Annotated in this window: 112 protein-coding genes and 2 pseudogenes (1 of these 114 running past the window's edge); 49 read left to right on the top strand and 65 right to left on the bottom strand. The window is 63.1% G+C overall.

Going from position 1 to position 112,577, the window contains the following annotated elements; translation table 11 throughout:
- Positions 1-55: 55 nt before the first annotated feature.
- Entirely contained in the window at positions 56-307 is a 252-nt protein-coding gene (locus DEM27_RS23780; protein ID WP_109460731.1) for a hypothetical protein, read from the bottom strand.
- A gap of 23 nt (positions 308-330) precedes the next feature.
- Positions 331-519, bottom strand: a complete 189-nt coding sequence (locus tag DEM27_RS23775) for a hypothetical protein (RefSeq protein ID WP_109460730.1) — start codon at positions 517-519, stop codon at positions 331-333.
- A 198-nt stretch (positions 520-717) separates the two neighbouring features.
- Between DEM27_RS23775 and DEM27_RS23770 the strand changes: the two genes are divergently transcribed.
- The 7 genes from DEM27_RS23770 (at position 718) to DEM27_RS23740 (ending at position 4,456) form a co-directional block, all read left to right on the top strand.
- Positions 718-1,887 (top strand): zinc-dependent alcohol dehydrogenase, encoded by a 1,170-nt coding sequence (locus DEM27_RS23770; protein WP_109460729.1) that lies wholly within the window; start codon positions 718-720, stop codon positions 1,885-1,887.
- A gap of 11 nt (positions 1,888-1,898) precedes the next feature.
- Positions 1,899-2,699 carry an SDR family NAD(P)-dependent oxidoreductase gene (locus DEM27_RS23765; RefSeq protein ID WP_109460728.1) on the top strand — a complete coding sequence of 267 codons (801 nt, stop codon included), beginning with the start codon at positions 1,899-1,901 and terminating at the stop codon, positions 2,697-2,699.
- An 85-nt stretch (positions 2,700-2,784) separates the two neighbouring features.
- A complete protein-coding gene (locus DEM27_RS23760; RefSeq protein ID WP_109460727.1) occupies positions 2,785-2,988 on the top strand; it encodes a hypothetical protein in 204 nt (67 codons plus the stop codon).
- The gene (locus DEM27_RS23755) at positions 2,988-3,230 is read left to right on the top strand and encodes a hypothetical protein (RefSeq protein ID WP_109460726.1); all 243 of its coding nucleotides are present in this window, start codon (positions 2,988-2,990) and stop codon (positions 3,228-3,230) included. The genes DEM27_RS23760 and DEM27_RS23755 overlap by 1 nt, the downstream gene beginning before the upstream one ends.
- Positions 3,231-3,328: 98 nt before the next feature.
- Positions 3,329-3,862, top strand: a complete 534-nt coding sequence (locus DEM27_RS23750) for a hypothetical protein (RefSeq protein ID WP_109460725.1) — start codon at positions 3,329-3,331, stop codon at positions 3,860-3,862.
- A 63-nt stretch (positions 3,863-3,925) separates the two neighbouring features.
- Positions 3,926-4,117 (top strand): hypothetical protein, encoded by a 192-nt coding sequence (locus tag DEM27_RS23745; RefSeq protein ID WP_109460724.1) that lies wholly within the window; start codon positions 3,926-3,928, stop codon positions 4,115-4,117.
- Positions 4,118-4,204: 87 nt separating this feature from the next.
- Positions 4,205-4,456 (top strand): hypothetical protein, encoded by a 252-nt coding sequence (locus tag DEM27_RS23740; protein WP_109460723.1) that lies wholly within the window; start codon positions 4,205-4,207, stop codon positions 4,454-4,456.
- Between the two features lie 317 nt (positions 4,457-4,773).
- Here DEM27_RS23740 and DEM27_RS23730 read toward each other — a convergent pair whose 3' ends face one another.
- Entirely contained in the window at positions 4,774-5,208 is a 435-nt protein-coding gene (locus DEM27_RS23730) for a hypothetical protein (RefSeq protein ID WP_128755554.1), read from the bottom strand.
- Positions 5,209-5,565: 357 nt separating this feature from the next.
- On the opposite strand from DEM27_RS23730, the gene DEM27_RS23720 reads away from it, so the two are divergent.
- Positions 5,566-5,790: a transposase gene (locus DEM27_RS23720; RefSeq protein WP_474176026.1), complete on the top strand. Its 225-nt coding sequence runs from the start codon at positions 5,566-5,568 to the stop codon at positions 5,788-5,790.
- Here DEM27_RS23720 and DEM27_RS35245 read toward each other — a convergent pair.
- From DEM27_RS35245 to dapA, 3 genes and pseudogenes are all read right to left on the bottom strand, one after another.
- Positions 5,776-6,057, bottom strand: a pseudogene (locus tag DEM27_RS35245) (ISL3-like element ISMdi2 family transposase); the annotation flags it as partial. The gene DEM27_RS23720 and the pseudogene DEM27_RS35245 overlap by 15 nt on opposite strands.
- Positions 6,058-6,182: 125 nt before the next feature.
- A pseudogene (locus DEM27_RS23710) lies at positions 6,183-6,671 on the bottom strand (transposase); the annotation flags it as partial.
- A gap of 533 nt (positions 6,672-7,204) precedes the next feature.
- Positions 7,205-8,083, bottom strand: coding sequence for a 4-hydroxy-tetrahydrodipicolinate synthase (dapA, locus tag DEM27_RS23705; RefSeq protein WP_109460718.1), 879 nt, complete (start codon positions 8,081-8,083; stop codon positions 7,205-7,207).
- Positions 8,084-8,443: 360 nt separating this feature from the next.
- Here dapA and DEM27_RS23700 point away from each other — a divergent pair, with 360 nt between their 5' ends.
- A complete protein-coding gene (locus tag DEM27_RS23700; RefSeq protein WP_109460717.1) occupies positions 8,444-9,148 on the top strand; it encodes a GntR family transcriptional regulator in 705 nt (234 codons plus the stop codon).
- Positions 9,149-9,200: 52 nt separating this feature from the next.
- On the opposite strand, the gene DEM27_RS23695 is transcribed toward DEM27_RS23700, so the two are convergent.
- Both DEM27_RS23695 and DEM27_RS23690 read right to left on the bottom strand, forming a co-directional pair.
- Complete coding sequence (locus tag DEM27_RS23695; RefSeq protein ID WP_109460716.1) at positions 9,201-9,416, bottom strand: hypothetical protein; 216 nt, start codon at positions 9,414-9,416, stop codon at positions 9,201-9,203.
- Between the two features lie 2 nt (positions 9,417-9,418).
- Positions 9,419-11,335, bottom strand: a complete 1,917-nt coding sequence (locus tag DEM27_RS23690; protein ID WP_109460715.1) for an MOSC domain-containing protein — start codon at positions 11,333-11,335, stop codon at positions 9,419-9,421.
- Between the two features lie 172 nt (positions 11,336-11,507).
- On the opposite strand from DEM27_RS23690, the gene DEM27_RS23685 reads away from it, so the two are divergent.
- Together DEM27_RS23685 and DEM27_RS23680 are read left to right on the top strand one after the other, a co-directional pair.
- The gene (locus DEM27_RS23685; RefSeq protein ID WP_109460714.1) at positions 11,508-12,854 is read left to right on the top strand and encodes a glutamine synthetase family protein; all 1,347 of its coding nucleotides are present in this window, start codon (positions 11,508-11,510) and stop codon (positions 12,852-12,854) included.
- 177 nt (positions 12,855-13,031) lie between these two features.
- On the top strand, positions 13,032-13,730 hold the full coding sequence (locus DEM27_RS23680) for a GntR family transcriptional regulator (RefSeq protein ID WP_109460713.1): 699 nt from the start codon (positions 13,032-13,034) through the stop codon (positions 13,728-13,730).
- 3 nt (positions 13,731-13,733) lie between these two features.
- Here the strand turns inward: DEM27_RS23680 and DEM27_RS23675 are convergent, their stop codons facing one another.
- On the bottom strand, positions 13,734-14,927 hold the full coding sequence (locus DEM27_RS23675; protein WP_109460712.1) for a serine hydrolase domain-containing protein: 1,194 nt from the start codon (positions 14,925-14,927) through the stop codon (positions 13,734-13,736).
- A gap of 249 nt (positions 14,928-15,176) precedes the next feature.
- Between DEM27_RS23675 and DEM27_RS23670 the strand changes: the two genes are divergently transcribed.
- Entirely contained in the window at positions 15,177-16,313 is a 1,137-nt protein-coding gene (locus DEM27_RS23670) for a serine hydrolase domain-containing protein (protein WP_109460779.1), read from the top strand.
- Between the two features lie 60 nt (positions 16,314-16,373).
- Here DEM27_RS23670 and DEM27_RS23665 read toward each other — a convergent pair whose 3' ends face one another.
- The 6 genes from DEM27_RS23665 to DEM27_RS23640 all read right to left on the bottom strand — a co-directional run bounded on the left by DEM27_RS23665 (position 16,374) and on the right by DEM27_RS23640 (position 22,612).
- On the bottom strand, positions 16,374-17,192 hold the full coding sequence (locus tag DEM27_RS23665) for an IclR family transcriptional regulator (protein WP_165823553.1): 819 nt from the start codon (positions 17,190-17,192) through the stop codon (positions 16,374-16,376).
- Positions 17,193-17,220: 28 nt separating this feature from the next.
- Complete coding sequence (locus DEM27_RS23660; protein ID WP_165823552.1) at positions 17,221-18,708, bottom strand: gamma-glutamyltransferase; 1,488 nt, start codon at positions 18,706-18,708, stop codon at positions 17,221-17,223.
- Positions 18,709-18,816: 108 nt separating this feature from the next.
- A complete protein-coding gene (locus tag DEM27_RS23655; protein WP_109460709.1) occupies positions 18,817-19,860 on the bottom strand; it encodes an extracellular solute-binding protein in 1,044 nt (347 codons plus the stop codon).
- Between the two features lie 24 nt (positions 19,861-19,884).
- A complete protein-coding gene (locus tag DEM27_RS23650) occupies positions 19,885-20,682 on the bottom strand; it encodes an ABC transporter permease (RefSeq protein WP_245446058.1) in 798 nt (265 codons plus the stop codon).
- Positions 20,679-21,578 (bottom strand): ABC transporter permease, encoded by a 900-nt coding sequence (locus DEM27_RS23645; RefSeq protein WP_109460708.1) that lies wholly within the window; start codon positions 21,576-21,578, stop codon positions 20,679-20,681. Before DEM27_RS23645 ends, DEM27_RS23650 begins: the two co-directional genes overlap by 4 nt.
- Entirely contained in the window at positions 21,575-22,612 is a 1,038-nt protein-coding gene (locus tag DEM27_RS23640) for an ABC transporter ATP-binding protein (protein WP_420028854.1), read from the bottom strand. The genes DEM27_RS23645 and DEM27_RS23640 overlap by 4 nt, the downstream gene beginning before the upstream one ends.
- Positions 22,613-22,716: 104 nt before the next feature.
- On the opposite strand from DEM27_RS23640, the gene DEM27_RS23635 reads away from it, so the two are divergent.
- The gene (locus DEM27_RS23635; RefSeq protein ID WP_109460706.1) at positions 22,717-23,643 is read left to right on the top strand and encodes an alpha/beta hydrolase; all 927 of its coding nucleotides are present in this window, start codon (positions 22,717-22,719) and stop codon (positions 23,641-23,643) included.
- Between the two features lie 180 nt (positions 23,644-23,823).
- Here DEM27_RS23635 and DEM27_RS23630 read toward each other — a convergent pair whose 3' ends face one another.
- From DEM27_RS23630 to DEM27_RS23590, 9 genes are all read right to left on the bottom strand, one after another.
- Positions 23,824-24,987 carry a M20 aminoacylase family protein gene (locus tag DEM27_RS23630; RefSeq protein WP_109460705.1) on the bottom strand — a complete coding sequence of 388 codons (1,164 nt, stop codon included), beginning with the start codon at positions 24,985-24,987 and terminating at the stop codon, positions 23,824-23,826.
- Positions 24,988-25,128: 141 nt separating this feature from the next.
- Complete coding sequence (locus tag DEM27_RS23625; protein ID WP_109460704.1) at positions 25,129-25,569, bottom strand: DMT family transporter; 441 nt, start codon at positions 25,567-25,569, stop codon at positions 25,129-25,131.
- Positions 25,570-25,574: 5 nt separating this feature from the next.
- On the bottom strand, positions 25,575-26,093 hold the full coding sequence (locus DEM27_RS23620; RefSeq protein ID WP_109460703.1) for a GNAT family N-acetyltransferase: 519 nt from the start codon (positions 26,091-26,093) through the stop codon (positions 25,575-25,577).
- Positions 26,094-26,174: 81 nt separating this feature from the next.
- Positions 26,175-26,741, bottom strand: coding sequence for a helix-turn-helix domain-containing protein (locus DEM27_RS23615; RefSeq protein ID WP_109460702.1), 567 nt, complete (start codon positions 26,739-26,741; stop codon positions 26,175-26,177).
- Positions 26,742-27,092: 351 nt separating this feature from the next.
- Positions 27,093-28,031, bottom strand: coding sequence for a sugar ABC transporter substrate-binding protein (locus DEM27_RS23610; RefSeq protein WP_109460777.1), 939 nt, complete (start codon positions 28,029-28,031; stop codon positions 27,093-27,095).
- An 11-nt stretch (positions 28,032-28,042) separates the two neighbouring features.
- Positions 28,043-29,029: an ABC transporter permease gene (locus DEM27_RS23605; RefSeq protein ID WP_109460701.1), complete on the bottom strand. Its 987-nt coding sequence runs from the start codon at positions 29,027-29,029 to the stop codon at positions 28,043-28,045.
- Positions 29,029-30,027: an ABC transporter permease gene (locus DEM27_RS23600; RefSeq protein WP_109460700.1), complete on the bottom strand. Its 999-nt coding sequence runs from the start codon at positions 30,025-30,027 to the stop codon at positions 29,029-29,031. The genes DEM27_RS23605 and DEM27_RS23600 overlap by 1 nt, the downstream gene beginning before the upstream one ends.
- Positions 30,024-31,541 (bottom strand): sugar ABC transporter ATP-binding protein, encoded by a 1,518-nt coding sequence (locus DEM27_RS23595; RefSeq protein WP_109460699.1) that lies wholly within the window; start codon positions 31,539-31,541, stop codon positions 30,024-30,026. Before DEM27_RS23595 ends, DEM27_RS23600 begins: the two co-directional genes overlap by 4 nt.
- A gap of 150 nt (positions 31,542-31,691) precedes the next feature.
- Positions 31,692-32,528: an amidohydrolase family protein gene (locus DEM27_RS23590; protein ID WP_245446056.1), complete on the bottom strand. Its 837-nt coding sequence runs from the start codon at positions 32,526-32,528 to the stop codon at positions 31,692-31,694.
- Between the two features lie 217 nt (positions 32,529-32,745).
- Between DEM27_RS23590 and DEM27_RS23585 the strand changes: the two genes are divergently transcribed.
- The 3 genes from DEM27_RS23585 to DEM27_RS23575 all read left to right on the top strand — a co-directional run bounded on the left by DEM27_RS23585 (position 32,746) and on the right by DEM27_RS23575 (position 35,469).
- Entirely contained in the window at positions 32,746-33,426 is a 681-nt protein-coding gene (locus DEM27_RS23585) for a GntR family transcriptional regulator (RefSeq protein ID WP_109460776.1), read from the top strand.
- Between the two features lie 50 nt (positions 33,427-33,476).
- Positions 33,477-33,806, top strand: coding sequence for an L-rhamnose mutarotase (locus DEM27_RS23580; RefSeq protein ID WP_109460697.1), 330 nt, complete (start codon positions 33,477-33,479; stop codon positions 33,804-33,806).
- A gap of 151 nt (positions 33,807-33,957) precedes the next feature.
- Positions 33,958-35,469, top strand: coding sequence for a UxaA family hydrolase (locus DEM27_RS23575; protein ID WP_109460696.1), 1,512 nt, complete (start codon positions 33,958-33,960; stop codon positions 35,467-35,469).
- 107 nt (positions 35,470-35,576) lie between these two features.
- Here the strand turns inward: DEM27_RS23575 and DEM27_RS23570 are convergent, their stop codons facing one another.
- Positions 35,577-36,596, bottom strand: a complete 1,020-nt coding sequence (locus DEM27_RS23570) for an aldo/keto reductase (RefSeq protein ID WP_109460695.1) — start codon at positions 36,594-36,596, stop codon at positions 35,577-35,579.
- Positions 36,597-36,723: 127 nt separating this feature from the next.
- Here DEM27_RS23570 and DEM27_RS23565 point away from each other — a divergent pair, with 127 nt between their 5' ends.
- Positions 36,724-37,470: an SDR family NAD(P)-dependent oxidoreductase gene (locus tag DEM27_RS23565; RefSeq protein WP_109460694.1), complete on the top strand. Its 747-nt coding sequence runs from the start codon at positions 36,724-36,726 to the stop codon at positions 37,468-37,470.
- A 40-nt stretch (positions 37,471-37,510) separates the two neighbouring features.
- On the opposite strand, the gene DEM27_RS23560 is transcribed toward DEM27_RS23565, so the two are convergent.
- Together DEM27_RS23560 and DEM27_RS23555 are read right to left on the bottom strand one after the other, a co-directional pair.
- The gene (locus DEM27_RS23560) at positions 37,511-38,749 is read right to left on the bottom strand and encodes a Zn-dependent hydrolase (RefSeq protein ID WP_109460693.1); all 1,239 of its coding nucleotides are present in this window, start codon (positions 38,747-38,749) and stop codon (positions 37,511-37,513) included.
- Positions 38,746-39,945 carry a diaminopropionate ammonia-lyase gene (locus DEM27_RS23555; RefSeq protein WP_109460692.1) on the bottom strand — a complete coding sequence of 400 codons (1,200 nt, stop codon included), beginning with the start codon at positions 39,943-39,945 and terminating at the stop codon, positions 38,746-38,748. Before DEM27_RS23555 ends, DEM27_RS23560 begins: the two co-directional genes overlap by 4 nt.
- Before the next feature lie 101 nt (positions 39,946-40,046).
- Between DEM27_RS23555 and DEM27_RS23550 the strand changes: the two genes are divergently transcribed.
- Positions 40,047-40,511 (top strand): Lrp/AsnC family transcriptional regulator, encoded by a 465-nt coding sequence (locus tag DEM27_RS23550; protein WP_109460691.1) that lies wholly within the window; start codon positions 40,047-40,049, stop codon positions 40,509-40,511.
- Positions 40,512-40,615: 104 nt separating this feature from the next.
- On the opposite strand, the gene DEM27_RS23545 is transcribed toward DEM27_RS23550, so the two are convergent.
- Both DEM27_RS23545 and DEM27_RS23540 read right to left on the bottom strand, forming a co-directional pair.
- The gene (locus tag DEM27_RS23545) at positions 40,616-43,210 is read right to left on the bottom strand and encodes a DNA translocase FtsK (protein ID WP_109460690.1); all 2,595 of its coding nucleotides are present in this window, start codon (positions 43,208-43,210) and stop codon (positions 40,616-40,618) included.
- 186 nt (positions 43,211-43,396) lie between these two features.
- Positions 43,397-43,804: a DUF2000 family protein gene (locus DEM27_RS23540; RefSeq protein ID WP_109460689.1), complete on the bottom strand. Its 408-nt coding sequence runs from the start codon at positions 43,802-43,804 to the stop codon at positions 43,397-43,399.
- 27 nt (positions 43,805-43,831) lie between these two features.
- Between DEM27_RS23540 and DEM27_RS23535 the strand changes: the two genes are divergently transcribed.
- Both DEM27_RS23535 and DEM27_RS23530 read left to right on the top strand, forming a co-directional pair.
- Entirely contained in the window at positions 43,832-44,704 is an 873-nt protein-coding gene (locus DEM27_RS23535; RefSeq protein WP_109460688.1) for an AraC family transcriptional regulator, read from the top strand.
- A 167-nt stretch (positions 44,705-44,871) separates the two neighbouring features.
- The gene (locus tag DEM27_RS23530; protein WP_245446055.1) at positions 44,872-46,647 is read left to right on the top strand and encodes an adenylate/guanylate cyclase domain-containing protein; all 1,776 of its coding nucleotides are present in this window, start codon (positions 44,872-44,874) and stop codon (positions 46,645-46,647) included.
- Between the two features lie 6 nt (positions 46,648-46,653).
- Here the strand turns inward: DEM27_RS23530 and DEM27_RS23525 are convergent, their stop codons facing one another.
- Positions 46,654-48,030: an FAD-containing oxidoreductase gene (locus DEM27_RS23525; protein ID WP_109460687.1), complete on the bottom strand. Its 1,377-nt coding sequence runs from the start codon at positions 48,028-48,030 to the stop codon at positions 46,654-46,656.
- Positions 48,027-48,488: a DUF4126 family protein gene (locus DEM27_RS23520; protein ID WP_109460686.1), complete on the bottom strand. Its 462-nt coding sequence runs from the start codon at positions 48,486-48,488 to the stop codon at positions 48,027-48,029. Before DEM27_RS23520 ends, DEM27_RS23525 begins: the two co-directional genes overlap by 4 nt.
- Positions 48,489-48,713: 225 nt before the next feature.
- Here DEM27_RS23520 and DEM27_RS23515 point away from each other — a divergent pair, with 225 nt between their 5' ends.
- Positions 48,714-49,205, top strand: coding sequence for a DUF4269 domain-containing protein (locus DEM27_RS23515; RefSeq protein ID WP_205908951.1), 492 nt, complete (start codon positions 48,714-48,716; stop codon positions 49,203-49,205).
- A 63-nt stretch (positions 49,206-49,268) separates the two neighbouring features.
- On the opposite strand, the gene DEM27_RS23510 is transcribed toward DEM27_RS23515, so the two are convergent.
- The 13 genes from DEM27_RS23510 to DEM27_RS23450 all read right to left on the bottom strand — a co-directional run bounded on the left by DEM27_RS23510 (position 49,269) and on the right by DEM27_RS23450 (position 63,810).
- Positions 49,269-49,568 (bottom strand): DUF6074 family protein, encoded by a 300-nt coding sequence (locus DEM27_RS23510; protein WP_109460684.1) that lies wholly within the window; start codon positions 49,566-49,568, stop codon positions 49,269-49,271.
- Between the two features lie 209 nt (positions 49,569-49,777).
- Positions 49,778-50,803 (bottom strand): sugar ABC transporter substrate-binding protein, encoded by a 1,026-nt coding sequence (locus tag DEM27_RS23505; RefSeq protein WP_109460774.1) that lies wholly within the window; start codon positions 50,801-50,803, stop codon positions 49,778-49,780.
- 377 nt (positions 50,804-51,180) lie between these two features.
- Complete coding sequence (locus DEM27_RS23500) at positions 51,181-52,713, bottom strand: UxaA family hydrolase (protein ID WP_109460683.1); 1,533 nt, start codon at positions 52,711-52,713, stop codon at positions 51,181-51,183.
- Positions 52,714-52,730: 17 nt separating this feature from the next.
- Positions 52,731-54,515 carry an IlvD/Edd family dehydratase gene (locus DEM27_RS23495; RefSeq protein WP_109460682.1) on the bottom strand — a complete coding sequence of 595 codons (1,785 nt, stop codon included), beginning with the start codon at positions 54,513-54,515 and terminating at the stop codon, positions 52,731-52,733.
- A gap of 36 nt (positions 54,516-54,551) precedes the next feature.
- Positions 54,552-55,466 carry an SMP-30/gluconolactonase/LRE family protein gene (locus DEM27_RS23490; RefSeq protein ID WP_109460681.1) on the bottom strand — a complete coding sequence of 305 codons (915 nt, stop codon included), beginning with the start codon at positions 55,464-55,466 and terminating at the stop codon, positions 54,552-54,554.
- 164 nt (positions 55,467-55,630) lie between these two features.
- Positions 55,631-56,722, bottom strand: a complete 1,092-nt coding sequence (locus tag DEM27_RS23485) for an ABC transporter ATP-binding protein (RefSeq protein ID WP_109460680.1) — start codon at positions 56,720-56,722, stop codon at positions 55,631-55,633.
- A 13-nt stretch (positions 56,723-56,735) separates the two neighbouring features.
- Complete coding sequence (locus DEM27_RS23480; RefSeq protein WP_109460679.1) at positions 56,736-57,563, bottom strand: carbohydrate ABC transporter permease; 828 nt, start codon at positions 57,561-57,563, stop codon at positions 56,736-56,738.
- A complete protein-coding gene (locus DEM27_RS23475) occupies positions 57,560-58,435 on the bottom strand; it encodes a carbohydrate ABC transporter permease (protein WP_109460678.1) in 876 nt (291 codons plus the stop codon). Before DEM27_RS23475 ends, DEM27_RS23480 begins: the two co-directional genes overlap by 4 nt.
- 18 nt (positions 58,436-58,453) lie before the next feature.
- Positions 58,454-59,734 (bottom strand): ABC transporter substrate-binding protein, encoded by a 1,281-nt coding sequence (locus DEM27_RS23470; protein WP_109460677.1) that lies wholly within the window; start codon positions 59,732-59,734, stop codon positions 58,454-58,456.
- A gap of 46 nt (positions 59,735-59,780) precedes the next feature.
- Positions 59,781-60,509, bottom strand: coding sequence for an SIS domain-containing protein (locus DEM27_RS23465; RefSeq protein ID WP_109460676.1), 729 nt, complete (start codon positions 60,507-60,509; stop codon positions 59,781-59,783).
- Positions 60,506-61,246, bottom strand: a complete 741-nt coding sequence (locus DEM27_RS23460) for a GntR family transcriptional regulator (RefSeq protein ID WP_109460675.1) — start codon at positions 61,244-61,246, stop codon at positions 60,506-60,508. Before DEM27_RS23460 ends, DEM27_RS23465 begins: the two co-directional genes overlap by 4 nt.
- A gap of 84 nt (positions 61,247-61,330) precedes the next feature.
- A complete protein-coding gene (locus DEM27_RS23455; RefSeq protein WP_165823551.1) occupies positions 61,331-62,827 on the bottom strand; it encodes an FGGY-family carbohydrate kinase in 1,497 nt (498 codons plus the stop codon).
- Between the two features lie 233 nt (positions 62,828-63,060).
- Positions 63,061-63,810 (bottom strand): GntR family transcriptional regulator, encoded by a 750-nt coding sequence (locus DEM27_RS23450; protein ID WP_109460673.1) that lies wholly within the window; start codon positions 63,808-63,810, stop codon positions 63,061-63,063.
- Positions 63,811-64,194: 384 nt separating this feature from the next.
- Here DEM27_RS23450 and DEM27_RS34155 point away from each other — a divergent pair, with 384 nt between their 5' ends.
- From DEM27_RS34155 to DEM27_RS34145, 12 genes are all read left to right on the top strand, one after another.
- On the top strand, positions 64,195-64,365 hold the full coding sequence (locus tag DEM27_RS34155) for a hypothetical protein (RefSeq protein WP_165823550.1): 171 nt from the start codon (positions 64,195-64,197) through the stop codon (positions 64,363-64,365).
- A gap of 219 nt (positions 64,366-64,584) precedes the next feature.
- Entirely contained in the window at positions 64,585-65,319 is a 735-nt protein-coding gene (locus DEM27_RS23440) for a DeoR family transcriptional regulator (protein WP_165823558.1), read from the top strand.
- 187 nt (positions 65,320-65,506) lie between these two features.
- Positions 65,507-66,550: a deoxyribose-phosphate aldolase gene (gene deoC, locus DEM27_RS23435; RefSeq protein WP_420028850.1), complete on the top strand. Its 1,044-nt coding sequence runs from the start codon at positions 65,507-65,509 to the stop codon at positions 66,548-66,550.
- A 3-nt stretch (positions 66,551-66,553) separates the two neighbouring features.
- Positions 66,554-68,938: an aldehyde dehydrogenase family protein gene (locus tag DEM27_RS23430; protein ID WP_109460670.1), complete on the top strand. Its 2,385-nt coding sequence runs from the start codon at positions 66,554-66,556 to the stop codon at positions 68,936-68,938.
- A 105-nt stretch (positions 68,939-69,043) separates the two neighbouring features.
- The gene (locus DEM27_RS23425; protein ID WP_109460669.1) at positions 69,044-69,499 is read left to right on the top strand and encodes an RbsD/FucU family protein; all 456 of its coding nucleotides are present in this window, start codon (positions 69,044-69,046) and stop codon (positions 69,497-69,499) included.
- A gap of 13 nt (positions 69,500-69,512) precedes the next feature.
- Positions 69,513-70,430: a ribokinase gene (gene rbsK, locus DEM27_RS23420; RefSeq protein WP_109460668.1), complete on the top strand. Its 918-nt coding sequence runs from the start codon at positions 69,513-69,515 to the stop codon at positions 70,428-70,430.
- Positions 70,431-70,696: 266 nt separating this feature from the next.
- On the top strand, positions 70,697-70,834 hold the full coding sequence (locus DEM27_RS34150; protein WP_165823549.1) for a hypothetical protein: 138 nt from the start codon (positions 70,697-70,699) through the stop codon (positions 70,832-70,834).
- Positions 70,831-71,706, top strand: coding sequence for a carbohydrate ABC transporter permease (locus DEM27_RS23415; RefSeq protein WP_109460667.1), 876 nt, complete (start codon positions 70,831-70,833; stop codon positions 71,704-71,706). Before DEM27_RS34150 ends, DEM27_RS23415 begins: the two co-directional genes overlap by 4 nt.
- Positions 71,703-72,731: a carbohydrate ABC transporter permease gene (locus DEM27_RS23410; RefSeq protein WP_109460666.1), complete on the top strand. Its 1,029-nt coding sequence runs from the start codon at positions 71,703-71,705 to the stop codon at positions 72,729-72,731. Before DEM27_RS23415 ends, DEM27_RS23410 begins: the two co-directional genes overlap by 4 nt.
- 49 nt (positions 72,732-72,780) lie before the next feature.
- Positions 72,781-74,238, top strand: a complete 1,458-nt coding sequence (locus DEM27_RS23405) for an ABC transporter substrate-binding protein (RefSeq protein WP_109460665.1) — start codon at positions 72,781-72,783, stop codon at positions 74,236-74,238.
- A gap of 97 nt (positions 74,239-74,335) precedes the next feature.
- Positions 74,336-75,427, top strand: coding sequence for an ABC transporter ATP-binding protein (locus tag DEM27_RS23400; RefSeq protein WP_109460664.1), 1,092 nt, complete (start codon positions 74,336-74,338; stop codon positions 75,425-75,427).
- A gap of 93 nt (positions 75,428-75,520) precedes the next feature.
- Positions 75,521-75,682 (top strand): hypothetical protein, encoded by a 162-nt coding sequence (locus tag DEM27_RS34145; protein ID WP_165823548.1) that lies wholly within the window; start codon positions 75,521-75,523, stop codon positions 75,680-75,682.
- A gap of 31 nt (positions 75,683-75,713) precedes the next feature.
- Here the strand turns inward: DEM27_RS34145 and modC are convergent, their stop codons facing one another.
- The 5 genes from modC to DEM27_RS23370 form a co-directional block, all read right to left on the bottom strand.
- The gene (gene modC / locus DEM27_RS23390) at positions 75,714-76,790 is read right to left on the bottom strand and encodes a molybdenum ABC transporter ATP-binding protein (protein WP_109460662.1); all 1,077 of its coding nucleotides are present in this window, start codon (positions 76,788-76,790) and stop codon (positions 75,714-75,716) included.
- Complete coding sequence (modB, locus tag DEM27_RS23385) at positions 76,787-77,536, bottom strand: molybdate ABC transporter permease subunit (protein ID WP_109460661.1); 750 nt, start codon at positions 77,534-77,536, stop codon at positions 76,787-76,789. Before modB ends, modC begins: the two co-directional genes overlap by 4 nt.
- A gap of 19 nt (positions 77,537-77,555) precedes the next feature.
- Entirely contained in the window at positions 77,556-78,344 is a 789-nt protein-coding gene (gene modA, locus DEM27_RS23380) for a molybdate ABC transporter substrate-binding protein (protein WP_109460772.1), read from the bottom strand.
- A 187-nt stretch (positions 78,345-78,531) separates the two neighbouring features.
- Entirely contained in the window at positions 78,532-79,146 is a 615-nt protein-coding gene (locus DEM27_RS23375; RefSeq protein WP_109460660.1) for a general stress protein, read from the bottom strand.
- A 30-nt stretch (positions 79,147-79,176) separates the two neighbouring features.
- Positions 79,177-79,488, bottom strand: coding sequence for a hypothetical protein (locus DEM27_RS23370; RefSeq protein ID WP_109460659.1), 312 nt, complete (start codon positions 79,486-79,488; stop codon positions 79,177-79,179).
- On the opposite strand from DEM27_RS23370, the gene DEM27_RS34140 reads away from it, so the two are divergent.
- The gene (locus DEM27_RS34140; RefSeq protein WP_165823546.1) at positions 79,487-79,636 is read left to right on the top strand and encodes a hypothetical protein; all 150 of its coding nucleotides are present in this window, start codon (positions 79,487-79,489) and stop codon (positions 79,634-79,636) included. The two genes, DEM27_RS23370 and DEM27_RS34140, sit on opposite strands and share 2 nt — an antisense overlap.
- 91 nt (positions 79,637-79,727) lie before the next feature.
- On the opposite strand, the gene DEM27_RS23365 is transcribed toward DEM27_RS34140, so the two are convergent.
- The 3 genes from DEM27_RS23365 to DEM27_RS23355 all read right to left on the bottom strand — a co-directional run bounded on the left by DEM27_RS23365 (position 79,728) and on the right by DEM27_RS23355 (position 83,458).
- Positions 79,728-80,783, bottom strand: coding sequence for an ABC transporter ATP-binding protein (locus DEM27_RS23365; protein ID WP_109460658.1), 1,056 nt, complete (start codon positions 80,781-80,783; stop codon positions 79,728-79,730).
- Positions 80,780-82,372, bottom strand: a complete 1,593-nt coding sequence (locus DEM27_RS23360; protein ID WP_420028849.1) for an ABC transporter permease — start codon at positions 82,370-82,372, stop codon at positions 80,780-80,782. Before DEM27_RS23360 ends, DEM27_RS23365 begins: the two co-directional genes overlap by 4 nt.
- Positions 82,373-82,441: 69 nt before the next feature.
- Positions 82,442-83,458, bottom strand: a complete 1,017-nt coding sequence (locus DEM27_RS23355; protein ID WP_133251703.1) for an iron ABC transporter substrate-binding protein — start codon at positions 83,456-83,458, stop codon at positions 82,442-82,444.
- A gap of 203 nt (positions 83,459-83,661) precedes the next feature.
- Here DEM27_RS23355 and DEM27_RS23350 point away from each other — a divergent pair, with 203 nt between their 5' ends.
- Together DEM27_RS23350 and DEM27_RS23345 are read left to right on the top strand one after the other, a co-directional pair.
- Complete coding sequence (locus tag DEM27_RS23350) at positions 83,662-84,876, top strand: TIGR03862 family flavoprotein (RefSeq protein ID WP_109460656.1); 1,215 nt, start codon at positions 83,662-83,664, stop codon at positions 84,874-84,876.
- 236 nt (positions 84,877-85,112) lie between these two features.
- Positions 85,113-86,186 carry an HD domain-containing phosphohydrolase gene (locus DEM27_RS23345; RefSeq protein WP_109460655.1) on the top strand — a complete coding sequence of 358 codons (1,074 nt, stop codon included), beginning with the start codon at positions 85,113-85,115 and terminating at the stop codon, positions 86,184-86,186.
- Positions 86,187-86,194: 8 nt separating this feature from the next.
- Here the strand turns inward: DEM27_RS23345 and DEM27_RS23340 are convergent, their stop codons facing one another.
- On the bottom strand, positions 86,195-86,569 hold the full coding sequence (locus DEM27_RS23340) for a GFA family protein (RefSeq protein WP_109460654.1): 375 nt from the start codon (positions 86,567-86,569) through the stop codon (positions 86,195-86,197).
- A complete protein-coding gene (locus DEM27_RS23335) occupies positions 86,566-87,078 on the bottom strand; it encodes a cupin (RefSeq protein WP_420028853.1) in 513 nt (170 codons plus the stop codon). Before DEM27_RS23335 ends, DEM27_RS23340 begins: the two co-directional genes overlap by 4 nt.
- Positions 87,079-87,216: 138 nt before the next feature.
- On the opposite strand from DEM27_RS23335, the gene DEM27_RS23330 reads away from it, so the two are divergent.
- Positions 87,217-87,789 (top strand): sugar O-acetyltransferase, encoded by a 573-nt coding sequence (locus DEM27_RS23330; protein ID WP_109460652.1) that lies wholly within the window; start codon positions 87,217-87,219, stop codon positions 87,787-87,789.
- A 220-nt stretch (positions 87,790-88,009) separates the two neighbouring features.
- Here DEM27_RS23330 and DEM27_RS23325 read toward each other — a convergent pair whose 3' ends face one another.
- Positions 88,010-88,342 carry a chaperone modulator CbpM gene (locus DEM27_RS23325; RefSeq protein WP_109460770.1) on the bottom strand — a complete coding sequence of 111 codons (333 nt, stop codon included), beginning with the start codon at positions 88,340-88,342 and terminating at the stop codon, positions 88,010-88,012.
- A 2-nt stretch (positions 88,343-88,344) separates the two neighbouring features.
- Positions 88,345-89,256, bottom strand: coding sequence for a DnaJ C-terminal domain-containing protein (locus tag DEM27_RS23320; RefSeq protein WP_109460651.1), 912 nt, complete (start codon positions 89,254-89,256; stop codon positions 88,345-88,347).
- A gap of 201 nt (positions 89,257-89,457) precedes the next feature.
- Between DEM27_RS23320 and DEM27_RS23315 the strand changes: the two genes are divergently transcribed.
- Complete coding sequence (locus tag DEM27_RS23315) at positions 89,458-89,892, top strand: DUF1810 domain-containing protein (protein ID WP_109460650.1); 435 nt, start codon at positions 89,458-89,460, stop codon at positions 89,890-89,892.
- 6 nt (positions 89,893-89,898) lie between these two features.
- Here the strand turns inward: DEM27_RS23315 and DEM27_RS23310 are convergent, their stop codons facing one another.
- The 3 genes from DEM27_RS23310 to DEM27_RS23300 form a co-directional block, all read right to left on the bottom strand.
- Positions 89,899-90,798 (bottom strand): DMT family transporter, encoded by a 900-nt coding sequence (locus DEM27_RS23310; RefSeq protein WP_165823545.1) that lies wholly within the window; start codon positions 90,796-90,798, stop codon positions 89,899-89,901.
- Between the two features lie 137 nt (positions 90,799-90,935).
- Positions 90,936-91,484: a glutathione peroxidase gene (locus DEM27_RS23305; RefSeq protein WP_109460649.1), complete on the bottom strand. Its 549-nt coding sequence runs from the start codon at positions 91,482-91,484 to the stop codon at positions 90,936-90,938.
- Positions 91,485-91,611: 127 nt separating this feature from the next.
- Positions 91,612-92,937, bottom strand: a complete 1,326-nt coding sequence (locus DEM27_RS23300) for a glucoamylase family protein (protein ID WP_109460648.1) — start codon at positions 92,935-92,937, stop codon at positions 91,612-91,614.
- 167 nt (positions 92,938-93,104) lie between these two features.
- Here DEM27_RS23300 and DEM27_RS23295 point away from each other — a divergent pair, with 167 nt between their 5' ends.
- From DEM27_RS23295 to aroQ, 5 genes are all read left to right on the top strand, one after another.
- Positions 93,105-93,887: a DeoR/GlpR family DNA-binding transcription regulator gene (locus DEM27_RS23295; RefSeq protein WP_109460647.1), complete on the top strand. Its 783-nt coding sequence runs from the start codon at positions 93,105-93,107 to the stop codon at positions 93,885-93,887.
- 39 nt (positions 93,888-93,926) lie between these two features.
- On the top strand, positions 93,927-94,736 hold the full coding sequence (locus tag DEM27_RS23290; RefSeq protein WP_109460646.1) for a BtpA family protein: 810 nt from the start codon (positions 93,927-93,929) through the stop codon (positions 94,734-94,736).
- A gap of 39 nt (positions 94,737-94,775) precedes the next feature.
- Positions 94,776-95,876 (top strand): M42 family metallopeptidase, encoded by a 1,101-nt coding sequence (locus DEM27_RS23285; RefSeq protein ID WP_109460645.1) that lies wholly within the window; start codon positions 94,776-94,778, stop codon positions 95,874-95,876.
- A complete protein-coding gene (locus DEM27_RS23280) occupies positions 95,876-97,372 on the top strand; it encodes an FGGY-family carbohydrate kinase (protein ID WP_109460644.1) in 1,497 nt (498 codons plus the stop codon). Before DEM27_RS23285 ends, DEM27_RS23280 begins: the two co-directional genes overlap by 1 nt.
- A 72-nt stretch (positions 97,373-97,444) precedes the next feature.
- Positions 97,445-97,891: a type II 3-dehydroquinate dehydratase gene (gene aroQ, locus DEM27_RS23275; RefSeq protein ID WP_109460643.1), complete on the top strand. Its 447-nt coding sequence runs from the start codon at positions 97,445-97,447 to the stop codon at positions 97,889-97,891.
- Between the two features lie 7 nt (positions 97,892-97,898).
- Here the strand turns inward: aroQ and treY are convergent, their stop codons facing one another.
- From treY to DEM27_RS23260, 3 genes are all read right to left on the bottom strand, one after another.
- The gene (gene treY, locus DEM27_RS23270) at positions 97,899-100,538 is read right to left on the bottom strand and encodes a malto-oligosyltrehalose synthase (protein WP_109460642.1); all 2,640 of its coding nucleotides are present in this window, start codon (positions 100,536-100,538) and stop codon (positions 97,899-97,901) included.
- 119 nt (positions 100,539-100,657) lie between these two features.
- Entirely contained in the window at positions 100,658-100,984 is a 327-nt protein-coding gene (locus DEM27_RS23265) for a hypothetical protein (protein ID WP_109460641.1), read from the bottom strand.
- A 63-nt stretch (positions 100,985-101,047) separates the two neighbouring features.
- The gene (locus DEM27_RS23260) at positions 101,048-101,827 is read right to left on the bottom strand and encodes an endonuclease/exonuclease/phosphatase family protein (protein ID WP_109460640.1); all 780 of its coding nucleotides are present in this window, start codon (positions 101,825-101,827) and stop codon (positions 101,048-101,050) included.
- A gap of 68 nt (positions 101,828-101,895) precedes the next feature.
- Between DEM27_RS23260 and DEM27_RS23255 the strand changes: the two genes are divergently transcribed.
- Complete coding sequence (locus DEM27_RS23255) at positions 101,896-102,858, top strand: lysylphosphatidylglycerol synthase domain-containing protein (RefSeq protein WP_109460768.1); 963 nt, start codon at positions 101,896-101,898, stop codon at positions 102,856-102,858.
- On the opposite strand, the gene DEM27_RS23250 is transcribed toward DEM27_RS23255, so the two are convergent.
- From DEM27_RS23250 to DEM27_RS23240, 3 genes are all read right to left on the bottom strand, one after another.
- The gene (locus DEM27_RS23250; protein ID WP_109460639.1) at positions 102,786-104,300 is read right to left on the bottom strand and encodes a phospholipase D-like domain-containing protein; all 1,515 of its coding nucleotides are present in this window, start codon (positions 104,298-104,300) and stop codon (positions 102,786-102,788) included. The two genes, DEM27_RS23255 and DEM27_RS23250, sit on opposite strands and share 73 nt — an antisense overlap.
- 194 nt (positions 104,301-104,494) lie before the next feature.
- A complete protein-coding gene (locus tag DEM27_RS23245; protein ID WP_109460638.1) occupies positions 104,495-105,973 on the bottom strand; it encodes an aldehyde dehydrogenase in 1,479 nt (492 codons plus the stop codon).
- Between the two features lie 71 nt (positions 105,974-106,044).
- Positions 106,045-107,487, bottom strand: coding sequence for an APC family permease (locus DEM27_RS23240; RefSeq protein WP_109460637.1), 1,443 nt, complete (start codon positions 107,485-107,487; stop codon positions 106,045-106,047).
- A 256-nt stretch (positions 107,488-107,743) separates the two neighbouring features.
- Between DEM27_RS23240 and DEM27_RS23235 the strand changes: the two genes are divergently transcribed.
- The 5 genes in view from DEM27_RS23235 to DEM27_RS23215 are tightly spaced (at most 12 nt apart) and all read left to right on the top strand, a layout consistent with a single transcriptional unit that may run on beyond the window.
- Positions 107,744-108,529, top strand: a complete 786-nt coding sequence (locus DEM27_RS23235; RefSeq protein WP_109460636.1) for an IclR family transcriptional regulator — start codon at positions 107,744-107,746, stop codon at positions 108,527-108,529.
- Positions 108,529-109,782, top strand: coding sequence for a Tm-1-like ATP-binding domain-containing protein (locus DEM27_RS23230; protein WP_109460635.1), 1,254 nt, complete (start codon positions 108,529-108,531; stop codon positions 109,780-109,782). Before DEM27_RS23235 ends, DEM27_RS23230 begins: the two co-directional genes overlap by 1 nt.
- Positions 109,782-110,429 (top strand): HAD family hydrolase, encoded by a 648-nt coding sequence (locus tag DEM27_RS23225; RefSeq protein ID WP_165823544.1) that lies wholly within the window; start codon positions 109,782-109,784, stop codon positions 110,427-110,429. Before DEM27_RS23230 ends, DEM27_RS23225 begins: the two co-directional genes overlap by 1 nt.
- Before the next feature lie 12 nt (positions 110,430-110,441).
- Positions 110,442-111,800: an aspartate aminotransferase family protein gene (locus DEM27_RS23220; RefSeq protein WP_109460633.1), complete on the top strand. Its 1,359-nt coding sequence runs from the start codon at positions 110,442-110,444 to the stop codon at positions 111,798-111,800.
- Between the two features lies 1 nt (position 111,801).
- A protein-coding gene (locus tag DEM27_RS23215) for an aspartate aminotransferase family protein (RefSeq protein WP_109460632.1) crosses the window boundary here: on the top strand, positions 111,802-112,577 show its 5' portion. The gene runs 508 nt beyond the window's last position; the window shows 776 of its 1,284 coding nt (coding positions 1-776); it begins with the start codon at positions 111,802-111,804; the stop codon falls past the right edge of the window.

Raw genomic sequence — 112,577 nt, 5'->3', positions numbered from 1 at the left:
TCGGGTTGTACGCGTTTGCGGCCGTCTATGGTTTATCCGTTGGCCTTGATTAGATTTACCGCTTAGACGACGAATTCTGTTTAGTAGTTTTATCAGCCAACTTCTCTTCGATAATGTTGATGGCTTTTCGAAACGCCTTAACCGCATCTTCTAACGTCGCAATCAGCCCGGAGAACTCTGTCGTAACATCGGCCGCGGGGAACGGGCTGACAGAACCTGCGTCGTGCAACGCCTTTAATTCTTGTGTTAGTCGCTCGATGTCCGCCTGGTATTCTTCTCGCTTTCGCTCCAATTCGAGATGGTCCATGACTAGATCCTCCTGTTGAACGGTTACGTATTGACCCGCTTTCCGCGCTTCGACGAGTGATGGATTGGCTGCAAATCCGGGTCTTTATGACTTTTGCGGGTGTGCTCACTTGATTCCTTAATCGGTGGCTCAAGTTGAGGGGTCGCTTTTTCGTCCGCCGGATGGGCGGTCGAGTTGTGGTCCAGCTCGTAGTCCGCGGTAGGCTTCGCCATTTGCAATCTCCTGAATTATTCCCTCCGATAACAAGCCGTCACGCACATGGTTCCCTTTCAATTTTCGAACCACCGCCGTCCACCGCGATGAGCGACATCGGAACATTGTGACCGCCCGCTTGTTGTGGGGCAGCGCGCGGAACTCCCGCTGCCAACTTGCAGGAGGCGAGTTGAGGCCGCCGGAGAAAGGAGAAATCTGTGAAAGCTCTGACCTGGCACGGAAAACATGACATTCGCTGTGAAAGTGTACCCGATCCGCAGATCGAGGATGGACGGGACGCAATCATCAAGGTGACTGCCTGCGCAATCTGCGGCTCTGATCTCCATCTCTTCAACGGCGTAATGCCGGATATGCATAGCGGCGACATCATGGGCCATGAAACTATGGGCGAAGTCGTCGAAGTCGGAAAAGACAACAAAAAGCTCAAGGTTGGGGATCGGGTTGTCGTGCCTTTCACGATTGCCTGTGGCGAATGCTTTTTCTGTACGCGGGGCTTCTATTCCGGGTGTGAGCGTTCCAATCCCGATCCTTCAAAAGTTAAAAAAATGTGGGGCAATTCGCCCGCAGGCCTGTTCGGCTATACACACCTCCTCGGCGGTTACAGCGGCGGTCAGGCGGAGTATCTGCGAGTCCCCTTTGCTGATGTTGGCCCAATCAAGGTTCCAGATGGCCTTTCGGATGAGCAGGTTTTGTTTCTCTCCGATATTTTTCCTACCGGATACATGGCTGCGGATTTCTGCAATATTCAGCCAGGTGAAACCGTAGCCATCTGGGGCTGCGGGCCTGTGGGGCAGATGGCCATTCGTTCGGCCTTCCTGCTTGGAGCTGAGCGGGTCATCGCAATTGACACCGTACCGGAGCGCCTGGCGCTCGCAGAGGCGGCTGGCGCGCAGACCCTCGATTTCATGGAGGAAGATATCTATGAGCGCATTTTGGATTTGACGCAGGGGCGCGGCGCCGACGCATGCATTGATGCAGTCGGTACGGAAGCCGACGCAGCGGCGAGCTGGGATTCCCGTATCGACCGGATAAAAGTCGCAACCTTCATGGGCACAGACAGACCGCACGTGCTTCGCCAAGCCATCCATTGCTGCCGCAATTTTGGAACGGTTTCCATTGTCGGTGTCTATGGTGGCTTTCTGGACAAGATACCGATGGGGTCCGCAATCAATCGTGGGCTGACCTTGCGCATGGCGCAAACGCCGGTGCAGAAATATTTGCCTCTTTTGATGGATCGCGTCCAGAACGGCGACATCGATCCATCCTTTGTCATCACCCACCGGGCGAGTCTCGAAGACGGGCCGGAACTCTACAAAACATTCCGTGACAAGCAGGACGGCTGCGTGAAGGTCGTCATGAAACCGTAAAGGAGACTGGCATGAACCCTGTCGAAACCGGAAAAGGCCTGGCTGTTATTACCGGCGCATCCAGCGGCATAGGTTATGAGTTGGCCAAATGCGCAGCACAAGACGGCTACGATTTGATCATCGCCGCCGATGAGGTGGAGATTAAAGAAGCGGCCCAACGACTGAAAGAGTTTGGCACGCGGGTGGAGGCGATGCAGGTGGATCTTGCCACCGAGGACGGCGTTCGACGCCTGGTCAATGGCATTGAAGCACTTGACAGGACAGTAGATATCTTGCTGGCCAATGCTGGCAGAGGTCTAGGTGACGACTTCCTTGACCAGGATTTGCAGGGAGCTCAACGCGTCGTAGATACCAATATCAGCGGAACCATTGCGCTGGTCCATGTGGTCGGCAACCGTATGCGCAGCCGCGGCCAAGGACGCATTCTGTTCACTGGATCCATCGCCGGTTTCATGCCGGGCACGTTTCAAGCCGTTTACAACGCCACAAAAGCCTTCATCAATTCTTTCTCCTTCGCCCTTCGAGAAGAGTTGAAGGACACAGGCGTATCAGTAACATGTCTAATGCCGGGCGCGACAGATACGGAATTCTTCGAGCGGGCCGACATGCTGGATACAGCCGTCGGTCAGGGAAAGAAGGACGATCCGGCTTTCGTGGCAAGAGTCGGCTACGAAGCCATGATGAACGGTGAAGGCGACGTTGTTTCCGGATGGAAGAACAAGTTGATGGCGGCAGTCGCAAACGTAACGCCGGCCGAAACGTTGGCAAAGCAACATCGCAAAATGTCGGAGCCCGGTACTGCGAAGCAGTAACTCTCGCAGGGTGAAGAGGCATCCGACCTTGGAACCATTACCCGTCGATACTGTTAGGTGATCTGGCAAACGAAGGAGAAGTAGTATGGGTATTATTAATCCAAGGGACGGAGTCCCGGGCACAACCGACCAGTCTCCACGTTGGGAAGGTCCACAAGAAAACATGCCGCGCGGCTACCTTCCTGCAAAAGATGATCCGGATCATGACCGCGATGCAGCAGGCGAAAATCTCAAGGATCCACGGAAACGAAATCTTACCGACGCCCTTAAGACAAAAGGTGACGCGTGATGGTTGCTCGCTCAGAAAGGCAAAGCGCCAAGCAGCAAATCCGCGATGATGCGAAAGGACAGTTTGCGAAACCTCTAAAGGGCGAAACCCATGATGGCGTAGCAAGTGCCAAGCCTACGGTTATCACCGGCTCGGATGATGCCACGGCCAAGAAGATACCGCCGGGCCAGAAAGGGCCGGAAAAAGAGTGGTCAGTGAACTACGATCCGAAGAATATTAACGAAGGACGATATAGGGGCTGACTCGCACACCTGAGACTTAGAATCGCGAACTTGTGCCTCACCATTGCAAAGCAAGCTCTCTCAGGGGCAAGTCTTCTAACGTCCAAAGAGGATTCTCGATGAAGCTCGCTGTTATTGCTGCATTTGCGACAACATTGCTGGCGCAGCCAACGTTGGCCGATGATAGCGCGTTCCTAAAGTCGCTGTCAGGAACGTGGTCTGGTAGCGGATCAGCGACTACTAAAATCGGCGCAAAACCACTTCAGGTTTCCTGTAAATTCAAGACAACGTCGACAAGTGGGGCTCTGTCAATGAGTGGATCATGTCGGGGATTCGTGGTCGTCCGCCGGACGATAAGCGCGACATTGCGTAACAAGGCCGGCCGTTACACTGGGACCTACATCGGTCCATCTGGACGCCCCTCTTCGCTCTCTGGCGCGCGCGACGGCAACTCTGTCAATCTTGCCATCACGTGGATCAGGGTTATCAACGGCGATAAATCCGCCCAACCGACGATCAAAAAAGTGGGTGCAAGAGGCTTGCAGCTCAGGACCACCGATCGAGATCCGAGGACCGGAAAAACCATTGTTGACGCAATAACGCGTGCATCGGTGTTCGGTTTACGTAGAAATCCTGGAACTCTCATCTCCTAGCTTAGTTCTGGTTTCATTGAACGGTGCACATTCTAGGCACCCGCATCCCAAAGGAGAACCCAAATGGCAAATGCAGACCGTAAGCATATTGGCGCCGGAGCAACGTCGAAGGGAGATGGCTCGGGTGCCATGACCTCAGCAAATAACGCTGAGATACCGGAGAACATGGTCCTTTCAAATCGGGACAAAGCTCAGCATTCCAAGGAACGCGGCTTGGATAGCAAAGCTGTTCAAGCAGAACAGCGGCAAGAGTGAGAGATCCGGTTCTCGCAAAATGATCTAAGCAGTCGGGCTGTAGTGTCATAGCCCATGCAAAACGTGAGATAACGATAGGATGCAAACATGGCTGGCGGAGAACGAGTAAATCAAAACGAGGGAGCCTTGGACGTTAAGCCTGAGCACATCAACCAGACGCCAACAAACTTTGGCGGGTCTAATTACATGGAAAAGGGCAGCTCAGACGGTCGCGACGTTCCGACCAAAGACGCGGTGATTGAGGCTACGAAACGCAAAGATAGCACCCTTCTCGTTAAGACAGACCTAGTCGATCAGGATGTGCGAAATTCTGCACCGGGCGTGCGAGAGCAAGAATGACAAAGGCCATACCTATCGACAGCCCAATTCATTCTCCGGGAGCCCCTGATCGGGCGCGGCATCTTCAAAACTCGATTGACTATGCAGTTGCCGACTTAGTTGACCAAGCGGTTTCAGCGGGGTGGAGACCCCGCGAAATTATGGACGCAATCGCAAGTGCCGTGGCCGGTCAGAGAAACTCTTATGAGGAAGATCCGGACCCTGCCGACGACACTGCGTTGCTGGGAGGCTAAAGTCGCAGATAGGTTGACGGGGTCTCCCATACCGATTGGTCAGTCCAGCCCATCAGCATGACGCCGAGGTTTGACTGGATCTGCTTAGCGAATAGGCGCCAGGTAGGCGCTATTCGACTCAATCCCGGCGCTAGGCATGGCAAGGATGGCAGCAGCAGCCATCGCATCGTTGACGACCTTAAGGAAGCCAAGCGCGGATGCATCGATCTTGCCATTATGGTCCCGAGTGCGCGCCATGACGTTCACGATCCAGCCGAGAAGGTTCGCATTGCCCAGGGTCGGATGGTTGCCGACAAAATCCACATACTCGTTCCCGAGGCGCTGGCCCATCTGATAGTCGAGTTGATACTTGCCGCTATCGGCGACGGCCCAATAGCTGAAACCGCTGGCGATTGGTTGCAGACGGCGCATGAAGGGCGGTACGTCGGCATGGGGGACGGAGTTGGCGACGGGCTTCTTGATTTCGCCCATGAAGATAAGGCGGCCGGTCATTTCGACGTCTTTTGCTGTGGCGCTCATTGCGGATCTGCATGAGTTCCAGTGTTTCGTGATTGGCTTCGATGAGTTCGCGGGCCTGGCGGATCGTGCCGCCAATGGCTGCAGCCAGCCTGACCGCGTGTTCGGCGCCAGTACCGGTGGTAAACACCTCGCAAACCGCCTCGGCTGTCAGCAAAAGACTGAGAGCGCAATGGCTATGGTCGATAGGCTTCTGACAGTTCTTCGACAATGTGGCTACTCCGGATCGGGGAGTAAGCCCACGGCTGTTCTGGCACCGCCTCTCAGAGTGAATTAGCCCCCGAAAGGCCCGGACACGCTCCCCCACTTAGCTAAGTGGGTAGGAGTAATGTTGGTACTATGACTATCACCACCCATAAGATGCAGGTTCTTTCTGGGCCTGAACGGCGGCGGCGCTGGAGCACGGCGGAGAAGCTGGCCATTATCCAGGAATCCTACGAGCCGGACGCAACGGTGAGCCTTGTCGCGCGTCGGCATGGCATCCAGCCGAACCAGTTGTTCGCCTGGCGCAAGCCCGTACATGGAGCGTTTGATCAGTTTCAGCTTGTTGATTTTGCCCTCCACCGGCCCGGTGCTCCACGGTAGTTTCAGCGCAGCCTCGACGGCATCCATGTCGCCACGGATTCCTCTCGCCAGCGATGATAGTGGTCCGGTCATCGCATCGCGCAGCCACGGCTGCAAATCGCGAGGATCATGGTCGCAGACCATGCACTGGAAGCGACGAGCGAGACCAGTGGCAACTGCGATATCAGGAGATGCTTTGCAAATTGCATCGACAAAGGCCCGGTCTTTAATCGGGAGTGTGTCAGGGGATGCCGTCAGGAGGCGTGTCGTTTGTCGAGATGACGGCATGCGCCATGATGATCTCGTTGGATTGGCCGGCAGAGGCCGCGCCTCGTGACCGTCGCGCAGCCTTATCTTCACCCATTGCCGGAAACTCTTTGCATTGCCAGGATATCCTCGATCGCAAACTTCACCTAGAGCCGGGTCGCATTGCGGCACCCTTCACCCCAGCGCCGGCGCACGTAGTCCTCATGGATATCGGCCGGGTTCGGCGTGAACACGGTGCGTCGCCACGTCCCTGGCTGTTCGTCCTTCAGCCATTTTCGAATGGTTTTCAGGTCGATGCCGAGTTCACGCCGGATCGCAAGCTGGCTCCAGCCAATGCCCGCCAGCCGCACCATCTCATCGAACAAAGCGCGTCGTTCCTTGTGCCGAGCATGTTGCCGCCGCGAATGGGCCGGCAGGACCGCCCGGTCTTCTGGCCGTGCATCGCTCCCCCCATCCTCCACAAACCGGTCTACCAATGACTTTCCGATATCACGAACCAGGCGATATCGGCGCTCTACGACATTCTGCAAAGCGTCCGAACAGTTACGCAGAAGATGCCAACGGTCGGCGACCTGTTGGGCGTTCGGCGCGCCCTCCCGGGCGCCACTTGCATATGCGCCGGCCCTGTCACGGGCGATGATCTCGACGCCGGGATGGTCCTTGAGCCAGGTGGAGAGTGCGGAAGAGCCCACTTCTGGGGAAAATTCATGCGGCATTGACACCGTCATCTTGGGTAACGTGGATTGGCCATCGTTGGTCATTGCTGCACCGCCTTCGCCTCAATGCCAGTCAGTTCCCGCATGCGGTTCTCGAGTGCCTCTGAGTGGTAGCTGTCACCATCGTCGGTATCGACGAGGAACAGCATTGCCACATCCTTGGGTGTCTGCGGCTCCGATGCGAGTATCCGCTCTTGCAGATTGACATAGCGGTCGTTTTTAGCGTCGTTCTCTTGCTCTGTCAGGCTCCCGAACGTCCTGCCCCTTGGCAGAAATCGTCAATGGCTTCTCAGGAAATTGACGCAGAATAACGTCAAGATATCTACCCCTCCGACAAAACAGAAATAACCGGAAACACCTCTTAAGCACTGTATTAATTTCATTAATTTGACTGATGTCGTCCTGACAAACGTTAAGTGAGACCGGGCGGTCTATCCATCCGGCCGAATGGCTTACCAGTTGAGGATCGGCTGCATGGCAGCGCGGAACTCGGCCTTTTCCTCATCCGTCAGAGGGCCGAGCGGCGCGCGGCATTCGCCGACGGGCAAACCCTGCAATTCGCAGCCATATTTGATTTTCTGGACGAACTTGCCAGATTCCAGGATGTTCATCGCCCTGTACAGCGTCTTCATCATCTCGCGGGCCTTGCCGAGGTCGCCCGACCGATAGGCGCGGTCGAGATCACAGCAGGCTTTAGCCATGCAGTTCGACGGGCCGCAGATCCAGCTTTCCGCGCCCCAGAACATGAAGTCGAGTGCAATATCGTCCGAGCCCGAAACCAGTTGGATCCGGCCCTCGTAGCGGCTGGCAATGTCGACGGCGCGCTGCAGCACACCCGAGCTTTCTTTGATGCCAATCACACGCGGATTATCAGCGAAGTGATCCATCAGTTCGAAGCTGATGTCCGAACCGTCCTTGGCGGGGTAGCTGTAGAGTACCAGGTCGACGTCAACCGCGGTAAGCACGGTCTCATAGTGCCGGATCAACTCCTGCTGCGTCGGGCGAGTGTAGAAGGGCGGAGCGAGCAGGACCGTATCATAGCCGATTTCCTTCGCCATGGCAGTCTGTTCGATAACCTCGCGCGTGGCGGAGGCGTTGGTGCCGGCAATCAGGATTTCGCCCGGCTTGGCGAACTCCTTGACGAACCTGAGAACATCGCGGCGCTCCTCGGTCGACTGGCTGAAATATTCCCCGGTGGAGCCGTTCGGCACCCATCCGGTGACGCCGGCCTCGCGCAAATGCACCAGCAGCTTTTCGAAGGCCTTGAAATCGACCTGGCCTTTGGCGTCGAAGGGGGTGACGAGGGCGGGCATGACGCCTGACAGTTTCATCTCTTGTCTCCTGGGTTGATAAGGCCTGCACCGGCATCATGCGGGGCATGGCATTCTTATGTCGTCTTGTTGTCGACTTAACTTAATATGTCGTCCTTATGTCGACAGTGTCAAGAGCGGGAATTTTCGAATTGTTCCGTGCCGCTATTGGCAAGCGGGTTGCTGACCAAGCATGCGGAGCCAGTGGTGCACGCATGCGCTTCTCCCGTTTTTATGTTGCTGGACAACATGTTGCCGGTCGATCACATGATGCTCTTTGTCGTCTTCGCGGCGACGGCGTCATTTAGTCGTCTTCATGTCGACAAAACTCAATCCCCCTTGTAGATTGCAGGAGGTCTTTCAAAACAGGAGCAAGCCCACGTGTCGGGAGATAGTGAAGCAAGGCGCGTTAGGGGCACCGGCTGGAAAAGCGTCTATTATACCCTGCGGGGAGAAATACTTTCTATGGTCCTCCAACCGGGTCAGCTTCTTGATGAAACCACCCTCGCAGAACGATTTGATATGTCTCGCTCGCCGGTGCGTGAGGCACTTATACGACTGGCTGGGGAGGAACTCGTCATTGCCCTTTCAAACCGGAGCACCATTGTTGCGCCGATCGAAGTCGCCACGTTTCCGAAGTACGTTGAGGCTCTCGACATCGCCCAACGGATGAACACCCGACTGGCCGCCGCGCTGAGAACGGAGGCGGATCTCAAACTAATCGCTCGACGACAAAAAGACTTTGAGGCTTCTGTTCATACTGGCATCCACCTGAAAATGTCTGAGGCCAACAAGCAGTTTCACATGGCAATCGCGCATTCGGGCAAGAATCCCTACCTTGCCTCATTCTATGAGCGCCTTCTCAATCAGGGGCAGCGGATGCTACACCTCCATTTCGAGTATCTTGAGCGCACGCACGACGGTTATCTCTTGACCGATGAGCACAACGATATGATCGAGGCCATCAGGGAAAAAGATGTCGATCGCGCCGACGAACTTGCGCACGCCCATACGAGGCAATTCCAAGCGAATTTCGTCAAATTCCTCAAAGAGAACTACTCGACAGAAGTAATCCTCACGGTGTAGACCCCCTGTCCCTCCTGCGCTCATTGCAGAAAGGAAATAGATGGTCGGTTTTTTACTCCGCCTGCGGCTGGATTTTTCCGCCGTGGCCGACTTTTGCACCGCCGCTCTCAGAAACAGCGCCGATGATGCCGGCCGGCCGATCGCCTTTCCCTGGCAGGCCCAGGCCGGCCTGATCGCATCGCTTTGCAGCGATCCTCACCTGCTGCTGATGTGCGCTCGGCGGTGCAGCAGGATTGATGTAGCCGCATTCAAAATGCATGATCGCCAAGCTCACAAGTCGACAAGGACCGATCCGAGCGGCCGCGTCGTGCAGGCGAGAACGTAGTTTTCGGCCTTCTCTTCTTCGCTCAGGGCCAGGCGGTCGGGATCGACGCAGCGCCCCGAAAGCATCCACCGGCCTTCGATCACACGACAGCGGCAGGCGCCGCAGATCCCGGCTTCGCAATCCGAGCGGATCGCGATACCGTGCGCGCGAGCCAGATCGAGCAGCGTTTCGGTGCCGGTGCTTTCTGCGGTGCGTCCGCTTTTCCTGAAACCGACGCGATAGGATTCGGGCTTCTCCGCAACGCGTTCGTCGGCTGTTGCGCCGAAGCTTTCTTCCAGGAATGCGGCCGAGGGTGCCTGTTCTGCGTGGAGTGCGCGGGCCGCTGCCCGGAAGCCGTCCGGCCCGCAGCAGAGGATCGTGCGCCCGGCAATGTCGGCGCAGATCGACGACAGTATGTTTGCGTCGAGGCGGCCCCGGTAAAGTCCCGGATCGGCAGAAACCGGCCGGGCCAAAACATTGCCGGTAATAGTCCAGGAGACCGTGAGACGGCCCGGCATCTGCCGGCTCAGCGCCGTGAGTTCCTCGCGGAAGGCCATGTCGGCCTCGCTCCGGCAGCTGTGGTGGAAGACCACGTCGTGCGGCAGGTCGAGATCGGCGATGGCGCGGAGCATCGATATCATCGGCGTGACGCCGCTGCCGGCCGACAGCATCAGCAACCTGGTCGCGCCGCCCGTCGCACCGAGATGAAAGCGGCCATTCGGGGCCGCCGCCTTCAGCGCCATGCCCGGCCTGAGAGTGTCGTGCAGCCAGTTGGAAACCCGGCCGTCTTCGACGCGCTTGACGGTGATCGACAGATGGTGGGGGCGGGTGGGAGAGGATGAGATCGTGTAGTTGCGCCGGAAGGATTGGCCGTCGATGTCCAGCAGCAGCGTCAGGAACTGGCCCGGCTGGTAATTCGCCCAGGCGCCCCCTTCGACCTTGAAACGAAAGGTCGAGATATCGGCGGTTTCTTCGATGATGGCCGTGCAGGTGAGATCGAGGGGGCCGTCGCCGCGCCGGTCGGGCGACGAGGCCTTGATGATGTGCGTCGATGGCGGGGCCGGATGCAGTTTTGGCGGCGGCTTGCGCGAAAGGATGGTGACGGGATCGCCGGCATGGATGCGGCCGGTCGAACGCGGCTGCAGAAACTGGCCGAAATAGGGTTTGCCGTCCTCGCCGCGGCGGCGTTTCGACAGCGTCGCCAGCGGCTCGTTGTCGGCGCGCACATCGCCGCTTTCGGGATCGAGCGTCGTCACCATGCAGCGGTCGCAGGGACCCATCGTCTCGAACTCGACCTCACCGATCCGCAAGGTCGCCCATTGATCCTCATCGAAGGGTTCGACGCCCTCGATCACGATGTTGGGCCTGAAGCGCGCCATCTCGACGGGCGTATCGAGGTGCAGGTTGAGTTCGGCGAGCGAGGCGGTGCCGATCAGCAGGAGGGGCGCCGTATCGGCGAGGTTGACGGTGCCCGGCCGTTCGGGGAGCGGGCGGACCGTGCGCGCGCCTTGCAGCACCAGCCGGCAGGGATGGCCGATGAAATCGCTCAGCCGTTTCGCGACCGCGTCGCCGGCATCCAGAACCTCGACATCCTCGCCCCAGATCGTCGCCGGCAGATAGGGGGAGACATCGAGCGCCGATCGAGAGAACGCGACGGCATCCATGCCGCGGGCCGACAGGACGATCATATCGCCTTCGAAGCTGCAATGCAGCTTGAGAAGATCGGGAAACCGGCGGGAGGTCAGGCAGGCGCCGTTTTCGTCGACGACCATCATCCGGCGGTCGCCCCACAGCCCGTCGCTCTCGACCTTGGCCGTCTTGACGTCGATTGCTGCTCCCGACTTCAGCGGATAAAGATGAAGACGACTGATCCTTGCTGCCATAATTCACGCTTGCTGCTTCTGAAATAGCGGTTATGCTACATCTATAGTGCGATCGCAGATCACGCAATCGGATTTGCGGGTGCGCTTATAAACAGCTGAATAATAGGAATAAACGTAAAGAGCTTGGGTCGATAAAGTGCTGAAAACTGATTTTAATGCAGGTGGGATTTCGATGCTCTCCGCGCAGCTGGAATGGATTGCGGCGCGGCCCGACCTTTCAAGCGTCCGTGCCGCGGTTTGCGATCTGAACGGCATCCTGCGCGGCAAGCGCATGCCGGTATCCCAGGCACGCAAGGCGCTGGAAGGCGGGTTGCGGATGGCACTGTCGCTCAGTGCCATGGATGTCTGGGGCAATGACATCGAGGGCAACCCCATCGTTTACCAGACCGGCGATGCCGACGGGCTGACGGCCTGGACGGGGCGGCCGATCCTGCCGGTGAGCTGGACGCCGCAGCCGACGGCGCTGGTGCCGCTCTGGTTTTCCAATCCGGATGGTTCGCCCTACCTGGTCGATCCGCGCCGGGCGCTCTCAGCCGTCGTCGAGCGGTATGCAGCGCACGGCCTGACGCCCGTCGTGGCAACCGAGCTGGAATTCTATCTGGTCGACCCGGCGACGGAGCGGCCGGTGGGTCCGAAATCGCCTGTCACGGGGCGCCGGCTCGACAGTGATGCGGCCATGGACCTCGACGAACTCGATGCGTTCGACGGCTTTTTCACCGACGTCTATGCCGCCTGCCAGGCGCAGGGCATTCCGGCCGATACGGCGATCTCGGAAAACGGCGTCGGCCAGTTCGAAATCAACCTGCTTCACACCGCCGATGTGCTGAAGGCGGCCGACGACGCGCTGTTCTTCAAGCGGGCGGTCAAGGGCATTGCCCGTAAGCACGGTCTTGCGGCGTGCTTCATGGCCAAGCCCTACGGGCGAGGCGCCGGCAACGGGCTGCATGTTCATTTCAGCCTGCTCGACCGGGACGGTCGCAACCTCTTCGACGACGGAACCGATTCCGGCACGGAGATGATGCGCCATGCGGTGGGCGGCATGCTGTCCGGCATGGCCGAGAGCACGCTGGTTTTTGCGCCGCATTTCAACTCCTATCGCCGGCTGCGGCCGAATTCCTACGCGCCGACCGCGCTTGCCTGGGGTTACGAAACCCGCATGGTGGCGGTCCGCATTCCCGGCGGCGCTCCGCAGGCGCGGCGCATCGAGCACCGCGTCGCCGGCGCCGACGCGAACCCCTATCTGGTGCTTGCCGCCATCCTGGGGGCGGCGCTCGCCGGCATCGAAGGGCAGATCGATCCCGGCGCGCCGCGCAAGAGTGATGCCGACGGCGAGGATCTGCCGCGATTGCCGGCGGATTGGCGGGCTGCGATCGGTGCCTTCGAGCAGGGCAATCTTGTCTCGGATATCTTCGCTCAGGATATGCGCGCCGCCTTCCTCGCCTGCAAGCGACAGGAACTGGAACGGTTCGCCGCGGAAGTCAGTCCCTTCGAATTCAAGACCTATCTGGAGGTGGCGTGACGATGGACGTGTGCGGGCCGGCGCCTTTCGAGAGGGCATTTCCGCCTTTCTCCGAAACGCGAAAATATTCTATCCCCTTGTTTCCAAGCGATTCCGGACGCAAGACCGCTGCGCACTTTGTGTTTCGACCTTGCCGGGAGACGAGGCAAGGTGTCCGGCAGCTTTATGGAAGGTAGGATGACCAAGGAACGGCATCTCGGCCTCGTCGCCGTCGAAAGCGAGCCGCTGCATGAAAAGGTTTATCGCGAGATCGTGCGCGCCCTCGTTTCCGGGCAGTTCGAACCGGGCCGGAAGCTGACGTCCCGCAAGCTTGCCGCCGAACTCGGCACCAGCGACATGCCGGTGCGGGCCGCATTGATGCGGTTGCAGGCGCTGCGGGCGCTCAATTCGCTGCCGAACGGCACACTCGAAGTGCCGCAAATGTCGGCTGCCGCTTTCTCGCAGCTCGTGGAGGCGCGGGTCGTCGTCGAGGGAGCCGCGGCCGAGAAGGCGGCGGCGCTGATCAACGGCAATCATCTCCGCACCCTTCGCAGGCTGAGCGAAGCGCTGACGGAGGCGGCGAAATCGGACGATATCGGCCGATATCTCTCCGCAAACTACGATTTCAAATTCGCCATCTACCGGCATTGCGGCAATGAGGCGCTGCTTTTCCTGATCGAGACGTTGTGGATGCAGGTCGGGCCGCTTCTGCGCCGTTATGGCGACGGCTTCCGGGGGCGCCTCGCCAATAGTCTCGATATCGGCTATCACGAGCAGGCCCTGGCCGCGCTCGTCGGCGGCGACGGGCCGGGAGTGCGGCAGGCGATCGTGCTGGATATCGAGAAAGGCGCGGCCTTTCTCCTGCAGCATGCCCGTTTTGCGCCGGAGCGCAGCTGATCGTCAGCTTGCCAGGTGGCGGCGGATCGCATCGACGACGGCGCGGAATTCCAGTGTCCTGGCATCGCTGACAAATTCCGGCCAGGTGGCGAGCTGGACGACGGCAAGTTCGCTCGCGGGATCGACGGAGATGAACTGGCCGAAAATACCGCGTGCCATGTAGCTTCGCCGCTGCGTGTCCTCGATCCAGATCTGGTTGTGATAGGCGCCGTCCGGCAGGGCGAAACGATAGACGCCCTGGAAGAGATCGCCGGATGCGTTGCGCGTCTCTTCGATCCAGCCGGAGGGAATGATCTGCCGGCCGTCGCGGGCGCCGTCATTGAGGAGAAGCAGGGCAAGCCGGCCGTAATCGCGCAGCGTGGCGCAGAAACCGCCATCGGCAAGTGCCGTGCCGGCATGGTCGACGGTGATATAGGCGTCTTCGCCGGCGCCCATCGGCACCCAGAGTTCCCGGCTGATGAGTTCGGCAAGCGGTGTGCCGGTCGCGCGTTCGAGGATGAAGCCCAATATGTCGGTTTCGATCGAACGATAGACGAAGGCGGCGCCATGCGGCCGCTCCTGCTCGGTCAGCGTCAGCACCAGTTCCCACATGCTGCGCGGCCAGTCCGGTTCGGTATGCGGTTTCCAGCCGCAGGCGAGGTCGAGCTTCTGCATATGCGAGCCGGGCGTCGTGTAGGACTCGTTGAAGGTGACACCCGTGGTCATGTCGAGGACCTGCTGCACCGTCGCTCCCTTGTAGGCCGTTGCGTCAAGCTCCGGCAGGTATCGGGTGACCGGTGCCGATACATCGAGCACGCCGCGACCGACCATGATGCCGACGAGCAGTCCGACGATCGTCTTGGTGACCGACATGGCGAGATGCGTGCCATGCGGTTTCATGCCGTTGCGGTAGACCTCGCTGACGACGGCGCCCTTATGCAGCACCAGGAAGCCGTCGACATAACTGTCGGCGATGTAGGCGCCGATGCTGCGCTCCGTGCCGGCATGATCGTAGGCAAGGTTCTCGATCGGTTCCGGCCGTACAGGCAGCGGCATGACCGGGCCTTCGCCCCGCCAGATCTGCGCCGTCGCCGTCATCTCGCGGATGTGCTGGAACGTCCAGCGATGATAGGGCGGCAGGTCCCAGTCCGGGCGCGGAATGATCGGCGCGCCGGGATTGAGGGGGTCGCGGAAGCGGGGCGTGTCTGACGTGCTCATCGGTGGTCTTTCGATTTTCTGATATCGGTTCAAAGATGAAAATCTGAAACGAGTTTCCTAAAAATTTCCAACGGCATTCGAAACGAATTTCATAGAAAATGCAATATGTTCTCTCTCATTTGTCGATAAATCGCATGTCATATTGCGCGATCTGCGATCGCAATATAATACTGACAGGCAAGAGGAATACCGGCGCCCCGCAAACGAGCCCGGTCGAAAATGGAGCGAAAATTGCTGCAGAAGGCGCCGATGATGTTCAAGAGGACGGATGTGACGTTGGGGAACTGGCGGATGCGGCCCTATTCGAGCTGGTCGTTCCAGAATGTTTCGGAACTGGTACCGTCGGCGATTGTCCACGGCGCCCGCCATCCGGAGGCGGCGGCGCGCGATCTGGGGCCGTTCGCCCGGCTTCAGGTGGAAAACCTGTCCGGCGAGCAGCGAGATCTTGCGTCCTTCCTGACGGAATCGGAAAGCGACTCCCTGGTGGTGATGCGCCGTGGCGAGATCGTCGCCGAGTGGTCTGCCGATCATAACGATCCGGCCAAGCCGCATATCGTCTTCTCGATCTCGAAATCGGTGACCGGTCTTCTGGCCGGCATGCTGGCGGCACGCGGGCAGCTTTCGCTCGATGACCTCGTCTCCAGATATGTGCCGGAAACGTTGGGCTCGGCCTATGGCGACCTGCCGATCCGGCATCTGCTCAACATGACCGTGGCGATCGATTTCGACGAGTCCTATCTCGACAGGAAGGGCGATTATGATCGGTATCGCCGCGCCATGCTGTGGAACCCCGAGCGCCCGGGCGAACCCACAATGACGCTGCCGGAACTGATGTGTCGCCTGCCGCGCGCCGGCCACCCGCATGGCAGCCGCCACGCCTATCGTTCGCCGAATGCCGATATGGCGGCCCTCGTCCTCGAGGCGGCGTCGGGCATGCGTTTCGCCGACCTGTTTGACGTCTTGTTGTGGCGGCCGATGGGCGCATATGGCGATGCCCACATCACCGTCGACCGGGCAGGCAATCCGCGCGCCTCGGGCGGCATCAGCATGACGGCGCGCGATTTGGCGCGGCTCGGCGAGCTGGTTCGGACCGGTGGCGATGGTATCCTGCCGCCGGCATTGATCGACGCGTTGCGGGCGGGCGGCGACAGGCAGGTCTGGGCCGAAGGCGACCAGGGTTTCCTGTTTCCCGGCGGCAGCTACAGTCACTTCTGGTACCAGGCGGGAAGCGGGGAAATCTGCGGTATGGGCATTCATGGCCAGAGCGTCTGGATCGATGCGGCAAACGAGACGGTCGTCGTCCGGATGGCATCCGAATCTCTGCCGATCAACGATGCGCTCGACCAGAAGGTCATCGCCATGCTGAAGAGGATCTGTGCCGCCTAGAGTTTGTCAGGGAAAAGTGGGAACCGGTTTTCCCGAAAGGACAAACGAAAACAAAGAAAACTATCCGGCCGCCAGCGCGTGGCGGATGGCGTTGCCGGCGGACAGGAGATGCGGGAGCAATTCCGCCATCGCCCGGCTGCGATCATAGGCATAACGGGAATAGGTGAGGTGCAGGGCCGCCACCTCGCCTGTTTTTCCAATCGGCAAGGCGACGGAGAGGCCGCAATCGCCGAGCAGCGTTTCTTCGTCCGAGGTTGCATAACCGCGCTCGCGGGCCTCGTCGATCATCTCCATCAAACGCACCGGATCGGTGACCGTGAAGGACGTCAGGGGCTCGCGCGGGCTTTCCTGGAGGTAGTGCCGGGCGGCCTCGCGATCCCACAGCGACAGGATCGCCCGGCCGCCGGAGGTACAGAAGGCGGGGCGCCGCCGGCCCGGCAGGCCGGCGAAATATTGATGCTGGCCGCGCGGCAGGCGCACGAGATACAGAATGTCCCAACCGTCGAGGCGACTGAGATGCACGCTCTCGCCGCACCGATCGGTGAGGGCTGCCATATGCGGCAGCGTCGCCTCCGTCAGCCGGTCGGACCGCAGATAGGCAAAGGCCAGGTCCATCATTTTCAGCGACACCGCATAACGCCGCGTCACCGGATCGTGCGTGAGATAACCGAGCTTGTGGAGCGTGTAGACGGCGCGCTGCACCGAGCTTCGGTCGCTGCCGGTTGTCTTGACAAGGTCCTGGATCGTCTGCGGCGCGGGCGCGAGGGTGAAGGCCGACAGGATGTCCATGGCCTTGCGAACGGAGTTGTTGAACAGCCGTTGATCGATCTCGGAAAGATCGAGATCGCCGGGGGGACGCCAGCCGTTGCTCGTGCTCATCCATGTTTCCGTCGGTTGGGGGCGACCACTATCCGTGCGGGACTGCCACATCCGACCACGGCGCGATCGGGTCGGCGCACCCGGTTGCTCCATCGGCTTCTACTGCAAGTACAGCGGCGATGGAATAGAGGATGGGCCAGGGAACATGCGGTGGGCTTGAGGTCGTCGTTGCTGCAAAGACTGTCTCCAGCAGGCCGGCGAGCGATGGAGGGACTTGGACCACGCCCGCCGTCGAGCAATCGATACGGGGATGGTGCATGGCTTCTTCCGGCGTCATGCCGTGGTCGACAAGAAAACCGGCGATCTGGGCCACGGCCGAGAGGATGCGCCGGCCGCCCGCTGCCCCGATCGCCGTATGCCGCCCGCCCTGACGGAGAATGGTCGGGCATATGTTCATCAGGCATCGCTTGGCCGGCGCGATGGAATTTGGCCGGCCCGGCTCCGGATCGAACCACAACATGCCGTTGTTGAGGATGATGCCGGATTTCGGCGTCATAACGCCGGAACCGAAAGCCGAAAGAACGGTCTGCGTCACGCTGCAGAGGTTGCCGGCCGCGTCGGCTACGGCGAAGTGGCTGGTGCAATCGTTCTGCCTGATATCGCCGTCATTGGCCCAGCGCTCGGCCTGCGCCTTGTCGAGCGACGCGGCGATGGCGACGTACCAGTCGCGCATTGAGGCGCCGTGCCTCGCCCTTTGGTCGGTTGCCAAAAGATCCATGGTGCGCCCGAGCGTCCGGCCGGCGGTCAGGCCGGGGGAGAGGAAGATCTCGGAGCCGCGAAAGACCGTTGACGTCGCATCAGTGATATCGGCGGTGACGCCTGCGAGATCGCCGGCGCCGATCGTGCCGCCGAGGTTGGCGATCTCGTCGGCCAGTGTCGAGGCGAGGCTGCCGATCCGAAAGCAGTCCGGACCTTCATCGGCAAGCGTCGCCAGCGTATCGGCAAGCCGCGACAGGGGTAGCCGTCGTCCGAGTGCAACATCGAGCACCTGCGGCGGCAGGCCGCCGGGCAGGAACTGGGCGGCGATGGTGGGATCGGTCAGGCGACCCATGCTGGTTGCGATCACCAGCGAGGAATACCAGTCGATGTCGAGGCCTGCCCTGGCGTTGTCGATCGCCGGCGCAAGCAGGTCTTTCCACGGCATGCGGCCGAAGCGGCCGTGGATTGCCGCCATTCCGGCGACGGTGGCGGGCACGGCGACCGCGTCGATGCCGATGGCATTGCGGTCGCCTTCGACCGCCCTCCAGGCAAAGAGTTCCCGTGATCGGCCTTCGGCGAGCGCATAGGCGCCCTGGCGAAGGCGGGCAGGCGCCTTCAGGCCGAAGTCGACGGAATAGACTTTTTCGGAGGACACATCACGAAAGAGCGCCGCACCGCCGCCGCCGATCCCGCTCATCCAGGGTTCCAGCACACCCAGCACGAAGGAGACGGCCACGGCGGCATCGGCAGCGTTGCCGCCGGCCTCGAGGATCTGCGCACCGATCGCCGCGGCACGCGCATTCTGCGCAACGACCATCCCGGAGTCGGAATGGAGTGCAGGCTTGACTGTTTCGGTGCGAGAAGAAAGCGACATGCACGACCATGAATGTTGGGTCACCGGCGATTGCGCCGGTGCCGTTCGGGATCATTTCTTGAGTTTCGTCCAGACCTTGTTGCGCAGCTCGCGCGCCGTCGGCGAGCATTCCTTGCTCGGCCGCATGCGATCGGCGAATTCCGCCGGCATGTTGACGGAGGCATCCCGGGAAAGCTCTGGTTTCAGATAGGGCTCGCTGCCTTTGATGGAGTTCATGTAGCCGGCGTAATTGGTGACCTCGGCGATGTTTTTCGGATCCATCATCCAGTTGATGAACAGGCGGGCATTGTCCGGATGCGCCGCCGTCGTCGGGATCGCCAGATTGTCGGCCCACTGCGTCACGCCTTCCCTGGCATAGATGTAGCGGGCGGTGGGCACGGCGGCGATGACCTTGTGGGCGGCACCGTTCCAGATGTGATGCACCGCCACTTCGCCGGCGATCACGCGATCGACGGTCGCCGAGGACGAATAAAGCTTCAGGTCCGGTTTCTGCTTCAGCAGCAGGTCGAGAATTTTCTGGGCATCGGCGGGTGTCTCGGTGCATTTGTCGATGCCGAGATAGTAGGCGGCGGCATTAAAAACCTCGACCTCGTCGTCGAGCGAGGCGATCTTGCCGCTCAACGGGCCGGGTTCGAAGAAGACCGACCAGCTGTCTGGCAATTCGCCGCCGGTCTTGGCGGTGTCATAGACGAGGCCCGTCGTGCCCCAAGTATAGGGCGCGGTATAGGCGCGCTCCGGATCGAATGACGGCGCCGTAAAGCCGTCGGCGATGTTCTTGCCGTTCGGCATGGCTTTGGCGTCGATCTTCTGCAACAGGCCGGCCTTGACCATGGTCGGCACGATATAATCGGACGGAATGACGACGTCGTAGCCCGTCGCTCCCGCCTGCAGCTTGGCCAGCAGGGCTTCATTGGTATCGTAGAGATCGAGCGTGATGGCGATCCCGGTTTCCTTGGTGAAGCGCTGCAGCAGTTCTTCGGGGATATAGGCCGGCCAGAAATAGAGATTGATCTTCTTTTCTTCCTCGGCCAGGGCGGGGCCGAAGGCGGCCAGTGCCGCAAACAGTCCCAGGATGATCTTTCGTGCGGATGACATCGTGCGTTCCCTCTTGGTTTTTGATCAGATGCGGTTGAAGCGATTGATGAGTGCGGCGACGCCGACGACGGCGAGCGAAAGCACCAGGATGACGACCGAGATCGCGTTGACGGCCGGCGTCACGCCGAGGCGGATCATGCCGAACATGTAGATCGGCAGCGTCGTCGAGGACGGCCCGGCGAGAAACAGCGAGATGATGAAATCGTCGAGCGACACGATGAAGGCGAGCAGGAAGCCCGACATGACCGCCGGCCACAGCAGCGGCAGCGTGACGTAATAAAAGCCCTTCAGCGGTGTCGCGTAGAGATCGCTTGCTGCCCGCTCGATCGTTTCGTCCATGGAATCGAGGCGTGCCTTGACGGTGAGGAAGGCGAAGGGGATGCAGAAGACGGTGTGGGCCGCGATCAGTCCGACCAGGCCGAGGGGCACGCCGATGCTGATGAAGAAGATCAGCGTCGCCACCGCCGTGACGATTTCCGGAATGACCAGCGGGAAGGAGAGGAAGGGCATCATCAGGCCGGCGCCGCCGAGTTTCCGGCCACGGAAGCCGAGGGCGGCCATGGTGGCAAGCACCGTGGCGATGCCGGCGGCGGCGAGCGCGATCACCAGGGAATTGGTGGCGGCGGCGCGGAAATTCGCGCTCGACAGCACTTCCCCATACCAGCGCACCGAAAAACCTTCCCAGATCGTCGCCATGGCGCCGCCGTTGAAGGAATAGACGAACAGCACGGCGATCGGCAGGTAGAGATAGGCGAACAGGAGGATGGTGGCGCTTCGCAGGCCGCGCAGCCGCCAGGGAAGGGATTGGAACCGGTTGCTCACAGGTGCTTCTCCTTGCCGCCGAAGAGAATGCGGGCCGATGCGGCAAGGGCCACCACGATCAGCAGCACAAAGGAGAGGGCTGCGCCGAACGGCCAGTCGCGGGCTGCGCCGAACTGGTTCTCGATCAGGTTGCCGATCATCATCGATTTCGAGCCGCCGAGCAGCGCCGGCGTGACATAGGCACCGAGGCCGGGAATGAAGACGAGGATGGACCCGGCGACGATGCCGGGGCGAACGCCGGGGATGATCACGTAAAACAGCGTCTTGATGCGGTTGGCGCCGAGGTCGAAGGCCGCTTCCACCAGCGAAAAGTCGAATTTTTCGAGCGCTGCATAAAGCGGCATCACCATCAGCGGCAGGAAGGAATAGATCAGGCCGATCGCCACCGCGATATCGGTGTAAAGCAGGTCGAGCGGCTCGGAGATGATCCCCGAGCCGATCAGGGCCTGGTCGATCAGGCCGTTGGTCCGCAACAGCAGGATCCAGGCGTAATTGCGTACCAGCAGGTTCACCCAGAAGGGGATCGAGATCAGGAAGATGTAAAAATTCCGCCGTTCCTGCGGCTGCAGGGCGATGAACAGGGCGGCCGGGAAGGCGATCAGCAGCGTGCCGACAACGGTCAGGCCGGAGAGCACGAAGGAGCGGATGTAGATCGTGACGTAATCGGTATTGAGCTCGACGCCGCCCATCAGCGATTCCTCGAAGAGGAAATTGCTGTAGGCGCGCAGGGTAAATTCGCCCCAGTGAACGCCGCCGTCCGGCGCCCGCTCGACAATGGAAACGAAACCCATCATCACCATCGGCAAGCCCATCAGCAGCGCGATGACCAGCACCGCCGGCAAAGTCTGGACATAGCGCCGCAGCCGGTTGGCGGGATTGTAGGCGCTCCGGCTCATGGCGTTATCACCGCGACCTGCCTGGGGTCGATGGCAAGGCGGACGATCTGGTCCTGCGCGAGCGTGCTCGCCAATGCCCCCGGGGCGTTGACAAAGGCCCGACCGAGGCCGCCTTCGAGATCGATGGACAGGCGTGTTGCCGCTCCGGTGAAGACGAGTTCGTCGATGCGTCCCTGCATCGCCCCTTGCGGATCGATGCTGATCGCCTCGGGCCGGATGACCACCTGGCAGACTTGCGCATTGCTGATCCCGAGCTGCGTGCCGTCGGCAAGGCGCAGCATGTCTTGCGCATCCGGCACGGCTTCGAAAATATTGGACTCGCCGATGAAGCCCGCGACGAAGCGGGTGCACGGCCGATTGTAGATTTCCGTCGGCGTGCCGATCTGTTCGATCCGGCCGCCATTCATCACGGCGATGCGGTCGGACATGGCCAGCGCCTCTTCCTGGTCGTGGGTGACGAAGACGAAGGTTGTCGCCGTCTCGACCTGAAGCCGCTTGAGCTCCCCTTGCATCTCTTTTCGGAGCTTGTAGTCGAGCGCCGAAAGCGGTTCGTCCAGCAGCAGAAGCTTCGGCTTGCAGGCCAGCGCCCGGGCGAGCGCCACGCGCTGCTGCTGCCCGCCGGACAGTTCCGCCGGCCGGCGGTCGAGATAGTCGGTTAGCCGCACGAGTTGCAGCGCCTCGCGCGCCCTGGCATGCCGCTCGCTCTTCGGCACGCCGCGCATCTTGAGGCCGAAGGTGACGTTGCGCAGGATGGAAAGATGCGGAAAGAGCGCGTAGTTCTGGAACACGGTATTGACCGGTCGTTCCCATGGGGGAACGCGCAACAGCGGATCGCCTTCCAGAGCAATTTCACCTTGGACGGGAAGCTCGAAGCCGGCAAGGATGCGCAGCAGTGTCGTCTTGCCGCAGCCGGAAGGGCCAAGCAGCGTGAAAAACTCGTTCTCACCGATATCCAGCCCAACGCCATCGAGCGCTGCGCCTCGGCTTTTTCCGTAGTGATGGACGATATCGCGGATTTTCAAGAAGGTCATGATCGCTATACAATTATTGCAATTGATGGACAATTATGAAATGGGTATCGCGAAGTATCGGGCTGGTCAAGATGCTTCGCGATAAAGCGAAAGAAGGGGAGGAATGAATGGAACAGACGATGAGGGACATGCTCGCCGATATCCGGCAGCGGCAGCTTGCCAATCCGTCGCCGACGCTTGAGGATATCCGCGTTGCCTATCGCGACGGCTATCTTGCACGAGGTCCGGCACTGGTCGAGGACATCGGTGTCGAGCGGCTGCCGCTTCCGGGAACCGCCGCCACGATCAGTATCTACACGCCTCCCAACGCTGCCGCCGACAAGCTGGTCATGTATTTCCACGGCGGCGGTTACGTGCTGGGCGATGCGCAAACCTACGACCGCCAGTCGCGCTGGATCGCGCATGAAACCGGTCACCGGCTCGCCTTCGTCGACTACAGGCTCGGGCCGGAACATCGCTTCCCATGCGCGCCCGACGACGCGGCAATCGCCTGGGACTGGCTCACCGATGTCTATGGAATGCAACCCCAAGACATCGTCGTTTCCGGTGATAGCGCTGGCGGCGGGCTGGCCGTTGTCACCTGCCTGCATGCGGCACGAAAGCGTCAGGCGCCGCGCGCTGCCGTCCTGCTCTATCCCGCTACCGATCTCCGGCTACCCGACAGGGCGGATTGGCAAGGTTCGATGAAGGTTTTTGCCACGGACCACTATCTCGAAACCGAGGAGATGTACTGGTTTTGCGACCATTACCTCGCCGCTGCGAGCGACAGCCTCGACTGGCGTGCCTCGATGATCCTGGCACCCGATCTTCACCTCATGCCGCCGACGTGGATTTTCGGCGCCGAGATGGATCCGATCTACGACCAGGGTACCGCCCTTGCCCGGATGCTGGCCGAGCGGGGCGTCGATGTCGTACATCGCGGCTTTGACGGCGTGCTGCATAATTTTATGGAGCATGTGGCGATATCGACCGCCGCGACGCAGGCTGCGGGGTTGTATCTCGACCGGTTGCGCGCAGTCTTGGGCGAAGACTGAAACGCGTCGTGATCCTCCAGCTTCGCCCTCACGCTTCAGCGCCTTGTTTCTGCACGTCGTTTTCGCAAAACCGCTGCGCATTTTTCCGCGCCATGCTTCCGCAGTCTTCAGGTCGGCTCATGTTCGGGCAGGCCGTCGAAGTCATCGGAAAGCTCGATCTTCCCGTGCAGAGCGCCGACTTCAGAACGGCAACATCAGGCGCCGGCGGACGATGGCGGTGTGGAAATCGACGCCGTGGAGAAGCCCGTCGTCGTTGAAATCGTAAGTCGGATTGTGCAGGGGGGCGGAGTTTTCCCCGTTGCCGAGGAAGACGAAGCAGCCGGGAACCTGCTCCAGGAACCGGGCGAAGTCTTCCGATGCCGTCATCGGTTCGCGCCGCACCGTCACGCTCGCCGCGTCGAAGACGTCACGGGCGGCGGCGAAGGCTGCTTCGGCCAGCCCGGTATCGTTCATCAGCGGGACGAATTCCCGCGTATAGGTCATCTCGGCCATGACATTGTGGGTCAAGGCAGTGCCCTCCGCGATGATGCGCATCTGTTTCTCGATCTCGGCGCTGACCTCGGGCCTGAAGCTGCGGGCGTCGCCGAGGATACGTGCAAGACCCGGAAGCGCGTTGCGTGTTCCATCGGTGATCAGTTCGGTCACCGAAACCACGGCGATGTCGGTGGGGTCGAGGCGCCGTGAGACGATCGTCTGCAGATTGGTGACCAGCGCGCACGCCGCGACGAGGACCTCGTTGCCCGAATGCGGCCGCGCTGCGTGGCCACCGACGCCCGTCAGCACGATTTCGAAATTATCCTCGGCGGACATGAACGCCCCGGCCCGCGTCTGGAAACATCCGACGGGCAGACCCGGCATGTTGTGGATGCCGATGATCTCATCGAAGGGAAACCGCTGCATCAGGCCGTCGTCGAGCATGGCGATGGCACCGCGCCCCCATTCTTCCGCAGGCTGGAAAACGAAGCGGACGGTTCCGTCGAACCCGTCGTCCTCTGCCAGCACCTTGGCGGCTCCGAGAAGCATCGTGGTGTGGCCGTCGTGGCCGCAGGCATGCATGACGCCGGGGTTCTGAGAACGATAGGCCTTGTCGCCCTGTTCGGTGATGCGTAACGCGTCCATGTCGGCGCGCAACGCGATCGACCTGTTGCCGCTGCCGCGCTTCAGCGTGCCGACGACGCCGGTGCCGCCGATACCCTCCGCCACGTCGTCGAGCCCGAACTCCCTCAGCTTGCCTGCCACGAAGGCGGAGGTCCGCGCCTCCTCGAAACCGAATTCGGGGTGGGCATGCAGGTCGCGGCGCCAGCCGGTCATCTCCTCGTGCAGTGCCTGCCTGTCGATGCTCATGCCACCCTCTCCTGCCTCGTCGTTTTACGAAACATACGTCAGTGACAACGAAAAAGGCGCTGAATTGCGCGCTGCCATTTGCAAGTTTGTTTCGTATGGAAGACCCGCCACCCTTGCGCCGGCAACAACAGCGGCAAAAAATCAGGAGGGGCGAAAGGTCACCAGGATCGCGCCCGTCCCAAGCAACACCGCTCCCGCTATCGCCGTCTCATACCCTCGGATTCCACCCGACTTCATCATATCGACCAGCAGCCCGACCACGAGTTGGGACGCAACGAGGGTCGCGATGGTCGCCGTCGCCCCGAGCCGCTGGTAACCGAGAATGCTGGCGAACACGAAGAACGACCCCAGCAGGCCCGGAAGAAGGCTCCAGAACCTGAAGGCGGCGACGGCTTCGTGGATGCCCGGCAGGCCTGCACGGCCGATCAGCAGTGTCAGCAGCAGAACCAATCCGACGGCCGAGTTCATCACCAGCGGGATGAGGATCGTCGAGGCGTCCGCAGAGATACGGGTCATCAGCAGGTTCTGGATAACCAGCGCCGCACCGGCGGCCGCCAGCAATACGAACACAGCGGCGGGCATTGGCTTCACCGGCCGTCCGGCGTCGTGCCGGGATCGAGGATCAACTGCATGAAGACGAGATCGAGCCAGCGCCCGAACTTGGTTCCCACTTCCGCCATATGGCCCACTGTGTCGAAGCCGATCTTCTCGTGGAGCCGGATGGACCCGGTGTTGCCGGCTTCGATCCCGGCGATCATGATGTGCTTGCCGATCGCTTTCGCGCGCTCGATCAAGGCGCGCAGCAGCGTTTCGCCGATTCCCTTTCCGCGCTGGTCGATGTGCACATAGATCGAATGTTCCACGGTGTACTTGTAACCGTCGAATGCCCGCCAGTCGCCGAACGAGGCATAACCCGCCACCTGCCCATCGTCTTCGACGGCCACCAGAACCGGGTATCCGAGCTTCCGGCGGTCGGCCAGCCAGGCCAGCCTGTTGGCGACGTCGACTTCGGCATAGTTGAATATAGCCGTCGTGTTGGCCACGGCGTGATTATAGATTGCCGTGACTGCGGGCATGTCGTCGTCTCCCGCATCGCGTATGAGCATGGCCGTCTCCGTCTACTATATTGATACGATACGTTAACATGATGGACATGAACAGGCAAGGGGAACAGTTGCGGCTGCGCGTCAGGCGATGTTCAGGGCAATAACCGCATAAATGCAATCGCGGCCGCTCTCGTTGCTGAAAATACAGTCGGCGGGGGGGCCGAGTTCCAGGCAATCGCCTTCCCCCATCTCATGCCGCGCCGTTCCTTCGATAAAGACGAGCTGGCCCGAAATCACCCAGATGAGCTGGCGCAGGAATGCATAGGCCGACGCCGGCATTGGCACGTTCCTGCCGGCCGGAAGGGTGACCTGGACCAGATCGAGCGGAAGGTCCGATTTTGGCGAGACATGCCGGCGGATGTAGCCGGTCGCGGGGTCTTTCCACAAGGGTTGATCGGCGGCACGCAGCAGCCGCCCCTGCTTCAGTTCGGCGCGCGCCATCAAGGTGGACATGCTCAAGCCGAAGGCGCCGGACAGCTTGCCGAGCATGTTCGCAGTCGGGCTGCTCTCGCCGCGCTCGACCTTGTAGACCATGGCCCGCGACACCGAAGCCCGTTCGGCCAGGTCGGTCAGGGACCATGCCCGGGCTTCGCGCTCAATCCGGATGCGCATTCCTATCCGCTTGTCGACGTCATTTTCCTCGCTCATCGTATTACTATAGTAGACGAAGCGATTTATTGGCAAGGGTGGCCAGGCGACGGTTGCGACGCTGCAAGCCTGCGGCATGGATTTCGACGGGAGGCGGTTCTTTCGCTCCTGTGCCTCGCTCTCCAGTGTAAGTTGGAGGACGGCGACCGGACATGGCCGGCGATCGATCGGGAGGGTTTGCCGCGGAGCCGGAGGCCAGCATTGGCGCCCGGTGACCATGAATTGTTCACGGGCCGGCACACGTGCGTGGGCCTGCCGTTGCCGCTTGTATCGGGCGGTCCGGGAATTTGTTTCCGGAGCGGCTGCAAGGCGCATCATGCACGCTGCAGCCACTCCGGACCCATGTTCGGTTTAGAATGCCGGCTCGACGGAATCGACGTTGGCCTTCGTCACGACGGTGAGCGGGATCGGCAGGCGAGCATTGACTTCCTTGCCGTCGAGGATTTCCGCCATGGTGTTGATGGCGAGCTTGCCGTCTTCGACCGGCGACTGGACGATGGTCGAATACATCTCGCCGGAGCGGATGGAATCGAAGGCGTCACGCTGGCCGTTGATGCCGACGATCGGCGGCGTCGGCTTGCCGGCATTGGCTTCCTTCCACGCATCGATGAAACCGCGGGCCATGGTGTCGTCGTTGGCATAGACGCCGGTGATCTTGTCGCCGAAGCGGGTGATCAGGTCACGGCTGGCGACAAGCGCCTTCTGCTGGTCGAAGTCGGCGTTGACGGTGTCGAGCACTTCGATCTTGCTGCCGGTTTCCTTGAGGCGGTCGACGAAACCGCCGACACGGCCGATCGTCGTGCCGTTGCCGGCCTGGCCGGCGATGACGACGACGGCGCCTTCGCCCTTCATCGCTTCGTTGAGCGAATCGGCTGCGAGCTTGCCTTCTTCATAGACATCGGGACCGGTGAAGGACTTGATGAACTCGTTGGCCTGCTCGGCCATCGGCGAGTTGATCAGGATCGCCGGGATGTTGGCCTGCTTGGCGCGGGCGAGCGCCGGGATGTAGGCCTGCGGATCGAGCGGCCACAGGATGATGCCGTCGGCCTTGCGCGCGATGCAGGTGCTGACCTGCTCGGTGCCGGTCTGGACGTCGAAATTCTGGCTGAGGCTCAGGATTTCGATGCCGAGCTCCTTGGCGCGGTCGTTGAGCGCCACGTTTGCCGGGGTGGCATAAGCATGCGAATCGGCGGCCGTGACGTAACAGACGGTCTTGGCGCTGGCGAAGGCCGTCGAGGCGAGCAGGGCGACCGCAGCGATGGCGGGCACTGTTGCAGTCTTACCAATCATGTTTTCCTCCTTCATCGATTGGAAATAAATAAGGTCAGGCGTGGGCAGCGCTTCCGGCGGGTTTTCCCGCCGGTGCGAACGGTTCGGTCGAGGACGACAAGCAGGATCAGGATCAGCCCGGAGGCGACCTGCTGCATGTAGGCCGGGACGGATTGGAACTCCATCGCCGTCGTCAGCGCGGCGATCGTCAACACGCCGCCGAGCGTGCCGAGCGCCGAGCCGCGCCCGCCCTCAAGCCTGGTGCCGCCGACCACGACGGCGGCGATGACGGCGACGGTGAGCTCGGAGCCGTAGACCGGCGAGCCCGTATTGGTGGCGAGGCTCTGCAGCACGCCGGCGACACCGGCGAGCGTGCTGGCGAAAACGAAGGACGAGAACATGATGCGGTCGGACGAGATGCCGCTCGCTTCCGCCGAGAGCGCGTTGGAGCCGACGGCGAAGAGGTTGCGGCCGGCCACCGTGCGCGTCAGCCAGACATGCAGCAGCAGGATCGACACCAGGAACAGGCCGCTACGGACGGTGAAGACCTGCAGGTAGATCTCGCTGAGCGTGATCGAGAACATGATGTCGGTGCCGGGGATGGGCTGGCTAGCGGTCATCCAGTGGGCGATGGAGCGGAAGATCAGCATGGTGGCGAGCGTCGCCACCAGCGAATTGACGCGCAGGAACACGACGAGACAGCCGTTGACGATGCCGGCGGCGGTGCCGGCGAGCACGCCGACCACCGCGGCCGGCCCCATGCCGAGCATCGGCTGCAACATCACCGCCACGATGCCGGCGACGGCAAAGACAGAGCCGACCGAGAGATCGATCTGGCCGGCGATCAGCAGAACCGTCAGGCCGATGGCGATGAGGCCGATGGTCGAGCCGCGGTCGAGGCCAAGGCTGAGCGTCGTCAGGCTGACGAAGCCTGGCACGATCATCGCGGCGACGAGAAGCGTCAGGCCGAGGATGACGGCGACGCGGTATCGCAGAAGCGTGGAGACGAAGGCGGACATCACGCGACACCCCGCTTGCGCAGCGCAATGTCGAGCGCGACGGCACCGGCGATCAGAAGACCGAGAACAAAACCCTGGATCGGCGTTCGCACGCCCTGCAGCACCATGACGTTGGTGAGCAGCTGCACGAAGACCAGCCCGGCCATGGCGCGCGGGATCGAGCCGAAGCCGCCCATGATCGAGACGCCGCCGACGACGACGGCGGTGATGGCGCTGAATTCATACCCCTGGCCGACCAGCGGACGGGCGCTCTGCAGCGTCAGGCCGAGAAGACCGCCGCTGATGCCGGCGGCAAAGGCGGTGATGACAAAGGCGCCGGCCCGCACGGCCCGCACCGGCACGGCGCTCGCCTCGGCGGCGCTGTAGTTGCCGCCGGTGGCGATTGTCCAGCGGCCCCAGAAGGTGCGCGACAGCACGAAGTTGCCGATAATGGCGATGGCGATGAAGATGATGGCGATCATCGGCACGCCGAAGATGCGGCTCTTGACGAAATCCGCCGAGCTCGGATCGGCACCGTAGACGATCACGCCGCCGACGGCGGCCTGGACGATGCCGAGCACGATCGTGCCCATGCCGAGCGTAGCGATGATCGGATTGATGCCGACGTAACCGACGAGCACGCCGTTGACGAGCCCGGTGACGCCGGCGAGCAGCACCGCCACCGCAAAGGCGGGCACCGGGCCGATATAGGCCTGCAGCGCCAGACAGAGGATCGCGCCGCAGGCGATGGTTGCCGGCACGGAAAGATCGGCCATCCCGCCGACCACCAGCACGAAAGTCATGCCGACGACGACGATGCCGACGATCGACATCGAGGTCAGCACGTTGACGAAATTGCCGGCGGTGAAGAACACCGGATTGGAAATCGAACCATAGAGGATGACGGCGAGAATGGCGAGCAGCAGGCCGGCCCGCGACAGCAGCCCGACCAGCCGGTTGCCCTGGTTGAACCGCGCGCCGTCTTTTGTCGTCTGTCCCATGGCGGCAACGTCCGTCATGCGGCCTCCCCTTCTGCACTGTCTTCGCCCGTCGCAAGCGCCATGATGCGCTCCTCCGTCAGGCCTTCGCGGGCGATCGGCGCCGAGGCGCGGCCGTCACGCATGACGACGACGCGGTCGCACACGCCCATGATTTCCGGCAGCTCGGACGAGATCATCACCACGGCCATGCCGTTGGCGACGAGCTGGCCGATGATGCCGTGGATTTCCGCCTTGGCGCCGACATCGACGCCGCGAGTGGGCTCGTCGAGGATCAGCACCTTCGGATCGGTGGCGAGCCAGCGGCTGATGACCGCCTTCTGCTGGTTGCCGCCGGAAAGCAGCCCGATGCGCCGCTCGCCATCCGGCGGCACGATGGAAAATTTCTGCACATAGGTCTGCGCCAGGTCGCGCTCGACGCCGCGGCGCACCCGGCCGAAACGGTTCGCGAGGCGCCGCAATACGGGCAGGCTGATGTTTTCGCGCACCGTCATGGCCGGCACGATGCCGTCGCCCTTGCGGTCCTCCGGCACGTAGGCAATGCCGGCACGCGCGGCTGCCGCCGGCGAGCGGATCGTCACCGGGGCACCGTCGATCTCGATCGTACCCGTGGTCAGCGGCGCAAGACCGAAGATCGCCCGCGCCACTTCGGTGCGGCCGGCGCCGACAAGGCCGGTGAGGCCAAGAATTTCGCCGGCGCGCACGTCGAAACTCACATCCGCAAACCGCGCGCCGTCGCCGATGCCGCGGACGGACAGCACCTGCTTGCCGATCACCGACGGCGTCTTCGGGAAGACGTTGCTCACCTCGCGGCCGACCATGAGGCGGATCATCTCGGCGGCGGTGATGCCGCTCGCCGCCCGTGTTTCGATCATGGCGCCGTCGCGCAGCACGGTCACCTCGTCGGCGATCTCCAGCACCTCCTTGAGGCGATGGCTTATATAGATGATGGCGATGCCGGCATCGCGCATCTTGCGCAGGATGCGGAAGAGCGCCGCCGTCTCGTGTTCGCTGAGGCTCGAGGTCGGCTCGTCGAGCACGATGATGCGCGGATCGGCGGCATAGGCCTTGGCGATTTCCACCAGTTGCTGCTGGCTGATCGTCAAATCGCCGAGCCGCTCCTGCGGATCGATCGAGGTGCCGAGTTCGGCCAGCACGGCGGCGGCGCGGCGCAGCATGCCACCGCGATCGAAGAAGCCGAGGCGTTTTGGCATGCGGCCGAGGAAGATGTTTTCGGCGACGGTGAGATCCGGCACGAGGTTGAGTTCCTGGTGCACCATACGGATGCCGAGGCGCTGCGCGTCGGCCGGCCGCTTCATGCGCACGTCGGTGCCGGCGACCTCGATGGTGCCGGTGGTAGGCGCATAGGCGCCGCTCAGGATCTTCATCAGGGTCGATTTGCCGGCGCCGTTTTCGCCGACGATGGCGTGCACGGTGCCGAAGCGAACGGCAAGCTCCACTCCCGACAGGGCTTTCACGCCCGGGAAGACCTTGCTGATCCCCCTCATATGCAGCGCGCTTGCGGCCGAAGGCATTCCGTTTCTCTCCCTTGAAGTCCGACCGACCATCGTTTCCGATGCCTCACTCTTCGACCGTGATGTCCTATTACACTAATATAACAGTGACCGCAAGCCGGCGCGCCAGCTTTCCTTCGGCATCGATGAACCGCGTCGCGGGCGGTAACCTCAGAGCCGGTAGAATGCGGTGGCATTGCCGCCATAGACCTTCGCCATGCCGTCGGCGTCGAGCAGGGGATCGAGGATGCTGCGCGCGGCATTGAGCACTTCGCAATAGGAGGCGGCGAGAAGACAGACCGGCCAGTCGCTGCCGAACATCAGGCGGTCGGCGCCGAACGCGTCGAGGACGTGGCGCACATAAGGCGCCAGATCGCTCGGCGACCATGTAGTTTGCCGCGCTTCCGTCACGAGGCCGGAGACCTTGCAGAAGACGTTGGGATGCGCCGCGATCCGGGCGATGTCCTCCGCCCAGCCCTGCAGCTCGCCGCTCGCCACCGGCGGCTTCGACAGGTGATCGACGACGGCACGCAGATCCGGAACGGCATCCAGCATGCGTAGGACAACGGGAAGATGGCGCGGAAAGGTCAGGATATCGAAGGCCACGCCGGTCTCGGCCAGATGCCGGAGATTGGCGAGCACGGTGGGTCGCAACAGATAGTCGTCGTCGGGAAGATCCTGCAGCATCGGCCGCAGCCCGACGAATTTTTCACGGCGCAGAAGGGCGTCGAGTTTTGCGGTGAAGGCTGCATCCTCGAAATCCAGCCAGCCGACGACGCCGGCGATAAAATCCGCCTCGCCGGCAAGCGTCAGCAGGAAATCGGTTTCGGCTTCCGTCTGGGCTGCCTGGACGACGATGGTCCTGTCGACGCCGGCGCGACGCAGGATCGGGCGCAGGTCTTCGGCAAGATAGTCGCGGGCCAGCACCGGTACGTCCGGCGACATCCAGTGATAGTCCCCTCGCCCGGCCTGCCACAGGTGATGATGTGCATCGACGATCAACGTCACTTCTCCTCGTCGGCTGCCCCGGCAGCGATCTTTGACTTCCTATCATAACATTAGTATTATAATGCCTGAAACTGCAACGCGATTTTCCGCGATCTGTGCGCCGAAAGGCGCTCAGATCTGGATTTGAAAGTCCGTTTCGGGATGAATGGATGCCGATTCATTGACATCCTAATATTATGGTGCTTTGGTTCAGCAGCTTTTCAAACCTATGGTGGCCATGGAAATCGACGCTTCCGATCTCAATCGATCCCTGCCGCTGCGCGACCAGATCTATCAGAAGGTCCGCAGCATGATTGTCAGCGGCCAGATGAAGCCGGGCGAGGCGATCAACGAAATGGCGATCGCCCAGTCGCTCGGCGTGTCGCGCACGCCGGTGCGCGAGGCCGTCAAGCGCATCAGCGACGAAGGCCTCGTCAATGTCTTTGCCCAGACCGGCACCTTCGTGGCGCGCATCAGCATACGAGACATCGAGGAGGCCTATGTCATCCGCAATGCGCTGGAGATGGAAAGCGCCCGCCGCGCCGCGGAAAAATTGACGCAGGCGCAGGCGGAAGTGCTGGAAGACAACATCGCCGCCCACAAGACGGCGATTGCCCGTGGCCGCTACAGCGACGCCATCCATCTGGACGACGTGTTCCATCGCACTATTGCCGAGGTGAACGGTTTCCATATGCTCTGGCGCGCCGTCGACATTTCGAAGGCGCAGATGGATCGCGGCCGTTATCTCGCCATTCCCAAGCCGGGTTACGGCGAGCAGACGATCCAGCAGCACCAGGCGATCCTGAAAGCCCTGCAGCGCCACGACGGCGAGGCGGCGGCAACCGCCATGCGCGAACACCTCAACACGTCGTTGCGCAACACGCTGGAAGTGGCCGCGGTGAACAACGCCTTCGGCTGAGCCGCAACGGCCCCTCCCCATCACATCCCCATCATCTTACGGAGTCTGACATGCAGCGAATGGGATTGTGCATCGGCGTGAAACCCGAAGCGATCGAGGAATACAAGGTGCTGCATGCCGCTGTCTGGCCGGACGTGCTTGCCGTCATCACCGCGGCGCATATCCGCAACTACTCGATCTTCCTGCGCCAGCCGGAAAACCTGCTCTTCGCCTATTGGGAATATCACGGCACCGACTTCAAGGCGGATGCCGCGACGATGGCGCTCTCGACCGCCATGCAGAAATGGTGGGAGATCTGTGATCCGCTGCAGGTGCCGCTTGCCACGCGCAAGGAAGGCGAATGGTGGGCGGACATGGTGGAAGTCTTCCACCACGATTAACCGTCGACGAACGCCGTTTTTGCTTTTCGGCTGTCTGCGCACGCGCTGCACGGCGCCTGCGCGCTTGACCATCGCCCTACTGTTATATTAGTATTCAAATATCACGCGATGTCGTTTTCCACGATCGCTTACACCTCACGTCGAGCATCCCATGGCCCGTTTCATCCAGCTTTCCGCCACCGACAACATCGTCCTCGTGACCGACCCGTTCAATCCCGGGGATCTTGCCGACGCCGTGCCGGCGAAGGTGCGCATTCCGCGCGGGCACAAGATGGCGATGGTGCCGATCGAAAAGGACCAGCCGATCGTCAAGTACGGCCAGGTGATCGGTTTCGCCAGGGAAACGATCGCGCCCGGCGACTGGGTGCACGAGCACAATGTCTACGTTCACACCTTCGAGCGGAACTACATGTTCGGCGAGGGCCTGAAGGACACGCCGGTGCTGCCGGAGGCCGAACGCGCCACCTTCCTCGGCTATCGCCGCGCCAACGGCAAGGTCGGCACGCGCAACTACATCGCCGTGCTCACCTCGGTGAACTGTTCGGCCAGCGCTGCCCGCTTCATTGCCGAAGAGGTCAACAGGTCGGGCGTGCTCAAGGACTTTCCGAATATCGACGGCGTCATTTCGCTGGTGCACGGCACCGGCTGCGGCCTCGATGTCAACGGCGAAGCCCATGAAATGCTGAAGAAGACGCAATGGGGTTTTGCCACCAATCCCAATGTCGGCGGCGTGCTGATGGTCGGCCTCGGCTGCGAGGTCTTCCAGATCCCGCGCTGGATGAAATCTTACGGCGTCGAGGAAAACACCACGTTCCGCACGCTGACGATCCAGGAAGTCGGCGGCACGCGCAAGACGGTGGAAGCCGGTGTGCGGGCGATCTACGACATGCTGCCGGTGGTGAACGCCCACAAGCGCACGCCGGCGCCGGCCTCTGAACTGGTTCTCGCCCTGCAATGCGGCGGCTCCGACGGCTATTCCGGCATCACCGCCAACCCGGCGCTGGGAGCGGCTGTCGACCTGCTCGTCGCCCAGGGTGGTACGGCGGTTCTTTCGGAAACGCCGGAAATCTACGGCGCCGAACATCTGCTCACCCGCCGCGCCGAAAGCCGCGAAGTGGGCGAAAAGCTCGTCGAGCGTATTCGCTGGTGGGAGGATTATACCGCCCGCCACAATATGGAGATGAACAACAATCCCTCCCCCGGCAACAAGGCCGGCGGTCTGACGACCATCCTCGAAAAGTCGCTGGGTGCGGCCGCCAAGGGCGGTTCGACCAACCTGCGCGCTGTGCTCGAATATGCCGATCCGATCGAGAGCAAGGGCCTGGTGTTCATGGATACGCCTGGCTACGACCCGGTCTCGGCCACCGGCCAGGTGGCGGGCGGCGCCAATATCCTCTGTTTTACCACCGGCCGCGGCTCGGCCTTCGGCTGCAAGCCGACGCCCTCTATTAAGCTCGCTTCCAACTCGCACATCTACGTGCAGATGAACGAAGACATGGATATCGACTGCGGCGACGTGCTGGACGGCGTGTCGCTGGAGGAAAAGGGCCGGCAGATTTTCGAGCTGATCCTGAAGACGGCGTCGGGCGAGCGTACCAAGTCGGAAGCGCTGGGTTATGGCGACAACGAGTTCGTTCCCTGGAACATCGGCGCCACCATGTGACGCTGCAACGGCGCCTTGCCATCGACAGAGGCGCCGTTGCGTCAGCAATTGCGTAAAACAGGAGGGTTGAGCTTTTCGCGCTTTGGAGAAAAGCGGAAATGCTCTTCTCAGGCGATGAGACCGTCGCGCTGCAGCGCTTCCCACAATTCCGCCGGCACATCCTGTTCGAACCAGGCAACGTTCTGGCGCACCTGTTCCGCGTCGCGCGGGCCGATGAGCACGGTCGTGACCGCCGGATTGCGCAACGGATACTGGATCGCCGCTGCGGCAAGAGGCACACCGAACCGTTCGCAAGCCGCAGACAGTGCCCCGACCCGCCTGGCGATGTCCTCCGGCACATCCTGGTAGTTGAACTTGCGGTGACCGGTGGGGCCGGCGGCCAGGATGCCGGAATTGAAGACGCCGCCGATCATGATGCTCATGCCGGCTTCCCGGGCCTTTTCCAGCAACGGCAGCGCCTGCTGCTCCAGCAGCGTATGGCGGCCGGCGAGCAGCGTGCAGTCGAGCGTCGCCTCGTTCATCGCATCCAGGACGATCGCCGCCTCGTTGACGCCGAGGCCGAAGCCGGCGATCAGCCCGGCAGTCCGCAATTCGTCGAGCGCGCGAAAGCCGCCGCCCCTGGTGAGCGCGCTCCAATGCGTCGCCTGCGCCTCGCCATGAGTGACGGTGCCGATATCGTGGACGAACAGCAGGTCGAGCTTTTCGAGCCCGGTGCGCTGGCCGCTATCGTCGAAGCTGCGCATGATGCCGTCATAGGAATAATCGAAGATTTCGCGGAACGGCAGGCCGTTGTGCCAGCCGGAATCGAGCGGGTTCTTCGGCGGTGCCGGCGGTAGCGGCCGTCCGGGGCGCTCGCGCGCCATCAGCCTTCCGACTTTGGTGCTGACGGTCGCCGCCTCGGCCTTCTCCCGCAGGAAATGGCCGAGCAGGTGTTCGGAGCGGCCGAGGCCGTACATCGGGGCGGAATCGAAATGACGGATGCCGGCAGCCCAGGCGGCCTCCAGCGCCGCAAGCGACGCCTCGGCGGAAACCGGCGCATAGAGCCCGCCCATCGCGGCCGTGCCCATGCCAAGCGCCGTTACCTCCAGGCCCGTTTTCCCAACCGATCGCCGCTCACTCACCTGCATGAAAACCTCCTCGCCAGGCCGCGCGAAAAATGCCGGCCGCTCTTGCTGCTATCGTTACACTAATATAATAGCGGAGATCAAGGCGGCACGAACATGCTGCGTGAGGAACCGGAAGGCGGAGGAAAACATGAACCAGATCGATCTCGCAGGCCAGCATGCCGTTGTCACCGGCGGTGCCCAGGGCCTGGGTTTTGCCATGGCCAGGCGTATCGTTGCGTCCGGCGCCACCGTGACGCTGTGGGATATCGACGAGGGCCTGCTTGCCACCGCCCGCGAAGCGCTGGGCAGCGCCGCGACAACGGTTTCGGTCGATATCGCCGATTGGGACGCCGTCGATGCGGCCCGGCGCAAGACCGAAGAGATTGCAGCTCCCGCGTCGCTGCTGGTCAATTCGGCCGGCATCGCCGGTCCGGCTGCCCCGCTCGATACCTACGATATCGCCATGTGGAAGAAGATCATCGACATCAACGTCAACGGCACCTTCTACGTCAACCGTGCCCTGGTGCCGGGCATGAAGGTGCGCAACTACGGCCGCATCGTCAACATCGCCTCGGTCGCCGGCAAGGAAGGCAATCCGAATGCCGCCGCCTATTCGTCCTCCAAGGCAGCCGTCATCGGCCTGACCAAGTCGCTCGGCAAGGAGCTCGCCGGCTACGACATCGCCGTCAACTGCATCAGCCCGGCAACCGCCCAGACCCGCATCCTCGAACAGCTGACGCCGGAATTCATCGAATATATGCGCTCGCGTATTCCGCGCGGCCGTTTCCTCGAAGTGGAGGAGGCCGCCTCGATGGTCGCATGGCTGCTTTCCAAGGAAAACAGCTTTACCACGGCGGCAACCTTCGACCTGTCGGGCGGACGCACGACGTACTGACGGCTGGGCGGAATCGCATCGCCTCAACTCCGTCGAAGTCCTATTCTTTACCGGCCAATGCCTGCACGACATCGAGCAGGATGTTGGCGCCTGCGACGAGATCGGCATCGGCGGTGAATTCTTTCGGGTTGTGGCTGATACCATCCTTGCTCGGCACGAAGATCATCGCCGCCGGTGCGATGCGCGCCATCATCTGCGCATCGTGTCCGGCGCCCGAGGTCATGCGCCGGCAGGGAAGCCCGCGTGCCCTGGCCGCCGCCTCGATGGACGTGACGATACCGGCATCGAACCGCACCGGTTCGAACCGTGCCAGCCGTTCCACCGAGATTGTCACGTCCTCCTCGGCCGACAGGGTATCGAGGAAGCGGGCCAGTGCCCCCTCCTCCTCCCTCAGCCGCTGCTCGTCCGGATCGCGCAGGTCGACGGTGAAGGTCGCTCGTGACGGGATGACGTTGATGGCATTGGGCTCGAAAGCCATGCAGCCCACGGTCGCCACCGTCGGTGTGTCCGATGCCCTGGCTCGCTGGCGCAGGAAGGTGATGACGCGGGCCGCGGCATGGCCGGCATCGCGGCGCATGGAGATCGGCGTCGTGCCGGCGTGGTTGGCATCGCCGTCGATCGTTACCTTTTGCCATGAAATGCCCTGCAGGTTCTCCACCGCACCCAGCGAAATGCCCTCGCGTTCGAGGATGGGCCCTTGCTCGATATGCAGCTCGATATAAGCCTTCGGCTTCAGGAAACCCGGCTCCCGGTCGCTGGCATAACCGATCCGCTTCAGTTCGTCGCCGAGCCGCGAACCGTCCGTGCCGATGCTATCGAGCGCGGTTTCGATATCGAGGCCGCCGGCATGGACCAGCGAACCCATCATGTCGGGGGCGTATCGCACGCCTTCCTCGTTGGTGAAGGCGGCAACGACGAGCGGGCGGGCAGGAGAAAACCCGGCCTGTTTCAACGTTTCGATGACCTCGAGGCCGGCGAGCACGCCGTAACATCCGTCATAAATGCCGGCATTGATGACCGTATCGATGTGGGAGCCGAGCATCAGCGGTGCTTTGTCGCTCACGCCTTCCGGCGCCCAGATGCCAAAAATGTTGCCGATCCGGTCGATCGCGACTTCGAGTCCGGCCGCCTCCAGCCAGGAAACGAACTGGTCGCGGCCCAGTTTGTCGGCATCGGATGCGGCAAGGCGTACCAGCCAATACTCCTGGTCTCGGCCGATGGCGCCAAGGCGGGCAAGCCGGCCGAGCAGCCGGGTGGGATCGATCGAATGCCCGCTCATGCCACACCTTCCGAAAGAACCTCCGCCGGCGAACGGCCGACGATCTCCCGATATTTGCCGGGATCGGTGGCGCCTTCCGTGTTGACGACAAAGATGCGTGACGTCGCATCGATGGAAAGGGCTGCCTTCACCGCCGGATCGGCTGCCGCCTTCAGGAAACCGGCAAGACCGACGCCGCCGCTCTCCCCGGCAATGACGGCGGGATCGCCATCAACCGGGTTTGCCAGCCGCCGCATGACGGCGACGGCATCCTCTTCATCGACGGTCATGAACGCGTCGGCGACGCGCGAAAGAATGCGCCAGGCCACGAGCGATGGTTCGTAACATTCCAGCATCGCCATCACGGTCGGCTCATCATGCGGCACGGTCACCGGATGTCCGGCTTTGGCCGTCTCGAACAGGCAGGCGGCGCGGGCGGGATCGACGACGGTGAAGACCGGCCGCTGCTCGCCCAGCGTCAATGCCAGATACCCGGCAACGGCTGCCGCGATGCCGCCGACGCCGGCCTGGATGAAGACATGGGTCGGCGGTTCGGCCATCTGCCGCAGCGCCTCGCGCACCAGTGCGGTATAACCCTGCATCACGAGACCGGGAATACGCTCATAACCGGGCCAGGAGGTGTCGGAGACCACCGTCCAAGCCCTTTCCTTCGCGGTTTGTGCCGCTTCCCTGACGGAATCGTCGTAACTTCCCGCGACACGGATCATCTCGGCGCCGAAGCGGGCGATTGCTGCGACGCGTTCGTCGCTGACGCCTGCATGCACGAAGATCGCCGCCCGCGCGCCGACCAGTTGCGCGCCCTGCGCCACCGACCGGCCATGATTGCCGTCCGTGGCGCAGGCGAAGGTCATGGTGCCGGCGATGGCGCGAATTTCGCGAGAGTGCAGTTCCTCGATGTCCGCCGGCCGCCCCAGCCGCGCCCCGGCTTCCTCCAGGACGAGGCGAATGACGGCATAAGCGCCGCCCAATGCCTTGAAACTGCCAAGCCCGAGGCGCTGCCCTTCGTCCTTGACATGGATGGCAGCCACACCCACGGCCCCCGCCAATCCCGGCAGGGCGATCAACGGCGTTTCGGCATGGTTGTCGCGGTGCCGCAGATGGCGTTCCACGCCCTCCGCGGCTGCCAGGCCGAGCGTGTTCGCATCAGTGGGATCGAGCGGATGCCCGTGGTCGGCTGTTGTGTTCAGGATAAACATCGGGGCCTCTTTTGTTGCATGGTGGAAACATATTGCAACCGATGCGAAAAAGGCGCTGATATTTTCCAGTCGTTTTGCAAGTTTGTTTCGTGGAGCCATGCATGCCCGATCTCGATGCCTTCGATCGCAAGATCCTGGAGATTCTGCAGCGGGACAACACCACGCCGCAGCGGATGATCGGCGAGGCCGTCAACCTGTCGGCGCCGGCGGTGCAGCGGCGCATCAAGCGCATGACGGAAGACGGGGTGATCCGCGCCAATGTCGCCATCATCGATCCAGCCGCCGTCGGCCAGGCGATCACGATTTTTGTCGAGGTGGAGGTCATCAGCGAGACGGCGGAGCAGATCGAACAGGCAAAACAGGCGTTCGCCGCCTGTCCGGAGATCCAGCAATGTTATTATGTGACCGGCGAAGCCGATTTCGTGCTGGTCATCGTCGTGCCGTCCATGGCCGACTACGAGGCGCTGACCCGCCGCCTGTTCTTCGGCAACAACAACGTCAAGCGCTTCCGCACATTCGTCGCGATGGACCGGATCAAGGTCGGGCTCGGCGTCCCAACGTCATGACGGTTTCCGCATTTCCGGAAAACGGGATCGCCGCATAGCGCGGAAATGGCCGCAGCCCAGGCGGGGATGGCGTGTCCGGCTTGCGACGGGCCGGACACGTCCGTTCATTCGGCTTCGCTGCTTTCGGCGGGCGTGGCATCGCGGTTGCCGTTCAGCAATTCGCGTTTGCCGACATGGTTCGCCGGGCCGACCAGGCCTTCCTTTTCCATGCGCTCGACCAGCGATGCCGCCCTGTTGTAGCCGATCGCCAGACGACGCTGGATATAGGAGGTCGAGCACTTCTTGTCGCGGAAGACCACCTTGACGGCCTTGTCGTACAGATCGTTGCCATCTTCCGACGCCATGTCGGTCTTGTCGAAGACGGCGGACGCTGCATCTTCCGGCTCTTCTTCTTCGCCCTCGTCGGCGGTCACCGTATCGAGATATTCCGGCCGGCCCTGTGCCTTCAGGTGCAGCACCACCTTTTCGACTTCCTCGTCGGAAACGAAGGGACCATGGACGCGGGCGATGCGGCCGCCGCCCTGCATGTGCAGCATGTCGCCCTGGCCGAGCAATTGTTCGGCACCCTGCTCGCCGAGAATGGTGCGGCTGTCGATCTTCGACGTTACCTGGAAGGAGATGCGTGTCGGGAAGTTTGCCTTGATCGTGCCGGTGATGACATCGACCGAGGGTCGCTGCGTCGCCATGATCAGATGGATGCCGGCGGCGCGTGCCATCTGCGCCAGGCGCTGGATTGCACCTTCGATCTCCTTGCCGGCGACCATCATCAGGTCGGCCATCTCGTCGACGATGACGACGATATAGGGCATCGGATCGAGTTGCATTTCCTGCTGCTCGTGGATCGCTTCGCCGGTGCCCTTGTCGAAGCCGGTCTGCACGGTGCAGACGACCGTCTCGCCCTTTTCCTTGGCGGAAGCGGCGCGGGCATTGTAGCCGTCGATGTTGCGCACGCCGAGGCGCGACATCTTGCGATAACGATCCTCCATTTCGCGCACCGCCCATTTCAGCGCCATCACGGCCTTCTTCGGATCGGTGACGACGGGGGTCAGAAGGTGCGGGATGCCGTCATAGATCGACAGTTCCAGCATCTTCGGATCGACCATGATCAGGCGGCACTCTTCCGGACGGAAACGATAGAGCAGCGACAGGATCATCGTGTTGATCGCCACGGACTTGCCCGAACCGGTGGTGCCGGCGACCAGGAGATGCGGCATCTTGGCGAGTTCGGCGATTACCGGTTCGCCGCCGATGGTCTTGCCGAGGCAGAGCGGCAGCTTGAAGCCGGTGCGGGCAAAATCCTGCGAGTCGATCATTTCGCGGAAATAAACGGTCTCGCGCGTCGTGTTCGGCAGTTCGATGCCGATGACGTTGCGGCCGGGCACGACCGCGACACGGGCCGACAGCGCCGACATCGAGCGGGCGATATCGTCGGCAAGGCCGATGACGCGCGAGGATTTCACGCCGGGGGCCGGCTCGAATTCGTAGAGTGTCACGACCGGGCCGGGACGCACATGGATGATCTCGCCGCGAACGCCGAAATCCTCCAGCACGCTTTCCAGGAGGCCGGCATTCTGCTCCAGCGTTTCCTGCGCCATGACATAGCCGGCCGACTGCGGCGGTTCCTGCAGCAGCGTGCGGGGCGGATATTCGTAACCGTCATGGGCGACGGCGGCGGCACTGCGCTGGTCCACCTGGAACGGCTTGGCCAGCGACAGGCCGGACGTTTCGCGAATGGGAGCCGGCGCCACGGGGCGCGGCAGGTCGATGACGACTGCAGGGGCAATCGGCGCCACGGTCTTTTCGGCGACCGGTTCGGCGATAGCGACGGCGACTGGGGCCGGAGCCGGCACAGGCTCGGGCGCCGGCGCGATAACGGCCGGAACCGGCGCTTCCTGCGTCGACGCGGCTGTCTGTTTCCATTCGATGACGCGGAAGAGACCGGTCAGGGCAACGGGTGCCGGCACGATCGGCGGCAGCGGCTGCAGAACGGTGGCGGGCCGGGTTGCGGCTTCCTCGATCTCGGCTTCCAGATCGAAGGCCATCGATTCCCAGAAGGCGAAATCGGAAAGATGGTTTGTCGGCGCCGGATGCCGGGTGGGCTCGGCAACGACGGCTGTTACGGTCTGTACGGCCGGTTGGATAGGGGCCGGCATGGTCACCGGCAGCAGCGCGGAGCGTGCCTGCGCCAATGCGCGCCAGCCGACGGTGAGCGCAATGCTCGAATCGATCTCGTCGTCGGCCCGCTCATGGCGCGGCGGGGCGACCGGCGGCAGCACGGATGTCACCGGCAAGGGCGGCGCTTCGATTGGGACGGGCGGTTCGACGATAGCCGGCGCCGCCGCTTCGACGGCGGGCTCCTCGGCCGGCGGCACCGCTTCGGCAGCCGCCGGCGGGACCGGCGCATGGCGATCCGGCATGCGGGTAAAACGCACGTTGGGGCGCAGATAGAAATGGCTTTCCCAGCTGCCGTCAGGCGGCGGCAAGGTATTTGCCGCGGCGGCTTCTTCCGATGGCGTTATCGAATGGCCAAAAGCCTGCCGCACCACCGGGTTGCCGTGTTCGTCGGAAATGCGGCTATGCGCACGATACCAGCCCTCCTCGTGCCCCTCCGGCGATGGAAGCCGATGGTGGTCGATGTGATCGCTCGCCTCCTCTTCGTTGGAGCCGGCCGGATGGAAGTTGGTTCTGGAGATTCGCATGAGACCCACAAGCACTAGAGACACTGCCGATTGGCGTCCCTAATCGAATAGGAAATGAAGGTTAATAATCCCTTTGGATGCGGGTCAAACTTTGTTGCAAACTGTTTGGGGCGGAGATTGGGAAATGTGTGAATTTCCCAATCAAAAATAGATATATCAATATCTTAGAAATTTGGAGCGTTTAGATCAGGGATGCATAGCCGCCCCTTTGGTGATCTTGTCGACGATCTTTTTCTCGGCCCGCAAACCGATGCCGACGACCTTGGCGTCCTCGGGGGCATATTCGGCGAAAACGGCCCGGTTTGCAGCGTCGTGGCCGGTCGAAAACATTTCCTCGATGTAGAGCGAGGCCGGGGCTCCGCGCTCCAGGGCGCGGCGATGAATTTTCGCCATCGTTTCCGAATCAGCGGCCAGCACGACGATCGGCTGCACAGACAGCGGGTTGTAGACATTGCCGGCCCGGTCGCGATAGGCTTCGCCGATGATCTCCGGAGCGCCGGCGATAATCCCGCTGGTCAGAAAGGCGGTGACGTTCAGCTTCTGCCACCCGGCGAGATCTTCCCGAAGGATGATTGCGATTTTCGTGTCGAACATGGCCCTGTCTTTTCCCTGGATGCAACGATGAAGGACGATATAGGCAAGCATGCCGCCGAGGGGCTTGAACGTTTGTGCGGCGAGGAGGAGCGCGTGCAGATGTTGCGCTCCCCGGCGCTGCCGGGCATCGAATTTCTGCAAGCCCGCTTTTTCGGCAACGTCTTCGAGCCGCACCGGCACGATACGTACGCCATCGGCCTGACGATGGGCGGCGTGCAGCGTTTTTCCTATCGCGGCGAAGAGCGTCGCAGCCTGCCGGGCCAGATTCTCGTGTTGCATCCCGACGAAAAGCACGACGGCGGTGCCGGCACGGATAGTGGGCTATATTATCGCATGCTCTATATCGAACCGTCGCTGCTCGCTCGGTCATTGATGCCACGTGGCGTGACGATGCCTTTCGTCGGCGCGCCGGTTTTCGACGACGAGCGGCTGCGGCGCAGCCTAGAGGGCGCTTTCGAGCGTTTCGATGCGGGTCTCGGCACATTGATGGCCGACGATCTGGTCGCCGAGGTCACCGAAGGTCTGTTGCGGCATGCCGGCGAAAAACCGGCGGCGGGCGGCGCGGTGCCGCAGCGGCAGGCCGACATCGCCCGCGACTTCATCGACGGCAACTTCGAGCGCAATATCCATTCCGCCGAACTGGAGGCCTTGACCGGCACCGACCGTTTCCTGCTGTCGCGCGCCTTCCGCGCCAGTTTCGGCACCTCGCCGCATCGTTACCTGCTGATGCGGCGGCTCCGGCAGTCGCGCCAGCTGATCGAGGACGGCATGCCGCTGGCGGAGATCGCGGCGGCCATGGGTTTTGCCGACCAGAGCCATCTGACGCGGCATTTCAAGAAGGCCTATGGCCTGACGCCGGGGCGCTGGAGCCTGCTCGTCCGCGGTATCGGCGCGCCTTAGAGCATGTCACGCAAAAGTGCGGAGCGGTTTTGCGAAAACGACATGCGGCAACAAGGAGCGAAAGCGTGAGAACGAATCTGGAAGATCGCAACGCGCTTTAGTGAACGCACCTTTCACCGGACGGCGGCTGCTCTTCACCGGTTTTTGAAATAAAATCCGAAAATTCCATGGTACAGGAGCCGTGGCTGGACGGTTTCCAGAGCCATGCCCGGCGCTCCTCGCCGATGATTTTCTTACTGTTCCGATGGGTCGTGGTGACCGTTGCGGAGCGTGGGGACAGGACGCTTTTGACGATCGATATCCGCACGCTACGCCTTGCCTCCGGGCTGATCCTGAGCGCCTTCCTGCTCATGCATCTCCTCAATTTGTCCTTCGGCCTGATTTCCCCGGCGGCGATGGAAACCATGCGTCCCTGGTTGTCGGCGCCCTGGCGGTCGATTCCGGGCACGATCCTGCTCTATGGCGCGGTGCTCTGCCACTTCACCCTGGCGCTCATCGCGCTCTACGGCCGGCAGACCTTGCGCATGCCGCTGCGGGAGACGTTGCAGCAGGTCTTCGGCTTCCTCATCCCGCTGCTGATGATACCGCATGTCATGGGCACTCGCCTGCTCTACGCCTTGACCAGCTACGAGATGACCTATTTCAACGTCATCAACACGCTGTGGGTCGAAGCCCCGCTCATGGGCCTCCGGCAAAGCGTCGCCATCTTCGTCGTCTGGTCGCATTGCTGCCTCGGCCTGTATTTCTGGCTGCGGTCGAAACGGTCGTTCCGCAAATATTCGACCGCCTTCTTCACCATGGTCGTGCTGATCCCGATCATCGGCTGGCTCGGTTTCATGGAAGCCGGCAAGGCCATCGCCGCCTCCGGTGTCGCCGGCATGCAGCGTCCGCCGCCGGCGGGGCCGATGGGAGAAACGATCTCGACGGTGCTTTATGGCGTCTATTTTGCCGCGCTGGGCGGAACGCTGGCGGCACGCGGCATCCGCAGCCTGCGCGGTCGTTATTTCCGGCGCATCCGCATCGGTTATCCCGGCGGCCGGGTTTCCGTCGTCCGCGCGGGCTTCAGCGTGCTGGAAGCGAGCCGCGCACGCGGCATCCCGCATCCTTCGGTCTGCGGCGGCCGCGGCCGCTGTTCCACCTGCCGGGTGCGGATATTGCGCGGCATGGAGGACCAGCCGCCGCCCACCGGCCGTGAATTGACGACATTGGAGCGGATCGAGGCCGGGCCTGATGTCCGCCTCGCCTGCCAGTTCCGGCCGACCCATGATATCGAGGTGGCGCCGATCCTGCTGGTGGACGAACTCGACAAGGCGCTTCCCGTCAGGAAATCCAGCGCCGTCAGCAACGTCAAGGAACAGGAAGTGGTGGTGCTTTTCTGCGACTTGCGCGGCTTCACCAGCTTTGTCGAGCGGCGCCTTCCGTTCGACACCGTCTTCGTGCTCAACCGCTATTTCGAAATCGTCGGCGCCGCCGTCGAGCAGGCGGGCGGGCGCATGGACAAATTCGTCGGCGACGGCGCCATTGCCCTGTTCGGGCTGAACGCCTCGCCGGCCGCCGGCGCCCTGCAGGCAATCACCGCCGGCCTGGCGATCAGCCGCGGCCTGAAGGCGCTGAACGAGGCCTATGCCGACGAACTCGGCGAACCGCTGCGTTTCGTGCTCAGCCTGCATGCCGGCCCGGCCATCGTCGGCAACATGGGGTATGGCGGGGCGATGCAGTTCACGGCGGTCGGCGATACGATCAACGTCGCCAGCCGGCTGGAGGAACTGGCAAAACGGCTCGACGCCGAAATGGTCGTTTCCAATGACCTGATCAGCAAGACGCCGCTCGATCTTTCGGCCTTCGAACGCAAGAACCTCACGGTGCGCGGGCGCACCGAGCCGCTGGAGGTCTGGGTCGTGCCGCGTGCCGCCGACCTGGAAGTGAAGGTCGAGCTGGCTTGATCGGCTTCACGCCGGCTTCAGGTCGCCGAGCAGGGTCGGGATCAACTCCGAAACCGTCGGATGGATCGGTACGGCCCATTGCAGCACAGGATATGCAGCCCCGGCGTTCATGATGTCGAGGATGCCGTGGATCGCCTCGTCTCCTTCGATGCCGAGGATGGCGGCGCCGAGGATTTCCTTGGTGTCCGCATCCGCGATCGCCTTCATCATCCCCTTCGTCTCGCCCTTTTCGACGGCCCGGCCGACGCGGGTCATCGGCCTGGTCGAAACGACAATGTTCCGGCCGCTGGCCCGCGCTTCCCGCTCCGACATGCCGACCCGGCCGAGTGGCGGATCGATGTAGAGCGCGTAGCCGGGAATACGGCTGCTCAGGCGGCGGTCGGCGCCGTCGAGCAGGTTGGCGGCAAGGATTTCGAAGTCGTTGTAGGAGGTGTGCGTGAAGGCGCCGTGGCCGTTGCAGTCGCCGAGTGCCCAGATGCCGTCGACCGTCGTCGCCAGCTTGTCGTCGACGGTGATGTAGCCACGCTTGTCGGTGGCGACACCTGTCGTTTCGAGGCCGAGATCGTCGGTGTTCGGCGTGCGACCGGTGGCGATCAGCACATGGCTGCCGAGGATTTCCGGCGCCCCGCCGTTGCAATCGACACGCACGGCGATGCCTCCGGCGTCCCGCCGGAAACCGATGCATTCGGCATCGGTGCGGATGGTGATGCCTTCGCCGGCAAGGATATCGGCGATTGCGGCGGATATGTCGTCATCTTCGCGCGGTGCCAGTTTCGGGCCACGCTCGACGATGGTGACATCGGCGCCGAACCGCCGGTACATCTGGGCAAATTCCAGCCCGATGTAACTTCCGCCGACCACGACGAGATGCCGGGGCACCGCGCTGAGCCCGAGAATGCCGGTGCTGGTGAGATAATCGATTTCTCCGATGCCGGGCATATCGGGCACGGTCGGCCGGCAGCCGACATTGAGGAAGATTTTCGGCGCCGTCAGTGTTTCGTCGCCGACCCTGACCGTCCTGGCATCGAGGAAACGGGCATGGCCGGTGAACAGCGTCAGGCCGTCCATGCCCTGCAGCCAGGCGGTAACATTGCCGCGTGCATTGGCGATGACGGTGTCGGCGCGTGCCTTCACCTTGGGCATGTCGATGCGGATATCGCCGCCGATATCGATGCCGTAATCGGCGCCCGTCCGCGCCACATGTGCGGCGCGGGCGCTCGCCACCAGTGTCTTGGTCGGCATGCAGCCGGCGTTGACGCAGGTGCCGCCGAGAAACTTGCGTTCGACCAGCGCCACGCGCATGCCCGCTGCGGTCAGGCGTCCTGCAAGCGAAGGGCCGGCCTGCCCGGCACCGATGACGATCGCATCGAAATCCCTGCTCATGCGACGCTCGCAACGATCAGCAGCGCGCCAGCGACGGCGACCACGTCCTCGATCAATGCCGCCGGCAGGTCCTTGCCGAAGGCGGCCGCAAGTTTTCCGCGCACCGCCGCGCCGCCCAAGGTGCCGACCACGGCGCCGATGATGCCGGCGATCACGCCGCCGACCAGCGAACCGCCGGCCGCCCCGATGGCGCCGCCGGTCAGGGCGCCCATGACGATGCGTGTGCCGAACTGTACCGGCACCTTGCGCGACGGCGTCGAGGGCAACTGGTCGGTGATCAGCTCGACGACGGCCAGGGCCGAAAAGATCCAGGGCGTCCACTGATAGCCCAGGAAGGCAAGTGGTGTCTGCGAGAGATCGAACCACCCGAGATACGCCGCCCAGCTTACGGCCGCCGGTGCGGCCATGGCGCGCAGGCCGGCAATGATGCCAATGAGAAAGGCCAGGAAAAGCAACATTCCACACCCCGATGCCGTGCAGTTTACTTTTGTATGCCCAGCATCCGGCGCCGAGCCTATGCGGTCAAGCCTATTTTTGATGAACGTCAACCAGGAAGGGGCGATGGCATCGCAACCGGGCATGCTGTATCGCTTGCAGGATCGTGCGACGTCCTGCGGATCACGATTGGCCCGCCAACGCGATGGATGATTTCTCTGCAACAGATAACGACATACCAGGACGCAGTGCGCCGTGCAGACCTTGCCGGCAAGCTCGGCGGACTCGACTGGTGTGTTGCCGGAACGCCGCCGCTAGGACTGGCGCTTGAAGGCAGCGATATCGATATCCTTTGCCACGTCCGGGACTATGACGAATTTGCCGGCCTGATCTGGCGGGGCTTTTCGAATTTCGAAGGTTTTTCCATCCGGCAATGGGCCAAGGCGCCGCATGCGGTGGTTGCGACGTTTCATTGCGCCGGCTGGCCTTTCGAGATTTTCGGCGAAAAGCGGCCATTGCGGGCGCAGGCCGGCTGGCGGCACTACGAGGTCGAGCGGCGCTTGCTGGCGCTCGGCGGCGTCGCCCTCCATGCAAAGGTCATGGCCGCCCGGCGCGGCGGATTGAAGACGGAGCCCGCTTTTGCCGCCGTGCTGGGCCTTGCAGGCGACCCCTATGCCGCCGTGCTGGATCTCTTCGACGCGGATGATACCACGCTGGCCGCGCTTATTGCGGCAGGATGATCGCCTGGCGGCGCGGTTGTCGGGAGGCAGGGCTTATGTCCGCGGCTGCTTCCGCAATTGGTTTCAGCGATTGTGGGCTTCGCTGGCGCTGCCGCAATCGTGGCGGCGAACCATCTCGGCCTGAACTTCGTGCTGAAAGTCTCGTACCTGCAGGCTGACCTCGTCTTCCGGGCAGCCGATCGAGAGAAGCTGGTCGGCAAGCTGGCGGCATTCGCGGCGCCAGTAACGCACGGCGTCTTCGCCATGCTTGGTTTCCAGTTCGGTGGCGCAACGGCGGACAAGGCTGGTGCGGCCGGCCAGCGGAAATGGAACGAGCGCGCCGGAAGACGATACACCACACATTTTCATCTGCTCAGCTGCCATCGACTCGTTCTCCTGTACCCGTTGGTCGACTCAGTTTTACAAAGCCTTTGCTTAACGCTTTGTATCAAGGGTGACCGGAAACGGACACTTTGTTGTTCAACCACCTGCCGTTACGTGAGTGTGGATTGTTGCTGCCAGGTTGCGGCAGCACATAAAAAATAAAGGGCGGCCGGGGCCGCCCTTCAATAGTCTTGCGAAGAAAAATGCTTTTAGCCCCAGCACTTGGCCGTTGCAGCCTTGGTGTCGATCGACTCGACGCCGGCCGCCGGCTTGTCGGTGACAAGGGCAACGCCGGTGTCGAAGAAGTTCTTGCCTTCGGTCGGCTTCGGCTTTTCGCCGGTGTCTGCAAATTTCTTGATCGCCTCAACGCCGAGCGTCGCCATCAGCAGCGGATATTGCTGCGAGGTGGCGCCGATGACGCCTTCCGCGACGTTCTTGACGCCCGGGCAACCGCCGTCGACCGAAACGATCGTCACGTCCTTTTCCTTGCCGACAGCCTTCAGCGCTTCGTAGGCGCCAGCGGCAGCCGGTTCGTTGATGGTGTAGACCAGGTTGATCGACGGGTCCTTCTGCAGCAGGTTTTCCATCGCCGTGCGGCCGCCCTCTTCCGAGCCGGCCGTGACGTCGGCACCGGAAATGCGGGCATCGTTTTCGTCACCGATCTGGTTGGCATCACCGATGTCGATGCCGAAACCCTTCATGAAGCCCTGGTTGCGCAGCACGCCGACGGACGGCTCCTGCGGGGCGATGTTGAGGAAGGCGATATGCGCATCCTTGGCGGCATCGCCGAAGGTTGCGGCCGCCCATTTGCCGATCAATTCGCCGGCGACGAAATTGTCGGTGGCGAAGGTGGAGTCGGCGGCATCCAGCGGCTCCAGCGGCGTGTCGAGCGCGATCACCAGAATGCCGGCATCGCGTGCCTTCTGCACGGTGGAGACGATACCCTTGGTATCGGACGGCGTGAGCATGATGCCCTTGGCGCCATCGGCAATGCAGGTCTCGATCGCGGCGATCTGGCTTTCGGAATCGCCGTCGATCTTGCCGGCATAAGCCTTCAGATTGATGCCGAGCTCGGCGGCCTTGGCGGTCGCGCCTTCCTTCATCTTGACGTAGAAGGGATTGGTGTCGGTCTTGGTGATCAGGCAGGCCGTGACAGCATCCGCGGCCGCTGCCGGCGCGAAGCTCACGCCGATTGCCAGCATTGCAGCGGCGGCCGAAAGGATATTGGACTTCAGGTTCATCGTTTCCTCCTTCGATGGTAGACTGAAAAGCGTGCGCCAGCCGGCAATCCGGACGGACGGAACTCGATTACGTGCGCTGGCGGCTTGTTTCTGCACGCGGCTGAGACGCTACCGGACACGAACAGGCATGTGGCGGGCCGCTCCCTCCTCCACGTCAGATGCGGCATGCGGTAAGGTATAATCCTGTACGTACAGGATACCTATGAGCTAGCCACTGTCAAGTTGTTATGTTGGTGCGGAGAGCGCGGCAGAGTGACCGCATGTGGCACGACGTTGCCATCGTCTCTTTCTCCCCGGGAGAAGGTGGCCCGGAGGGTTGGATGAGGGGCGAGCGGGTAGTTTACCGTGCGACACCCTCGTCTCGCTGCGTCCTAGGTAACGGCGCCGACGTGCCACGGAACGAATTCGTTGTCGCCGTAGTCGTAGATCTCGCTGACGGTGCGCTTGCCCGAGGCGACGGCGACGATGTCGTCGAAAATGCGTTGTCCGGCGGCCTCGATGCTGTCGTCACCGGTGACGATGCCGCCGCAGTTGAGGTCCATGTCCTCCTGCATGTGCTCGTACATCTGCGTGTTGGTGGCGATCTTGATGCAGGGTGCCGGCTTGAAGCCGGAGACCGAGCCGCGGCCGGTGGTGAAACAGATGACGTTGCAGCCGCCGGCGACCTGGCCGGTGACGGCGACGGGATCGTATCCCGGCGTGTCCATGAAGACGAAGCCGCTTTCCGTGACCATTTCGGCATATTCGTAGACCGCCTTCAGCGGCATGGTGCCGCCCTTGGCGACGGCGCCGAGCGATTTTTCGAGGATGGTCGTCAGCCCGCCCAGCTTGTTGCCGTGCGAGGGATTGTTGTTGAGTTCGTCACCGTTGCGGGCGGTGTAATCCCGCCACCAGTCGATGCGGTGCAACAGCTTTTCGGCAACGGCTGGTGAGACGGCACGGCGCGTCAGCAGGTGTTCGGCGCCGTAGATCTCCGGCGTTTCCGCCAGCACCGAGGTGCCGCCGTGGCGGACGAGCAGATCCGAGGCGTAACCCAGCGCCGGATTGGCCGAGATGCCGGAATATCCGTCGGAGCCGCCGCATTCCAGCGCCAGCTTGAGCGCCGAGAGCGGCTGTCGCGTCCGTTGCACGGCATTCACCTCCGGCAGCATCTCGCGGATGATCTCGGTGGCGGTTTCGATGGTCTTGCGTGTTCCGCCGAGCGCCTGGATCGTCATGGTGCGCAGCCGCGCACCTTCCACCAGCTTGTAATGTTCGAGGATCGGCGCGATCTGGTTGGTCTCGCAGCCGAGGCCGATCATCAGGATGCCGCCGAAATTCGGATGCCGCGCGTATCCCTGGATGGTGCGGATCAGGTAGCGGTAGCCTTCGCTCTTGGTGTTCACGGCGCAGCCGCCGCCATGCGTCAGCGCCACCACACCGTCGATATTGTCGAAACCGTTTAGGCCGCCGCCGCGGTTGAAATAGTCGGCGATGTATTTCGACACCGTGGCGGAACAGTTCACCGTCGAAATGATGCCGATGAAGTTGCGCGTGCCGACGCCGCCGATGCCGCGGTCATAACCCATGAAATGGCCGCGTTCGGCTTCCGGCAGCATGCCGGTCTCGCGGTTGTCGGTGGCGAACTGGTGTTCGTGCTCGGACGGCACCATGGAGAGGTTGTGCAGGTGTACATGTTGGCCGGGTTCGATCGCAACGGTCGCGACGCCGATGACCTGTCCGAATTTCAAAACCTCGCCGCCGACCGCTATCGGCTTCAGCGCCACCTTGTGGCCACGGGGGACAGGCTCGGTAGCGGTGACGCCATCGACGCCAAAAGAGCTGCCGGCGGCAATCTTGTCGCGCGCAACGGCGACGTTGTCGTTCGGGTTCAGGATGATGACGGACGAAACGGAATTCAGCATGACAGGGCCTCCGTGCCTCAATGATTGTGCCGCGGCGGGTTCTCGGCGATCCGGCGGAAATCCGCGGCACCGTCGATGACCGCGCCATCGGAAAGCTGGGTGACCGTGCGACGGTAGATGCGCTGCCACGGCGTGGCATCCGGCGGCACCGGCGGTATGCCGTCGGTCTTGCGGCGGGCGATCTCCTCGTCGTCGACCAGCATGTCGCAAAGGCCCTGGTTGAAGTCGATGCGGATGATGTCGCCGCTGCGCAGCCAGGCAAGCCCGCCGCCTGCGGCACTTTCCGGCGAGGCGTTGAGGATCGAGGGGCTGTCGGCCGTGCCCGACTGCCGGCCGTCGCCGATCGTCGGCAGGCTGCGGATGCCACGCTTGAGGATATGATCCGGCGGCTGCATGTTGACCACCTCGGCCGATCCCGGCCAGCCCAGCGGCCCGGCGCCGCGAATGACGAGAATGGTGTTCTCGTCGATCTCCAGCGACGGATCGTTGATGCGCTTGTGGTAATCCTCCGAGCCGTCGAACACCACGGCCTTGCCGCGGAAAATGCCTTCCTGCCCCGGCTCTTCGAGATAACGCTTGCGAAAATCCTCGGAGACGACGCTCATCTTCATGATGGCGAAATCGAACAGGTTGCCGCGCAGCACGAGGAAACCGGCGCGCTCCTTCAAGGGTTGGTCGTAGGGGCGGATGACCTCGCGGTCGCGCGCCTCGCGCCCCCGTAGATTGTCGGAGACGCTTTTGCCGGTCGCGGTGCGACAGTGCCCGTCGAGCTTGCCGGCTTGCAACAGTTCCCACATGATCGCCGGCGTGCCACCGGCCCGGTGGTACCGTTCGCCGAGATAGGCGCCGGCCGGCTGGACGTTGGCGAGCAGCGGAATGTCGAAACCGTGCACCTGCCAGTCTTCGGGATAGAGTTCGACGCCGGCATGTTTCGCCATGGCCGCCAGATGCGGCTGGGCATTGGTAGAGCCGCCGATGGCGGAGTTGACGCGGATGGCGTTGAGGAAGGCTTCGCGCGTCAGGATGTCGGAGGGTTTCAGGTCTTCCCAGACCATCTCCACCGCCCGGCGCCCGGTGCGATAGGCCATCTGGCCGCGCTCGCGATAGGCGGCGGGAATGGCGCCGCAGCCGGTCAGCGACATGCCGAGCGCTTCGGCCAGCGCATTCATGGTGGAGGCCGTGCCCATGGTGTTGCAGTGGCCGACCGACGGAGCCGAGTCGAGCGCTGTCTGCAAGAATTCCTCCTCGTCGATCTCGCCGGCGGCGAGACGCCGGCGGGAGCGCCAGATGGCCATGCCGGAGCCGGCAAGCTCGCCCTCGTGCCAGCCGTCGAGCATCGGCCCGCCGGACAAGACGATCGCCGGGATGTCGACGGTCGAGGCGGCCATCAGCGCCGAGGGCGTGGTCTTGTCGCAGCCCGTCGTCAGTACCACGCCGTCTAGCGGATAGCCGTAGAGGATCTCGACCAGGCCGAGATAGGCGAGGTTGCGGTCGAGCGCCGCCGTCGGCCGCTTGCAGTTTTCGAAGATCGGGTGCGTCGGAAATTCGATCGGGATGCCGCCGGCGTCGCGGATGCCGTCCCGCACCCGCCGGGCAAGCTCGATGTGGACGCGGTTGCAGGGCGTGAGGTCGCTGCCGCTCTGGGCGATGCCGATCACCGGCTTGCCGGAGCGCAGCTCCTCCGGCGTGATGCCGTAGTTCATGAAGCGCTCCAGGTAGAGCGCCGTCATGTCGATGTGATCGGGATTGTCGAACCAGTCCTGCGAGCGGAGGCGGCGTTTGGCTTGGCTGTTGTCGGTCATGGTTCCTCCGGGCAGGCCTGCAATTGGGAAAGGGGGTCAGGGCGCCTGGACACCCGTCGCCGCCACGTAGATCGAGTAGAGGGATTTCGTCGCCGTGATGAAAAGCCGGTTGCGGCGCGGTCCGCCGAAGGTAAGGTTCGATACCGTCTGCGGCACCTTGATCTTGCCGAGCAATTCACCCTCCGGCGAAAAGCAGTGCACGCCATCACCGGCGCTCGTCCACAGGTTGCCATCGGTGTCGAGCCGGAAACCATCGGGAATGCCGTTGTCGATGGTGCAGAACACCCGGCCGTTTTCCAGTCGGCGACCCTCGACCACGTCGAAGACCCGAATGTGGCGCGCCGCGTCCTGCTTGTGGCTGGCGCCGGAATCGGCGACGTAGAGCAGGGTTTCGTCCGGCGAGAAGGCCAGCCCGTTCGGCTGCAGGAAGTCGCTGACCAGCGCCGTCACCGATCCCGTTGCGGGGTCGAGACGATAGACGTTGCGGTGCTGCTGCTCCTGCTTGCTTTTGTAGCCTTCGTAATCCGAAAGGATGCCGTAGCTCGGATCGCTGAACCAGATCGAGCCGTCGGAGCGGACAACGACATCGTTCGGCGAGTTCAGCCGTTTGCCCTGGTGGCTGTCGGCAAGCACGGTGATCGAACCGTCGATCTCCGTGCGGGTCACCCGGCGGCTGCCGTGTTCGCAGGATACCAGCCGCCCCTGGCGGTCGCGGGTATTGCCGTTGGTGAAGTTCGAAGGGCTGCGGAAGACGGAAACGCCGCCGCCCTCCACCCAGCGCAACATGCGCTGATTGGGAATGTCGCTCCACAGCAGATGCTGTCCGTCATTGAACCAGACCGGACCTTCCGCCCAGCGGCAACCGCTGTAAAGCTCCTCCAGGTCGGCGCTGCCGATCAAAAGCGCGCTGAAGCGCGGGTCGCGAATATCGTAAACAGAATTTGCCGCCATCTTGCCCTCCCCGGCAGGCGCCGGGACTCGCGGCGCATGGTGCAAAAGTGATAAGCACTCCGTAGCGAGACGGCAAGGACAACAACGCGGAAGTTGTCCTGTCAACCCTTTATCGAGCCGCCGCTGCAATGCCAGCCGGCGACCTGTTCTCGTCTAAAGCCCGCTCAAAGGCGGGCGCCCTCCGTCGAGAAAAGCAGGCAGGTGTCGGGGTTGACGGCCAGCGGCAGCAGGCCGCCGGCCTTGAGGCCCGGCAGACCGCGGACTTCGGCGGTCAGCGAGCCATCCCGGCCGGGCTCGGTATAGATGTAGGAAACGCCGCCGAGATGTTCGACCGCGCCCAGCCCCAGCGACACATCCATGGCTCCATCCGTGCCCGGCGGCAGGAAATGTTCCGGCCGGATGCCGATCGACAGCGTCTCCGGCATCGTGGCATTCCGCTCGCGCGGCATGACGGCAAACTCGGCAAGGCCGAGGCTGTCGACGGCCAGCTTGACCGCGCCGTCCTCCGTCCGTCCGGTGACGCGGGCCGGGACGAAATTCATCTTCGGCGAGCCGATGAAACCGGCGACGAACTGGTTGTCGGGATTGTTGTAAAGCTCCAGCGGCGTGCCGACCTGCTCGATGCGCCCGTCGCGCAACACGACGATGCGGCTTGCCAGCGTCATGGCCTCGACCTGGTCGTGGGTGACATAGATCATCGTCGCGCCGAGATCGGCATGCAGCTTGGCGATCTCGATGCGCATGCGCACCCGGAGTTCCGCGTCGAGGTTCGACAGCGGCTCGTCGAACAGAAAGATCTTCGGATCGCGGACGATCGCCCGGCCGATGGCGACGCGCTGGCGCTGGCCGCCGGAAAGCTGCTTCGGCTTGCGGGCGAGATAGGTTTCGAGGTGCAGCGTCTCAGCCGCGCGGCGCACCATGCGCTTGCGCTCGTCGGCCGGAATGCCGGCCATTTCGAGGCCGAAACCCATGTTTTCCTCGACCGTCATATGCGGATAAAGCGCGTAGGTCTGGAACACCATGGCAATGCCGCGCTTGCTCGGATCGGCATGGGTGACGTCGGCGCCGTCGATGGAGATCGTACCGGAGGTCACGTTTTCGAGGCCGGCGATCATCCGCAGCAGCGTGGACTTGCCGCAGCCGGACGGGCCGACGAAGACGACGAATTCACCGTTGCCGACGGAAAGATCGACGTTGCGGATCACCTCCGTCTCGCCGAAGGATTTGCGCACGCCCCTGATCGAAAGTTCAGCCATGGGTTTTCGGTCCTTATTTCACGGCGCCTTCGGTGAGGCCGCTGACGAACCAGCGCCCGACCAGGGCAAAGAGGATGACGACGGGCAGCACGGCAAGGCTGGCGCCCGAAAGCAGCAGGCCCCAGTCGATCTGGTACTGGCCGATGATGCCGGAAAACCCGACCGGCACGGTGCGTTTCGCATCCGAAAGGATCAGCACCGAGGCGAAGACATATTCCGTCCAGGCGGAGATGAAGGCGAAGATGCCGACGGAGGCGATGCCCGGCGCGATCAGCGGGATCATGATGCGGCGCAGGATGACGGTCGGCGGCGCGCCGTCCATCAGCGCCGCCTCCTCGATTTCCTTCGGTACGGAAGCGAAGAAGGAGCGCAGCATCCAGATGGAGAACGGCAGGGCGAAGGTGACGTTGATGATCACCAGCGCCGCCAGCGTATCGATCAGGCCGATCCTGGCGAACATGCCGAACAGCGGGATGAGCACGACGATGCTGGGGAAGGCGTAGGCCAGGAGGATGATGCGGTAGAGCGCCTCGCGGCCGGGAAAGGCCAGGCGGAAGAAGGCATAGGCTGCCGGCACCGAGAGGACAAGCGTGATCGCCGTCGAGATCCCGGCGACGAGCAGGCTGTTGATCATGTAGACCGGATAGTCCGATCCCGACAGCAGCTTGGCGAAATGCTGCAGCGTGAAGGAATGCGGCACCATGGTCGGCACGCGGGCGATGATTTCCTGCGGCAGCTTGAAGGATCCGGTCACCACCCACCAGAAGGGCATGCCGATCAGAAGCAGCAGGAACAGGCCGGAGAGCCCCAGGAGCAGCGTTGCGGGAAGCGAGCGTTTCATCGGCTGTCTCCCTCCTTGGCGAGCCATCGGGTGGCGACCAGCGCGAAGGCCATCAGCAGCATCGTTGCCAGCACCGAGATGGTGGCGGCCTCGCTCAATTTGTAACCCTTGAAGGCGGTTTCGTAGATCATCACAGGCAGGGTGCGAGTGCCGCCCGCCGGTCCGCCGGCCGTCAGCAGCCAGATGATGTCGAAGACGTTGAACGACAAGAGCGTGCCGACGACGGTGAGCACGCCGAGCGTCGGTGCGAGCAGCGGCCAGGTGATGCGGGTAAACCGTTTCCAGCCGTTGGCGCCGTCGATGCGGGCGGCCTCATAGAGATCGGCGGGGATGCGCGTCAGGCCGGCAAGCATCATCAGGGCGATGAACGGGAACCAGCGCCAGGAATTGATGAAGATCAGCGTCGCCATCGCCGTCCACGGCGTCGAGAAGAAGCCGACGGGGCGGGAAACGATGCCCGTCTGCATCATCAGCGGGTTGATCATGCCGCCCGAGGTGGAAAACAGCCAGCGCCAGATGATCACCACCACCACCGTCGGTACGATCCAGGTGAGGATGATCCAGGTGCGGGCGATCTTCACGCCGGGAAAATTCTGGTTGAGGGTGAGCGCGGCCATCAGCGCCAGCACGGTCTGCAGCGCCGCATTGGCGACCACCCAGACGATGCTCATGCCGACCGACGTCCAGAACATCGGATTGGAGATGACGGTCGAATAGTTGGTAAAGCCGACCCATTGGCCCTGCGAGCCGATGGTCCTGACGTCCTGCAGGCTGAGCAGCACGGCGGAAACGAGCGGCCATCCGAGGATGGCCGCCAGAACGAGGAGCGCCGGCGCCACGAAGGCGAAGGCAAGCGATCGTGATTTTTGCATCCGCCGCTCCTCCGGGAGTTACTTCGAGACCTCGACCATGCGGTCCTGGCCGCCGGCCACCGCATCGGCCGCGCTCTTGCCGCCGACGACGATCGACTGCAGCGTTTCGGCGATGACGTTCTGGGCGGAGATCGCCGCGATCGACGGGAAGGTGCGGCCGCTGGTGAAGCCGAACAGGCGGCCGTTCTGCGAATTGGCGATGATCTGCTCGATCTGCGCCTTGTACTTCGTCGCCATCGGATCGCCCCAGAAGCTTTCGGCCTTGGCGCCATCAGCCGTCACCGGCATGAACAGGCCGGGTTCCATGTTGAGGAACTTGCCGTAGGTTTCCGGCTCCAGCAGGTAGCGGATGAACTCTTCCGAGGCCTTGCGCTTGGCTTCGTCCTTGGAGAGCAGCATCACGGCGTTGGCGTAAGCGATGGTGTTGTGGTCCTTCTCGCCATCGGCATGCGGGATCGGCGCGACGCCGAGATCGGCCGGATCGCCGCCGCCCTGGGTGTCGTAGCTGGAGATGACCGAGAACTGCATGATCATGCCGCAGCTCTTGGAAACGAAGCAGGCTTCCGCCTCGCCCCAGGTCCAGGACGTGCTGTCCGGCGGCGACAGTTTCTGCAACTGCGCATAATAGTCCAGCGCTGCGACCGTCTGCGGATTGTTGAATCGCAGCGTGCCGTCCTCGTTGTAGATTTCCGTGGCGCCGCCATTGACCATGACGCTGTAGATCGTCTGGTCGGTGTAGAGCTGCTTGTTGGCGGGAACGCCGATGCCGTAGGTGCCGTCGACCGACAGCTTTTCGGCCGCCGCCTTCCAGTCCGCCCAGGTTTCCGGAACTTTGAGGCCGGCGCCGTCGAGCACGCTCTTCCGGTACCACAGGCTCATCGCCATGTTGTAGAGCGGCACGGCCCAGACGCCGCCGTCATAGCTGTAGGACTGGACGGTGGAATCGACGAAGTCATGCTTCTTGTCGAGTTCGGCAACGAAATCGGCAACCGAGGTCAAGGCGCCGATGTTCTTCAGGATCGGCGTGAAGTCGGGGATGGCAAACAGCATGTCCGGGCCGGCGCCGGCCGAGAGTGCAGCCGGAGCCTTGGCATAGACTTCGCCCCAGTTCTGCGGCTCCTGCTTGACGACGATATCCGGGTGCGCCGTGTTGAAGGCGTCGATGATTTCCTGGATGCGGGCAACACGGTGCGGCGGCTGCTCCATGTGCCACAGCGTGATTTCGACCGGGGCGGCGAAGGCGGAAAGCGGCATCAGCATCGATGCGCCGGCGAGCAGGCCAAGTATGCGTTTTTTCATGTCAGTTCCCTCTCTTTTTCCATTTGAATGACGACGAGTGTTGATTTCAGAGATGCGGATTGCGCGGCCGGTACCGCTCGACCAGCCTTTCGTTGATCTCCTTGGCGCCGGGCATGTTGGCGCTGAGGTAGATGGGCGCCTCGCCATCGGCCGACAGTTTTGCGGCCACTTCGGCCAGGATGGCGTTCATGATCGTCACGCCGATCGCCGTCGAGACGGGACCGACCTTCAGGTCGCTGCCGGGCACGTCGAGCACCGCGTCGCCCGGAGGGGCGCCGTTGTCGAGGACGATGTCGGCAAGATCGGCAAGCCGGGTGCGGCCCTTGGCGCTTGCCGTCGAGTACGCGACCGAGGTGATGGCGATGACCGTCGCGCCGATCTCGCGGCCGACCTTGGCAGCCTCGATCGGCGCGGCGTTGACGCCGGAATTGGAGATGACGAACAGCACGTCGCCGGGCTTGATGCCGTAGCGGGCGAAGATCGGCCGCACGATGCCTTCGGTGCGTTCGTAGACGGTGCTCGCCACCGCGCCCTCATGCAGCATGGTGGTGCTGGACAGGATCGGCACGGTGATCGCCAGCCCGCCGGCGCGGTAATGCACCTCCTCGGCCAGCACATGCGAATGGCCGGTGCCGAAGACGTAGATGCGGTGGTCGCCGCGCGCCGCGGCGATGATTGCCTCGGCGGCCCGCTGCATGCCCGGCGCCAGCGCCGTCTTGAGCGCTGCAAGCCGCTCGATGACATTGTCGAAATAGGTATCGGTCAGCGAGGTCATTGGCTGTAATCGGCTCCAAGGTTGAGATCGACCTTCATGACGAAGGAATCGCCGCGATAGAAGGATCGAACGAATTCGAACGGCTGCCCCTTGCTGTCAAAGGTCAGTCGGGTGAGTTTCAGCACCGGGCTGCCCTCGCGGATGTCGAGCGACCGCGCGGTCGCGGCATCCGCCGTCGACGCCATCATGGTCTGCTCGCCGGTGGTGGCAACGATGCCGAAATTGTCGCGCAGGATGCGGTAGAGCGAATCGCGGCTGAAATCGGCCAGATCCATCAGGCCCGGCGCCAGTGCGGCGCCGACATCCGTCGTCTCGATCGCCACCGGCTCGCCGTCGACGAGGCGGACGCGCACCAGCCGGTGAACGTGGCCGTTTGCCGGCAGCTTCAAGGCTTCGGCGGCGAGATGGTCGGCCTTGCGGGTTTCGGCAAGCACGACGATGCTGGCGCTCTTGTGGCCCTGCCGCGCCATCTCCTCGGTGAAGCCGGTCAGCGTCGAGAGCTTCTGCTCGATGCGGGCATGGGTGACGAAGGTGCCCTGTCCGACACGGGTTTCCAGGAGGCCGCGGCCGGTCAGGTGCTGCAGCGCCTGGCGTGCGGTCATGCGGCTGACGCCGAGTTCTTCGGCCAGCATGCGCTCGGAGGCAATCTTCTCGCCCACCTTGATCCGGCCGGCCTGGATGTCGTTTTCCAGCCGGTTGGCGATCTTCAGGTAAAGGGGCGCTCCCTGCTCGACCAAACGTCATCCTCCTACGGTATGGTCCGCTTGAGGTGATGGTATAGACCAATTTTCAAAATGCAAGCCGAAAACGAAAAGCTGCCGTCAATTCCCGGCGAGAAGCCGGTCGCGGTGCTGGCGATAGCGCCGCAGCGCCGCGTCATAGGCCTCTTTCATCTCGGCATTCGGCTGATAGGTCAGGCCGCCGCCGGCAACGGAGCGCGATGCGGCGCGAATATCGGCAAAATGGCCGAGTGCGGTTGCGGCCAGCAAGGCCGCGCCGCGGGCGCCGAACTGCGTGCCCTCGGGCACGACGACCTGACGCTGCAGAACGTCGGCGATCATCTGCGTCCAGAACGGGCTCTGGCTGCCGCCGCCGGTCAGCACGACGCGGTTGCCGTCGAAATCCAGCGCGTCGAAGAGATCTCGGAGCGCCAGCGCCACGCCTTCGAAGATGGCGCGGAACAGTTCCGGCCGGCCATGCCGGGAAGTGAGGCCGGCAAATTGCGCCCGGGCATCAAGGGAAACGACCGGCGCAATGATGCCGCTCTCGCTCAGATAGGGCAGATAGACGAGGTCGCGTGCACCGATCGGAACGGCCTCGGCCAGCGCCGTCACCTGCTGGTAACGATCGGCAAGCCCGGCAAGATCCGGCGCCAGCGCACCGATTGCCCAGTCGAGATTGAGGGTGCCTGCGACATTGACCATCGAGCGGTACCAGACGTCGCCCGGCAGCGAGAAGAGCAGGCCGAGATCCGGCGGGGTAAAGACCGGCCGGTCGTGGCAGATGCCGACCATGCAGGTGGTGCCGAGCACCGCCGTGGCGACGCCCGCCGCCAACCCGCCGGCTCCGATCACCGTTGCCGCGACATCGCCGGCACCGATCGCCACCGGCAGGCCTTCGGCCAGCCCGGTCATCGCAGCCGCTTCGGCGGTCAGGCCGGACTGCGTCGTCTCGGAATCGAAGACTGGCGGCAGGAGGCGGGCATGGTCGTCGAGGCCGAACAGGGTGATCATTCCGGCACTGCGCTGCCGTTGCCGCGCGCTGCCGGGAATGACCGAAGCCTCGCTGCGGTCGGTGGCGGCAAGGCCGGTCAGCTTCAGGCGGATGAAATCCTTGTAGCTCAGCACATGGGCGGCCCGCGCCATCACCTCGGGTTCGTTTTCCACCAGCCAGGCCAGCACCGGCAGGGTGCAGCCCTGCTGCAGTACCGAACCGGAGGACTGGAAGATTTTGGACATGACGGCCGGATCGGCCGCGATCATCCGGTTGAGGATCGTCTGGCTGCGGCTGTCTTCCCAATTGATGCCGGGGCGCAGCGCATTGCCCGCGGCATCCACCACCCAGGCGCCGACCATGGCGGCCGAAATGCCGATGCCGCCGATCTCCGCAGGCGGAATGCCGCAGGTATCGACAGCTTCCGAAATGACCTCCAGAACCGCATGCCAGCAGATTTCCGGATCGAGTTCGCACCAGCCGGCATGCGGACGGGACATCGGCGTGCGGCGCTTCGCCTCGGAAAACTGCCGCCCGGCAAGATCGAAAACCGCCGCCTTGCAGAGGGTGGAGCCTGCGTCCAAACCTAGGAAATATTTAGCCATCGAATTCCGCATATCTCGTGCATCTGACAGCCGTCGCCGCCCCTATGGCGGGCATTATAGACCTCAAACCGGACCAATATGCAATGAACACAAAACCATTCTAATACCTCCCGACAAAAGATACCCTGACGGAGGCGCCTCGCTGCTATGCAAGACGGCGCTATATGACCTTGCAGGCGATGCGCTTCCTCGTGAAGAATAGCAGTTCGGAAGCCGGTGTCCTTGAATTATGTCTAGACGTCGAGTTCCGAAGACATGAAGAACCGGTCGCCGCGGAACAGCGAGCGCGTGAATTCGACCGCCCGTCCCGCCTGCGAGAAACCCAGCCGCTGGATGACGAGCAGCGGCGCGCCCTGCGACACGGCCAGATGGCCGGCCTGTTCCCATGTCGCGGCCGTGGCGCCGTACCGCTGCACCATCTTGATCGGGTGCGAACCGGTCTTCGACATTGCCGAATACAGCGAGGTGGTGCCGTCGTAGTCGGCCGGGATCGCTTCCACCGGCAACACCGATATTTCCAGGGAGACCGGCTGCTGGTCGGCATACCGCAATCGTTCGAGGCGCAGCACGCGCGATCCCGGCGCCAGGCCGAGATGGAAGGACTCGTCCGGGCTGACGAGCGCGCGCCGATTGCCCAGCACCTTGGAATGGGGCACCATGCCGCGGCTTTCCATGTCCTGGGTAAAGCCGGTCAGCGGCGCTTTCGGGGCCATCACGCCGGGAGAAATGAAGTTGCCGGCACCGGGCCGACGGTCGATGACGCTGGCGGCCTCGAGAAAATCGAGCGCCCGGCGCAGCGTGGTCCGCGACACGTCGAAGACATCGCAGAGAACCCGCTCGGCCGGCAGGGCGTCACCCGGCGCCAGAAGCCCCTGCTGCACCGCCTGGCGGATGACCTGGGCGACGACAGCGCTGCGGAGGCCATGCGGTTGCTCCGCCATTCCCGACTTGAGAAAGGAAACCAGGCTGCCCGCTGTCATCATCCCCCCATTCTTCGCAGGACCGTAGCGGAACTGCTGCACATCCACGACGGCTTGTCCGCCCTTTTCAGGCGTGTCGCCGTTTGCCGGTTGTTTCGGCCATACCAATTGCGTGACCAATAAGATACCTATCTCGCGAAGGTGGTCAATCTGTCACGGCCATTCCTCCGCTGCCCAAATTTAATGGATTAAAAACAAAGGTTATTTGGGACGGCGATGGAATTGAACAGTTTGCCGCCGGGAAAGGCGCCGGAAAACCACGCGGCTGTTCCGGCGGATAATCGGTCGCCTGCGTTGACCGCGCTACGAGAAGCGCTAAATTCCTGTCCGAGGCATTCGAGCGCCGATGCGCAGCCCCGTATGGATCACAACAAAACGGAGTCGACCATGACGCAGAAGCAGAACGACCAGCCTATCCCCCAGCCGTCGCATGCTCCGGCGACCCCGGAGGAAGACTGGAAGGAGCAGGAAGAGGCGCTCGACGAGGCTTTGGAAGAGACCTTTCCCGCCAGCGATCCGATCGCGCCGGGGCATATCGTCCACACGCCGAAACAATGAGTCTCGCAGCGGCTTGACGCGATAACTTTCTCGCCGGCTGCGGCGGTCGATGACTTATGGCGCCCGCCATCCGATCTCGCCGGACGCGGACGGACGGCGGTTTTTGTCGCTGGCGGCGCCGCAGAGGGATTGCTTGATCACAAAAACTGTTATATTTTTCACAAAATCGAAGATATCATCGGTTTGCCTGGTTTACTTCGGCCGGTTTGTGAGGTTTTCATCATGTCCAGAAAAGCGGTGCGCGTATCGGCCCTGACGGAGGCGCTGTCGCAGCGGCGGGTGCTGCATATTCGTGATGCCGCGCTGCTGCTCGACGTATCGGAAATGACCGTGCGCCGCGATGTCAGCGAAAATCCCGGTCTGTTCGGTTATTTCGGCGGTCATATCGTCCCGGCCATGGACCTGGAGAGCGATGGCCCGTATGAACTGGCGAAAGCCGCGGACAGTCATGCCCGGGCGAAGCAGGACGCCTGCACGCATGCGCTGAAATATATCCGTCCGGATGAAACGATCTTTATCGATTGCGGCACGACGCTCGCCTATCTCGTCGAGATGATTCCGGCCGACATGCCCGTCATGGCGGTCTGTTACGCGCTGAACATTGCCGACCGGCTGACGCGCAAGCCGAATATCAGCGTCGTCATGCTCGGCGGCCTCTATCACCCCTCTTCTGCTTCGTTTTCCGGCTCGTCCGGCCTTGATTCGCTGGATGAACTCGGCATCAACGTCGCTTTTCTCTCGGCTGCCGGCGTCGACCAGAAGCGTGGCGCCACCTGCGCCTATTTCCATGAAGCGCAGATCAAGCGGAAGGTCATGTCGCTGGCGCGCAAGAACGTGCTGGTCACCGACAGCAGCAAGATCGGCAAGCTGAAACCGGCATTCTTCGGCGAGATCGACCGTTTCGACGCGATCGTCACCGAAAACGGCGAACTCAGCCTGTCTTCGGCGGCCTGAGTCATTTGCGGGAAGCGTGGAGTTGCCGGAAATGCCGCGCGGCGGAACAATTCGCACAAGATGCCTTGACCGCGGCGAGGAATGGTGAAATCATAACAATGAATTTGAGATAAAAATAACAAATCCGCACAACGTGCCGCCGGATGGCGGCAGGTTTGGTGTCGTCTTCGAAGCGCTGCGGATGACAATGGGAGGACCTCACTTGGAAACCAGTCCTGTGGACACGGCCGGTGTTGCGCGCGTCCATCACGCCGGCGGACCCCTTGCCGTAAGCGGCCACAACCTGCAGCGCAATCCGGGCATGGATCTCGACCTGTCCTGGGTGCTCGACAGCCGCGTCAACCTTTCGGCCACCGAACGCCGCGTCGCCACCCTGCCCGGCCGCCGCACCGTCAAGAAGGACGCGCAGGCGGCCTGGCTGCTCAAGGCCGTCACCTGCATCGACCTGACGACGCTCAGCGGCGACGATACCACCGAGCGCGTCAAGCGGCTCTGCGCCAAGGCGATCACGCCGATCCGCCCGGATCTCCTGGAAGCGCTCGGCATGGGCGGCCGGACGATCACCACCGGCGCCATCTGCGTCTATCATCGTTTCGTCGCCACCGCCGTCGAGGCGCTCGGCTCCTCCGGCATTCCGGTCGCAGCCGTCTCCACCGGCTTTCCGGCCGGCCTCAGCCCGCATCATCTCAAGGTGAAGGAGATCGAGGAATCGGTCGCCGACGGCGCCAGGGAAATCGACATCGTCATCACCCGCGAGCACGTGCTGACCGGCAACTGGAAGGCGCTCTACGACGAGATGAAGGATTACCGGGCCGCCTGCGGCGATGCCCATGTCAAGGCGATCCTGGCGACCGGCGACCTCAAGACCTTGCGCAACGTCGCCAAGGCCTCGCTGGTCTGCATGATGGCCGGTGCCGATTTCATCAAGACCTCCACCGGCAAGGAAGGCGTCAACGCCACGCTTGCCGTGACGCTGACCATGCTGCGCGCCATCCGCGCCTATGAGGAGCGCACCGGCATCAAGATCGGCTACAAGCCGGCCGGCGGCATTTCGACGGCGAAGGATGTGCTGAACTACCAGTTCCTGATGCGCGAGGAGCTTGGCCGCGAATGGCTGGAGCCGGATCTGTTTCGCATCGGTGCCTCCAGCCTGCTCGCCGACATCGAACGTCAGCTCGAGCACCACGTCACCGGCGCTTACTCCGCCTTCAACAGACACCCGATTGGATAAGCCATGTCTGTCGCAACCTATTTTGATGAGATGAGTTACGGTCCCGCCCCCGAAGCCGATACGGAAGCCCGTGCCTGGCTTGCCCGCCACAACGGCGATTTCGGCCACTTCATCGGCGGCGCCTTCGTCAAATCGGCCTCGGCCAAGAGCTTCGACACGTTCGAGCCGGCCACCGGCAAGGTGCTTGCCAAGCTCGCTATCGGCGACCAGTCGGATGTCGATGCCGCCGTGGCGGCCGCCCGCAAGGCGCAGGGCGCCTGGTCGAAGCTGCCGGGCCATGCCCGCGCCCGCTATCTCTACGCGCTTGCCCGCACCATCCAGAAGCACGGCCGCCTGATCGCCGTCGTCGAAGCCATCGACAACGGCAAGCCGATCCGCGAGACCCGCGACATCGACGTGCCGCTCGCCGCCCGCCACTTCTATCACCATGCCGGCTGGGCGCAGCTGCAGGAAAGCGAATTTGCCGACCATGCGCCCGTCGGCGTCGTCGGCCAGATCATTCCGTGGAACTTCCCGTTCCTGATGCTGGCCTGGAAGGTGGCGCCGGCGCTGGCGCTCGGCAACACCGTCGTCCTGAAGCCGGCGGAATTCACTTCGCTGACCGCGCTTCTGTTCGCCGAGCTGGCGGCTGCCGCCGGCCTGCCGCCGGGCGTGCTCAACGTCGTCACCGGCGAGGGCGAAACCGGTGCGCTGATCGTCGATCACGGCGATATAGACAAGATCGCCTTCACTGGCTCGACCGAAGTCGGCCGCATCATCCGTGAGCGCACCGCCGGCAGCGGCAAGTCGCTGACGCTGGAACTGGGCGGCAAGTCGCCGTTCATCGTCTTCGACGATGCGGATATCGATGGCGCCGTGGAAGGCGTGGTCGATGCCATCTGGTTCAATCAGGGCCAGGTGTGCTGCGCCGGCTCGCGCCTGTTGGTGCATGAAGGCATCGCGCCGCTGTTCCACAAGCGATTGAAGCGCCGCATGCAGAACCTGCGCGTCGGCCTGCCGCTCGACAAGGCGATCGACATGGGCGCCATCGTCGCGCCGGTGCAGCTTTCCCGCATCGAGAAGCTGGTGAACCAGGGGGTTTCCGAGGGCGCGGTGCTGCATCAGGCGAAGATCGACCTGCCGAAGGGCGGCAGCTTCTATCCGCCGACGCTGCTTTCCGGCGTGCAGCCGACCTTCATCGTCGCAACGGAAGAAATTTTCGGGCCTGTCGTCGTTTCGATGACGTTCCGCACGCCGGAAGAAGCGATCCAGCTTGCCAATCACACGCGCTACGGCCTTGCGGCCAGCGTCTGGAGCGAGACGATCGGCCTGGCGCTGAACGTCGCCGCCAAGCTGCAGGCCGGTGTCGTCTGGGTCAATGCCACCAATCTTTTCGATGCCGGCGTCGGTTTCGGCGGCAAGAAGGAGTCGGGTTTCGGCCGCGAAGGCGGCAAGGAAGGTGCTTACGAATATCTGAAACCGAAGGCCTGGGCCGGGCGCAAGCCGCGTGCGGCCATCGCCGCTCCGTCGCTGAAGGTCAGCGCCGGCGAGTTCGCCATGCCGGTGCTCGATCGCACCGCCAAGCTTTTCGTCGGTGGCAAGCAGGCCCGTCCCGACGGCAACTACAACCGCCCCGTCGTTTCTTCCAAGGGCAAGGTGATCGGCGAAGTCGGCGAAGGCAACCGCAAGGACATCCGCAACGCCGTCGCGGCCGCCCGCGGTGCCTCGGCATGGTCGGGCGCCACGGCGCATAACCGGGCGCAGATCCTTTATTACATCGCTGAAAACCTGAGCGGCCGCGCCGGCGAATTTGCCGCCCGCATCAGCGCCATGACCGGCGCTTCGGCCTCTGCCGCTGCCGCCGAGGTGGATGCATCGATCTCGCGCCTGTTCAGCTACGGCGCCTGGGCCGACAAATACGAGGGCGTGGTTCACGCCCCGCCGCTGCGCGGCGTCGCCCTTGCCATGCCGGAAGCCATCGGTGTCGCCGGCGTCATCTGCCCGCCGGAAGCGCCGCTGCTCGGCTTCATCAGCCTCGTCGCGCCGTTGATCGCCATGGGCAACCGGGTCGTGGCGGTGCCGAGCGAAGTCTATCCGCTGTCGGCGACGGATCTGTATTCGGTGCTGGAGACCTCGGATGTGCCGGCCGGCGTCATCAATATCGTCACCGGTTCGGTCAAGGATCTGGCCACCGCGCTCGCCTCGCACAATGATGTCGATGCGCTGTGGGCTTTCGGTTCCGAGGAGCTTTCGACGCTGGTCGAAAAGCTTTCTGCCGGCAACCTCAAGCGGACCTTCGTCGATTACGGCAAGGCTACGGACTGGATGAACCCGGCTGTCGCCGAGGGACCGGTGTTCCTGCGCCAGGCGGTTGACGTCAAGAACATCTGGATCCCCTACGGGGAGTGAGAAACGGCCCGCCGAGGCGGGGAAACGACAAGGGATCGGGCTGTTCGTCCGTTCCCTGCACCGGCGGCAAAAGCGGCCGTCATCTTGGAAATCGAGGGAGGAACCATGCTCAAGAATCTCGACCCGGCACTCAACGCCGATGTGCTGTACGTCCTGCGCTCCATGGGCCATGGCGATACGCTGGTGATTGCCGATACCAACTTTCCGTCGGATTCGATTGCCCGCCATACGGTGTTCGGCGAACTCCTGCGGATAGACAACGTGTCCGCCGCCCGCGCCTTCAAGGCGGTGCTGTCGGTCCTGCCGCTCGACACGCCGCTGCAGCCTTCCGTCGGCCGCATGGAAATCATGGGCGCACCGGACGAGATCCCGGCGGTGCAGGCCGAAGTCCAGGCCGAAATCGACGCCGCCGAAGGCCAGTCGGCACCGATGTACGGCATAGAGCGGTTCAAGTTCTATGACGAGGCGAAAAAGGCTTATGCCGTCATCCAGACCGGCGAAACCCGCTTTTACGGCTGCTTCCTGATCACCAAGGGCGTCATCCCGCCGGCATCGGCGTGACCGGGAGAGAATGATGAAGGCGGGGGTTTCCATTCTCGGTATTTTCGTGGCCGATACGGCCTATCTGGCGAAGCGCCTGCCGGCAATCGGCGAGACGATCACCGGCAGCGGCTTTTCCGTCGGCCCGGGCGGCAAGGGATCGAACCAGGCCGTCGCCGCGGCGCGTGCCGGCGGCAAGGTGTCGTTCATCTCCAAGATCGGCCGCGACACCTTTGGCGACATGGGGCTGAAGACCTATGCCGAGGCCGGCGTGACGCCGAAGCTCGTGCAGATGGACGACATGCCGACGGGGGCCGCCTTCATCTTCGTCAACGATACCAACGGCGACAATGCCATCATCGTCTATCCGGGTGCCGCCGGCACCATCGGCATCGACGATGTCGAGGCGGCGCGCGACACCATCGAGCAATCGGCGGTCTTCGTCACCCAGCTGGAGCAGCCGGCGGCAGCGGCGCAACGGGCGTTGGAAATCGCCCGCGCCGCCGGGGTGACGACGGTGTTCAATCCGGCGCCGGCAGAACCGTTTCCGGACTCGATCTATCCGCTCTGCGATTATATCGTGCCGAACGAGACGGAGGCGGCGGCCCTTGTCGGCTTTGCGCTCGACAGCATTGACGACGCCCGCAAGGCCGGTGATGCTTTCCTGGCACGGGGCGTCAAGGTGGCGCTGATCACGCTTGGCGGTCGCGGCGTGCTCTACCATTCGGCGGAGACCTCCGTGCATGTTCCGGCGATTGCGGCCGGAACGGTGATCGACACGACCGGTGCGGGCGATGCCTTCGTCGGCGGATTTTCGGCGGCCCTGTCGCGCGGGACCGATCCTGTCGAGGCCGTGCGTTTCGGCTGCGCCACGGCCGGTATCGCCGTGACGCGGCGAGGCACGGCGCCGGCGATGCCGAAGCTGGACGAGATCGAGGCGCTGCTGGGCTGACGGCCTATCGGCGTGGCGGTCGTCGGCTTGCTCCCGACAAGACTGGATCCTGTCCGGATTCCAGCTTACCAGCATGTAATTTTGCTACATAACCAGAGATCAAAAAGAAGTCTTATTGCCATGGCGATGAAATAAATGCCTAATATTATTGTCATTTTTCTCGTAAAATGAGTTGACTGATAATTTTTATGTAATTATTCTACATATTGTCGTTTGGGATAACGATAGTGTCCTGCGTGGGAGCTCGGGACGTCGGAGGGTTTTTCATGAGCACCGCATCTCTTTTCAGAGAGGTTTTCGCGCGCGCCTGTCAGGCGCCGGCGCTTATGCCGAATGGCCGGCTGGCGGCTGTTGCCGATGGCATTTCCGGCGCACGCGCGATCGTTGATGGGGTGAAGTCATGACCCGCAATGATCCGATCAAGCATGTCTTCATCTGGCCGGCGCTGCTGATCGTGCTGATCATCTCGATCTTCCCGCTGATTTATTCGCTGACCACCAGCTTCATGAGCCTGCGCCTGGTGCCGCCGATGCCGGCGCGCTTTGTCGGTTTCGGCAACTATGCCGAACTGCTGCAGAACCCGCGTTTCTGGAACGTCGCGAAAACGACGAGCATCATCGCCTTCATCTCCGTTGCCCTGCAATATGTCGTCGGCTTTTCGGTCGCCCTGGCGCTGAACCGGCGCGTGCCCGGCGAAGGCCTGTTCCGCGTCACCTTCCTGCTACCGATGCTGGTGGCGCCGGTGGCCGTGGCGCTCGTCGCCCGCCAGGTGCTCAACCCGACCATGGGGCCGCTGAACGAGCTGATGACCTTCTTCGGCTTCCCCAACCTGCCGTTCCTGACGCAAACCTCCTGGGCGCTCGGTGCGATCATCGTCGTCGAAGTCTGGCAGTGGACGCCCTTCGTCATCCTGATGATGCTCGCCGGCCTGCAGACGCTGCCCGATGACGTCTACGAGGCGGCGTCGCTGGAAAATGCCAGCCCGTGGCAGCAATTCTGGGGCATCACCTTCCCGATGATGCTGCCGATCTCGGTCGCCGTCGTCTTCATCCGGCTGATCGAGAGCTACAAGATCATCGACACGGTCTTCGTCATGACCGGCGGCGGCCCGGGAATCTCGACTGAAACGCTGACGCTGTTTGCCTATCAGGAAGGCTTCAAGAAGTTCAACCTGGGTTACACGTCGGCGCTCTCCTTCCTGTTCCTGATCGTCATCACCGTCATCGGGCTGGTTTATCTCGCCATTCTCAAGCCTTACCTGGAGAAGCACAAATGAGCGTGCGCACCCTTGAGGGTAATGCCCGGTTCTGGGCGCTGGCCGCCTGCCTTTTCTGGCTCGCCTTCACGCTTTTCCCGCTCTATTGGGTGGTGATCACCTCGTTCAAGTCGCCGCTCGGCGTCGTCGGTGGGCCGACTTACATTCCCTTCGTCGATTTCGAACCGACGCTGACGGCCTGGAGCGAGCTGTTGTCCGGCCAGCGCGGCCAGTTCTTCAGCACCTTCATCGCCTCGACCATCATCGGCCTGTCGGCGGCGTTCCTCGCCACGGCGATCGGGTCCATGGCGGCCTATGCGCTGGTGCGCTTCACCTTCGAAGTCCGGCTGCTCTCCGCGGTCATCTTTGTGGTCATCGCTTTCGGCGGTTATCTGCTGTGCCGTCACTATCTCGGCGTCGGCCAGGCGACGTCACTGATCTATGCCTTCATCGCCGCCCTGGCATTGTCGATTATTTCCAGCCGGTTCAAGCTGCCGGGGCCTGTACTTGGCAATGACGATATCGTCTTCTGGTTCGTCAGCCAGCGCATGTTTCCGCCGATCGTCGCCGCCTTCGCGCTTTATCTGATGTACACGGAAATGGGCAAGCTCGGCTTCAAGCTGGTCGATACCTACTGGGGCCTGACCTTTGCCTACATTGCCTTCTCGCTGCCGATCGTCATCTGGCTGATGCGCGACTTCTTCGCCGCGCTGCCGATTGAGGTCGAGGAAGCGGCGATGGTCGACAACGTGCCGACCTGGCGGATCTTCTTCGGCATCGTGCTGCCGATGTCGAAGCCGGGCCTGATCGCCACCTTCATGATTACGCTTGCCTTCGTCTGGAACGAATTCCTGTTCGCGCTCTTCCTGACGAATTCGAAATGGCAGACGCTTCCCATTCTCGTCGCCGGCCAGAACAGCCAGCGCGGCGACGAATGGTGGTCGATATCGGCAGCCGCCCTGGTCGCCATCATCCCGATGGTGGTCATGGCGGGTCTATTGAGCAGGCTGATGCGGTCCGGCCTGCTTCTGGGAGCAATCAAGTGACCGTTTATTCCGTGAGTTTACCGCTCGTCTAAAGTCTTGGGAGGACAATATGAGAAGACTGCTACTGGGTTCCACCGCCGCGACGCTGCTGGCGTTCAGCGGTGCAAGCACCGCCATGGCGGCGTGCGATCCGGATTATACCGGCGTCACGATCACCGCGACGACGCAGACCGGCCCCTACATCGCTTCGGCGCTGCAGCTTGCCGCCAAGGGCTGGGAAGAAAAGACTTGCGGCAAGGTCAACGTCGTCGAGTTTCCGTGGTCGGAACTCTATCCGAAGATCGTCACCTCGCTGACCTCGGGCGAAGATACCTTCGACGTCGTCGCCTTCGCACCGGCCTGGGCGCCTGACTTCACCGACTTCCTGTCGGAAATGCCGAAGTCGATGCAGGAAGGCGCCGACTGGGAAGACATCGCCCCGGTCTACCGTGAATCGCTGATGGTCTGGAACGGCAAGGTCCTGTCGCAGACCATGGACGGCGACGCCCACACCTATTCCTATCGCATCGACCTGTTCGAGAATGCCGACAACCAGAAGGCCTTCAAGGACAAGTACGGCTACGACCTGGCGCCGGCCAAGACCTGGAAGCAGTATCTCGACATCGCCGAGTTCTTCCAGCAGCCGGACAAGAACCTCTGGGGCACGGCGGAAGCCTTCCGTCGCGGCGGCCAGCAGTTCTGGTTCCTGTTCAGCCATGTCGCCGGCTATACCAGCCATCCCGACAATCCGGGCGCGATGTTCTTCGATCCGGACACCATGGATGCGCAGGTCAACAATCCGGGCTGGGTTCGCGGCCTGGAAGAATACGTCCGTGCCTCCAAGCTTGCACCGCCGAATGCACTGAACTTCTCCTTCGGTGAAGTCAACGCCGCATTCGCCGGCGGCCAGGTGGCGGAATCGATCGGCTGGGGCGACACCGGCGTCATCGGCGCCGATCCGAAGCAGTCGAAGGTTGCCGGCAACGTCGGCTCGGCGTCGCTGCCGGGTTCGGACGAGATCTGGAACTACAAGACCAAGAAGTGGGACAAGTTCGACCATGTGATCCAGACGTCGTTCATGGCGTTCGGTGGTTGGCAGGCAGCCGTACCAGCGTCCTCCAAGAACCAGGAAGCAGCCTGGAACTACATCCAGTACCTGACCAGCCCGGCCGTTTCCGGCCAGGCGGCGATCACCGGCGGCACGGGCGTCAACCCTTATCGCATCTCGCACACCACCAACATGGAACTGTGGTCGAAGATCTTCTCGGAGCGTGAAGCCAAGGAATATCTCGGCGCACAGAAGGCTGCCGTCACCGCCGACAACACGGCGCTCGACATGCGCCTGCCGGGCTACTTCTCCTACACGGAAATCCTCGAAATCGAGCTTTCCAAGGCTCTTGCCGGCGAAGTCACCCCGCAGCAGGCGCTCGATAGCGTTGCCGAGCAGTGGAACAAGCTGACCGACGAATTCGGCCGCGACAAGCAGCTTGCCGCCTACCGCGCATCGATGGGTCTGCCGGCCAAGTAAGCTTCGGCTTCTCGATAAAAGGTCCGGCTGCTTGTCAGGGCAGCCGGACCGGTCTCTAAAATACTACCCGCCGCAGAGGCGTGAAAGAAGGGCTCCGATGTCCCAGGTTCGTTTGCAGCAGGTCACGAAATCATTCGGCAGCGTCACGGTCATTCCGCCGCTCGACCTGACGATCGCCGACAAGGAATTCGTCGTGCTCGTCGGCCCGTCCGGCTGCGGCAAGACGACGACGTTGCGCATGATCGCCGGGCTGGAACAGGCGACCTCGGGCGAGATCCGCATCGGCGACCGCGATGTCACGGCGCTGCGCCCCGGCCTGCGCAACTGCTCGATGGTCTTCCAGAACTACGCGCTTTATCCGCATATGACGGTGGCCGAAAACATCGGCTACGGCATGAAGGTGCGCGGCACGCCGAAGGCGGAGATCGACAAGGCCGTGACGGAAGCGGCCCGCATCCTCAATCTCGGCGCCTATCTCGCCCGCAAGCCGAGCGCCCTTTCGGGCGGCCAGCGCCAGCGTGTCGCCATCGGCCGCGCCATCGTCCGCCAGCCGGATGTCTTCCTGTTCGACGAGCCGCTCTCCAACCTCGACGCCAAGCTGCGTATCGAGATGCGCACCGAAATCAAGCTGCTGCATCGCCGGCTGCAGACGACGGTGGTCTACGTCACCCACGACCAGGTGGAAGCCATGACCATGGCCGACCGCGTCGTGGTGATGAACCAGGGCCGCATTGAACAGGCCGCCGATCCGATCACGCTTTACGAGTCCCCGCGCAATCTGTTCGTCGCAGCCTTCATCGGTGCGCCAAGCATGAATTTCATCGAGGGCAGCCTCGATCAGGGCGACGGCGGTCCGGTTTTCCGTGGGCAGGACGGCGTTTCGGTGCCGATCCCGGCGGAACGGGTTTCGGCGCTGTCTCCTTACGCCGGCCAGGCCGTCATTTTAGGCATCCGGCCGGAACATACGGCGCCGGCCAGCGGCTCCGATCCTTCGATCAAGCTCAAGGTCACGGATATCGAACCGCTGGGGCCACACACGCTGGCGATCGGCAAGGCCGGCGGCGCAGCCTTCACGGCACAAATGCCGGCAAACACACGCGTCGGCCCTGATGACAGCGTCGACGTGCAACTCGATGCGCAGAAGATGCATTTTTTCCTGAAGAGCAACGGCGAGGCCCTTCCGCGTTAAAAGCCGCCGGTTTCCTGCAAAAAGCATGTTTTGATGCCGGAAGGGAACTTTTGCGCGTTGTTCGTTGTTCATGGCGAAGAAGGAGGCATCGCCATGAGACTGAAACTTTCGCTTCTCGCCTTCGCTTTCATTGCGGCCACCGGCTTCCTGCTCGCCGTGGCATGGCAGCCGACCGGTCCCGCCGGCATACAGAAGACCGACCGGCTTGTCGGCAACACCGAGGCGCCGTTCCTGATGGAGCGTTTTGCCGGCTGATTTCCGGCACGCCTGGCACCTGCAGCGCGGATCAAAGCCGCAATGCAACCGTCTTGATGACGGCGAAGACATGTTTGCCCGGTAGAATGTCGAGCCTGCGGACCGAGACCTCGGTCAGGCGGGCCTGTATCGTATCGCCGCCGCAATCGACCTCGACGTCACACATGCCGTCCGTTCCGCTCATCAGGGTCACGACCGTACCGGGCAGGATGTTCAGCGCGCTGATATGCTCGGGCCTTGCCGTCGCGAGCATGACGTCGCGGGCCGGGATGTGCAGGCGAACCGGGCGTCCGGTCGGCAGTTCTTCGGCAAGCGGCACCACCAGTTGCGCCGATTTCAGCATGATCGAGGCGAGGCGCTGGTCGCTGTCATAGGCGTGTAGCCGACCCTCCAGCAATGCGCCGGTCTCGCGGCGATCCACCGCGACGGCGATGGAGGGGTGGCCGAGGATCTGTCCCGCCTCGCCCACGGCTTCCACCCGGCCGTTGTTCATCAAAACGATGCGGCTTGCGAGCCTTGCGACTTCGGCAACGGAGTGGCTGACATAGATGATCGGAATGTCGGCGTCGTCGCGCAGTCGTTCGAGATAGGGCAGGAGTTCCGCCTTGCGGGCGTCATCGAGCGCCGCCAGCGGCTCGTCCATCAGAAGCATGCGTGGCGAAGACAAAAGCGCCCGGCCGATGGCGACGCGCTGTTTTTCGCCACCGGACAGTTTTGCCGGGCGCCGTTCGAGCAGATGCTCGATGCCAAGCAGGTCGAGGATGCGGTCGAAATTTTCGCGGCGCTCGGCCTTGGGTGCGAACCATCGTCCGTAGTTTAGGTTCTGCCGCACGGAGAGATGCGGGAAAAGGCGCGCTTCCTGAAAGACATAACCGAAGCGGCGGCGATGTTTCGGTACGAGGATGCGTTTTTTCGTATCGACGAGGACATCGCCGTCGAGCTCGATGCGGCCGTCGTCCGGCCGGTCCAGGCCGGCAATAATGCGCATGACGGAGGTTTTGCCTGAGCCGGAGCGGCCGAAGAGCGCGGTTACGCCGCTTTCCGAGCGGAAGGAGACATCCACGGCAAACGATCCGAGGCGGTGGCGGACATCGACGAGCAGCGTCATTCGATATCCACCCTTCGGCCTATGGCATGGGCGATCAGTTCGGATGCCATCAGCGCCAGCATGGAAATGGCGATGGCGATCACCGTCAGCCGCAGGGCGCCGAGATCACCGCCGGGCACCTGCGTGAACGTATAGATCGCCGCCGAAAGTGTCTGCGTCTCGCCCGGAATGTTGGAGACGAAGGTGATGGTGGCGCCGAATTCCCCCATCGCCTTGGCAAATGACAGGATCATGCCGGCGATGATGCCGGGCAGCATCAACGGCAGGGTAACGGTGAGGAAAACCCAGAGCGGGCTGGCGCCCAGCGTGCCGGCCGCCTCCTCCAGCTTGCGGTCGACCGCTTCGAGCGACAGGCGGATGCTGCGCACCATCAGGGGAAAACCCATGATGGCGCAGGCAAGCGCTGCACCGGTCCAGCGGAAGGAAAAGACGATGCCGAAATGTTCATCGAGGAAGGAGCCGATCGGTCCTCGACGGCCGAACAGCACCAGCAGCAGGAAGCCGGTGACAACCGGCGGCAGGATCAGCGGCAGGTGCACGATGCCGTTGAGAATGGATTTTCCCCAGAATCGGCCGCGGGCCAGCAGCACCGCGACGGCGATGCCGAAGGGCAGGCTGGCGACCATCGCCACGCTAGCCACCCACAGGCTGATCCGGATGGCCGTCCATTCCTCGTCACTGAGGGAAAACCACTCCAACAGAAAATCGTCTCCCCCGGCGCCGGCAGATGACGGGCTCACCTTCATCGAGGCAAGCCCGGAAAGCTTATTTCAGGATAGTGAAACCCTGTTCGGTAAAGAAGGGTGCAGCCTTGTCCGATTTCAGGAAGTCGAGATAGGCAGCAGCGGCAGCGCTCTTGCTTTCCGCCAGCACGGCAACCGGATAGATGATCGGCGGATGGCTGTCTTCCGGGAAGGTGCCGACGATGGCGACGCCCGGATCGGCGGCGGCGTCCGTCTGGTAGACGATGCCGTAAGGGGCTTCGCCGCGAGAAACCAGCGCCAGGGCGGCACGCACGCTTTCCGCACCCGCCACCTTGCTCTCGACCGCCGACCAGGCGCCGAGCTTTTCAAGCGCCGCCTTGCCGTACTTGCCGGCCGGCACCGACTTGACCTCGCCCATGGCGAGCTTGCCGTCGCCGACGAGACCGGCGAGATCGAAGCCCTCCTTGATCTCGACCGGCTGGGCCTTGTCCTTGGCGGCGACCAGCACGATGCGGTTGCCGAGCAGGTTGGTGCGGGTGTCGTCCTTGATCAGTTTCTTTTCGGCGACGTAATCCATCCAGGCCAGATCGGCGGAAATGAATATGTCGGCCGGTGCGCCGCCTTCGATCTGCTTGGCGAGCGCCGAGCTTGCCGCATAAGACACCGTCGTTTCGTTGCCGGTTTCCGTCTGCCAGGCGGCATTGGCGGCGTCGAGCGCGTTCTTCATGCTGGCCGCAGCAAAGACGGTAACCTTTTCAGCGGCCTGGACCGGCAAGGCGAGTGTTGCGGTCAAAAGCCAGGCAACGGTTGCGGCTGCGCCGGCGGCCTTGCCCCAGCGACGGTGATGCATACCCATGAAATTCTCCCTCTCCGATCAAAATATTCCTTTGAATATAACGATGCCGCGCCGATGGCTAGTGGGAGAACGGAATTTCTATTGCGGCTGCGCCAGGTCACGCCCGGTTCCGGGCACAAAAAAATGCCGGGCGCTACGACCCGGCATTCCTGTTACCTGCTGATCCGGGTTTTCCGGCTGATCAGCCGCTCCGACGCACCTGCGCGGCATAGCGCTCGCGCTCCAGCTCGGCTTCACGCGCCGTCAGCGGCGGGCTTGTTTCATCGAAACGGCTCCAGCCCTGCGCGGTATAGTCATTGCGGCGAGCCTCGATGTCGATGCGGCGGGCACGCTGCAGGATGGCTTCCGTCGTGCCCTGCAAACCGTCTTCGACACGGGCGGTGACCAGCGTGCCGCCACGGCGGATTCCTTCGGCATAGACATGCGCATCCTGTTCGGAGACGCCGGCATTGGTGAGCGCGCCGATCAGGCCGCCGGCCGCGCCACCGACCACTGCGCCTGCCGCAGCACCGGCGAGGGTCGAAACAAGCCACCCGGCTGCAACCACCGGCCCGACACCGGGAACCGCCATCAAGCCAAGCCCGGCCAGCAAACCGCCGGCGCCGCCGGCCACTGCGCCGATGCCTGCACCGGTTTCCGCGCCCGTCGCCGCACCGCTGGTTTCCTCGTTGTACCATTCGCCGGTATTGTTGGCGATGATGCTGATGTCATCTCGCGGCACGCCCGCAGCTTCGATTGCACGGACGGCCGAAACGGCGTCGTCGTAAGTGTCGAAAAGTCCGGAAACAGTTTTCATCTTGTCTTCCTTACCTGTTGGAGTTGGGGATCAATGGGCGACGATGTTGCCTTGGTAATCGAGCGCTACGGCGACCGTCTGGGCGTCTTTCTTGGCTGTGCCGCGCCAGATACCCTGTGCGTCCAGCGCCAATGCTTCCACATTGGAATAACCGGCCTCGGTGATGCGCTCACGCGCCTGGTCTTCGGTGAAGCTGTTTTCGCCCGGCACCGGCGCATCGGCATTGGTGCTTTCAGGCGTTGCGATTGCCGGCGTATCCGCATCGACGGAATTGGTGGTCTGCGCGACAGCCATCGACGAAGCCAGAGACAGGGCGGCGGCAATGATGATGGATGCTTTCATGAAATCCTCGCTTTTTCAGGCGGCCATAAACGGCCTCAGCCAAGAAACAGCGGGAGACGCGTTTATGTTCCCGGCAAAAAGCGGAGAAGATGAGGATAGCGGAAAAGCGTTCAGCTTGGAACTTTTCCGCCGCTGCCGCGTTTCATAGTCATCGATCAATCGATCGTTTTCATTTTTGCTCCTATCCCCGACTGACGCCCCCTCTGGGGGTGTCTTTTTTTGTGCGGGCAGGAAAAACCTTATCGTTTCAGGACATGGGCGGTGCCGCGCATGCCGATTGCCACCGAGGCGCCGACGGAGATAGCGTCGCTGCTCGGCTGCCTGAGGGAAATCCTCCGGTCGCCACCGATGTGCAGCAGCAGCTCGGAGGTCGAGCCGCAGAAATCCAGGCCGACGACGACGGCTTCCACGGTCGGCACGTCGCCCGAAGAGTGCGGCAAGCCGGGCGAGGTCATGAGAACGACCTGTTCGGGACGGATCATGATCGTCGCCGGCCCTCTTCCGTCCTTGTCGTTGACGGCAATGCGGCCGAAGGCGCAATCCGCCTGGCCGCCGTCGAGCTGCGCCGGCAGGAGGAGCGCTTCACCGAGGAATTCCGCGGTCAGCACATCGTTCGGATGCAGGTAGACATGCTGCGGCGAACCGACCTGAACCAGCTTGCCGCTGCGCATGACCGCCAGCTGGTCGGCGAAGGACAAGGCTTCGCTCTGGTCGTGGGTGACGAGGATCGTGGCGATGCCGGCGTCGGAGAGAACCTGTGCCACCGCCTTGCGGGTCGCGGCGCGCAGGCCGGTGTCGAGGGCGGAAAAGGGTTCGTCCAGCAACATCAGCCGCGGCTTGCGGGCCAGCGCCCGCGCCAGCGCCACCCGCTGCTGCTGCCCGCCGGAGAGTTGATCGGGGCTTCTTTCCAGCATCGAGCGGTCGAGCCCGACCATGTCCATCAGTTCGCGAATGCGCACTGGGCGATCCGCGGCCCGGCGGTCGAGGCCGAAGCCGATGTTCTGCTCGATGGTCAGATGCGGAAAAAGCGCGCCGTCCTGTGCCACGACGCCGATTCCGCGCCGGTGCGCCGGCACGCTCTCTTGACCGTCGGCAAGGACGATGTCGTCGAGCACGACCTCGCCGCGGTCCGGTGTGTCGAAACCGGCGATGATGCGCAGCAGCGTCGTCTTGCCGGAACCGGAAGGTCCGACGATCGCCGTGCGGCTGCCGGAGGCGACGGACAGGTCGACATCGTCCAGCGCCGTCACCGTACCGTAACGCTTGCTCAGGGACCGGATGTTCAGGAAACTCATCGGCCCGCGATCCTTTTCGATTGGCTATAGAGAAGCCAGGTCATGGGCAGCGAAAACAGCACCATGATCAGGGCATAGGGTGCGGCACCGGCATAGTCGATCTCGCTGGAGAGCGCCCAGAATGCCATGGCGAGCGTCCGGGTGCCGTTCGGCGCCAGCATCTGCGTCGCGGTCAGTTCGTTCATGATGCCGAGCGCCGAAAGCGCCATGCCGGCGGCGGCTCCGGGCGCGGCCAGCCGCACCGTCACCGACCAGAGGCTGGCCGCCGGCGACCGGCCGAGGCTGGCGGCAGCCTGTTCCAGCTCGACCGGGGCCTGCGCGATGCTGGCGCGCAGGCTGACGAGGGCGCGCGGCAGGAACATGATGATATAGGCAAGCAGCACCGTCGCCAGCGTCTGGTAGAGCGGCAGCACGACGCGTACGGCAACCGTCACCAGCGCCAGGGCAATCACCACGCCCGGCATCGAACTCGCCAGGTAATAGAAGCTCTCGAGAAGGCGGTTGCTCCGGCTGGGGCGGCGGATCGACAGCCAGGCCATCGGCAATGCGGCGGCCGTCGTGGCGACGCCGCCGATCAGGCAGAGCAGCAGCGTCTGGCCAAGGGCGAGACCGATGTCATTCAGCCGCCAGATCTGCGTCCCGCCGGCCACGAGCCAGCGGCCGAGCGTATAAACGGGGACGCCGAGCGCAAACAGCGCCGTAATGACCGGAATGAGCAGGCAGACCGGTTTTGCCCTGCCGAGCCTGACTGGCGCCGCGCGTCGCGCCGCGCCGGAGCCCAGCCGGGCATAACGCCGGTTGCCACGCGCCAAGGTCTCGAAAGCGAGAAGTGCAAAACAGCAGAGCACGAGCACAACCGCCAGCATGTTCGCAGCCACACCGTTATAGGTCGACTGGAACTGGTCGACGATCGCCGTGGTGAAGGTATCAAAGCGGATCATCACGTAGAGCCCGTATTCGGCCAGCAGGTGCAGGCCGACGAGCAGGGCGCCGCCGCAGATCGCCAGGCGCAGTTGCGGCAGCACGACACGGCAGAACACCTGCAGCGGCGGCAATCCGAGGGAAGCCGCCTGGTCCTCGAGCGCGGGGTCCAGCCGGCGGAACGCCGCGGCCACGGGAAGATAGAGAAACGGAAAATAGGCAACGACCGACACGGCGACGCCGGCCGGCAGCCCATGAAACCGCGGCCACAGGCTGATCCAGGCGTAGCTGTGCACGAAGGCGGGGATGGCGAGCGGCGCCACGGAAAGCCACGCCCAGAGACGCGCACCCGGCATGTCGCTGCGTTCCGTCAGCCATGCCAGCGTCACGGACAGGAGAATGCAGGCAGGCAGGGTCAGCAGAATGAGCAGGACGGTATTGACCAGCAATTCGCCGACCTTGGGCCGGAAGAGCATCGCTGCAACCGTGTCCCAGCCGGTGACCAGCGCCACCCAGACGACGAAGCCGAGCGGCAGCAGCGCCAGCAGGGCGATGACGGCTGCCAATCCGCTGAGCATGGGGGCGCCGCCGTACCAGGCCGGTCTATCGCCCGGCGTCCCGGCATCGGCAAACCCTGCCGGTTGCTGCTCTCCTGCCGTTGAAACCATGGGCGCTTTTGTTTTCCTCGATATGGTGGAGCAGACCGGACGCGCGGATATGCGTCATCCGCTGGTGAACTACAACAGGCCCGCTTCGGTCATCAGGTCTGTGACCTTCTTGCTGTCGAGCGATGCCGGCGCGACGTCCGGCGCCTGCAGGTCGTTCAATGGCACGAGCGCCGGGTTCGAAGCCGCACCCTTGCCGACGGCATATTCGAAGGAGGTGCCGTCCTTGAGGATCTGCTGCCCGTCCGCGCCGGTCAGCCACTTCAGGAATGCCTGCGCCTGCTGCTTGTGCTGGCTGGAGGCGAGGATGCCGCCGCCGGAAATGCTGACGAAGGCGCCGGGATCCTGGTGGCGGAAATAATGCAGGGCGACGTTGCCGCTGTTCTCGCCGGTTTTCGCCTGGTCGCCGAAATAATAATAATGATAGATCAGCGCGCCTTCGACCTCGCCGGCATTGACCGCCTTCATCGCCGTGCTGTTGCCGCGATAGGTGGTGACATTTTGCTTCATGCCGGCAAGCCAGGCCGCCGTCGCCTCCTCGCCCTTCAACTGCAAGAGGGCGCCGACGATCGCCTGGAAATCGGCGCCCGACGGCGATGCGGCCCAGCGGCCCTTCCAGCTCGGATCGGCAAGATCGAGCATCGATTTCGGCAGCGTGTCCTCGGTGAGTTTGGTTTTGTCGTAGGCAAAGACGGTCGAACGCGCGGCGATGCCGATCCACTTGCCGTCTGCGGCGCGGAAATGGTCCGGCACCTGGTCGAGTGTATCCTGGTTCACCGGCTCGAACAGGCCGGCATTGTCCACCAGCGCCATTGCGGGCGAGTTTTCCGTCAGGAAGACGTCGGCGGGGGAAGCCGCCCCTTCCTGGACGATCTGGTTGCCGAGTTCCATGTCGCTGCCGTTGCGGACGGTGACGACGATGCCGGTTTCTTCGGTGAAGGCGTCGACCCATTCCTGCGTCAGGCTCTCGTGCTGGGCATTGTAGATGGTGATGCTGTCGGCGACCTGCGCGTGGGATGAGGCCGGGACCGCTGCAACCGATGCCGTAAGCGCCAGCAGGGCGAGCGTGAGAGAATTGGTCACCTTCATGAAAACCTCCATCGGAATTGACCTCTGCGCATGGCATAATAAAACCAGACCGTAGATGCCAACATAAAATGGCGGCTTGGACGGCAGCGGGCCATTTCGCCACACATGAATGCCGCATGACGGTTCGTGGCAGGGTCCGTCATCTTGCACTTCCGGCGAATGCGGGACAAAAGAGCGGCCAGCAACCTGTTGGCGGATGAACGATGACACCCAGAAAGATCGCGATCGTCGGCGGCGGGCCGGCCGGCCTGATGGCGGCGGAATGGCTGTCCGAATGCGGTTATGCCGTCAGCATCTTCGAAGCCATGCCGACGATCGGCCGCAAATTCCTGCTAGCGGGAAAATCCGGCCTGAACATCACGCATGGCGAGGCGTACGAACAATTCGCCACGCGGTTCGGCGATGCGTCGCAACGCCTGCGGCCGGCGCTCGATGCCTTCGGCCCCGACGATATCCGCCGATGGGCGGCCGGGCTCGGTACCGAAACCTTCGTCGGAACCTCGGGCCGTGTGTTTCCGACGGTCATGAAGGCCTCGCCCCTGTTGCGTGCCTGGCGGCAGAGACTGGAAAGCCAGGGCGTCCGGCTGTTCGTCCGCCATCGCTGGACCGGCTTTGCCGGGAACGCCCCGGTTTTCGCAACGCCGGAGGGGCAGGTGGTGGTGGAAAGCGATGCGGTCCTGCTCGCGCTTGGCGGCGCCAGTTGGCCGCGCCTCGGTTCGGATGGAAGCTGGATGGCCGGCTTGCGGGACAGGGGCGTCGCGGTTGCCGATCTGCAGCCGGCCAATTGTGGCTTCGATGTCGACTGGAGCCCGGGTTTCGGCGACCGGCTGGCGGGAGAGCCGGTCAAGTCCGTCTTGGCGACTTCGGCCGCCGGCGCCTTGCAGGGCGAATTCGTCATCACCCGTCATGGCGTCGAAGGCAGCCTCATTTATGCGCATGCTGCCAGCCTGCGCGACCGAATCGCCAGCGACGGCCATGCGGTTCTCGAGCTTGACCTGATGCCCGGGCGGTCGCTCGAACGGCTTACCCGCGACCTCGCACGCCAGGATGGCAAGGCCAGCCTTTCGAACAGGCTTCGCAAGGGAGCCGGTCTCGACAAGGTGAAGAGCGCGCTCGTGCGGGACTATGCCGATGCCTCGCTACGGGGCGATCCGGCACGTCTTGCCGGGCTGATCAAGGCCCTGCCGCTTCGCCTGGTTCGTCCCCGCCCGATTGCCGAGGCGATTTCTTCGGCGGGCGGCGTTGTCTGGGACGGTCTTGACGATCGTTATATGCTGACTGCGCAGCCCGGGCTTTTTGTCGCCGGTGAAATGATCGACTGGGAAGCGCCGACGGGCGGTTATCTTCTGAGCGCCTGCCTCGCCACTGGCCGGGCGGCGGCATCGGGCATCCACGACTGGCTGCGATCCGCCGGCTGAAACGACGCCGCTGCGATAAAAGTCCAAATACTTGTAGTCGGGTTGTAACGAACTCTTAGGTCTGGTCGTCGAATTGTCCGCCCGCCACCTGCTTTCCGTCAAAATATCGCAAGAACGAATATCATCTTTACCAAATTAAAATTCCCCGCGGCGATCATTCCTCTGTTGTGACAAGACCGGATCAAAGACAACGGGAACCAAGCCATTTGGCCACGGCACTATAACGGGATTTTTGCATGCGCCTTTTGATTGTCGATGACAGCAGATCCAGCCTTGCGGCGCTGGAAGCCGCGGTTCATCAATTTTCCAGCTGCGACGTGGAGAGCTTCACCAATCCCGTGGAGGCCTTGCAGCGCAGTGCGCGCGTGGAATTCGATCTGGTGCTGAGCGATTACATGATGCCGGAAATGGATGGCATCCAGGTGATCAGGCGGCTGCGCAAGCAGAAGGGTTACGAAAACCTGCCGATCGTGATGATCACGTCGCAGACGGAACGGGTCGTGCGGCTGGAAGCCCTGAATGCCGGCGCAACGGACTTCCTCAACAAGCCTTTCGATCCGCTGGAATTGCGGGCGCGGCTTTCCAATCTTCTGGCCTTGCGCAATGCCCAGCTGGCATTGGCCGACCGGGCCAAAACGCTCGACAAGGCGTTCCGCAGGGCAAGCGAGCAGGCCGACATTCGCGAACGTGAAATCATCTGGTGCCTGGCGCAGGCCGTCGCCTCCCGCGACGGCAATACCGGCGATCACGTCGAGCGCGTGGCCACCATCGCCGAACTGATCGCCGAGGGCGTCGGTCTCGACAAGGAACTGCGGCAGAACATCTATCTCGCCGCGCCGCTGCACGACATCGGCAAGATCGGCGTCTCCGATGCGATCCTGCAGAAGCCGGGCAAGCTGGAACCGCACGAAATCGTCGAAATGCGAAAACACGTCGAAATCGGCGTCGGCATCCTCAGCAGTTCCACCGCGGAACTGGCCCGCGTCGCGGCCGCCATCATTGCCGGCCATCACGAAAAATGGGATGGGACGGGATATCCTCGCGGCATGTCGGGCACCGATATACCGATCGAGGCGCGCATCGTCTCCGTCGCCGATGTTTTCGATGCGCTGTGCTCGGACCGTCCCTACAAGCCGGCCTGGACGCTCGAAGCGGCCTACAAGGAAATCATCGCCTGTAGCGGCAGCCATTTCGACCCCGCCTGCGTCGCAGCCTTCCGTCGCAAGTGGCGGGAAATCAAGGCGCTTTTCGACAAGGCGCCGGAAGGCGAGGCCGAGGCCAAGCCGTTTCGTTTCGCCACTTCCGGCTAAAAGGCGCCTCAGCCGCGATCCTCGTCGAACTGGGATGCGGCCGGCAGGGGATGCAGCCAGTCTTCCCTTCTTTTCACCCATACTTCATAGGTCGGCTCCAGGTCGGTCGGTGCCATGTCCAGCGAACCGACGCGCAATTCCGCCTCCGCGTCCGACAGGCAGAACAGGCGCGATCCGCAGGACGGGCAGAAGCTCCGCCCGGCATGGGTGGAGAAATCCCCTGTGGACGAAAAGGCGTGACGGGGCCAAACGGCGAACGTGACGAAGGCCGAACCGCTTTCCTTGCGGCAATCGGTGCAGTGGCAGAGGCCGATGCGCAAAGGCGCGCCACGCACGTCGTAGCGGACGGCGCCGCAAAGACAGCTTCCCGAACGGAGGATCATTGGCCCCCTCCCTGTCGCCAGTGGACCACGAGAGGACCGCCGGCACCGTAGAGCGGGTCCATGTCCGGCAGGGCGACATGTGCAATCGCGGCCTCTTTCTCCGTCTTGTTTTCCGGTCCGGTGCACATGTCCGCCTCCTGCCCCGGCGGATAGGCGCCGATCACCAGGAAATCGGCGGAGGATTGCAGGCGGCAATGGCCGGTGCCGGCCGGCAGCACCACGACGTCGCCGGCAGCGACATCCAGCGTCTCCCCCTCCGGACCGCCGATCAGAAGCCGCGCGCTGCCGTCGGCGAAACCGAGCACCTCGTGCGCTTCAGAGTGATAATGCTGATAGGAAAACACGCCGTTGCGCCAGATCCCCTGCCAGCCATTGCCGGAAAAGGCGTCCACCATCCGGTTTGCCCGGTTTGTGTCGCCACCGAAGACCTGGCGATAGATGAGCACCGGGAGACGGCTGTTGTTCGGCACCCAGCCGCTCGGCCCGAGCATAAGCCGTTGTGGATCGATCATCGTCTTTCTCCCAATCCTATTGCAACCTCGTCAACGGCTGCCATCATCTTTCGTTCCGCGCCGCGTGGCAAATTCGGCGGGCGACAGGAGGAACGTGACGTGACCGATTCAGGCTGGGGGGACGAGCGACGAAAGATGGCGGCCGGCGAATGGTACAACTGCCTCGATCCGGAACTCGATGCATTGCGCTGGACCGCCCGGGCGGCGGTGCATGCCCACAACAACCTGCTCCCATCCGAGCGCGGTGCGCTGGCGCCGGCATTGCGGACGCTGTTGGCCGAGGCGGCGGACGATTGTTTCGTGGAGGCCCCGTTCCATTGCGCCTATGGTCTCAACATCCATCTCGGCCGGCGGGTCTATCTGAATGCCGGCTGCGTCATTCTCGATTCAGCGAAAGTAAGGATCGGCGACGGGGCGATGCTCGGCCCGTCGGTGCATATCTATTGCGCCGATCATCACCGGGATGTCGCCTTGCGCAAGAGGGGCATCGAGCGTGCCCGGCCGGTCGAGATCGGCGCGGATGCCTGGATCGGCGGCGGGGCGATCATCCTGCCGGGGATCACCATCGGCGCAGCGGCGATCGTCGGCGCGGGTGCCGTGGTGACGCGGGATGTGGCGGCCGGCGCCACGGTTGCCGGCAATCCGGCGCGTGCCATCGGCAACGGACCTGCAGGCAGCAAAAAGGGCCGCCGAAGCGACCCTCCATGAGCTTTGGCCGAATGACTGGCCCGGGCGCCAGCAACAGCGCCCGAAGGAAGGCGGTATCACACCGAGGGCTGCCCCGTTGCCGACACCTCAATTCCCATGCCCGTCACGAGGTCCGAAATCTCATTAGACATTGGATCACCTTCCTTTCGTTCTGTTGAAGATAACTTCAAGGTAGTACAAATCTGCCGGATTGCAATGCGGTTCCCGCGATTTTTGGAGATCAGCGCCGCCGGCCGGGCCGCGGCCGGTCCATGTCGCGCAGGATACGATACTGGACATCCTCTCCCTGGCGGGAAATCGCCGCCATGACGTCGTTCAGCGTCGAGCGCAGTCCATGGATCTGGTCGAGCAGGTCCATGACGATGTCGATGCCGTCGTCATTGACGCCCATACGGTCGGTCAGGTCGCGGATCAGTTCGCCGCGGGCGAGGTCGATCTCGCGGAACCGGCGTCTGCCCTGCTCTGCCGCCGGGATCACCCAGCCTTGCTCGATCCAGAATTCGAGCACGGTGACTTCGATGTGCAGCCGGTCGCGGAATTCGAGTTCGTTCATGGTCATACTCCCATCGCCTTGCGCGGCTGCTGGTTTTCACCCGCCGTCCAGGCCTGCATGAATTGCGTCAGTTCGGCATCGGCCTGATCAGGCAGGACCACCTTGAGGGTCACATAGGCGTCGCCATGGCCGTCCGGCCGCTTCGGCGCCCCCTTGCCTTTCAGCCGCAGCACCTTGCCGGTGCTGGAATTCGGCTGCAGCGTGACCGATACCTGACCGGAGGGTGTCGGCACGCGGATCTTGCCGCCCAGCACCGCTTCGCGCAGCGAAATGGGAACGTCGAAGCGGATGTCGTCGCCGTCCCTGACATAGAAGGCGTGCGGGCGCACGCGGATGTCGATCAGCGCATCGCCGGTCGGGCCGCCGTTGAAGCCGGGCTCGCCCTTGCCACGCAGCCGCAATGTCTGGCCGTCGCGCGTCCCGGGCGGGATCTTGAGGTCCAGCATCTGTCCGTCCGGCAGGCCGACCTGCGTCGAGGTGCCGTTCAGCGCGTCGAGGAATTCGACCTCCATCGAAAAATGCCGGTCCTGTCCCTGCATCTGCGTGTTGCCCCGGGCGCGCCGCGAAAAGAAGCTCGAGAAGATGTCGTCGGTATCGCCGAAATCGGAGAAACCGCCGCTGTTGTAATAGGCGCCCTCGGCGCCGTCGGCGGCGGCATAGTCGCGATAGAAATTGCGCGGCGCCTGCTCGGCGCCGCTGGCGTCGATCTCGCCGCGGTCGAAGCGACCACGTTTTTCCTCGTCGCCGATGATGCCATAGGCGCTGGAAACATCCTTGAATTTCTGTTCGGCGGCCTTGTCGCCCGGATTGAGGTCCGGATGCAGTTTCTTTGCCAGTTTGCGATAGGCGCTCTGTATATCCTTCTGCGTCGCGTCGCGCTTGACGCCCAGGAGTTCGTAGGGGTCGCGGCTCATCTATTCTCCATGTCGATGACAGGCGCAACCGGCAGAGCAGCGGCGGCTCCTCCGGTGAAACCTGCGGTGAGATATCATTTCATATTTATGTAGGAAGCCGCAGGTCATCTGTCATCACCCCCTCATCGACTCGTTGTAGCTGGAACCCTCCGGGCATCCGCCCATTCTATACGCATGAACCAGCAGTGAGAAAGATTGCCGATGGCCACGACATTCGACCTTGACCGCTTCATGGCAGCACAGGAGGGCGTTCATAAGCGGGTGATCGCCGAGCTACGCGCCGGCGCCAAGCAATCGCACTGGATATGGTTCATCTTTCCGCAGATGCAGGGTCTCGGCTCGTCGCCGACGGCGCGAAAATTCGCGATCCGTTCGAAAGACGAGGCGGTCGCCTACGTCAGGCATGCGGTGCTCGGTCCCCGTCTCAAGGAGGCCGTCCAGGCGATGCTGGATATCAAGGGCAAGAGCGCGCTGGAAATCCTGGGATCGCCCGACGACCTGAAGTTCCGCTCGTCGATGACGCTGTTTGCGGCGGTCTGTGGTGCGGGTTCGATCTTTCATCAGGCGCTGGATCGCTTCTACGACGGCGCGGCCGACGAAAGGACGCTGGCCTTGATCGACGTGGCGGTCGTCTAGGCCGCGTCAGCCGCGCCGGGCGATCAGGATGCCCGCCAGCACGATCGCCCCGCCGACGGCCTGCATGGCGCCGACGCTTTCCCCGAGGATCGACCAGGCGAGCAACGCGGCGACGACCGGCTGCAAAAGCAGCGTCAGCGACGAAAAGGCCGGCGGCAGGTAGGCGAGCGCATAGATGATCAGCGCCTGGCCGCCGGCATGGCTGATCAGTGCCAGGCCGAGCAGCATCGCCCACCCGAACAGCGTGACGGGCATCAGGGTCGGTTCGAAGGCAAGCGCCAGCGGCAGCATGCAGAGGGCGGCAGAACCGGTGCTCCAGAGCATGATCGTCAGGGTGGAAAAGCGGCTGCGCAGCCGGCCGATCGCCAGGATATAGCCGGCATAGAAGATCGCCGCGACAATGGCCGTGGCATCGCCGCCGACATGGCCGTCGCCGAGCGCGGCAGGGCCGCCCTTGAGAACGACGATGCCGATCAGCGCGGTGGCCAGTCCGGCCACGAAAATACCGCTGACCCGGGCGCGAAAAGCCAGCCAGCCGCCAATCGTGACGAAGATCGGCGCAAGATTGGCGATCAGCGTCGCATTGGCAACCGAGGTCATGTGCAGGGAAAGGTGCCAGGCGGCGAGATCGGCCGCCAGGAAGACGCCGGGCAGGATCAGGAACAGCATGTCGCAGATGCCGGCGGGGCGCTCGCTGCGGCCCGGCTGTTCCGCAAGCCGCGCCCAGGCGAACAGCGGAACGAGCGCCAGCGCCACCCGCCAGAATGCCGTCGCCATCGGCCCGACCTCGGAAAGCCGCACGAAGATCGGCGATCCGCCGATGGCCGCGCCGCCGACCAAGAGGGCGATCAGGGCGAGACGGTTTCTGGCCGCCGCCGGGGCGGCGGCATAGGTGGTATCGGACATGCAGGCTTTCCTTGACCGTCGAGCGGCAAGATGCCGCCTTTGACGCAACTGTCGATACCAGATGCGATCCGGTGGAAAAAACGACTTTTCGTGATCCTTAGATGGAACGGCGTGAACAATCGCCGGGACGGGCCATGTCAGACGCGCGCCAGTTCCCGGTCGATGGCGTCGAGCAGCCGGCTGTCGGTGGCGTCGACATCGGGCGCGAAGCGGGCAACGATCCGGCCGTCGCGGCCGATGAGGAATTTTTCGAAGTTCCAGAGGATTTCGCCCGGCGCATTCGGCTGGATGCCAAAACCTTTCAGCCGCTCACGCATCGGGCCGTCGCCGGTGGTCGGCGTGTCGGAGGTCGTCAGCGTCCGGTAGAGCGGGTGTTTTTCGTCGCCGGCAACGGAAATCTTGCTGAAGATCGGAAACTGCACGTCATAGGTGCTGGTGCAGAAGGCGACGATTTCGGCATCCGTGCCGGGCTCCTGCTGCTTGAAGTCGTTGGCGGGAAAGGCGAGGATGACGAAGCCGCGCTCGCGCTTGTCCTCGTAGAGTTTTTCGAGGCCTTCATATTGTTTGGTCAGGCCGCATTTCGACGCGACGTTGACGACCAGCATCACCTTGCCGCGGTATTCGCCGAGCGTGGCGGGACGACCATCGGCATGACGGACGGGAATATCGAGCAGGGTCTCGGTCATCGTTTCACTCCGGAATCGTATAAAAACGTGGCGACCATGCCGCGCCGGCACGGGCTTGTCACGCCCTATCCTGGGGCTCCCGGCATTTTCCGGCCGGGAACCGGAAACAGGCCGGAAACTGTGCCGTTCAAACCGTCTCCAGCGCCTTGCCGGCGGCCTGCCCGGACAGCCAGCCGCCGGTAAAGCCGGCCCGGGCGAGCCCGGCGCGGATGACGGGGTTTTCGCGCATCAGGCGCCAGAGCAGTCCCGTCCTGGCGTTCTCGATCATCATCACCAGCAGTCCCTGGTCGATGCCGACGCAGCGTTCGTCGATCCAGCCTTCCGGTCCATCGCCCACCACGGTCGGATTGAAGCTGCCGGGAAAGCGGCCCTGCCCCAGAAGCCCGGGATAGGCATGGAGAATGGCCTGCAAGCCGCTCATTGCCGCCGGTTCGTCGAAAGGCAGGCAGGCGAGCGGCGCCCAGGGCGCGATCGTGCCGTCATCGGGGCCGAACGGGGCGCCGCGTGCGGCATAACCGACAAAATGTTGCCGCTTGCCGCCGCGCAGCCGCCGGCGGGCGGAAGGGCCGTCGCAGGCCGTCAGGCCCCAGACATCGGCACCGTAACCGGCAAAGCCGTGCGGATTGTGGGCGGCATAGGCGCGCTGCGTCTTGATGGCGCTCTGTGTGTTGCGCACGTAATCGGACTGCTTTTCCCGCATGAAGCGGTCCTGGATATCGCGAAAATCGATCCAGGCATGTGAAAAGAGGTGGATGAACAATGGCCCGGCATACAGATAGTCGAGGCCTTCGTACTGGATCCATTGATAGGTCGCCGTAAAAGCCTCGTAGCTCCTTTCCGGGATCGGGAAGGTCGGCGATGCCAAGGCGAGCACGTAGAGGATGATCGCCTCGTTGTAGCCCTGCCAGCGATATTTCAGGAAGCGGCCGGGCTTCCAGCCCATCACCAGCGTATCGCCCTTGTTGAGCGCCCAGGCCCAGTCGGCGCGCTCGTAAAGCGTCTTGGCGAGAGCGCGGACTTCCGCCTCGGCCGGATCGTCGCCGGTGAAATAGGCCGCAGCGGTCAGCATGCCGGCAAACAGCAGGGCGCTGTCGATCAGCGACAGTTCGCAATGCCACACCCGGTGGCCGGTGTGCATGTCGAGGAAATGATAATAAAATCCCCTGTAGCCGGTGGCCTGGCGATTGTTGCCCTGCTCGCTTTCCTGGAAAAAACGCAGCGTGGTCAGCACCGCCTCGACCGCCGCGCCGCGCTCGATCCAGCCGCGTTCGACGGCGACCGGATAGCTGGAGAGCGCAAAACCCGTCGCCGCGATGCTGCAGGGGCTTCCCGCCAGCGACGTATCGGCGACCAGGCCGTTTTTCGGATTGGTATGGATGAGGAAATAGTCGAAAGCCGAGCGTTGCAGGCGGTCGATGAGATCGGTGTCGGCGGCGTTGTTGCGTTGGAGCATAGGCTATACCGTGTGGTTGCATCCGGCTCCTGCTTGAGCACAGGCGATGAGCGATCGCAAATCACGCGTGAGTGAAGCTTTCGGGTCCAAAAGAGTCGTTTGGTTTTGATCGATAAAGATTGACTCTCTTAAAACGATCACTATCAATCATCGCAAGGAGGAGATTCATGGCCGTTGTCGAACCGAGAGCCCGTTTTCCGCACGAGCGGCAGCAGCAGATGATCGAACTGATCCTCGCGCGGCGGCGGATCGGCACGGCGGAGCTTGCGGCCGCCCTTTCCATCTCGCTGCCGACAGCGCGGCGTGATCTTCTGACGCTGGAGCAGGCCGGTCTGGTACAACGCATCCACGGCGGCGTGACGCTTCGCGGCGCCTGCAAGGACAGCGACGCCGAACCGTTGTTTCTCGAAAAATTGCGGGTACGGCAGAACCTGAAACTGAGGATCGCCGATGCGGCGGCCGGCGAGGTGAACAACCATTCGGTCGTACTGCTCGATTCCGGCACGACGACGATGGCGATTGCCCGGTCACTGGCTGGCCGGCCGCTGACCATCGTGACGTCGGACCTCAAGGCGGCGGAGGCAGCGGCAAGCGGGGCGACGGAAGTCCACATCATCGGCGGCCGCGTGCGCAACGGCTATTACAGCCTCGTGGGCAACTGGGCGCTCAATGCGCTGACCAGCATCCGCGCCGACGTTTTTTTTCTCGCGGCGGATGCGGTGAATGCCGACGGGGTAACGACCTCGACCTTCGAAGAGGCCGAGGTCAAACGCGCCGCGCAGGCGCAGGCCAGGCGAACCATCCTCGTCGCCGATCACGGCAAGATCGGCGCGTCGGCATTTGCCGCGGTCTGCCCGCTGGAGACGATCGACCTTTTCATCAGCGATCGCGGCGCGGATGCGCCGCTGGCGCCGTTCAGGAACAAATTTAGAGACGTAAAACTGGTCTGAGGGCGCGCCCTCGCCAGCCATCGATACAAGGCTAGAGAGATGACGAAATTCAGGACGTTGTTCGGCGATACAAAACCGGTGATCGCCATGGTGCACCTCAACCCGATGCCGGGAACGCCGCTCTACGATTCGGATGCGGGCGTCGAGGGCATTGTGGAAGCGGCGCGCCGCGAACTGTCGGTGCTGCAGGATGCCGATGTCGACGCGGTGATGTTCGGCAACGAGAACGACCGCCCCTACGAGTTGAAGGTGGATGCGGCGGTGACCGCGACGATGGCCTATGTCATCGGAAGATTGCGCCCGGAGATCAGGAAGCCGTTCGGCGTCAACGTCTTGTGGGACCCGATGGGGTCGGTTGCCGTCGCCACCGCCGTCGGCGCCTCTTTCGTCCGCGAGATTTTCACCGGCACCTATGCCTCGGACATGGGGCCGTGGAATCCCAATGCCGGCGAAGCGTTGCGCTACAGCCGCCGCCTCGACCGCTCGGACCTCGTCATGCTCTACAACGTCTCGGCGGAATTTGCTGATTCGCTCGACCGGCGCGCCCTGCCCGACCGGGCCCGCTCGGCGGTGTTTTCGTCGATCCCCGATGCCATCCTCGTTTCCGGCACGATCACCGGCGAAGCGGCGGCGATGTCCGACCTCGAGGCTGTCAAGAAGGTGCTGCCGGAGACGCCGGTGCTGGCCAATACCGGCGTCAGGCATGCCACCATTGCCGATGTCCTCAAGGTCGCGGACGGCGTCATCGTCGGTTCGTCGCTGAAATATGACGGCCATACCTGGAATACGGTCGATCCCGATCGTGCCCGGGAATTCATGCGCCTCGCCAAGGCGGCCCGCGGCCAGTGAGGCCGCTTGTCAAACCCGTCCGGAAGAAAGGGTGATCCCATGAAGGCGCGCCTTCGTACGCTGCTCGAACAGTTGATGCTGACACCGGGCCTTTCCGGCCATGAAGACCGGGTGCGGCGGCTGATCGCCAAGTCGCTTTCGGACCTGCCGCTGACGATGCGGACGGACAGGCTGGGGAACCTCATTGCGACGCTGAAGGGGGATGAAGGCACGCCTTCGGTGATGCTGTTCGCCCATACCGACCAGCTCGGCTTTATCGTCCGCAGGATCGAGCCGAACGGCCTTGTGCGCATCGAGCGCCTCGGCGGCGTTCCGGAAAAGGCGCTGCCGGCGCAGGCGGTGCTCTTCTGCGTCGGCGAGGGACGCGACGTGCAGGGCGTCATCGCCACCAAGAGCCATCATGCGACGCCGCCGGAAGAGAAATACAAGGTCGTGCCTTATGCCGAGCTCTTCATCGACGTCGGCACGGAGGATGCGGCAGCAACGCGGGCGCTCGGCATCGAGATCGGCACGCCGGTGGTCTACGATCCGCGCTTCATGGCGCTCGCCGGGGATCGCATCGCCGGAACGGCGGTGGACGACCGCGCCGGTTGCGCCGTGATCATGGAGGTGGCGCGGGAGCTCGCACAAGGCGGCCCGCGGCCGACCGTGCATTTCGTCTTTGCCGTTTTGGAGGAGTTCAACCTGCGCGGCGCCATGGTGGCGGCGCAGGCGCTCAAACCCGACATCGCCATCCAGCTCGACCTGGCGCTGAATTCCGATACCCCCGACATGGCGCAGCGCGGCGAAATCGTCCTCGGCGGCGGGCCTGCGATGAGCCTTTACTCCTTTCACGGCCGCGGCACGCTGAACGGCACCATCCCGCATCCGGCCCTGCCAAAGCTGTTTGCCGAGACGGCGGAGGCGGCGGCCATTCCGCTGCAGCGGACGGCGCATACCGGCGTGCTCACCGATTCCTCCTATGTGCAACTGGTCGGTGAAGGTGTTGCCTGCATTGATCTCTGTTTCCCTTGCCGCTACACCCATACGGCACTGGAACTGTGCGACCTGCGCGACCTCGAAGGCCTGGCACGGCTGCTGGTCGCCGCACTTCGCCGCATCGACACCACTTTCAGCCTCGACCGGGACCTTTACACCTGATGCGCTATTATCTCGGCATTGACATCGGTACATTCGAAAGCAAGGGCGCCATCGTCGATGGCGACGGGCGGATCGTCGCCTCGGCCAAGCGGCCGCACCGCATGCTCGTTCCGCAGCCGGGCTGGGCCGAACACGATCCCGAACAGAACTGGTGGGGCGAATTCTGCGCCATCAGCAAGGAGATGATTGCATCCGCCGGCATCGCCGCCAGCGATATCAAGGCGGTCGCGACCAGCGGCATCGGCCCCTGCATGCTGCCCGTCGACATCGACGGCGCGCCGTTGATGAATGCGGTGCTCTACGGCGTCGATACCCGCGCCGCCGCCGAGATCGATGCGCTGACATCGGAAATCGGCCTCGACGAGCTGATGCGCATCAGCGGCAATTCGCTGACGTCGCAATCCGTCGGCCCGAAAATCCTCTGGCTGAAGAACAATCGGCCCGAGCTTTTCGCCCGCACCCACAAGGTGCTGAATTCCTCGTCCTTCCTCATTCACCGGCTGACCGGGCGTTATGTGCTCGATCATTATTCGGCCTCCTCCTCCCATCCGCTCTACGACATCGCCACCAACAGCTGGACCGATCGGTTTGCCGACCGCATCGTTTCGCCGGAGCGGCTGCCGGATCTGTTGTGGACCACCGACATCGCCGGCACGGTGACGGAACGGGCCGCGGCGGAAACCGGGCTTGCCGTCGGCACGCCGGTCACGGCGGGCACCATCGATGCCGCCTCCGAGGCGGTCAGCGTCGGCGTGCAGGATAGCGGCGACATGATGATGATGTATGGCTCGACCATGTTCATCATCCTCGTTACCGACCGGCGCGTCGAGGACGCGCGGCTCTGGTATGCGCCGTGGCTGTTCAAGGGCCAGCATGCCTGCATGTCCGGCACCGCGACCAGCGGCACCCTGACGCGCTGGTTCGCCGACCAGTTCGGCCGCGATCTGTCCGGCGACGGCGTGATGCGCGACCTGGCGGCGGAAGCGGCAGGTTCGCCGCCGGGCGCCAAGGGCGTGATCGTGCTGCCCTATTTCTCCGGCGAGCGCACGCCGATCCACGATCCGCATGCCAAGGGCATGATCTTCGGCCTCGACCTGACGCATGAGCGGGCCGACATCTATCGCGGCGCGCTGGAAGGCATCGCCTACGGCGTCAATGCGGTGGTGCAAACCTATCTGGAGGCGAAGGCGCCGTTGCAGCGTATCGTCGCCGTCGGCGGCGGCACCAACAATCCGGTCTGGTCGCAGGCGATTTCGGATGTCAGCGGCTGGCAGCAGGACGTTTGCGAAAAAACCATGGGTGCCGCCTATGGCAATGCGTTCCTGGCAGCGGTCGCCATCGGCGATGCCGGGCGGGGCGATATCGTCCGCTGGAATCCGGTTGCTCGGCATATCGCCCCGAATGCGGAGAACGCGCCGGTCTATGCGAAGCGGTACGAAACCTTCAAGCAGCTCTACAGCCAGACGAAAGACCTGATGCCGCACGCCGCCGACTGATCCCCGGCTTGACATCGGCAGGCCGGAAGCGGCCTAAGTCCTTCAAAGAATCATTCTTCCAGCGGAGATCCCATGAGCCTCGTCTATGTTCTCAACGGCCCGAACCTCAACCTGCTCGGCAAGCGCCAGCCGGAAATCTACGGCAGCGAAACGCTTGATGATGTCGAGGCCGATTGCCGCAAGGTCGCGGCCGAGCACGGCATCTCCATCCGTTTCCACCAGAGCAACCGCGAATACGAAATCATCGACTGGATCCATGAAGCTCGCGAAAGTGCTGCCGGCATCGTCATCAATCCGGCTGCCTTCACGCACACGTCGGTGGCGATCCTCGATGCGCTCAACACCTTCGATGCGCCGATCATCGAGGTCCACATTTCCAACATCCACAAGCGCGAGGCGTTTCGCCATCATTCCTATGTTTCCGGCGTGGCCTCAGGCGTGATCGCCGGTTTCGGGACGCAAGGCTATCAGCTCGCCATCCAGCGCCTCGCCTTCCTCATCAAGAAAGCCGCCGCCTGACCGGGGATTACGCCCCGAAGAGAACCGCGACCGGCAGGATTTCAAACGCCGTCGCCAACGGCAGCCTGTCGGCCGGCGGAATCCGCCGGTCGCAAAGCACGTTGGCGAGCGGGCCGAGGCCGACAGGAAGCAGGACGGACGTCCCCTGCCAATAACTCGCGGGAAGCGAGATGCCGTCCTGCGGCAGCAGGCCGTGGATCAGGCGGGGTGCGATGACGACGGCAGTTTTGCCGCCGTCGCGGCGGGCAAACGCGACGGCATGATCCTGCCGCGGGCCTTCGACGGGCAGGGCTTCGTAGCTGCCGGTATCGAAAAGGCTCCTGTGATCTTTGCGCAGCGACAGACAGCGGGCAACAATGCCTTGTTTCAGGCCGCCGACCAGCAGGGCCTCCTCGCTGTTGCCCGGCAGCCCGTCGAGGCCGAGTGACAGGGCCAGTGCGGCATAATCGGGTTCGCGGCGGTTGTCGGGATCGACGAGGCTGAAATCGAACCCTTCCGCCCCCTGGTAGATGTCCGGTATGCCCGGCGCCGTCAGCTTGACGACCGTCTGCGCCAGGCTGTTGATCGCCCCGCTGCGAATATGGGGTTGCAGGGTCTGGTAAAAATCGCTGAGGAAGGCGATGTTTTCGGGCGACAGCAACGAGACGAGATAAGATTTGACCGCGGCTTCGTAGGCTTCGTTCACCCGGGTCCAGTTGCTGCGTTGCTTGGCTTCGCGCAGCGACTTTTCGGTGAAATTCAGGAGGCGCTCGCACAGAGCCTTCAGACCTGCGCCATCATCGGGCCGAAGCTGCGCCGGCCAGGCGCCGGCAATGGCCTGAAACAGCATCCATATGTCGGTATCACCAGGTGCCTGGCCGTCCGGCAGGGCGGTGACGAACGGCCGGTTCATCTCGCTCCAGCGATCGACCGCCGTGGCCCAGGCCTCCGCCGTTTCGCTGAAGGTGTAGAGCCGTGCGCGGGCATCCTCGCCCCGTTTCGTATCGTGGGTCGATGTCGTGGACAGCGCCCGGGGCCAGCGGCCGGCACGGTGCTGCATGAAGCGGTGAAACCGGGCGGTGGAGAAATCGTCCTGGGCCGGATCGGCGCCGACCTCGTTGACGGCGAGCAGGCAGCCATGGCGGTAGAAGGCAGTGTCTTCCAGCGATTTCGCCATCAGCGGGCCGGCGAGCTGCTGGAAGCGGCGGCGGAAAAGCCAGGCCCTCTCGCGGTTTTCGTCGCGGACATGCCCTTCGAGCAGCCGGTTTATGTAAGTGATAGCCGACCGATCGGCGCCGCTCTTCCGGTAAACCGCCTGCAGCAGCGTCCGGTCGGCTGCACGCAACCCATCTTCGGTGCCATAGGTGCGATAGACCGGAAAGTGCAGCAGCAGATTGCGGATGGCCAGTTCGATGTCCGTGTGCGGCGTGGCGTCTGCCTCGCTTTCGGCAAGTTCGATGGCCAGCCGGTAGAGTGCCGAAACCTCGCCCTTGAAATTCTCCTCGATCATCAGGGTTTTGGCCTCGTCGAGGACGTCTTCGAAATTCTCTCGGCCGCCGCGCTCGGCATAGGCCCGGCCCAATGCTTTCCGGCCCTCATCGTGGACGAAAAGATTGCTCAAGGCGGCAATGAATTCATAACCGGTGGTGCCATCGACAGGCCATTCCGGCGGCAGGTCCTCGTCACCTTCCAGGATTTTTTCGACGAGCAGCAGGACGTCGCTGCCGATCGACTGCCGCAGGCGCTGAAGATAGGCCAGCGGATCGGAAAGACCGTCGATATGGTCGATTCGCAAGCCGTCGACACGCCCCGTTTCGATCAGGTCGAGGATCAGCCGGTGGCTGTCTTCGAAGACATCCGCGTCTTCGACGCGCAATCCGGCGAGGCCGGTGATCTCGAAAAAACGGCGATAGTTCAGCTGGCCGGCAGCGTCCTGCCAGGGAATGAGTTGCCAGCTTTGCCGGTCATGCAGCGAAGCCAGCAGCTCGTCATCGCTCGAAAGGCCGTCGAGATGCAATTGCAATTCGCGGGTCAGCCCGTCATCCGCGAGCAGGCCCCGCATCCGCGCATGAAACGCCTCCTCGTCAGCGGCAAAGGCCTGCGCGGCGGTGGCGGCTATGGTTGTAAATGCAGCGGAGCCTTCAAGCACATGGCGATAGCTGGCGGGATTGAGCGGTAGCCGGTTGCCGGAGACGTCGAACGCCAGGCAACCCGCATCGCGGTCGACGGTCAAGGCGGCATCGCCTTCGAGGAGCGCCTCGTCGATGGCCCGGCCGATCAGCGGCAACGTTAGACGGCGGCTCCAGTCGATATCGAAATAGCGGGCGTAGCGGCTTTCAGCCCCCCATTCGACCACGCTTCGCCACCACGGGTTTTCCAGCGATGCGGCCATATGGTTCGGGACGATGTCGAGGACCAAGCCGAGCCCTGCAGCGCGCAGCCGGTCCGAAAGCAGGTAAAACCCGTCCAGCCCGCCGATGTCAGCCTCGATGAGATTGGGATCGACGATGTCGTAGCCATGCGTCGATCCCGGCGTCGCGGCAAAGATCGGCGAGGCGTAGAGATGGGTGATGCCGAGGGTCTTGAGATAAGGAACCAGTTCGGCGGCACGCTGGAAGGTCATGCCGTTGCGGAACTGCAGGCGGTAGGTCGACGTCGGGACTGTCATGCGCTAGCTCTTCGTGACCTCGGTTGCCATATCATTGCCCAGATGGACGCCCATTTCCGCTTTTCTAAGAAAGGCGGAATCTTCTATATTATTGTTTTCCCATGTTTTTTGGGTGTCCCCTAGAGCTTCAACTCCGGATACTTGTCCGACACGTCTTCCGGCGAGCGGCAGATATCCGTGCCGGAGGTCAGGACCACGGAAATCGGTCCCTCCACCCCGACATGATTTTCCGCATGCACGGCAACTCGTTTTCCGCTTTCGATCACCAGTGTCGCCTGCCTGTCGAAACCGCGCTGCAGCAGCCAGTCGCGCGGTGCGCTGAGGCTGATCTCGACGCTGTAGGCCTGGTTGTCGTCCTTGCGGGCGACGAGGTGGTAGGGGATGTCCGAAAGCTTGCCGTTGATATCCAGCTTGCCGGAGCCATCGGCTTCCTTGAGGTGTTGCATGGGGCTTCCTCCGGGTTGAATGTGCCGGACGATACGGTCCGGTCGATGTGTTTGCTGAAACGGTCAACTGCCTGAATTTGTTCCTCCACCATGGCTTTCCGCCGTAAACTCCACCGTTGCCAGCAGTGGCAGGTGGTCCGAGGCGCGGCGTGATAACGGATCGGCGGGAAGGTGGATGCCGCGGCTGGCGAGATCTCCCGACAGGAAGATGTAGTCGAGCCGCAGCAGTGGATATCGCGAAGGAAATGTCGGCCTGGGTTTGGGCCCAGGCAATCCGGCGTCACGCAAGCCGAGGGTCAGCGTGCGGTAGGCGAGCGACGAGGGTACGCTGTTGAAATCCCCCATCAGGATTGTCGGCTTCCCGAGGCAATCGGGATGGGCGAGCCAAGCGGGGCCGAGAAGCGCCGCCACCTGCTGCAGGCGTTCGCGCCGCCTGAGGCCGAGATGGGTGTTGATCACCTGCAGCGTGCGATCGCCAGCCGTCACCTCGACCCAGATCGCACCGCGCGGCTCGCCGATCGAGGGCAGGCCATCCGCCTTGATCATCCTCACCGGCAGGGCTGTGAGGATGGCATCGCCGTATTTTTCCTCCTCGACATGGATGGCCGGATGGAAATGCGCCTGCATGCGCAGGGCCGATGCGATGGCGTGGGCCTGATCGACGCTGCCCGTGCGCCGCCGTCCGACGTCCAGCTCCTGCAGGCCGATGATATCCGCCCCGCTGGCGGAGATCACTTCGGCGATGCGGGCGGGATCGTGCCTGCGGTCCGTGCCGACGCAGCTGTGCACGTTGTATGTCAGGATTTTCAAGGGAGGATCGCCGGCGCGGTCTTGGCTGCTCATGGCGGGGGGAACTCATTCGCCGCCGGTTTCGTTCCACCCTACAGGATTGCAGGCAATATGGAATGGACATGGCAGCAAAAAATCTTCTCCTCCGCGGGGCGATCGCACTGGCGATCTGCATTGCCCTTTATCTGCTCTATCGCAGCTTCAGCCATTTTACGCTGGAGGAGGTATCGCAATCCATCGGCGCTATTCCGGTCGAACGCTTCGGGGCGGCGCTCGGCTTTGCTGCGGCGTCCTATCTTTGCCTCAGCGGTTTCGATGCTCTCGCGGTGCGTTATGTCGGAAAACCCCTGCCCTATCGGCAGACCTTGCTCGCCTCCTTCTGCGGCCTGTCGATCGGCCACAATGTCGGCATTGCCGCATTGAGCAGCGGCGCGGTGCGGTATCGTTTCTATTCCCGCTGGGGCCTGAGTGCGGAGGACATCGCCAAGCTGATCGTCTTCTGCGGCCTCACCGTCGCCCTCGGCCTGCTGACGCTTGCCGGCATCTACCTGCTGTTGCAGCCGGAGGCCGGGCGGCAGGTCGGCTTGAGCGAAATGGTGTCATCAGGCCTGGGCGTCGCCCTGCTGGCCGTTTCCACCGCCTACCTGCTGGCCGCCGTTTTCCTGCGCGGCTCGGTTCATCTTTGGAAGTGGGATGTCGATCTGCCCGTGTGGAAGATCGCGCTTGCTCAGATCGTCGTAGGCACGATCAATTTCGCCTGTGTCGCGGCATGCCTGCATCAGTTGCTGTCGGCCTTCGGAGAACCTGCCTATCTCACGGTCGCAAGCGCTTATGTCACCGGCAATCTGGCGTCGCTGGTCAGCCATGTGCCCGGCGGGCTGGGCGTGCTGGAAGCCACGATCCTCTATGTCCTGCCGGGGACAGGCGCTATTGGCGCGCTCGTTGCCTTTCGCGTCGTGTATTTCTTCATGCCGCTTGCAATCGGCCTGCCGCTTTTCCTGGCGAGCGAGGCCTATTTCCGCATGCGGCAGCCCAAGGAAAACGGCAAGACGCCGCGCAGCCACGAGGCCATGGCGCCAAACTGAGCCGACATGGATTGCAGCGGCCAAAAGGGTTCGCGTGGGTCGATCAGCCCCGTGCCTGGGATCGACGACGTCTCGCCACGCTCGATATCGACAATGAACGGCCGCAGGCCACGAATGCGCGTGTTCAGCGTGTCGATGGCGACGATCATCGAACCGTCCCTCTCGATCATCGCGGCAACCTCGCCGATCTCGGCATCCAGATGTTCGGCCAGCAGGTCGTTGCGTAAGTGCGCGATCGCCAGCCGCTGTTCGGCGGTGACGCCTTCCAGCGCCAGGTCGCACTCGGTGTCGAGGCCTTCGGAACGGTAATTCAGGTTCGACGAGCCGATCCGGACGAAATGATCGTCGACGACGATCAGCTTCGAATGGACGAGAACCTCGTGTTCGCCGCCCTTGCCATTGGAAACCACGGGGTACATCACCCGCAGGCGGCCAAAGCGGTCGGCGCGTTTGAGGCGGCGGATCAACCGGTCGCGATTGTTGCCCATCATGATCTTTTCCAGGAACCCGTGCGACCGCCTTGTGACGATGGCGACCACTTCCGGCCCGTCCGGCTCCTGCAGCCGCCGCGCCAGGGTTTTGGCGACATTGAAGGAGGCGAGGTACTGGGTCTCGATGTAGATGTGCCGACGCGCCGACATCAGCGCATCATGCGTCAGCCGGATCGCCTCGCGCCGCCCCTTGCAACTCCAGTTCCACGGTTCGGTCAGCGCGACGGCCGCCCGGCCGCCTTCCAGCGCCGGCGGCAGGTCGAGCGGCCAGTCGACCTCGCCATTCTCAAGCGGCGCGTGAGCTTCTCCCGTCGCCCGGTGCCAGCGCTTGCGAGCGATGTCGCCGATCATGCGTGCGGCCTTGCCGGACACCATGGCCTGGATGTCATGGACGGGCTCGTAGGGCACGCCCTCTGGGGAAACACGCAGGTCGTTTTCGACCGCATGCTGGCGATCGTCCCAGCGCCGCGCTGTGATGTCCATGCCGCCGAGGAAGGCGATGGCGTCGTCGACGCAGACGATCTTCTGGTGATGGCAGGCGCGCACCGGATGTTTCAGGTCGAAGTGCAGCGAGATGCGCGGATGGTCGCTCCAGGGCATCTTGCGGAAGAACTTCAGGGTCTTGCCGGAATAGATCGGCCCCATCGCCCAGATGAGGATGCGCACCTGCAGCTGCGGATTGGCCTCGACCGCCGACCGCAGCAGGCCGCCCAGCGTTTCGTCCGTCTCCGGCCGCAGGCGGATGTTCGGATTGAAATCCCAGCCGACGATCCAGATGGTGTTCTTGGCGCGGCGCAGCACCTGGTGCAGGCGGCGGAAATAGTCCTTTGCGTCGATGAGAAACGCCACCTTGTCGGCGGTCGCCGTTTCGCTGGCATTCTGCCCTATGCGGATGATGCTGTCCTGGAAAGGAGCGGCATCGATGTTGAACTCTTGATCGGCCAGATACACGTCAAAATTCCCCGCCCTTGAGACACGGGCGGCTTTCGCCGGACGGAAGCCACCCGAGGCCTAAACGCTTGGGGGCACACTCCGGTTCCCGCGGCTCGGGCTTGCCGTTTTGGCCTTGATGTCTGGCTCTTCCGGACGGTCTGGCCGAGAAGCCGTCCGATGCCCATTTCGCGGGCATCGGCGGCGGGATTGTCTCAGAGCTGGATCCAGGCGGTTTTCAGATCGACGTATTTGTCGAGTGCGTGCAGGGATTTGTCGTGGCCGTTGCCGGACTGCTTGACGCCGCCGAGGGGCACGGTGTTGTCGGCGCCGCCATAGGTATTGACGTGGACGACACCGGCCCGGATGCCACGCACCATGCGATGGGCGCGGGACAGGTTCTGCGTCCAGACCGCCGAGGCGAGGCCGTATTCGGTACTATTTGCGATTGCGAGCGCTTCGTCCTCGGTGTCGAAGGGGATGATCGACAGGATCGGGCCGAATACCTCTTCCCGCGCCAGCGTCATGCCGGGTTTCACCTCGAAGACGGTCGGCTGCATGTAGAAACCGCCGGTTTCCTCCAGGATACGCTTGCCGCCGCTGCGCAGGACGGCGCCTTCGGCAACGGCCTGCCCGGCATAGGCGAGATCCTTTTGCAGCTGGATTTCGCTGGCGATGGCGCCCGCCTCCGTCGACACCTGCAGGGGGTCGCCGACCTTCATCGCCGCGGCGATCGTCACCAGCTTTTCGGAAAGCTCCTCGCAGACCGAGCGCTCGACCAGAAGCCGCGAACCGGCGACGCAGACCTGCCCGGAATTGCGGAAGATGCCGTAGGCGGACACCTTGGCCGCCTGGTCGAGATTGGGGGCGTCGGCAAAGACGATGTTCGGCGACTTGCCGCCAAGCTCCAGGTAGACGCGCTTGAGGTTGGAGCGGGCGGAGTATTCGAGCAGCTTGCGGCCGACCGGGCCGGAGCCGGTGAAGGCGAGCACGTCGATGTCGCCGTGCAGGCCGAGCGCTTCGCCGCAGACGGCGCCCTGGCCGGTCACGACGTTCAGCACGCCTTCGGGAAGGCCTGCCTCGGCACAGAGTTCGGCGAGCCGCAACAGCGTCAGCGATGCGCCTTCGGCGGGTTTCAGCACCACGGAATTGCCGGCGGCGAGTGCCGGGGCCACTTTCCAGGCGCCGATCATCATCGGGAAATTCCACGGCACGATGGCGGCGACGACACCGACCGGCGCCCGATGCACCAGGCCGAGGATGTTTTCCGCCGTCGGGGCGATTTCGCCGTATACCTTGTCGATCGCCTCGGCATAATAGCGGAAGGTGCCGGCGGCGCTGCCGGGTTCGGCCTTCAGCGCCATGGAGATTTCGGTGCCGTTGTCGCGGACGCCGAGAACCGCGAGTTCCAGCGCGTGTTTTTCGATCAGTTCGGCAATGCGCAGCAGCACTTTCTTGCGCTCGGCCGGTGCTGCCTTCGACCAGCTGCCTTTTTCGAAGGCGGCGCGGGCGGCGAGAACCGCACGGTCGACATCGGCCGCATCGGCGTTGGCGATGGTCGTCAGCAACCGCCCGTCGATGGGCGAAATGACGTTCATGGCGCCGCCGGCCTGTGCCGCCTGCCACTGTCCGTTGATGAAAAGGGATTGCGGCCCGACCGGCAGGATGCGGAGATGGTCGATCTTGTCTTGCATGGCGGATATCCTCGGGATGCGGGATGGCGGACGAAACCGTCCGCCATCGGGATCACTGTATGACCAATGTGTCAGGCTTCCTGGCCGGCGCCAAGCCGGGTGAAGCTGCCGATATCGGCGGTCTTCAGCCGGGCCGCCAGCAACAGGCCGATAATGGCGGCGATCAGCACCAGTCCCGGCAGGAGGATGGCGAGGAAACCGCTTGCACCGGCAATGCTGCCGAAGTTGACGGCGATGTAGATCACCAGCGCCGCGAGGATGACACCCGTGACGACGGGCAGGACGCGCGTGGTCAGGACATTGCTTTCGAGGCCCGGATTGCGGCCGAAGAAGGCGACGATCGCGAAGGCGGTAAAGCTCATCAACAGCATGATCGCCAGCGTGCCGACATTGGTCAGCCAGGAAAACAGCGCCAGTACCGGGTCCTGACCGGTTGCCGCAAACAGGGCGACGACGAGGATGGCGGTCACCGTCTGAACGATTGAACCGACATGCGGGCTCTGGAAGACCGGGTGGGTGACGCCGAGCGAGCGGGGCAGCAGGCCTTCGCGGCCAGCGACGTAAAGGTAGCGGGCAACGCCGTTGTGGAAGGCGACGACGCCGGCAAACAGGCTGGTGATCAAAAGGATGCCCATGATCGTGCCGATCGGGCCGCCGACGTAACGATCGGCCAATCCGAAGAGAAAGGTGGTCGGGTCCTGTAGGCCCTGCAGTTCCGGCACCAGCTTGTCGAAGCCGGCACCGTTGACCATTAGCCAGGAGGTGAACATGTAGAAGACGCCGATCAGCAGCACCGAGATATAGGTGGCGCGGGGGACCGTGCGGCGCGGCTCGCGGGCCTCTTCGCTATAGATGGTCGTTGCCTCGAAACCGATGAAGGCGGCAAAGCAGAACAGGATGCCGATGGCCGGGGTGCCGCTGAGGAAGGCCGAGGGCGTGAACGGCGCCATCGTCAGGCCGCCGTCGCCGCCCTTGAACAGGATCGCGGCATCGATGACCAGCACGACGAGATATTCGAGAATGACCAGCACCGTCAGCACCTTGGCGGACAGATCGACGCGCCGGTAGCCGAGAACGGCGACGACGGCGATGCCGATATAGGTCCAGACCCACCAGGGCAGGTCGATGCCGAGACCGGCGAAGAAACCGGCCGTCGCAGCGCCGAACAGGCCGAAGACGCCGATCTGCATGGCGTTGTAGGCCAGGATGGCGACGATGGCGGCAGCGCCGCCCATCAGCCCGCCGAGGCCCTGGGCCGTATAGGCATAGAAGGCGCCGGCATTGCGGATGTGGCGCGCCATGGCGACGTAGCCGGCCGAAAACAACAGCAAGATCGCGGTGACGAGCAGGAAGGTCAGCGGAATGCCCGGGCCGTTGCCCAGCAGCATCGAAAGCGGTACGCCGCCGGCGACGGCGGTCAGCGGCGCTGCGGCGGATACGACGAGAAAGGTGACGGCCGCCACGCCAAGGCTGTCCTTGCGCAGTTGGTTGGCCGGTGTCTGAGAATTGCTCATGGTGTCTTGGCTCCCCTAGGATTGCGACAGCCGCTTTTCCATCGCGGCATGAAGTCGGAAGCGAACCCGGCGTGTTTTTCTTGTTTTTTATTGCAAGGTTATATGGTTCAATATGTGAACCACAGCTTCAAATATAGACTTGCAAAAAGCATTTGTTCCTGTCAAGTTAATTCGCATGTTAAGTATCTTCCGACATGCGAAGCGCCCGAAAAGAGGCGAAAGGCGGAGCGGATGTCTGGCATGAGGAGAACGGACAATGGGTACCATCAGCAAGGCTCTGACGCTTCTGGACGTGCTGTCGCGGCTCGATGTCGAGGCGGGGCTGACCGAGCTTGCGCAGGCGAGCGGCTACGACAAGGCGACCACGCGCCGCTTCCTCGTCGAGCTGGAAAAACATGGTTTCGTCGAGCAGCTGGCCGATAGCCGCAAGTATCGAATCGGGGCGGCGCCGTTGCGCCTCGCCCGCATTCGCGAGGCACGTTATCCGTTTCTCGGCACCGCCGTTCCTTTCGTCCGGCAACTGGCCGAACTGACCGGCGAGACCGTGCATATCTCGGAATTCTCCAATGGCCGCCTGTCGACGATCCATGTCGAGGAGTCGTCGAAGGCGCATCGCGTCTTCGTCAATATCGGCACGATCCTGCCCTATCACGCCACCGCCTCGGGCCTCGCCTACCTTGCCGCCTGTCCGGCCGAGATGATCGAGGCGGCGCTGAAGGTGCCGCTCGACGGTTTTACCGAATTCACCATCACCGATCCGGCCGAGCTGCGCCGACGGGTCGCCGAAACCCAGGCCCAGGGCTTTTCCGTGAACCGCCAGGGCATGGAGGCCGGCGTCATCAGCGCGTCCGCGGCCATCGCCGCCCCCGGTGGCCTGCCGGTCGGCTGCATCACCGTTGCCGCGCCCTTCGTGCGGACCGGCGACGACAGGATCCTGCAACATGGCGCCGCGGTTCGCGCCGCGGCCGAAAACATTTCCGAAGCCTTTTTCGGGACGGACCGGGAGGCCCGCCCCCCACTACAATCGAGGAGGAATGGTTGATGAGCGTCAGCGCCCGTCTGCCCCAAATTCTGGTGATCGGCACCGGCGACACCAAAAGCGACGAACTGCTGTTCATGGCCGATATCATCGGCGAGGCCGGTGGCCTGCCGATCATGGTCGATGTCAGCGTTTTGGGCGATCCGCCCTATATGCCGGATCATTCGAAGCATGATATCGCCAAGGCGGCCGGCACGACGATCCAGGCGATCATCAACAGCGGCGACGAGAACTCCGCCATGGCGTTGATGGCGGAAGGGGCGGCCAATCTGGTGCGTGCCCTGCATGAGGCGGGCCAGGTGGACGGGATGATCGTGCTCGGCGGTTCGCTCGGCACCGACCTGGCGCTGGACGCAGCGGCCGTTCTGCCGCTCGGCGTGCCGAAATTCATCGTCTCGACTATCGCCTATTCGCATCTCCTGCCGCCGGAACGCATCGCTCCGGACCTGATGATGATCCTCTGGGCGGGTGGGCTTTACGGTCTCAACCCGATCTGCAAGGCGGTGCTGTCGCAGGCCTGCGGTGCCGTCGTCGGTGCGGCCAAGGCCAGCATCCGGCCGGATGGCGAGCGGCCGCTGATCGGCATGACCTCGCTCGGCTCCTCCTGCCTGAAATACATGAAGTACCTCAAGCCGGAACTCGAAAAGCGCGGCTACGATGTCGCCGTCTTCCACTCGACCGGCATGGGTGGGCGCGCCTACGAGGCGATTGCCGCCAAGAAGGGTTTTGCCGCCGTCTTCGATTTCTGCATTCAGGAAGTGACCAATCATCACAACGGCACGGTGGTCACCTCCGGCCCAGACCGCATGGAGAACGCGGCGCGTGCCGGCATTCCGCAGATCGTCGCGCCCGGCGCCATCGACATGGTCGACATGCCGGCCTGGCAGCCGCTGCCGGAGCGCTTTGCCGATCGCCCCTACCACGCTCACAACCGGCTGATCGGCTCGGTGACCATTTCCCCGGACGGTCGGCGCGAGGTCGCCAGGGTGGTGGCCGGCAAGCTTGGCGCCGCCACCTCGCCCGCCGCCTTCATCCTGCCGACCGCCGGTATCCAGGAGTGGGACCAGGAAGGCGAACCGCTGCATGAACCGGAAGCGCTGCAGGCCTTCGTCGACGAAATGCGCAAGGCGCTGCCGCCGGCCGTGACTCTGGAGGAAATCGACACGCATATCAACACGCCGGCCTTTGCCGCCAAGGCGCTCGAGATCTTCGATCGCTGGGTGGAACAGGGCATCGTTGCGAAAGGACGGCTGTGATGGCGCAAAAAGCTCTCATTCTCGATTTCGGCGGCGTCGTTACCCGCACGCTGTTCGAAACGCACGACATCACCGAGCGCGCCCTCGGCCTTTCGCCGGGCACGCTGACCTGGCGCGGTCCCTTCGATCCGGCGACCGATCCGCTCTGGGTGTCGATGCAGGCCCGCGAGATCACCGAGCGCGACTACTGGATGACCCGCACGCGGGAAGTCGGCGCCCTGCTCGGCGAAGAATGGTCCGACATGAAGACCTTCGTGCAGCGGGCGCGCGGCGCCGATGCCGAGCTGGTGCTGCGGCCGGAAGCGCGCGACGCCATCCTGAGGGCGAAGCAGGCCGGCCTGAAACTCGCCATCCTCTCGAACGAACTCGACCTGTTCTACGGCGTCGAATTCCGCAAGCGGTTCCCGCTGATCGAGTTGTTCGATGTCATTGTCGACGCCACCTATACGAAGATCCTGAAACCCGATCCCCGCGCCTACGAACAGGTGCTGGCCGAACTCGGCCTGGATCGCGCCGACTGCGTTTTCGTCGACGACCAGAAGAAGAACATCGAAGGCGCCGAGGCCGTCGGCCTGCCCTATGTCCATTTCGACGTTACCCGCCCTGCCGAGGCCTATGCCCAGGCTCTGAAAATGCTTGGAATTTGAAAGGAAACCCCGATGCGTGATTCCAACTTCCTGATCGAGAACAATGCCCGCCACCTCTGGCATCCCATGGCGCACCCGGCGGAGATGCAGGCCAAGCCGCCGCGCATCATCAACGCCGCCGAAGGCGTCGAGGTGGTCGATATCCATGGCAAGAAGGTGCTGGATGCCGTCGGCGGCCTCTGGAACGTCAATCTCGGCTATTCCTGCGAGCCGGTGAAGCAGGCGATCCGCGACCAGCTTGATGAGCTGCCCTATTATTCCACTTTCCGCGGCACCACCAATTCGCCGCTGATCGAGCTGTCCTATGAACTCGCCGAATTCTTCAGGGAAGACGGGCTGACCCGCTCCTTCTTCACCTCCGGCGGTTCGGATTCGGTGGAGACGGCGTTGCGCCTTGCCCGTCAGTTCCACAAGATCAACGGCCAGCCGGAGCGCACCAAGTTCGTGGCGCTGAAGAAGGGGTATCACGGCACACATTTCGGCGGCGCCTCGGTCAACGGCAACGCCAACTTCCGCCGCAACTACGAGCCGCTGCTGCCGGGCGTCTTCCACCTTGCTGCGCCCTATCCTTACCGCAATCCCTTTAACACCACCGATCCGGCCGAGATCGCCCAGGCGATCGCCCGCCAGTTCGAGGACGAGATCGCCTTCCAGGGCGCCGATACCATCGCCGCCTTCATCATGGAGCCGGTGCTCGGCGCGGGCGGCGTCATCGTGCCGCACGAGACCTTCATGCCGCTGATGCGCGGTATCTGCGACAGGCACGGCATCCTGCTGATCGCCGACGAGGTGATCACCGCCTTCGGCCGCACCGGTGCCTGGACCGGCTCGCGCGGCTGGGGCGTCAAGCCCGACATGATGACCACCGCCAAGGCGATCACCAACGGTTTCTTCCCCTTCGGCGCGGTGATGATTTCCGACAAGGTGGCCGGTGTTTTCGAAGCTGACAAGACCACCTTCGGCGCCATCGGCCACGGCTATACCTATTCCGGCCATCCGGTGGGCGCGGCGGCCGCGCTCGCGACGCTGAAGGAAACCGCCAAGGTCAATACCGCCGCCAATGCCGCCGCCCGCGGGCCGGAGCTGATGGCCGGTCTGGAAGGCCTCAAGGCCAAGCACGAGCTGGTCGGCGACGTGCGCGGACTTGGCCTGATGGCGGCGCTGGAACTTGTCTCCGACCGTGCCAAGAAAAGTGCTGCCGCCAAGGACGTGGTGCAGAAGGTCTACGATACCGCCTATGACGAGGGCGTCATGGTCCGCACGTCGGGCGCAAATGTCATCATCTCGCCGCCGCTGGTCATCACCGCCGCGGATGTAAAGCGCATCGTCTCGGCACTCGACGCCGGCCTTTCCGCCGCGGAAGGGAAGTGAGATGAGCAACAACCAGGAACTGCTGGCCCGCCGCGAACGGCTGCTCGGCAGGAACATGTCGACCTTTTACCAGGACCCTGTGCATCTGGTGAAAGGCGAAGGCGTCTGGCTCTGGGATGCCGACGGCCGCAAATATCTCGATTGCTACAACAATGTGCCGCATGTCGGCCATTGCCATCCGAAGGTGGTGGAGGCGATTACCCGGCAGGCCTCGACGCTCAACACCCACACGCGCTACCTGCATGAAGGCATCCTCGATTATGTCGAGCGGCTGACGGCAACCTTCGACGGGAGCCTCGATACGGCCATCCTGACCTGCACCGGCAGCGAGGCGAACGACATCGCGTTGCGCATGGCGCAGGCGGTGACGGGCAAGACCGGTGTGATCGCCACCGACCACACCTATCACGGCAACACGGCGGCGGTGTCCCAGCTCTCCACCCGCATGCCGCCGGTCGGCGGTTTTGGCGGCCATGTGCGCCATGTGCCGGCTCCAGACGGCTATCGGCCGCTCGGCGGTGAGGATGGCGAAGCTTTTGTCCGCGCCTGGACAGCCGCGGTGGAGGAAGCGATTGCTTCGCTTGCCGAAAGCCCTTTCGGTTTTTCGGCACTGATCATCGACCCGTTCTTCGCCAATGAGGGTTTTCCGGATCTGCCGGAGAATTTCCTCGTGCCGGTGGCTGCAGCGGTGAAGAAGGCCGGCGGCCTCGTCATCTGCGACGAGGTGCAACCCGGCTTCGGCCGCACCGGCAGCCATATGTGGGGCCACCAGAAGGC

This window comes from Rhizobium album (assembly GCF_003122325.1).
In the GTDB taxonomy this organism is placed as follows: domain Bacteria; phylum Pseudomonadota; class Alphaproteobacteria; order Rhizobiales; family Rhizobiaceae; genus Metarhizobium; species Metarhizobium album.
This window is presented reverse-complemented; position numbering and strand designations above follow the sequence as displayed.

Coding starts and splice junctions, on each gene's coding strand:
- DEM27_RS23780 (WP_109460731.1), bottom strand. CDS start 307: ATGGACCATCTCGAATTGGAGCGAAAGCGAGAAGAATACCAGGCGGAC.
- DEM27_RS23775 (WP_109460730.1), bottom strand. CDS start 519: ATGGCGAAGCCTACCGCGGACTACGAGCTGGACCACAACTCGACCGCC.
- DEM27_RS23765 (WP_109460728.1), top strand. CDS start 1,899: ATGAACCCTGTCGAAACCGGAAAAGGCCTGGCTGTTATTACCGGCGCA.
- DEM27_RS23760 (WP_109460727.1), top strand. CDS start 2,785: ATGGGTATTATTAATCCAAGGGACGGAGTCCCGGGCACAACCGACCAG.
- DEM27_RS23755 (WP_109460726.1), top strand. CDS start 2,988: ATGGTTGCTCGCTCAGAAAGGCAAAGCGCCAAGCAGCAAATCCGCGAT.
- DEM27_RS23750 (WP_109460725.1), top strand. CDS start 3,329: ATGAAGCTCGCTGTTATTGCTGCATTTGCGACAACATTGCTGGCGCAG.
- DEM27_RS23745 (WP_109460724.1), top strand. CDS start 3,926: ATGGCAAATGCAGACCGTAAGCATATTGGCGCCGGAGCAACGTCGAAG.
- DEM27_RS23740 (WP_109460723.1), top strand. CDS start 4,205: ATGGCTGGCGGAGAACGAGTAAATCAAAACGAGGGAGCCTTGGACGTT.
- DEM27_RS23730 (WP_128755554.1), bottom strand. CDS start 5,208: ATGAGCGCCACAGCAAAAGACGTCGAAATGACCGGCCGCCTTATCTTC.
- DEM27_RS23720 (WP_474176026.1), top strand. CDS start 5,566: ATGCAGGTTCTTTCTGGGCCTGAACGGCGGCGGCGCTGGAGCACGGCG.
- dapA (WP_109460718.1), bottom strand. CDS start 8,083: ATGAAACTGTCAGGCGTCATGCCCGCCCTCGTCACCCCCTTCGACGCC.
- DEM27_RS23690 (WP_109460715.1), bottom strand. CDS start 11,335: ATGGCAGCAAGGATCAGTCGTCTTCATCTTTATCCGCTGAAGTCGGGA.
- DEM27_RS23685 (WP_109460714.1), top strand. CDS start 11,508: ATGCTCTCCGCGCAGCTGGAATGGATTGCGGCGCGGCCCGACCTTTCA.
- DEM27_RS23680 (WP_109460713.1), top strand. CDS start 13,032: ATGACCAAGGAACGGCATCTCGGCCTCGTCGCCGTCGAAAGCGAGCCG.
- DEM27_RS23675 (WP_109460712.1), bottom strand. CDS start 14,927: ATGAGCACGTCAGACACGCCCCGCTTCCGCGACCCCCTCAATCCCGGC.
- DEM27_RS23670 (WP_109460779.1), top strand. CDS start 15,177: ATGATGTTCAAGAGGACGGATGTGACGTTGGGGAACTGGCGGATGCGG.
- DEM27_RS23665 (WP_165823553.1), bottom strand. CDS start 17,192: ATGAGCACGAGCAACGGCTGGCGTCCCCCCGGCGATCTCGATCTTTCC.
- DEM27_RS23660 (WP_165823552.1), bottom strand. CDS start 18,708: ATGGTCGTTGCGCAGAATGCGCGTGCCGCGGCGATCGGTGCGCAGATC.
- DEM27_RS23655 (WP_109460709.1), bottom strand. CDS start 19,860: ATGTCATCCGCACGAAAGATCATCCTGGGACTGTTTGCGGCACTGGCC.
- DEM27_RS23645 (WP_109460708.1), bottom strand. CDS start 21,578: ATGAGCCGGAGCGCCTACAATCCCGCCAACCGGCTGCGGCGCTATGTC.
- DEM27_RS23635 (WP_109460706.1), top strand. CDS start 22,717: ATGGAACAGACGATGAGGGACATGCTCGCCGATATCCGGCAGCGGCAG.
- DEM27_RS23630 (WP_109460705.1), bottom strand. CDS start 24,987: ATGAGCATCGACAGGCAGGCACTGCACGAGGAGATGACCGGCTGGCGC.
- DEM27_RS23625 (WP_109460704.1), bottom strand. CDS start 25,569: ATGCCCGCCGCTGTGTTCGTATTGCTGGCGGCCGCCGGTGCGGCGCTG.
- DEM27_RS23620 (WP_109460703.1), bottom strand. CDS start 26,093: ATGCTCATACGCGATGCGGGAGACGACGACATGCCCGCAGTCACGGCA.
- DEM27_RS23615 (WP_109460702.1), bottom strand. CDS start 26,741: ATGAGCGAGGAAAATGACGTCGACAAGCGGATAGGAATGCGCATCCGG.
- DEM27_RS23610 (WP_109460777.1), bottom strand. CDS start 28,031: ATGATTGGTAAGACTGCAACAGTGCCCGCCATCGCTGCGGTCGCCCTG.
- DEM27_RS23605 (WP_109460701.1), bottom strand. CDS start 29,029: ATGTCCGCCTTCGTCTCCACGCTTCTGCGATACCGCGTCGCCGTCATC.
- DEM27_RS23600 (WP_109460700.1), bottom strand. CDS start 30,027: ATGACGGACGTTGCCGCCATGGGACAGACGACAAAAGACGGCGCGCGG.
- DEM27_RS23595 (WP_109460699.1), bottom strand. CDS start 31,541: ATGCCTTCGGCCGCAAGCGCGCTGCATATGAGGGGGATCAGCAAGGTC.
- DEM27_RS23585 (WP_109460776.1), top strand. CDS start 32,746: ATGGAAATCGACGCTTCCGATCTCAATCGATCCCTGCCGCTGCGCGAC.
- DEM27_RS23580 (WP_109460697.1), top strand. CDS start 33,477: ATGCAGCGAATGGGATTGTGCATCGGCGTGAAACCCGAAGCGATCGAG.
- DEM27_RS23575 (WP_109460696.1), top strand. CDS start 33,958: ATGGCCCGTTTCATCCAGCTTTCCGCCACCGACAACATCGTCCTCGTG.
- DEM27_RS23570 (WP_109460695.1), bottom strand. CDS start 36,596: ATGCAGGTGAGTGAGCGGCGATCGGTTGGGAAAACGGGCCTGGAGGTA.
- DEM27_RS23565 (WP_109460694.1), top strand. CDS start 36,724: ATGAACCAGATCGATCTCGCAGGCCAGCATGCCGTTGTCACCGGCGGT.
- DEM27_RS23560 (WP_109460693.1), bottom strand. CDS start 38,749: ATGAGCGGGCATTCGATCGATCCCACCCGGCTGCTCGGCCGGCTTGCC.
- DEM27_RS23555 (WP_109460692.1), bottom strand. CDS start 39,945: ATGTTTATCCTGAACACAACAGCCGACCACGGGCATCCGCTCGATCCC.
- DEM27_RS23550 (WP_109460691.1), top strand. CDS start 40,047: ATGCCCGATCTCGATGCCTTCGATCGCAAGATCCTGGAGATTCTGCAG.
- DEM27_RS23545 (WP_109460690.1), bottom strand. CDS start 43,210: ATGCGAATCTCCAGAACCAACTTCCATCCGGCCGGCTCCAACGAAGAG.
- DEM27_RS23540 (WP_109460689.1), bottom strand. CDS start 43,804: ATGTTCGACACGAAAATCGCAATCATCCTTCGGGAAGATCTCGCCGGG.
- DEM27_RS23535 (WP_109460688.1), top strand. CDS start 43,832: ATGAAGGACGATATAGGCAAGCATGCCGCCGAGGGGCTTGAACGTTTG.
- DEM27_RS23530 (WP_245446055.1), top strand. CDS start 44,872: ATGGTACAGGAGCCGTGGCTGGACGGTTTCCAGAGCCATGCCCGGCGC.
- DEM27_RS23525 (WP_109460687.1), bottom strand. CDS start 48,030: ATGAGCAGGGATTTCGATGCGATCGTCATCGGTGCCGGGCAGGCCGGC.
- DEM27_RS23520 (WP_109460686.1), bottom strand. CDS start 48,488: ATGTTGCTTTTCCTGGCCTTTCTCATTGGCATCATTGCCGGCCTGCGC.
- DEM27_RS23510 (WP_109460684.1), bottom strand. CDS start 49,568: ATGGCAGCTGAGCAGATGAAAATGTGTGGTGTATCGTCTTCCGGCGCG.
- DEM27_RS23500 (WP_109460683.1), bottom strand. CDS start 52,713: ATGCTGAATTCCGTTTCGTCCGTCATCATCCTGAACCCGAACGACAAC.
- DEM27_RS23495 (WP_109460682.1), bottom strand. CDS start 54,515: ATGACCGACAACAGCCAAGCCAAACGCCGCCTCCGCTCGCAGGACTGG.
- DEM27_RS23490 (WP_109460681.1), bottom strand. CDS start 55,466: ATGGCGGCAAATTCTGTTTACGATATTCGCGACCCGCGCTTCAGCGCG.
- DEM27_RS23485 (WP_109460680.1), bottom strand. CDS start 56,722: ATGGCTGAACTTTCGATCAGGGGCGTGCGCAAATCCTTCGGCGAGACG.
- DEM27_RS23480 (WP_109460679.1), bottom strand. CDS start 57,563: ATGAAACGCTCGCTTCCCGCAACGCTGCTCCTGGGGCTCTCCGGCCTG.
- DEM27_RS23475 (WP_109460678.1), bottom strand. CDS start 58,435: ATGCAAAAATCACGATCGCTTGCCTTCGCCTTCGTGGCGCCGGCGCTC.
- DEM27_RS23470 (WP_109460677.1), bottom strand. CDS start 59,734: ATGAAAAAACGCATACTTGGCCTGCTCGCCGGCGCATCGATGCTGATG.
- DEM27_RS23465 (WP_109460676.1), bottom strand. CDS start 60,509: ATGACCTCGCTGACCGATACCTATTTCGACAATGTCATCGAGCGGCTT.
- DEM27_RS23455 (WP_165823551.1), bottom strand. CDS start 62,827: ATGGCTAAATATTTCCTAGGTTTGGACGCAGGCTCCACCCTCTGCAAG.
- DEM27_RS23450 (WP_109460673.1), bottom strand. CDS start 63,810: ATGATGACAGCGGGCAGCCTGGTTTCCTTTCTCAAGTCGGGAATGGCG.
- DEM27_RS34155 (WP_165823550.1), top strand. CDS start 64,195: ATGACGCAGAAGCAGAACGACCAGCCTATCCCCCAGCCGTCGCATGCT.
- deoC (WP_420028850.1), top strand. CDS start 65,507: ATGGGAGGACCTCACTTGGAAACCAGTCCTGTGGACACGGCCGGTGTT.
- DEM27_RS23430 (WP_109460670.1), top strand. CDS start 66,554: ATGTCTGTCGCAACCTATTTTGATGAGATGAGTTACGGTCCCGCCCCC.
- DEM27_RS23425 (WP_109460669.1), top strand. CDS start 69,044: ATGCTCAAGAATCTCGACCCGGCACTCAACGCCGATGTGCTGTACGTC.
- rbsK (WP_109460668.1), top strand. CDS start 69,513: ATGAAGGCGGGGGTTTCCATTCTCGGTATTTTCGTGGCCGATACGGCC.
- DEM27_RS34150 (WP_165823549.1), top strand. CDS start 70,697: ATGAGCACCGCATCTCTTTTCAGAGAGGTTTTCGCGCGCGCCTGTCAG.
- DEM27_RS23415 (WP_109460667.1), top strand. CDS start 70,831: ATGACCCGCAATGATCCGATCAAGCATGTCTTCATCTGGCCGGCGCTG.
- DEM27_RS23410 (WP_109460666.1), top strand. CDS start 71,703: ATGAGCGTGCGCACCCTTGAGGGTAATGCCCGGTTCTGGGCGCTGGCC.
- DEM27_RS23405 (WP_109460665.1), top strand. CDS start 72,781: ATGAGAAGACTGCTACTGGGTTCCACCGCCGCGACGCTGCTGGCGTTC.
- DEM27_RS23400 (WP_109460664.1), top strand. CDS start 74,336: ATGTCCCAGGTTCGTTTGCAGCAGGTCACGAAATCATTCGGCAGCGTC.
- DEM27_RS34145 (WP_165823548.1), top strand. CDS start 75,521: ATGAGACTGAAACTTTCGCTTCTCGCCTTCGCTTTCATTGCGGCCACC.
- modC (WP_109460662.1), bottom strand. CDS start 76,790: ATGACGCTGCTCGTCGATGTCCGCCACCGCCTCGGATCGTTTGCCGTG.
- modB (WP_109460661.1), bottom strand. CDS start 77,536: ATGAAGGTGAGCCCGTCATCTGCCGGCGCCGGGGGAGACGATTTTCTG.
- modA (WP_109460772.1), bottom strand. CDS start 78,344: ATGCATCACCGTCGCTGGGGCAAGGCCGCCGGCGCAGCCGCAACCGTT.
- DEM27_RS23375 (WP_109460660.1), bottom strand. CDS start 79,146: ATGAAAACTGTTTCCGGACTTTTCGACACTTACGACGACGCCGTTTCG.
- DEM27_RS34140 (WP_165823546.1), top strand. CDS start 79,487: ATGAAATCCTCGCTTTTTCAGGCGGCCATAAACGGCCTCAGCCAAGAA.
- DEM27_RS23370 (WP_109460659.1), bottom strand. CDS start 79,488: ATGAAAGCATCCATCATCATTGCCGCCGCCCTGTCTCTGGCTTCGTCG.
- DEM27_RS23365 (WP_109460658.1), bottom strand. CDS start 80,783: ATGAGTTTCCTGAACATCCGGTCCCTGAGCAAGCGTTACGGTACGGTG.
- DEM27_RS23360 (WP_420028849.1), bottom strand. CDS start 82,372: ATGGTTTCAACGGCAGGAGAGCAGCAACCGGCAGGGTTTGCCGATGCC.
- DEM27_RS23355 (WP_133251703.1), bottom strand. CDS start 83,458: ATGAAGGTGACCAATTCTCTCACGCTCGCCCTGCTGGCGCTTACGGCA.
- DEM27_RS23350 (WP_109460656.1), top strand. CDS start 83,662: ATGACACCCAGAAAGATCGCGATCGTCGGCGGCGGGCCGGCCGGCCTG.
- DEM27_RS23345 (WP_109460655.1), top strand. CDS start 85,113: ATGCGCCTTTTGATTGTCGATGACAGCAGATCCAGCCTTGCGGCGCTG.
- DEM27_RS23340 (WP_109460654.1), bottom strand. CDS start 86,569: ATGATCCTCCGTTCGGGAAGCTGTCTTTGCGGCGCCGTCCGCTACGAC.
- DEM27_RS23330 (WP_109460652.1), top strand. CDS start 87,217: ATGGCGGCCGGCGAATGGTACAACTGCCTCGATCCGGAACTCGATGCA.
- DEM27_RS23325 (WP_109460770.1), bottom strand. CDS start 88,342: ATGAACGAACTCGAATTCCGCGACCGGCTGCACATCGAAGTCACCGTG.
- DEM27_RS23320 (WP_109460651.1), bottom strand. CDS start 89,256: ATGAGCCGCGACCCCTACGAACTCCTGGGCGTCAAGCGCGACGCGACG.
- DEM27_RS23315 (WP_109460650.1), top strand. CDS start 89,458: ATGGCCACGACATTCGACCTTGACCGCTTCATGGCAGCACAGGAGGGC.
- DEM27_RS23310 (WP_165823545.1), bottom strand. CDS start 90,798: ATGTCCGATACCACCTATGCCGCCGCCCCGGCGGCGGCCAGAAACCGT.
- DEM27_RS23305 (WP_109460649.1), bottom strand. CDS start 91,484: ATGACCGAGACCCTGCTCGATATTCCCGTCCGTCATGCCGATGGTCGT.
- DEM27_RS23300 (WP_109460648.1), bottom strand. CDS start 92,937: ATGCTCCAACGCAACAACGCCGCCGACACCGATCTCATCGACCGCCTG.
- DEM27_RS23295 (WP_109460647.1), top strand. CDS start 93,105: ATGGCCGTTGTCGAACCGAGAGCCCGTTTTCCGCACGAGCGGCAGCAG.
- DEM27_RS23290 (WP_109460646.1), top strand. CDS start 93,927: ATGACGAAATTCAGGACGTTGTTCGGCGATACAAAACCGGTGATCGCC.
- DEM27_RS23285 (WP_109460645.1), top strand. CDS start 94,776: ATGAAGGCGCGCCTTCGTACGCTGCTCGAACAGTTGATGCTGACACCG.
- DEM27_RS23280 (WP_109460644.1), top strand. CDS start 95,876: ATGCGCTATTATCTCGGCATTGACATCGGTACATTCGAAAGCAAGGGC.
- aroQ (WP_109460643.1), top strand. CDS start 97,445: ATGAGCCTCGTCTATGTTCTCAACGGCCCGAACCTCAACCTGCTCGGC.
- treY (WP_109460642.1), bottom strand. CDS start 100,538: ATGACAGTCCCGACGTCGACCTACCGCCTGCAGTTCCGCAACGGCATG.
- DEM27_RS23265 (WP_109460641.1), bottom strand. CDS start 100,984: ATGCAACACCTCAAGGAAGCCGATGGCTCCGGCAAGCTGGATATCAAC.
- DEM27_RS23260 (WP_109460640.1), bottom strand. CDS start 101,827: ATGAGCAGCCAAGACCGCGCCGGCGATCCTCCCTTGAAAATCCTGACA.
- DEM27_RS23255 (WP_109460768.1), top strand. CDS start 101,896: ATGGCAGCAAAAAATCTTCTCCTCCGCGGGGCGATCGCACTGGCGATC.
- DEM27_RS23245 (WP_109460638.1), bottom strand. CDS start 105,973: ATGCAAGACAAGATCGACCATCTCCGCATCCTGCCGGTCGGGCCGCAA.
- DEM27_RS23240 (WP_109460637.1), bottom strand. CDS start 107,487: ATGAGCAATTCTCAGACACCGGCCAACCAACTGCGCAAGGACAGCCTT.
- DEM27_RS23235 (WP_109460636.1), top strand. CDS start 107,744: ATGGGTACCATCAGCAAGGCTCTGACGCTTCTGGACGTGCTGTCGCGG.
- DEM27_RS23230 (WP_109460635.1), top strand. CDS start 108,529: ATGAGCGTCAGCGCCCGTCTGCCCCAAATTCTGGTGATCGGCACCGGC.
- DEM27_RS23225 (WP_165823544.1), top strand. CDS start 109,782: ATGGCGCAAAAAGCTCTCATTCTCGATTTCGGCGGCGTCGTTACCCGC.
- DEM27_RS23220 (WP_109460633.1), top strand. CDS start 110,442: ATGCGTGATTCCAACTTCCTGATCGAGAACAATGCCCGCCACCTCTGG.